Origin of the sequence: Arthrobacter sp. Leaf337, assembly GCF_001423745.1 — a bacterium.
GTDB lineage: Bacteria > Actinomycetota > Actinomycetes > Actinomycetales > Micrococcaceae > Arthrobacter.
This window is the reverse complement of sequence record NZ_LMPC01000026.1, coordinates 1-115,343: the sequence shown is the minus strand read 5'-3', so window position 1 is coordinate 115,343 and position 115,343 is coordinate 1. Positions and strand designations below refer to the sequence as shown.

At 66.3% G+C, this 115,343-nt stretch carries 82 protein-coding genes, 1 tRNA gene and 2 pseudogenes (1 of these 85 running past the window's edge); 44 read left to right on the top strand and 41 right to left on the bottom strand.

Features of this window, described 5'->3' with window-relative positions; all coding sequences use genetic code 11:
• Window positions 1–267, top strand: the final stretch of a protein-coding gene (locus ASF98_RS16660) for a TIGR01906 family membrane protein (protein WP_055804362.1). The gene continues 1,029 nt to the left of window position 1, outside the view; only the last 267 of its 1,296 coding nucleotides appear in the window; its start codon lies beyond the left edge, outside the window; the stop codon is at window positions 265–267.
• Between the two features lie 109 nt (window positions 268–376).
• Here the strand turns inward: ASF98_RS16660 and ASF98_RS16655 are convergent, their stop codons facing one another.
• Window positions 377–2,206 carry an AMP-dependent synthetase/ligase gene (locus ASF98_RS16655; protein WP_055804359.1) on the bottom strand — a complete coding sequence of 610 codons (1,830 nt, stop codon included), beginning with the start codon at window positions 2,204–2,206 and terminating at the stop codon, window positions 377–379.
• Window positions 2,207–2,263: 57 nt separating this feature from the next.
• Complete coding sequence (locus tag ASF98_RS16650; RefSeq protein ID WP_055803984.1) at window positions 2,264–3,979, bottom strand: dolichyl-phosphate-mannose--protein mannosyltransferase; 1,716 nt, start codon at window positions 3,977–3,979, stop codon at window positions 2,264–2,266.
• 54 nt (window positions 3,980–4,033) lie between these two features.
• On the opposite strand from ASF98_RS16650, the gene rsmI reads away from it, so the two are divergent.
• Both rsmI and ASF98_RS16640 read left to right on the top strand, forming a co-directional pair.
• Window positions 4,034–4,975, top strand: a complete 942-nt coding sequence (rsmI, locus tag ASF98_RS16645) for a 16S rRNA (cytidine(1402)-2'-O)-methyltransferase (protein ID WP_442854045.1) — start codon at window positions 4,034–4,036, stop codon at window positions 4,973–4,975.
• A 155-nt stretch (window positions 4,976–5,130) separates the two neighbouring features.
• Window positions 5,131–6,630 (top strand): NAD-dependent succinate-semialdehyde dehydrogenase, encoded by a 1,500-nt coding sequence (locus tag ASF98_RS16640; RefSeq protein ID WP_055803982.1) that lies wholly within the window; start codon window positions 5,131–5,133, stop codon window positions 6,628–6,630.
• A 24-nt stretch (window positions 6,631–6,654) separates the two neighbouring features.
• Here the strand turns inward: ASF98_RS16640 and ASF98_RS16635 are convergent, their stop codons facing one another.
• Genes ASF98_RS16635 through ASF98_RS16625 form a run of 3 tightly spaced genes read right to left on the bottom strand, consistent with a single transcriptional unit; the run spans window position 6,655 to window position 11,701 of the window.
• Complete coding sequence (locus tag ASF98_RS16635; protein ID WP_055803979.1) at window positions 6,655–9,171, bottom strand: DUF3488 and transglutaminase-like domain-containing protein; 2,517 nt, start codon at window positions 9,169–9,171, stop codon at window positions 6,655–6,657.
• Window positions 9,168–10,568, bottom strand: coding sequence for a DUF58 domain-containing protein (locus tag ASF98_RS16630; protein WP_055803977.1), 1,401 nt, complete (start codon window positions 10,566–10,568; stop codon window positions 9,168–9,170). Before ASF98_RS16630 ends, ASF98_RS16635 begins: the two co-directional genes overlap by 4 nt.
• A gap of 14 nt (window positions 10,569–10,582) precedes the next feature.
• Entirely contained in the window at window positions 10,583–11,701 is a 1,119-nt protein-coding gene (locus ASF98_RS16625; RefSeq protein WP_055803974.1) for an AAA family ATPase, read from the bottom strand.
• A 173-nt stretch (window positions 11,702–11,874) separates the two neighbouring features.
• On the opposite strand from ASF98_RS16625, the gene ASF98_RS16620 reads away from it, so the two are divergent.
• From ASF98_RS16620 to ASF98_RS16600, 5 genes are all read left to right on the top strand, one after another.
• On the top strand, window positions 11,875–12,762 hold the full coding sequence (locus tag ASF98_RS16620) for a TatD family hydrolase (RefSeq protein WP_055803971.1): 888 nt from the start codon (window positions 11,875–11,877) through the stop codon (window positions 12,760–12,762).
• Between the two features lie 270 nt (window positions 12,763–13,032).
• Window positions 13,033–14,208 carry a resuscitation-promoting factor gene (locus ASF98_RS16615; RefSeq protein WP_235506055.1) on the top strand — a complete coding sequence of 392 codons (1,176 nt, stop codon included), beginning with the start codon at window positions 13,033–13,035 and terminating at the stop codon, window positions 14,206–14,208.
• A gap of 214 nt (window positions 14,209–14,422) precedes the next feature.
• Complete coding sequence (gene rsmA / locus ASF98_RS16610) at window positions 14,423–15,310, top strand: 16S rRNA (adenine(1518)-N(6)/adenine(1519)-N(6))-dimethyltransferase RsmA (protein WP_055803966.1); 888 nt, start codon at window positions 14,423–14,425, stop codon at window positions 15,308–15,310.
• Window positions 15,311–15,392: 82 nt separating this feature from the next.
• The gene (locus ASF98_RS16605) at window positions 15,393–16,355 is read left to right on the top strand and encodes a 4-(cytidine 5'-diphospho)-2-C-methyl-D-erythritol kinase (RefSeq protein ID WP_055803962.1); all 963 of its coding nucleotides are present in this window, start codon (window positions 15,393–15,395) and stop codon (window positions 16,353–16,355) included.
• 62 nt (window positions 16,356–16,417) lie between these two features.
• Window positions 16,418–18,253, top strand: a complete 1,836-nt coding sequence (locus tag ASF98_RS16600) for an ABC-F family ATP-binding cassette domain-containing protein (protein ID WP_055803960.1) — start codon at window positions 16,418–16,420, stop codon at window positions 18,251–18,253.
• A 174-nt stretch (window positions 18,254–18,427) separates the two neighbouring features.
• On the opposite strand, the gene ASF98_RS16595 is transcribed toward ASF98_RS16600, so the two are convergent.
• Window positions 18,428–19,027, bottom strand: coding sequence for a TetR/AcrR family transcriptional regulator (locus ASF98_RS16595; RefSeq protein WP_055804353.1), 600 nt, complete (start codon window positions 19,025–19,027; stop codon window positions 18,428–18,430).
• 192 nt (window positions 19,028–19,219) lie between these two features.
• Between ASF98_RS16595 and ASF98_RS16590 the strand changes: the two genes are divergently transcribed.
• From ASF98_RS16590 to ASF98_RS16530, 13 genes are all read left to right on the top strand, one after another.
• Window positions 19,220–19,291: transfer RNA gene (locus ASF98_RS16590), tRNA-Gln, on the top strand.
• A gap of 91 nt (window positions 19,292–19,382) precedes the next feature.
• Complete coding sequence (glmU, locus tag ASF98_RS16585) at window positions 19,383–20,909, top strand: bifunctional UDP-N-acetylglucosamine diphosphorylase/glucosamine-1-phosphate N-acetyltransferase GlmU (RefSeq protein ID WP_055803957.1); 1,527 nt, start codon at window positions 19,383–19,385, stop codon at window positions 20,907–20,909.
• Window positions 20,906–21,886, top strand: coding sequence for a ribose-phosphate diphosphokinase (locus ASF98_RS16580; protein ID WP_028270407.1), 981 nt, complete (start codon window positions 20,906–20,908; stop codon window positions 21,884–21,886). Before glmU ends, ASF98_RS16580 begins: the two co-directional genes overlap by 4 nt.
• 222 nt (window positions 21,887–22,108) lie before the next feature.
• Window positions 22,109–22,708 carry a 50S ribosomal protein L25/general stress protein Ctc gene (locus ASF98_RS16575; RefSeq protein ID WP_055803955.1) on the top strand — a complete coding sequence of 200 codons (600 nt, stop codon included), beginning with the start codon at window positions 22,109–22,111 and terminating at the stop codon, window positions 22,706–22,708.
• Between the two features lie 91 nt (window positions 22,709–22,799).
• Window positions 22,800–23,381: an aminoacyl-tRNA hydrolase gene (gene pth / locus ASF98_RS16570; protein WP_055803952.1), complete on the top strand. Its 582-nt coding sequence runs from the start codon at window positions 22,800–22,802 to the stop codon at window positions 23,379–23,381.
• A 238-nt stretch (window positions 23,382–23,619) separates the two neighbouring features.
• The gene (locus tag ASF98_RS16565) at window positions 23,620–26,352 is read left to right on the top strand and encodes a helix-turn-helix transcriptional regulator (protein ID WP_156372442.1); all 2,733 of its coding nucleotides are present in this window, start codon (window positions 23,620–23,622) and stop codon (window positions 26,350–26,352) included.
• Between the two features lie 208 nt (window positions 26,353–26,560).
• Complete coding sequence (locus ASF98_RS16560) at window positions 26,561–29,110, top strand: helix-turn-helix transcriptional regulator (RefSeq protein ID WP_235506054.1); 2,550 nt, start codon at window positions 26,561–26,563, stop codon at window positions 29,108–29,110.
• 279 nt (window positions 29,111–29,389) lie between these two features.
• The gene (locus tag ASF98_RS16555) at window positions 29,390–32,119 is read left to right on the top strand and encodes a helix-turn-helix transcriptional regulator (protein WP_082506900.1); all 2,730 of its coding nucleotides are present in this window, start codon (window positions 29,390–29,392) and stop codon (window positions 32,117–32,119) included.
• Window positions 32,116–34,815 (top strand): helix-turn-helix transcriptional regulator, encoded by a 2,700-nt coding sequence (locus tag ASF98_RS16550; RefSeq protein ID WP_055803940.1) that lies wholly within the window; start codon window positions 32,116–32,118, stop codon window positions 34,813–34,815. Before ASF98_RS16555 ends, ASF98_RS16550 begins: the two co-directional genes overlap by 4 nt.
• Before the next feature lie 553 nt (window positions 34,816–35,368).
• On the top strand, window positions 35,369–36,799 hold the full coding sequence (locus ASF98_RS16545) for a nucleotide sugar dehydrogenase (RefSeq protein ID WP_082506899.1): 1,431 nt from the start codon (window positions 35,369–35,371) through the stop codon (window positions 36,797–36,799).
• A 53-nt stretch (window positions 36,800–36,852) separates the two neighbouring features.
• Entirely contained in the window at window positions 36,853–37,860 is a 1,008-nt protein-coding gene (locus ASF98_RS16540) for a dTDP-glucose 4,6-dehydratase (RefSeq protein WP_055803938.1), read from the top strand.
• Window positions 37,861–37,940: 80 nt separating this feature from the next.
• Entirely contained in the window at window positions 37,941–39,914 is a 1,974-nt protein-coding gene (locus tag ASF98_RS16535; protein ID WP_235506053.1) for an S-layer homology domain-containing protein, read from the top strand.
• Window positions 39,915–40,025: 111 nt separating this feature from the next.
• Complete coding sequence (locus ASF98_RS16530; protein WP_235506052.1) at window positions 40,026–40,817, top strand: hypothetical protein; 792 nt, start codon at window positions 40,026–40,028, stop codon at window positions 40,815–40,817.
• Window positions 40,818–40,841: 24 nt separating this feature from the next.
• Here ASF98_RS16530 and ASF98_RS16525 read toward each other — a convergent pair whose 3' ends face one another.
• Window positions 40,842–41,870, bottom strand: coding sequence for a chitinase (locus tag ASF98_RS16525; RefSeq protein ID WP_235506051.1), 1,029 nt, complete (start codon window positions 41,868–41,870; stop codon window positions 40,842–40,844).
• Between the two features lie 744 nt (window positions 41,871–42,614).
• Between ASF98_RS16525 and ASF98_RS16520 the strand changes: the two genes are divergently transcribed.
• The 3 genes from ASF98_RS16520 (at window position 42,615) to ASF98_RS16510 (ending at window position 47,463) form a co-directional block, all read left to right on the top strand.
• Window positions 42,615–44,063 (top strand): polysaccharide deacetylase family protein, encoded by a 1,449-nt coding sequence (locus tag ASF98_RS16520; RefSeq protein ID WP_055803928.1) that lies wholly within the window; start codon window positions 42,615–42,617, stop codon window positions 44,061–44,063.
• Between the two features lie 104 nt (window positions 44,064–44,167).
• Window positions 44,168–46,021 carry a polysaccharide deacetylase family protein gene (locus ASF98_RS16515; RefSeq protein ID WP_235506050.1) on the top strand — a complete coding sequence of 618 codons (1,854 nt, stop codon included), beginning with the start codon at window positions 44,168–44,170 and terminating at the stop codon, window positions 46,019–46,021.
• Entirely contained in the window at window positions 46,018–47,463 is a 1,446-nt protein-coding gene (locus ASF98_RS16510) for a glycosyltransferase family 2 protein (protein WP_055803920.1), read from the top strand. Before ASF98_RS16515 ends, ASF98_RS16510 begins: the two co-directional genes overlap by 4 nt.
• 74 nt (window positions 47,464–47,537) lie before the next feature.
• Here the strand turns inward: ASF98_RS16510 and ASF98_RS16505 are convergent, their stop codons facing one another.
• Complete coding sequence (locus tag ASF98_RS16505; protein ID WP_235506049.1) at window positions 47,538–48,587, bottom strand: hypothetical protein; 1,050 nt, start codon at window positions 48,585–48,587, stop codon at window positions 47,538–47,540.
• 449 nt (window positions 48,588–49,036) lie between these two features.
• On the opposite strand from ASF98_RS16505, the gene ASF98_RS16500 reads away from it, so the two are divergent.
• The 3 genes from ASF98_RS16500 to sufU all read left to right on the top strand — a co-directional run bounded on the left by ASF98_RS16500 (window position 49,037) and on the right by sufU (window position 53,633).
• Complete coding sequence (locus tag ASF98_RS16500) at window positions 49,037–51,694, top strand: helix-turn-helix domain-containing protein (RefSeq protein ID WP_055803914.1); 2,658 nt, start codon at window positions 49,037–49,039, stop codon at window positions 51,692–51,694.
• Window positions 51,695–51,819: 125 nt separating this feature from the next.
• Window positions 51,820–53,151 carry an aminotransferase class V-fold PLP-dependent enzyme gene (locus ASF98_RS16495; protein ID WP_055803911.1) on the top strand — a complete coding sequence of 444 codons (1,332 nt, stop codon included), beginning with the start codon at window positions 51,820–51,822 and terminating at the stop codon, window positions 53,149–53,151.
• Window positions 53,148–53,633, top strand: coding sequence for a Fe-S cluster assembly sulfur transfer protein SufU (gene sufU, locus ASF98_RS16490; protein ID WP_055803908.1), 486 nt, complete (start codon window positions 53,148–53,150; stop codon window positions 53,631–53,633). Before ASF98_RS16495 ends, sufU begins: the two co-directional genes overlap by 4 nt.
• Here sufU and ASF98_RS16485 read toward each other — a convergent pair.
• Window positions 53,630–53,854, bottom strand: a complete 225-nt coding sequence (locus tag ASF98_RS16485; protein WP_011691098.1) for a helix-turn-helix domain-containing protein — start codon at window positions 53,852–53,854, stop codon at window positions 53,630–53,632. The genes sufU and ASF98_RS16485 overlap by 4 nt on opposite strands.
• An 808-nt stretch (window positions 53,855–54,662) precedes the next feature.
• Here ASF98_RS16485 and ASF98_RS16480 point away from each other — a divergent pair.
• Together ASF98_RS16480 and ASF98_RS16475 are read left to right on the top strand one after the other, a co-directional pair.
• A complete protein-coding gene (locus tag ASF98_RS16480; RefSeq protein WP_055803906.1) occupies window positions 54,663–56,186 on the top strand; it encodes a polysaccharide pyruvyl transferase family protein in 1,524 nt (507 codons plus the stop codon).
• Window positions 56,186–57,169: a glycosyltransferase family 2 protein gene (locus ASF98_RS16475; protein WP_055803903.1), complete on the top strand. Its 984-nt coding sequence runs from the start codon at window positions 56,186–56,188 to the stop codon at window positions 57,167–57,169. The genes ASF98_RS16480 and ASF98_RS16475 overlap by 1 nt, the downstream gene beginning before the upstream one ends.
• A 55-nt stretch (window positions 57,170–57,224) precedes the next feature.
• On the opposite strand, the gene ASF98_RS16470 is transcribed toward ASF98_RS16475, so the two are convergent.
• Genes ASF98_RS16470 through ASF98_RS16460 form a run of 3 tightly spaced genes read right to left on the bottom strand, consistent with a single transcriptional unit; the run spans window position 57,225 to window position 59,498 of the window.
• Window positions 57,225–57,446: an SCO4848 family membrane protein gene (locus ASF98_RS16470; RefSeq protein WP_055803900.1), complete on the bottom strand. Its 222-nt coding sequence runs from the start codon at window positions 57,444–57,446 to the stop codon at window positions 57,225–57,227.
• Between the two features lie 4 nt (window positions 57,447–57,450).
• Window positions 57,451–57,948: a DUF2505 domain-containing protein gene (locus tag ASF98_RS16465; RefSeq protein WP_055803897.1), complete on the bottom strand. Its 498-nt coding sequence runs from the start codon at window positions 57,946–57,948 to the stop codon at window positions 57,451–57,453.
• Between the two features lie 53 nt (window positions 57,949–58,001).
• A complete protein-coding gene (locus ASF98_RS16460; protein ID WP_156372439.1) occupies window positions 58,002–59,498 on the bottom strand; it encodes an SDR family oxidoreductase in 1,497 nt (498 codons plus the stop codon).
• Window positions 59,499–59,695: 197 nt separating this feature from the next.
• Between ASF98_RS16460 and mfd the strand changes: the two genes are divergently transcribed.
• Together mfd and ASF98_RS16450 are read left to right on the top strand one after the other, a co-directional pair.
• Window positions 59,696–63,388: a transcription-repair coupling factor gene (gene mfd / locus ASF98_RS16455; protein WP_055803895.1), complete on the top strand. Its 3,693-nt coding sequence runs from the start codon at window positions 59,696–59,698 to the stop codon at window positions 63,386–63,388.
• A gap of 4 nt (window positions 63,389–63,392) precedes the next feature.
• A complete protein-coding gene (locus ASF98_RS16450) occupies window positions 63,393–64,217 on the top strand; it encodes a metal-dependent hydrolase (protein ID WP_200939390.1) in 825 nt (274 codons plus the stop codon).
• Window positions 64,218–64,339: 122 nt separating this feature from the next.
• Here the strand turns inward: ASF98_RS16450 and ASF98_RS16445 are convergent, their stop codons facing one another.
• The 13 genes from ASF98_RS16445 to nirB form a co-directional block, all read right to left on the bottom strand.
• The gene (locus ASF98_RS16445; protein WP_028272493.1) at window positions 64,340–64,570 is read right to left on the bottom strand and encodes a hypothetical protein; all 231 of its coding nucleotides are present in this window, start codon (window positions 64,568–64,570) and stop codon (window positions 64,340–64,342) included.
• A 73-nt stretch (window positions 64,571–64,643) separates the two neighbouring features.
• Window positions 64,644–65,390 carry a deoxyribose-phosphate aldolase gene (gene deoC / locus ASF98_RS16440; RefSeq protein ID WP_200939389.1) on the bottom strand — a complete coding sequence of 249 codons (747 nt, stop codon included), beginning with the start codon at window positions 65,388–65,390 and terminating at the stop codon, window positions 64,644–64,646.
• Between the two features lie 92 nt (window positions 65,391–65,482).
• Entirely contained in the window at window positions 65,483–66,361 is an 879-nt protein-coding gene (locus ASF98_RS16435; protein WP_055803888.1) for an FAD-dependent oxidoreductase, read from the bottom strand.
• 212 nt (window positions 66,362–66,573) lie between these two features.
• Window positions 66,574–67,995, bottom strand: a complete 1,422-nt coding sequence (locus tag ASF98_RS16430) for a patatin-like phospholipase family protein (RefSeq protein WP_235506048.1) — start codon at window positions 67,993–67,995, stop codon at window positions 66,574–66,576.
• The gene (locus tag ASF98_RS24865; protein WP_235506047.1) at window positions 67,992–68,465 is read right to left on the bottom strand and encodes a hypothetical protein; all 474 of its coding nucleotides are present in this window, start codon (window positions 68,463–68,465) and stop codon (window positions 67,992–67,994) included. Before ASF98_RS24865 ends, ASF98_RS16430 begins: the two co-directional genes overlap by 4 nt.
• A gap of 31 nt (window positions 68,466–68,496) precedes the next feature.
• Window positions 68,497–68,979 (bottom strand): DUF1772 domain-containing protein, encoded by a 483-nt coding sequence (locus tag ASF98_RS16420; RefSeq protein ID WP_055803879.1) that lies wholly within the window; start codon window positions 68,977–68,979, stop codon window positions 68,497–68,499.
• Window positions 68,976–69,959 (bottom strand): acetoacetate decarboxylase family protein, encoded by a 984-nt coding sequence (locus ASF98_RS16415; RefSeq protein WP_055803876.1) that lies wholly within the window; start codon window positions 69,957–69,959, stop codon window positions 68,976–68,978. The genes ASF98_RS16420 and ASF98_RS16415 overlap by 4 nt, the downstream gene beginning before the upstream one ends.
• Entirely contained in the window at window positions 69,956–71,020 is a 1,065-nt protein-coding gene (locus ASF98_RS16410; RefSeq protein WP_055803873.1) for an alpha/beta fold hydrolase, read from the bottom strand. The genes ASF98_RS16415 and ASF98_RS16410 overlap by 4 nt, the downstream gene beginning before the upstream one ends.
• Window positions 71,017–73,017, bottom strand: a complete 2,001-nt coding sequence (locus tag ASF98_RS16405; protein ID WP_055803870.1) for a hypothetical protein — start codon at window positions 73,015–73,017, stop codon at window positions 71,017–71,019. The genes ASF98_RS16410 and ASF98_RS16405 overlap by 4 nt, the downstream gene beginning before the upstream one ends.
• A gap of 13 nt (window positions 73,018–73,030) precedes the next feature.
• Window positions 73,031–75,670, bottom strand: coding sequence for a GMC oxidoreductase (locus ASF98_RS16400; RefSeq protein ID WP_055803868.1), 2,640 nt, complete (start codon window positions 75,668–75,670; stop codon window positions 73,031–73,033).
• Between the two features lie 176 nt (window positions 75,671–75,846).
• Window positions 75,847–77,001, bottom strand: coding sequence for a uroporphyrinogen-III synthase (locus ASF98_RS16395; RefSeq protein WP_055804340.1), 1,155 nt, complete (start codon window positions 76,999–77,001; stop codon window positions 75,847–75,849).
• A 19-nt stretch (window positions 77,002–77,020) separates the two neighbouring features.
• Window positions 77,021–78,055 (bottom strand): uroporphyrinogen-III C-methyltransferase, encoded by a 1,035-nt coding sequence (cobA, locus tag ASF98_RS16390; protein ID WP_055803865.1) that lies wholly within the window; start codon window positions 78,053–78,055, stop codon window positions 77,021–77,023.
• Window positions 78,056–78,057: 2 nt separating this feature from the next.
• Window positions 78,058–80,697: a nitrite reductase large subunit NirB gene (gene nirB / locus ASF98_RS16385; protein WP_055803862.1), complete on the bottom strand. Its 2,640-nt coding sequence runs from the start codon at window positions 80,695–80,697 to the stop codon at window positions 78,058–78,060.
• A gap of 293 nt (window positions 80,698–80,990) precedes the next feature.
• On the opposite strand from nirB, the gene nirD reads away from it, so the two are divergent.
• Window positions 80,991–81,356, top strand: coding sequence for a nitrite reductase small subunit NirD (gene nirD, locus ASF98_RS16380; RefSeq protein ID WP_055803860.1), 366 nt, complete (start codon window positions 80,991–80,993; stop codon window positions 81,354–81,356).
• Here nirD and ASF98_RS16375 read toward each other — a convergent pair whose 3' ends face one another.
• Complete coding sequence (locus ASF98_RS16375) at window positions 81,357–83,096, bottom strand: phospho-sugar mutase (RefSeq protein ID WP_055803857.1); 1,740 nt, start codon at window positions 83,094–83,096, stop codon at window positions 81,357–81,359.
• 97 nt (window positions 83,097–83,193) lie between these two features.
• Here ASF98_RS16375 and ASF98_RS16370 point away from each other — a divergent pair, with 97 nt between their 5' ends.
• Window positions 83,194–83,679 carry an RrF2 family transcriptional regulator gene (locus ASF98_RS16370; protein WP_055803854.1) on the top strand — a complete coding sequence of 162 codons (486 nt, stop codon included), beginning with the start codon at window positions 83,194–83,196 and terminating at the stop codon, window positions 83,677–83,679.
• A gap of 57 nt (window positions 83,680–83,736) precedes the next feature.
• Here the strand turns inward: ASF98_RS16370 and ASF98_RS16365 are convergent, their stop codons facing one another.
• Window positions 83,737–84,555, bottom strand: coding sequence for a purine-nucleoside phosphorylase (locus ASF98_RS16365; RefSeq protein WP_055803851.1), 819 nt, complete (start codon window positions 84,553–84,555; stop codon window positions 83,737–83,739).
• A gap of 94 nt (window positions 84,556–84,649) precedes the next feature.
• Between ASF98_RS16365 and ASF98_RS16360 the strand changes: the two genes are divergently transcribed.
• Window positions 84,650–86,065, top strand: coding sequence for an NAD(P)H-quinone dehydrogenase (locus ASF98_RS16360; RefSeq protein WP_055803848.1), 1,416 nt, complete (start codon window positions 84,650–84,652; stop codon window positions 86,063–86,065).
• A gap of 50 nt (window positions 86,066–86,115) precedes the next feature.
• Here ASF98_RS16360 and ASF98_RS16355 read toward each other — a convergent pair whose 3' ends face one another.
• The 5 genes from ASF98_RS16355 to ASF98_RS16335 all read right to left on the bottom strand — a co-directional run bounded on the left by ASF98_RS16355 (window position 86,116) and on the right by ASF98_RS16335 (window position 92,797).
• Entirely contained in the window at window positions 86,116–86,757 is a 642-nt protein-coding gene (locus ASF98_RS16355; protein ID WP_055803845.1) for a hypothetical protein, read from the bottom strand.
• A 105-nt stretch (window positions 86,758–86,862) separates the two neighbouring features.
• Complete coding sequence (locus ASF98_RS16350; RefSeq protein ID WP_156372438.1) at window positions 86,863–87,132, bottom strand: hypothetical protein; 270 nt, start codon at window positions 87,130–87,132, stop codon at window positions 86,863–86,865.
• Window positions 87,133–87,568: 436 nt separating this feature from the next.
• Window positions 87,569–89,170, bottom strand: coding sequence for an FAD-dependent oxidoreductase (locus tag ASF98_RS16345; protein WP_055803838.1), 1,602 nt, complete (start codon window positions 89,168–89,170; stop codon window positions 87,569–87,571).
• Window positions 89,167–91,383: a molybdopterin oxidoreductase family protein gene (locus tag ASF98_RS16340; RefSeq protein WP_055803836.1), complete on the bottom strand. Its 2,217-nt coding sequence runs from the start codon at window positions 91,381–91,383 to the stop codon at window positions 89,167–89,169. The genes ASF98_RS16345 and ASF98_RS16340 overlap by 4 nt, the downstream gene beginning before the upstream one ends.
• 1 nt (window position 91,384) lies before the next feature.
• Window positions 91,385–92,797 carry an MFS transporter gene (locus tag ASF98_RS16335; protein WP_055803833.1) on the bottom strand — a complete coding sequence of 471 codons (1,413 nt, stop codon included), beginning with the start codon at window positions 92,795–92,797 and terminating at the stop codon, window positions 91,385–91,387.
• A 267-nt stretch (window positions 92,798–93,064) separates the two neighbouring features.
• Between ASF98_RS16335 and ASF98_RS16330 the strand changes: the two genes are divergently transcribed.
• Window positions 93,065–94,477 carry an MFS transporter gene (locus ASF98_RS16330; RefSeq protein ID WP_055803830.1) on the top strand — a complete coding sequence of 471 codons (1,413 nt, stop codon included), beginning with the start codon at window positions 93,065–93,067 and terminating at the stop codon, window positions 94,475–94,477.
• A 65-nt stretch (window positions 94,478–94,542) separates the two neighbouring features.
• Here the strand turns inward: ASF98_RS16330 and ASF98_RS16325 are convergent, their stop codons facing one another.
• The 3 genes from ASF98_RS16325 to ASF98_RS16315 form a co-directional block, all read right to left on the bottom strand.
• Window positions 94,543–95,274 (bottom strand): glutamine amidotransferase, encoded by a 732-nt coding sequence (locus ASF98_RS16325; protein ID WP_055803827.1) that lies wholly within the window; start codon window positions 95,272–95,274, stop codon window positions 94,543–94,545.
• 94 nt (window positions 95,275–95,368) lie between these two features.
• Window positions 95,369–97,222, bottom strand: a complete 1,854-nt coding sequence (locus ASF98_RS16320; protein ID WP_442854044.1) for an acetyl/propionyl/methylcrotonyl-CoA carboxylase subunit alpha — start codon at window positions 97,220–97,222, stop codon at window positions 95,369–95,371.
• Window positions 97,223–97,346: 124 nt separating this feature from the next.
• The gene (locus ASF98_RS16315; protein ID WP_055803824.1) at window positions 97,347–98,051 is read right to left on the bottom strand and encodes a Maf family protein; all 705 of its coding nucleotides are present in this window, start codon (window positions 98,049–98,051) and stop codon (window positions 97,347–97,349) included.
• A 121-nt stretch (window positions 98,052–98,172) separates the two neighbouring features.
• Between ASF98_RS16315 and ASF98_RS16310 the strand changes: the two genes are divergently transcribed.
• Both ASF98_RS16310 and ASF98_RS16305 read left to right on the top strand, forming a co-directional pair.
• Window positions 98,173–98,526, top strand: coding sequence for a hypothetical protein (locus ASF98_RS16310; RefSeq protein WP_156372437.1), 354 nt, complete (start codon window positions 98,173–98,175; stop codon window positions 98,524–98,526).
• A 105-nt stretch (window positions 98,527–98,631) separates the two neighbouring features.
• A complete protein-coding gene (locus tag ASF98_RS16305) occupies window positions 98,632–100,122 on the top strand; it encodes an HNH endonuclease signature motif containing protein (RefSeq protein WP_082506898.1) in 1,491 nt (496 codons plus the stop codon).
• A gap of 109 nt (window positions 100,123–100,231) precedes the next feature.
• Here ASF98_RS16305 and ASF98_RS16300 read toward each other — a convergent pair whose 3' ends face one another.
• On the bottom strand, window positions 100,232–102,763 hold the full coding sequence (locus ASF98_RS16300) for an MMPL family transporter (RefSeq protein WP_055803813.1): 2,532 nt from the start codon (window positions 102,761–102,763) through the stop codon (window positions 100,232–100,234).
• Between the two features lies 1 nt (window position 102,764).
• Window positions 102,765–103,463 carry a TetR/AcrR family transcriptional regulator gene (locus ASF98_RS16295; RefSeq protein WP_442854043.1) on the bottom strand — a complete coding sequence of 233 codons (699 nt, stop codon included), beginning with the start codon at window positions 103,461–103,463 and terminating at the stop codon, window positions 102,765–102,767.
• A 171-nt stretch (window positions 103,464–103,634) separates the two neighbouring features.
• Here ASF98_RS16295 and ASF98_RS16290 point away from each other — a divergent pair, with 171 nt between their 5' ends.
• Window positions 103,635–104,186: a hypothetical protein gene (locus ASF98_RS16290; protein WP_055803811.1), complete on the top strand. Its 552-nt coding sequence runs from the start codon at window positions 103,635–103,637 to the stop codon at window positions 104,184–104,186.
• A gap of 99 nt (window positions 104,187–104,285) precedes the next feature.
• On the opposite strand, the gene ASF98_RS16285 is transcribed toward ASF98_RS16290, so the two are convergent.
• The 4 genes from ASF98_RS16285 to ASF98_RS16270 form a co-directional block, all read right to left on the bottom strand.
• Window positions 104,286–105,722, bottom strand: a complete 1,437-nt coding sequence (locus tag ASF98_RS16285; protein ID WP_055803808.1) for a dicarboxylate/amino acid:cation symporter — start codon at window positions 105,720–105,722, stop codon at window positions 104,286–104,288.
• A 256-nt stretch (window positions 105,723–105,978) separates the two neighbouring features.
• Complete coding sequence (locus tag ASF98_RS16280; RefSeq protein WP_055803805.1) at window positions 105,979–107,664, bottom strand: DUF885 domain-containing protein; 1,686 nt, start codon at window positions 107,662–107,664, stop codon at window positions 105,979–105,981.
• Between the two features lie 98 nt (window positions 107,665–107,762).
• Window positions 107,763–108,038, bottom strand: coding sequence for an acyl-CoA carboxylase subunit epsilon (locus ASF98_RS16275; RefSeq protein ID WP_442854042.1), 276 nt, complete (start codon window positions 108,036–108,038; stop codon window positions 107,763–107,765).
• Window positions 108,035–109,618, bottom strand: a complete 1,584-nt coding sequence (locus ASF98_RS16270; protein WP_055803804.1) for an acyl-CoA carboxylase subunit beta — start codon at window positions 109,616–109,618, stop codon at window positions 108,035–108,037. The genes ASF98_RS16275 and ASF98_RS16270 overlap by 4 nt, the downstream gene beginning before the upstream one ends.
• 206 nt (window positions 109,619–109,824) lie before the next feature.
• Between ASF98_RS16270 and ASF98_RS16265 the strand changes: the two genes are divergently transcribed.
• From ASF98_RS16265 to ASF98_RS16240, 6 genes and pseudogenes are all read left to right on the top strand, one after another.
• Entirely contained in the window at window positions 109,825–110,715 is an 891-nt protein-coding gene (locus tag ASF98_RS16265; protein ID WP_055803801.1) for an SDR family oxidoreductase, read from the top strand.
• A 50-nt stretch (window positions 110,716–110,765) separates the two neighbouring features.
• The gene (locus tag ASF98_RS16260) at window positions 110,766–111,734 is read left to right on the top strand and encodes a biotin--[acetyl-CoA-carboxylase] ligase (protein ID WP_235506046.1); all 969 of its coding nucleotides are present in this window, start codon (window positions 110,766–110,768) and stop codon (window positions 111,732–111,734) included.
• Window positions 111,727–112,353 (top strand): PH domain-containing protein, encoded by a 627-nt coding sequence (locus ASF98_RS16255; protein WP_055803798.1) that lies wholly within the window; start codon window positions 111,727–111,729, stop codon window positions 112,351–112,353. Before ASF98_RS16260 ends, ASF98_RS16255 begins: the two co-directional genes overlap by 8 nt.
• A gap of 55 nt (window positions 112,354–112,408) precedes the next feature.
• Complete coding sequence (locus ASF98_RS16250) at window positions 112,409–113,719, top strand: adenylate/guanylate cyclase domain-containing protein (RefSeq protein WP_156372450.1); 1,311 nt, start codon at window positions 112,409–112,411, stop codon at window positions 113,717–113,719.
• A gap of 166 nt (window positions 113,720–113,885) precedes the next feature.
• A pseudogene (locus ASF98_RS16245) lies at window positions 113,886–114,194 on the top strand (hypothetical protein); the annotation flags it as partial.
• 8 nt (window positions 114,195–114,202) lie between these two features.
• Window positions 114,203–115,343 (top strand): annotated as a pseudogene (locus ASF98_RS16240) (Ig-like domain-containing protein); the annotation flags it as partial.

Below are 115,343 nucleotides of genomic sequence, written 5' to 3'. Positions count from 1 at the left end.
TTCGCCCTGGACGACACCCTCATCCGGCTCTTCCCGGGACAGTTCTGGGTTGATTCCGGGATCGTCATCGGCGCACTGGTCCTGATCGCCTCCGTTGCCACCCTGATCCTCACCTGGCCCACGCGGAAGCGCCGCGGCCTCGCCAGGAAAACGAAGGACAAAGACACCGACGCCTTGGTTGCGTCAGTCAAGGACGGGGACGCCGGGACAACGGACCTCCCCGACGCCGCGCAGCGACGCACCCGTGGAAACTCCGCAACGGTGTAACAGACTCCGCAGAGGCACAGTGAAGGCGACCGGCGCAGGCCGGTCGCCTTCATTGTGTGCACGGCATTCATTATTGTGTGCGGCACGTGCCGGGGCGACCAGCCCCGGGTTAGCGGTACAGGCCGTTGATGTGGGCTTCGAAGTCGCGGACGACGGCGGCCCGCTTGAGTTTTAGTGACGGTGTCAGGTGACCCGACTCCACTGTGAAATCGGCATCCAGCAGGACGAAGCTGCGGATCGATTCCGCCTTCGAGACCAGCAGGTTTGCCTGGTCGATAGCGCCCTGTACGGCTTCCCGGACCCGGACATCCGACGTTGCTTCGGCCACACCCAGTACCGGAATTCGCTGGGCCGAGCACCAGTTCTCCAGGCCCTCCGGATCGAGGTTGACCAGGGCGGAGACGTACGGCCGGCCGTCGCCCACCACCACAGCCTGGGCCACGAGCTGGTGCTCCCGGATCTTTTCCTCGAGCGGCCCGGGTGCTACGTTCTTCCCGCTAGCAGTGACGAGGAGGTCCTTCTTGCGGCCGGTGATGGTGAGGAAGCCGTCTTCATCCAGCGCACCGAGGTCTCCGGTGCGGAAGAACCCGTCCACGAACGCTTCCGCGTTGGCGGCCTCATTCGCGTGGTATCCCTTGAAGACGCCAATGCCCTTGACCAGGATCTCGCCGTCGTCGGCGACCCGGACCGTGGTGCCGGGCACGGGAATTCCCACCGTGCCTACCTTGGTCCGCGACGGGGTGTTGGCGGTACAGGGGGCGGTGGTTTCGGTAAGGCCGTAGCCCTCCAGCACGGGAATGCCGGCACCGCGGAAGAAGTGTGCGTCGTTGGAGCTCAGCGGGCTGGCACCGGAGACCGTGTACTTGACCTGTCCGCCGAAGGCCTGCCGGAGCTTGGGGTAGAGCAGCCGGTCAAAGACGGCGTGCTTGGCGCGAAGCATGAGGCCGGGCCCGCTGCCTTTTCCGCGGGCCTCAGCGTCGAGCGCCTTGGAGTAGTCGATGGCCACCGCGGAAGCGGCCGCGAAGAGCCGCTCCTTTCCGGCCAGGGCAGCCTTATGGCCGGCACCTGCGTAGACCTTCTCAAAGATCCTGGGCACCACCAGTAGGAACGTGGGTTTGAACGAGGCCAGGTCCGCCAGCAGCTGGGCGGCGCTGGACGTGTGGCCCAGGGTCACTCCCGCGCTGAGGCACACCACCTGGACAGCGCGGGCCAGGACGTGGGCGAGAGGGAGGAACATGATTGTCCTGGCACCCTCCTGCCGCAGGATTTCGGGAAGGAAGTCCACGATGTTGGTGGCCACAAGGGCGAAGTTGCCGTGCGTTATCTCGCAGCCCTTGGGCTTGCCCGTGGTGCCGGAGGTGTACACCAGCGAGGCGACGTCGGCCAGGCCTGCCGTGCTGCGGTGCCGCTCCAGCTCGGCATCAGTGACGCCGGCGCCGGCGGCGGCGAGGCTAGCCAGGTTCGGTGCGCCGCCGTCGTCGTCCATGCGCACGACTGTCACCACAGCATCGCCGAGCAGCTCGGAGTGGGCCAGGACGCCGGCCACGAGCCCGGCCTTGGCCGGGTCCTCAACGAACACCCTGCGGGCGCCGGAGTCATGCAGGATCCACTCGACCTGGCCTGCCGAGGAGGTTTCATAGACCGGAACGGTCACGCCGCCGGCGAACCAGATGGCGAAGTCCACCAGGGTCCATTCATACCGGGTCCCGGACATCACAGCCACAGTGTCGCCCGGTGCCAGGCCTCCGGCGATCAACCCCTTGGCAAGTGCCACTACCTTGTCCAAGAACTGCTGGACGGGGACATCAACCCAGCCGTTGGGGCCTTTGCGGGAATATATGGCGTGCGACGGATCCTTGGCGTGCTGCCTCAGCAGCAGGTCGGTCACGTTGCTGTTCTGATCCAGCTCCACGAGCAGTTCAGTGCTTGCTTCCCTCACAGCCAGTCTCCCTTCCGGATCCGTGATGCGGTGTCCCGGCACCCTTGCCATACTGCCCTAGATCCAGGACGGCATCCACATCCTGAACCGCCAGTCCTGGTAGGGAATGATTTCCGCGGTCCAGATGGGGTAGAAGAACGCCGAGACCAGCACCGCTCCGACCACGAACACTGCCACGAGATACAGGCCGGAACGCCGGCGCCACAACGGGTCCGAGCGTCGTCCGAGCACCAGGCCCAGGCAATATGTCAGGGCCAGGACCAGGAACGGTTCAAAGGACACGGCATAAAAAGTGAACATGGTGCGTTCCGGGTACATGAACCAGGGGAGGTAGCCCGCGCCGACCCCGGCGAGGATGGCGCCGGCCCGCCAGTCGCGGCGGCCTGCCCACCAGAACAGCAGGATCACCAGTGCAACCGTGGCGCTCCACCAGATCAGGGGGTTGCCCACGGAAAGGATTGCCGAGGTGCAGTTGGCGACGTCGCAGCCGGGGCTGCCCTGTTTGGGGGACTCATAGAAGAACGACGTGGGCCGCCCCATCACCAGCCAGCTCCAGGCGCTCGCCTCATAGGGGTGGTCGGAGCTGAGTCCCTGATGGAACTTGTACGCTTCCAGGTGGTAATGGGCCAGGGACCGCAGCGGCCCCGGAAGCCAGCCCCACTGGGCTGAGGGGTTGGTGTCGGCCCAATGGCGGAAGTACGCATCCTTCGACTGGAACCAGCCGGCCCAGGTGGTGAGATAGACCAGCACGGCGACGGGCACGATGCTCAGGAAGGCGGGAATTCCGTCCTTGATGATGCCTCCGCTGATCCACCCGCGGATGCCTGCGATCCGGCGCGCGCTCAGGTCCCAGAAGACTGTGAGGAGCCCGAAGGCCGCCATGAAGAACAGCGCCGACCACTTCGTGCCCACGGCAAGCCCCAGGCAGATGCCCGCGGTAACGCGCCACCAGCGGATGCCGAGCCAGGGCCCGGACACGAGCTGGACCACGGAGGGCCTGCCGTCCGGGGCAGCTCCGGCCTGGCGCCCCAGCCTGGCTGCCAGCCGCCGTCGGCCGTCGTCGCGGTCCATCAGGAGCGCACCGAAAGCTGCAAGCACCCAGAACATCAGGAAGATGTCCAGCAAGGAGGTCCGGGACATCACTAGATGGTGGCCGTCCACCGCCAGCAGCAGGCCTGCCACAGCCCCCAGCGTCAGCGAGTGGAAGAGCTTCTGCGCGATCAGGGTGATCAGGAGGATGGACAGCGTCCCGGTCAGCGCGGCGCCGAAGCGCCAGCCCAGCGGGTTGTCCGGGCCGAACAGCCACATTCCTGCCGCGATCATCCACTTGCCCACCGGCGGATGCACAACATACTCGGGCGAGGACAGGATGACGCCGGGGTTCCCGGCCACGAAGGATTCGTTGGCCTTGTCCGGCCAGCTGCGTTCGTACCCGCTGACCAGGAACGAATAGCCGTCCTTGACGTAGTAGGTTTCGTCAAATACCAGGCTGCGCGGACTCTCAAGGCGGACGAAGCGGAGGGCGCCGCCGATCGCCGCGGTGATGGCCGGAATGAGCCAGAACCAGAGCCGCAGCGACGGGGGATAGTCACGCCAGCTGCGGATCCCGCCGATCAGCCGCTCCTGCAGGGCGCTTTCGGTGAACGCTTCCCGCGGCCGGCGGATCCACCGCTGGCCCTCAAGGTTGCGTCCCGAAGTCCCGGAGGCCGGCCGTGCTGGTTTGGCCGGGTCGGCCGGGTCGGCCTCGACAGGAGGTACGGAGGTCTGCGTCACGTGCCCATGCTACCTTTTGGCGCTGGAAGAGCCTGCCAGCAGTAGGCTGGTCGTGTGGACCAACAACTCAGTACTTCCCCCGCGGGCAGCTCCGATGACGCCGGCACCTTCGATGAGCCCTGGGCTCCGGCGGCCGAACCTGCGGCCCGCGCCACGGAAGGGCAGCCGGGCAGGATTGTGCTGGCTGCGACGCCCATCGGAAATGTCGGCGATGCGTCCCCCCGGCTCGTTGAATTACTCACCACGGCTGACATCGTCGCCGCGGAGGACACCCGGCGCCTGCACCGGCTGGTGCAGAACCTGGGGATCGCCGTGCCCGGGCGTGTGATCAGCTACCACGAGCACAACGAAGCCGCGAAGACCGCCGAGCTCCTGGATCAGGTGCGGGCAGGAAAGACCCTCGTGATGGTGACTGACGCCGGTATGCCGTCCGTCTCGGATCCGGGGTTCCGGCTGGTTGAGGGCGCCGTGGCGGCCGGCCTGACGGTCACCGCAGTGCCGGGGCCGTCGGCGGTCCTCACAGCACTCGCCCTCTCCGGGCTCCCGACCGACCGGTTCTGTTTTGAAGGGTTCCTTCCCCGCAAGGCCGGTGAACGTGCCTCCCGGTTGTCCGAGCTCGACGCCGAACGCCGGACGATGGTCTTCTTCGAGGCGCCGCACCGGCTGGAACCGATGCTTCGGGCGCTGCGCGAGCGCTTCGGCGGCGACCGCCCGGCCGCAGTGTGCCGTGAACTCACCAAGACCTACGAAGAAGTCATCCGCGGGCCGCTGAGCCACCTGCTGCAATGGGCAGAAACCAACGAGGTGCGCGGTGAAATAGCGGTGGTGGTTGGCGGCGCCCCGGAGCGTGAGCCGGGCAAGACGGAGGACCATGTGGCCGCAGTCAACGGGCTCATTGCGCAGGGCATCAGGTTGAAGGAAGCCGTGGCGGCCGTGGCCGAGGACGCGAAAGTCAGCAAGCGGGAGCTCTACTCAGCGGTCTTGGCCGCCCGCTAGGAGCCGGGATCCGGTCTTGTGCAGCTGCACAGCAACATTCGGAGTGCGTAGTGCGCCCATGCATAGACGCTCCGGAGCGCGCGGCAGTACCGTGGCTGTAAAGCAGCCGAGAGCTGAACCCATCCCACACCCCAATTGCTGACGAGGGAGTCATCGTGACTGTAACTGCACAGCCCACTGTTACTGCGGAGCGCGAGAGCGAGCTGCTGGCCTCTGTTCCCACCGGCCTGCTGATCAACGGCGAATGGCGCCCGGCAGCGTCCGGGAAGACGTTCGACGTCGAGGATCCCGCCACCGGCAAGGTGCTGCTTAGCATTGCTGACGCCGGCGCCGAGGACGGCAAGGCAGCGCTCGACGCCGCCGCTGCCGCGCAGGATTCCTGGGCGAAGGTCCCGGCCCGTGAGCGCGGGGAAATCCTGCGCCGGGCGTTCGAACTGGTCACGGCCCGCGCCGAGGACTTCGCGCTGCTCATGACCCTGGAAATGGGCAAGCCCCTGGCCGAGGCCCGCGGCGAGGTCACCTACGGCGCCGAGTTCCTGCGCTGGTTCTCCGAGGAAGCCGTCCGTGCGTTCGGCCGCTACTCGGTGTCCCCGGATGGCAAGTCCCGCCTCCTGGTGACGAAGAAGCCCGTGGGCCCCTGCCTGCTGATCACCCCGTGGAACTTCCCGCTGGCGATGGCCACCCGCAAGGTCGCCCCGGCCGTGGCCGCCGGCTGCACCATGGTGCTGAAGTCCGCGAACCTGACCCCGCTGACCTCCCAGCTGTTCGCCGCCGTGATGCAGGAGGCCGGCCTGCCCGCCGGTGTCCTGAACCTCATCCCCACCTCAACGGCCGGCGCCACCACGGGCCCGCTGATCAAGGACTCCCGGCTCCGGAAGCTCTCCTTCACCGGCTCCACCGAAGTGGGCCGCCGGCTGCTCTCGGACGCCTCCGAAACGGTCCTGCGCACGTCCATGGAACTCGGCGGGAACGCCCCGTTCGTGGTCTTCGAGGACGCCGATGTGGACGCCGCCGTGGCCGGGGCCATGCTGGCGAAGCTGCGGAACATGGGCGAGGCCTGCACAGCCGCGAACCGCTTCATCGTGCACGAATCCGTCGCGGACGAGTTCGCGGAGAAGTTCGCGGCGAAAATGGGCGAGATGACCACGGCCCGGGGCACCGAGCCCGATTCCAAGGTGGGCCCGCTGATCGATGCCAAGAGCCGGGACAAGGTACACGAGCTCGTCACCGACGCCGTGAACTCCGGCGCGGTGGCTGTGGCCGGCGGCGGCCCGGTGGACGGCCCGGGTTACTTCTACCAGCCCACCATCCTCAAGGGCGTCACCGAGGGCACCCGCATCCTGTCCGAGGAAATCTTCGGACCCGTCGCGCCGATCATCACCTTTGACACCGAGGACGAGGCGGTCCGCCTGGCCAACAACACCGAGTACGGCCTGGTGGCCTACGTCTTCACGCGCGACCTGAACCGCGGCATCCGGATGGGCGAACGCCTGGAGACCGGCATGCTCGGCCTGAACGCCGGCGTCGTGTCCAACGCGGCGGCCCCCTTCGGCGGCGTGAAGCAGTCCGGGCTGGGACGCGAAGGCGGCCTCGAAGGCATCGAGGAATACCTCTACACCCAGTACATCGGCATCGCCGACCCCTACGCCGGCTAGTCCGGACGCAGGGCAACCGGCAGGCTAGCCCTGCCGCAGCCGCCGCAGGCCGTCGCGCACCGTCCGCCAGGACCGCGCGGCGGCCTGCGCCGGTATGGCGGCTGCCCGTGCGATGGCACGGAACGGGGCGGTGACCATGCGCCCCCACCGGTTCATGACCGACGGCGGTAGCCATTCCGCCCGGAGCCGTCGGGCCGGCCGCGAGTGCCTCCGCAGCGATGCCTGAACCACCGCTATCCTGTCTGCCGCGGAGGGCGGGGCGGCCCCGGCGGCCCCGGAAGCGGCGGCACCGTCCGTGTGCCCGGGCGGCGGCCCGTACTGCTGGCGTTCGAAGTCCGCGGTCAGTGACGCAACCGCCCGGGCGCCGGCGTCGTCCGCATTGTCCGGCCCGCCCAGAGCCCCCGACCCGCGAAGCCGGCCGGAGAAGTGCCGCGGAGTTTCGCTGAGGCCGGGAGCCAGTCCGTAATCGGTGGCCAGGTCCCGCAGTTCCGCCCAGGCTGCCGCGGCCGTGTTGCCCGCGGAGGACGGTGCGCGCCGGAGTCGTCGTGACCGCAGGCCCGTGCGCACCATCCGGGGCGATGCGGCGATCAGGGCAACGACTAGGAGGCCGGCGGCGCCGTAGAGCGGCAGCGTCAGCGGGTGCCCTGCTTCACCGGCCGAATCCAGCCCCGGGAGCGGCGCCGGCGTTTCCGGTGTGGCGCCCGGCGTGGCGGCATTGGACGGGATGAGGTCGTCGTTGTTTTCGTTGGTGCCGGCGCCGCCCGGGGTGAAGGCCTGCGCTGCGTAGTCCGGCACCATTCCACGTGAAGGCGTCGGTTCAAACGCCACCCAGCCGAGTCCTTGGAAATAGAGTTCGGGCCAGGCGTGCGCGTCCCTGGAGTCAACTTCGTATTCGGTCAGTGCGCCCTGCCCGGGAACCGAAACCGTGCCACCCGTGGACCGGCCCGGCGCGTAACCCACGGCGATGCGGCTGGGGATGCCTTCCAGCCTGGCCATCACCGCCATGGCCGAGGCGAAATGGATGCAATAGCCGCTCTTTTGGGTCAGGAAATCCGCGAGAACTGAGAGCCCGTTGCCGTCGTAGCCGCCCTGCACCGGGGACTGCAGGGAATACGTGAATTCGACGGAGCGCAGGTAGTTCTGGATGGCCATTGCTTTGGCATACGCCGTGCTGCTTCCCGCGGTCACGGTGTCCGCGGTGCTGCGCACGATGTCCGGCACGTTGTTGGGCGGCCGGATGAATTCCTCCGAGATCCCGCGCACGGCCGTTGTGGACTGGGACAACAGTTCGGGCGTGAGCCTGGGGGCGGTGGACTGCACAACATACTGCTGGTTCCGTGAGTTGGTGTCCACGCCCTTGATGCTCAAGGTGGCCGGATCCCAACTCCACCGTCCGGCCAGGCCGTTGACCGAGTCCGGAGCGTACGGCGCTGGCAGGTACGGGCTGGTGAAACGCCCGGTATTGATCGCCGTGACCTGCCGGACCTGCTCGTCAGCGACGATCTCGTACCCGGTGTCCATCCGCCCGACCCCCACCCGGCGGGAAGGGTCACGGTCGTCCGGCGACCACGAATCGCCGTCGAACCGGTCCACGGTGACGGACCGCAGGTAGGGGGGCCTGCTGGCACTGGTGGCATAGGTGATGCGCCCGTCGCCGGCGGGACTCCGCAAGCTGTTGCCCAGGCTGATCATCGGGTTGAGGCCGGTGGACGAACCCCACGGATTCAGCCTGGAACCCTGCGGGAAGGTGCCTTGGTCAAAGCCCGGAACGGCGAGGGGGAGGAGGAGCGTGATCGCCAGCGCCATGCCGCCGGTGAGGGCTGCGCGGCGGAACTGTCCCGGATTCCGGGCGGTGTCGGCCGTGGTGCGGTCAGCCGGGGCGAACCACTGGCTGCAGGCAAGGATCATCAGGTAGCCGGCGGCAGCGGCCGCAAACGCCCACGGCCCGACGCTCTGCGGTTTGACCATGGCCGGCACCACCAGGATGGCCACGAGCCCCAGCCCGCTGGTTGCCGGCAGAGCCAGGGGCACGGCAAGGGCATCGACCAGGATGACCACCAGGCCCAGGACGGCGCAGGTGACCAGTACGATGCCGGCGTTGGGCGCCACCGGGGAGCTCTCGGCCAGGACTGTTTCGCTGGCCCGGCGCAGGTACCTGCCCAGCTGCTCCATGGTGTCCCCGGATGGAATGAACCCGGCGATGCTGAACCTCCGGAAGAAGGTGAAGGTCAGGATGAAGACGAGCGCTGCGAAGCCGCCCAGCGCCACCAGGAAGGGTTGCGCCCGCAGCGCCCGCAGGACGGCCATGGCCAGGGCAACAACAAAGACTGTGGTCAGCACCGGAAGATACCAGGCCCAGCCCCGCAGCACCCCGTTGAGGGACAGGGCGGCGCCGGCGACGGCAATGGCGACAGCAGCGGCCATGACCCACGGATGCGCACCGACTCGGCGCGGCCGTGGAGCGGGAGCCGTGGATGGTGCCAGGACTTCGGAGGTGCGGCCGGTCCCCGGACCGGAGTGCCGCTGGGGAGTCATGGTCATCTGCTGACTCCTGTGGCGCGGCGGACGTCCGCGGCAGCCGTGGCGGCAGCCGCATCGCGCTGGTCGAAAGAGGACCATGCCGCTGCCACCGATGTGGCGGGGGTGATGGCCACGGCCCGCCAGCCGCCGGACCGCAACGACTCAACGGCGTCGTGGCACTCTCCCGGATGGTCGGTGACGATGATCGCAAAAGCGTTGGCCCCGAACCCGGCGGCGGCGGACAGCGAGCGTGCCTCGGCTGCCTGCACGTGTCCCAGGATCGCCATGATGGGGCCGCGCTGGCGGTGGGCGGAAAGCTTGTCCATGAGCCGGTCGTCGAAGGCCCGCTGACCCGACTCGGGCGCCGCGTGGTGTGCGGCATGGTGCGCGCCGGAGAGCTGGATGGCCGCCAGGCTCTCGGCAATGGACTGCAGGCCCGCGGACCCGGTGTATTCCTCGGCCTCAGGTTCCGGGGCGGAGGGAGAATGCAGGAAGGCGGCTTCCCCCGCGGGATCGAGGAACCGCAGGGCATAGTTGCGTTCGGCCAGATGGGCGCTCACCGACATGGCGGCCGTAACCGCCCATTCGAAGGTGTCGCTGGTGATCAGTTCGTGGCCGTCCTCACCGGACGTGGCTGAAAAGGCGGCGCCCGGTCCGCGCGCAAACGCCGACCACCGCTGGTCCAGGATGATGGTGGCCTCCGGCGTGGTCACGGATTCCTCCTGCCGCACCATCAGGGCACCGTGCCTGGCGGTCGCAGCCCAGTGGACCCGGCGCATCGGATCTCCGTGGCGGTACTCGCGGGTCATGACGTCGTCGTCGCTCGGGTTCGCCCGGATCCGCGTGGCCGTAACGCCGTCGTTGCCGCGTGCGCCGGCCAGTCCCGTTGCGGGGAGCTCGACGGCGGCGGGCGTCACCGTCAGTGTGTCGCCTTCGTCGATCGCGTGGCGGTGCAGCGAGAGTCCGAAGGGGTCGGTGAACTCGGCCGTCACCGGGCCGATGACGAACTGACCCCGTTTGCCGGACCGGAGGTGGTATTCGTAGCGGCTGGTCCCGCCGGTCGCCGCGCGGGACGGGAAACGGAAGGCCGGCGATTCACCGAACCGTGACGGCAGGCGTTCCTCCATGATCACCTGGCCGGTGGCCGGGCCGGTTCGGGCCACGGCGAGGCGCACGGTGGTGGTCGAGGAGGTTTCCACGCTGGCGGGGCTGAATTCGCGGTACACCTTGAACCGGGGCTTGAGGAGGCGGATCCCTGCCAGCGAGACCAGCGGGAGGACGATCAGCAGGATGCCGAGCGAAAGGAGATCGCGCCGGCCCATGACCTGTGCTGCCAGCAACGAAACCACACCGGCAGCCAGCAACCCCCAGCCGCGTGTGCTGAAGAGGTGCCGCGGGAGCCTGTCGGTGAGGGCCATCGTGGCGCCGTCCGCTAGCGGGTATGCCGAAGGTCCGTGCCGCCGCGCGGGCGGCCGCCCCGGGACGGTGCTGCGGACATTTCCTGGGGCACCGGAAGTTTGGCCAGGATGCTGCGGATCACACTATGCGGAGTTTCGCCCGTGCTGGCCGCCTTGCGGTCGAGGATGATCCTATGCGCCAGCACGGCTTCAGCAACGCTGACGACGTCGTCGGGGAGCACGAAGTTCCGGCCCTCCAGCGCGGCGGTGGCCTTCGCTGCCCGCAGCAGCTGGAGCATCGACCGGGGGCTGGCGCCGAGGCGTAGCATGGCGCTTTCGCGGGTGGCGCGCCCCAGCGACACGGTGAACTCCTTGACTGCCTGCGAAACGTAGACGCGCTGGACGGCGGCGATCATGGCGGCCACATCGGCCGAGGTGACGACGGCGGTCACCCGGGTCAGCGGCGAGGTCGCCTGGTGCGTCTCCAGCATCTCGATCTCCGAGTCCTTGTCCGGATAGCCCATGGAGATACGGGCCATAAACCGGTCCCGCTGCGCTTCCGGCAGCGGATAGGTTCCTTCCATCTCAATGGGGTTCTGGGTGGCCACCACCATAAAGGGTTCGTCCAGCTTGTAGGAGTGCCCGTCCACGGTGACCTGGTGCTCTTCCATGCACTCCAGAAGCGCAGACTGGGTCTTTGCGGAGGCGCGGTTGATCTCGTCCCCGATGACAATGTTGGCGAACACGGCGCCGGGCCTGAATTCGAACAGCCGCGAGGCCTGGTTGTAGATGGACACACCCGTGACGTCCGAGGGCAGGAGGTCCGGGGTGAACTGGATCCTGCTCACCGAACAGTCGATGGTGCGGGCGAGTGTCTTTGCGAGCAGCGTCTTTCCCACACCGGGAACGTCCTCAAGCAGCAGGTGCCCCTGGGCCAGGAGAACGGTGAGGGCAAGCTTCGCCGCTTCGGCCTTGCCGTCGATGACCGTATTAATGGCTGTCAGGATGCGCTCGCTGGCAGCGTGGAAGGCTTCTGCGTCCATGGCCGGCGGCCGGGTCCCGTTCAGTGGGTTTCCCGCCACTCCCGCACTGTCGGGGAAGACCTGCCCGTCAGGGAGGGCTTCATCTACTGTCGTGCGTCTGTGGGAGTCCATCGGCAGCCTTTCAGACCTGGGGAAGCCTGGCACGGGTTGGCAGGAAGTGCCGGCGCCCGCCGTCGGGCGTTCGCCCGTATGCCACCAGACTACTAACACAACTGCCGGAGCTAACAGAGAGTTCCGGTATTTCCCGGCAGGATCCGGAATGCCCGGGAAGCTAGGGTAGAAGGATGAACACCCCGTTGACGCCAGCCCCGTTTCGCGTGCCCGGAAGCGACGGCTCCGGCCGGCAGGGCTATCCGCCCGCTCCCGAGCCGCTGCCCGTCCCGGTCATGGACAACCACACGCACCTGGACTTCCCCAACGCCGACGTGAAGGTGGAGGTGGCTGCCGCCCTGGACGTGGCCGCGTCAGTGGGCGTGCAGGGAGCCGTGCAGGTTGGCTGCGACCTGGAGTCCTCCAGGTTCACGGTGCAGGCCGTTGACCTGGACCGGCGTCTTCTCGGTGCTGTTGCCATCCACCCCAACGACGCCCCGGACTATGCAGCCCGCGGTGAGCTGGAGGATGCGCTGGCCGAGATTGAAGCCCTGGCAGCGCATCCCAGGATCCGCGCCATTGGTGAGACGGGCCTGGATTTCTTCCGCACCGAGGGGGAGGGGCTGAAGCACCAGCGGTACTCGTTCCGGCGCCACATCGACATTGCCAAGCGCCTCGGCCTGACGCTGCAGATCCATGACCGCGACGCCCACGACGACGTCGTCCAGGTCCTGCGCGAAGAGGGCGCCCCGGAGCGGGTGGTGTTCCATTGCTTCTCCGGAGACGAACAGCTCGCCCGGACCTGCAACAACGAAGGCTGGTACATGTCCTTCGCGGGCACTGTCACGTTCAAGAACGCCGCCAACCTGCGAGAAGCGCTTGCGATTGCCGACCCTGCCAGGGTCCTGGTGGAAACGGATGCGCCCTTCCTGACCCCGCACCCCTTCCGCGGCCGCCCCAACGCCAGTTACCTCATCCCGCATACGGTCCGGGCAATGGCCGAGTTGACAAGCACTGATTTGTCAGACATTTGTGCCCAAATAGCCCAAAATTCCCTGCAGGCATACGGATCCTGGGACTAGCAACGACCTCTCTCAGGGAACCGTCAGGAATACCAGGTATGCACAATATCTTGGCTGCTTTATAACGCTTCGGTTACAGTGGATAACTATTAGCCGGGGTCGGGGAAGGCCTTCGGATAATTTCGCTCAGTTCCGGACCTGCCGAGAGGCGGGTCTGCGGAGTCCTGAGTATGGCGGCGCACACGTCTGCTGCAAACATCCGGACCATGTCCGGAGTTGCCCTGAGGGTGTTTGCGTCGGTGGGTGATGTGCGTTTTTCCCCGTGCCCGGATGGTCCTAGAGTTACGGGCAATCGTGGTCAAGTTCTTCACTTCGGACGGTAAATTCAGTTTCGTCAAGGTCGGCGCCCAGCTGCTTGTGCTCTCGGCACTCGTGCTGGGCCTCGTGGCCTTCGTAGGCAACAACAAAACAGTCACCCTGAACGTGGACGGCAAAGTCAGCTCCGTCCAGACCTTCGGCGGGACCGTAGGCCAAGTGGTCAAGAGTGCCAAGGTGGAGCTGCAGGCCGCGGACCGGGTATCCCCGTCTGCGGACGCCCGCGTGGAGGATGGCTCAGTCATCAACGTCAATCTCGCCAAGGCTGTGAAGATCAGCCTCGACGGGGCCGAAAAGACCATCAACACCACCTCGGCCAATGTCGAAGGACTGGTCACGGAACTCGGCGTTGCCAGCGCCTCGGAAGTCTCCGTGCCGAAGGATGCCCAGCTGGCTGTTTCCGGTTCCTTTGTGGCCATCTCCACGCCCAAGACCGTCAGCATCCTGGCGGACGGCAAAGCCACTAAAGCGACCACCACTGCGGCAACCGTGGCTGAGGTCCTCAAGGACGCGGGAGTGACCGTCGGCGCCGGCGACCGGCTTTCCCAGCCCCGGAACGCCCACGTCGTCAATGACATGGCGATCAAGGTGTCCCGGGTGGATTCCACGAAGACAGCTGCCACGTCCGAGGAGGTTCCTTTCGACACGATGAGTTCCGAAAGCGCCGATCTGTTCGTAGGCGAGAAGAAGGTCACCCAGGCCGGTGTCCCCGGCAAGGTGGACAAGAACTTCAAGCTGGTGCTGGTGGACGGCCGCGAAGCCGCCCGGACCCTCGTCTCCGAGACCGTCTCCGTCCAGCCCGTGACCGAAAAGGTCTCGGTGGGGACCAAGGAAAAGCCCAAGGCTGAAGCCGCTGCGAACACCGGTGCAGCAGCCCCCGCCATGATGAACGAAGCCATGTGGGACAAGATCGCGCAGTGCGAATCCACCGGTAACTGGTCCATCAACTCCGGCAACGGCTACTATGGCGGCCTGCAGTTCGACATCCAGACCTGGATTGGTTCCGGCGGCGGGGCGTATGCACCCAACGCCAGCCTCGCAACCAAGGCACAGCAGATCGACATCGCCAACCGCGTGTACGCACAGCGCGGTCTCCAGCCCTGGGGCTGCGGCTGGGCCGCGAGCAGCTAACAGTCACTTCAGGTAACGCGCACCAGTGCTAACAGCCGCGGCAGCTGACCACCGCCGCGGCAGAATCGAAGGCCGGGTCCGGATCACACCGGACCCGGCCTTCGCCGTATCCCTTCGCCGTATCCCTTCGCCGTTCCAGTTTGTCCCCGGTCCCCGTCCCGCGGTCGGGCTTCACGCGCCGTGCCGCCGCAGGCCGGCGGGATAGGATACCTAGGTGACTGAACCGACCCCCGCCGCCTCCGGCACCGCGCCCGCACCGCTTCTTGGCGCCTCCGACGTCCGCCGGCTCGCCGAGGAGATCGGGGTCCGCCCCACGAAGACCCTGGGCCAGAACTTCGTGATCGACGGCAACACCATCCGCCGGATCGTCGCTGCCGCTGACATCCACGCCGACGAGACCGTCCTTGAGGTCGGTCCCGGACTGGGCTCGCTCACCCTGGGATTGCTGGACGCCGCCAAGTCGGTCGTCGCCGTCGAAATCGATCCGGTCCTTGCCGCCAAACTGCCGGGCACCGTGCAGCAATGGCGCCCCGACGCCGCGAAGGATTTCCATCTGGTGCTGGCCGACGCCATGAGGGTCACGGAACTGCCTGTGGAACCGACCGCCCTCGTGGCGAACCTCCCGTACAACGTTGCGGTGCCCGTGGTGCTCCACCTCCTGCAGCACTTCCCGAGTCTCCGGCACGGCCTGGTCATGGTCCAGGACGAGGTTGCGGACCGGCTCGCGGCCGGCCCCGGTTCCAAGACCTACGGCGTGCCGTCGGTGAAGGCCGCCTGGTACAGCAGCATGCGCAAGGCCGGCGTGATCGGCATGAACGTCTTCTGGCCTGCACCCAAGATCCACTCGGGGCTTGTCGCCTTCACCCGCCGTGAGCCGCCCGTGACGTCGGCCACGCGGGAACAGGTCTTCGCCGTCATCGACGCCGCGTTCGCGCAGCGCCGGAAAACCCTGCGGGCCGCCCTTGCAGGATGGGCCGGAAGCGCTGCGGAGGCCGAACGGTGCCTGCTGGCGGCAGGTGTTGACCCCACCGCACGGGGCGAAGTAATCGACATCGCTGCGTTCGCGCGGATTGCCGAAGCCCGCCAGGCCCAGCAGGGTTGAGGCCCGGGGGCGCTGCCGCATCGGGTGTTTCCATGGGGGCGCATGCTTGGAGCCTGACGCTGCCATGCCATAGCTTGGACTCATGAACGCAGTGAGAGGGCGCTTTGCCGCGAGGACGGTCCGGGTCAAGGCTCCCGGCAAAATCAACGTCTCGCTGGATGTGGGCCCGCTGCGTGAGGACGGCTACCATTCCGTTGCCAGTGTCTACCTGGCCGTTTCCCTCTATGAGGAAGTGGCCGCCACCAGCACTCCCGCGGAGGGCATCACGGTCAGCATCAGTCCGGCCAGCACGCTGGACCTGGCAGACGTGGACATACCGCTCGACGAACGGAATCTCGCTTACAAGGCGGCAGCCATCATGGCCGACGTGTCTGAGCACTCCACCGGTGTCCACCTGGAAATCACCAAGCGGGTCCCGGTGGCCGGCGGCATGGGGGGCGGCTCAGCAGACGCGGCAGCCACGCTGCTCGCGTGCGACGCCCTCTGGAACAGCGGGCTGTCCCGCGACGAACTCGCCCACCTGGCCGCAGAGCTCGGGGCCGACGTCCCGTTTTCCCTGCTCGGCGGCACAGCCGTCGGACTAGGCGTAGGGGACGAGTTGTCTCCAGCGCTGGCCAAAGCGCAAATGGACTGGGTCCTGGTCACAGCTGACTACGGGCTGTCCACGCCGGAGGTCTTCCGCACCCTGGACCGCCTTCGCCTGGCCGAAGGCATCACCGTGGAAGAGCCCGACGCCGTGGATCCAAAGATCCTGCAGGCGCTGCGCAGCGGGGACGCGGACGCCTTGAGCCGCGTCCTGGTCAACGACCTCCAACGCGCCTCCATTGAGCTGGCGCCGGGACTGCGCGATATCCTTGGACTTGGCGAATCGTGCGGAGCGATCGCGGGACTTGTTTCAGGCTCCGGCCCCACCGTGGCCCTGCTCACGCACAGCCCCGCTGCGGCTGCCAGCCTCGCGGAAGACCTCAGTCATCACGGCCTGAACGCACTGGCCGTCCATGGACCAGTGCACGGGGCCCGCATCATCTCCGATACGCTCCTTTAGTACTTTCGACTCCGTTCGATCCTTCACGTTCAACGAATTTCCACCGAAGAAAGCAGTTCCCAGTGGCTCACCTGCTCGGCGGCGAGAACCTCACGGTCTCGTATGCAACCCGCACCGTCCTCGACGGCGTAACCCTCGGCCTTGAAGAGGGTGACCGGATCGGCATGGTGGGCCGCAACGGCGACGGCAAGTCCACCCTCATGCGCCTGCTGGCGATGCGCTCGACGCCCGATTCCGGGCGCGTCACCAAACGCAGCGAAGTCAACATTGGCTACCTGGACCAGAGCGATGTGCTCGACGGCGACCTGACGGTCGGTGCCGCTATCGTGGGCGACCAGGCGGACTACGAATGGGCCCGCAACCCGCAGATCCGCGAGGTGATGGGCGGCCTGGTGTCCGACGTCGACTGGCACGCCAACGTGCACGCCCTCTCCGGCGGGCAGAAGCGCCGCGTTGCGCTGGCCAAGCTGCTGATCGAAGACCACGACGTCATCATGCTCGATGAGCCCACCAACCACCTCGACGTCGAAGGCGTCGCCTGGCTGTCCCGCCACCTCAAGACCCGCTGGCGCGCCAACCAGGGCGCCTTCCTGGTGGTCACCCACGACCGCTGGTTCCTCGACGAAGTCTGCAATAAGACCTGGGAAATCCACGATGGAATCATGGACCCCTTCGAAGGCGGCTACGCGGCCTACGTCCTGGCCCGCGCCGAACGTGACCGCTCGGCTTCCGTAATGGAAGGCAAGCGCCAGCAGCTCGTCAAGAAGGAACTCGCCTGGCTGCGCCGCGGCGCGCCCGCCCGCACCGCCAAGCCGAAATTCCGCATCGAGGCAGCCAACGCGCTGATTGCGGACGTCCCGGAGCCGCGCGACTCGATGGCCCTGAGCAAGATGGCCACTGCGCGCCTCGGCAAAGATGTGCTGGACCTTGAGCACGTGTCGCTGGACTTCCTCGGCGGCGAGCCCGGGCAGAAGCTCTTTGACAACATCACACTCCGCCTTGCACCGGGGGAGCGGCTGGGGCTGGTCGGCGTCAACGGCGCCGGCAAGACCACCCTGCTCAAACTCCTCAACGGCGAAATCCAGCCCACGTCCGGCAAGGTCAAGCGCGGCAAGACTGTTGTCACCGCCGTGCTGACCCAGGAGGTCAAGGAGCTGGACGACGTCAAGGACCTACGCGTCATCGAAGTGATCGAACGCGAAAAGCGGTCCTTCAATGTCGGCGGCAAGGAATTCAGCGCGGGCCAGCTGGTGGAACAGCTGGGCTTCACCAATGAGAAGCAGTGGACCCCGGTCAAGGACCTGTCAGGTGGCGAACGCCGCCGCCTCCAGCTCCTGCGCCTGCTCGTTGGCGAACCCAACGTGCTGATGCTCGACGAGCCCACCAACGACCTGGACACCGACACCCTCGCCGCCGTCGAAGACGTCCTGGACGGCTGGCCGGGCACGCTCGTTGTGGTGAGCCACGACCGCTACCTGCTGGAGCGCGTAACCGACCACCAGATGGCGCTGTTGGGCGACGGCAAGATCCGCGCGCTGCCGCGCGGCGTGGACCAGTACCTCGAACTGCGCGAAGGTGCCGTGGCCGGCTCCACCATCACAGGCGGCGGCAACCCCGTCATCGGCGCCAGCGGCAGCTCGGCACCCGCCACCGCCGGCCCGGCTGGCCCTTCGGAAGCCCAAAAGCGCGACGCCCGCAAGGCCAAGAACCGGATCGACCGCCAGCTGGGCAAGCTGACCCAGCAGGAAGACAAGATCCACGCCCAGATGGTCAAGAGCACGGCCGACAACGACTTCGACGCCATGGCCGACCTGAACAAGAAGCTCAAAACCCTGGCCGAAGAACGCGAAGCCCTGGAACTCGAATGGCTGGATGCCCTGGAAGTCCTGGGCGAATAACCACCAGGGTGGCAGCAAGGCGGGCGAGTCGGCAATGGCGGTGCGGGGGACCTTCGCGTAGGAGCGCATCGCGGCGCATCGGGTTCCGGAGGTCGCTCAGCGACCGCAGGGGCCCATTTGCGCCGTGTCTAAGCGACGGCGAAGGGCCACTGCGCCGCGAAGGTGACCATAAGACTAGGCCTCGGACCGGAGCTCCGGTTCCTTCTGCAGACCCGTGAGACCGTTCCAGGCGAGGTTCACCAGGTGGGCGGCCACGGCGCGCTTGTCAGGGGTCCGGCTGTCCTGCCACCACTGCCCGGTCATGGCCACCATGCCTACCAGCATCTGGGCGTACATGGCACCGTCGGCCGCGCTGAACCCGCGGCGGGCGAACTCGTCAGACAGGATGTGCTCCACCCGCGCGGTGACGTGGGAGAGCAGCGTGGAGAAGGCGCCTTCGGGCTGCGACGGCGGTGCGTCGCGCATCAGGATCCGGAATCCGTCGGTACGGTCCTCGATGTACGTCAACAGGGCCAGTGCTGCCCGCTCCACCTGGACACGTGGCTTGGCTTCGTCCGTGAGGGCGTCATTGATGGCGGCCAGCAGGATCCGGAACTCGTACTCCACCACCTGGGTGTAGAGGCCTTCCTTGGACCCGAAGTGCTCGTAGATCACGGGCTTCGACACGCCCGCAGCCGCCGCAATCTCTTCGATCGTGGTGCCGTCAAGGCCCCGGATGGCGAAGAGCCCGCGTCCGATGTCGATCAGCTGTGAGCGACGCTGCGCACCGGTCATCCGGGGCCGGGGGACGTATCCGGGTGCCCTGACGGGCCTGCCGGGAGGGTTTCCGGCGCCATCGGGCGCACCGTTGATCTTGCTCACCGTCCCATCATGCCTTAAGGGATGCGCAGGGCCCCGAGTCGCAAGTGCGCCGACCTTCGTGGCAGAATTGGTTCTCGTGCCACGGGGCTGCGGGTCCGGGCACGGTCCGCCCTGGTGTAATGGCAGCACCCCGGCCTTTGGAGCCGTGGAGTATAGGTTCGAATCCTATGGGCGGAACTGCCGCTGTAGACGGGTCCCGGATCCGGAACAGACCGGCGAAGGTGTGAAAGTGCGCAACTGAGATCCACCAAGCAAGGAGAGCCTGTACGTGAGCCCCGAGACAACCGGCCCCGCCGCCGTCATCGTCCTAGCTGCAGGTGCCGGTACCCGGATGAAATCCCGGACGCCCAAGATTCTCCACGAAATCGGCGGCCGGTCGCTGGTTGGCCACGCCCTGCGTGCCGCCCGCACCATCGACCCCCGTCAACTGGCCCTTGTGGTCCGGCACGAGCGCGACCTCGTGGCCGCACACGTCTCCCGGCTCGATCCCGCAGCGCTGATCGTGGACCAGGATGAAGTCCCCGGCACCGGCCGCGCGGTGCAGGCGGCGCTGGAAGCCCTCGACGCCGACGGTCCGCTCAGCGGCACCGTGGTGGTCACCTACGGCGACGTGCCGCTGCTCTCGGCGGAGCTGCTTGCCGAGCTGGTCCTCATCCACGAAGACGAAGGCAACGCCGTCACAGTCCTGACCGCGGTCCTGGACGACGCCGCAGGCTACGGCCGCATCCTGCGGGCGGCCGACGGCACTGTCACGGGAATCCGCGAGCACAAGGACGCCTCCGACGAGGAACGTGAAATCCGCGAAATTAATTCCGGGATCTACGCTTTCGACGCCGCCGTCCTCCGCGATGCCCTGGCCCACGTCACCACGGACAATGCCCAGGGCGAGATGTACCTCACCGACGTTTTGGGCATTGCCCGCGCGGCCGGCGGGAGGGTGGCCGCTGTGGTCACCAACGACCGCTGGCAGGTGGAAGGTGCCAACGACCGTGTCCAGCTCTCGGCATTGGGAGCCGAACACAACCGGCGCACGGTGGAGGCCTGGATGCGCGCCGGAGTTACGGTCGTGGACCCCGCCACCACCTGGATCGACTCAACGGTGACGCTCGCAGAGGACGTCCGGATCCTGCCCAACACCCAGCTGCACGGCGCCACGACCGTGGCGAGGGATGCCGTCGTCGGGCCTGACACCACGCTGACTGACGTCACCATTGGCGAGGGCGCCAAGGTGACGCGGACGCACGGCTCCGGAGCCGTGATCGGCGCGAACGCGAGCGTCGGGCCGTTCACCTACCTCCGCCCGGGAACGGTGCTGGGGGAGACCGGCAAGATCGGCGCCTTCTACGAGACCAAGAACGTCACTATCGGCCGCGGTTCCAAATTGTCGCACCTCGGCTACGCCGGCGACGCGGAGATCGGCGAGGACACCAACATCGGTTGCGGCAACATCACGGCCAACTACGACGGCGAGCACAAGCACCGAACCGTGATCGGCTCCGGCGTGCGCACGGGTTCCAACACGGTCTTCGTCGCTCCGGTCCAGGTGGGTGACGGCGCCTACAGCGGGGCCGGCGCAGTGATCCGGCAGGACGTTCCCGCCGGCGCGCTGGCCATCTCGGTGGCCAAGCAGCGGAATGCCGAAGGCTGGGTCGTCTCGCACCGCCCGGGCTCCATCTCAGCAGTACTGGCCGAAGCCGCGGGGGCAACGGCGCCGGTCAGCGAAACAGCCGCGGCACAGCCGCCCCTGGATTCCTCAAGCACCCCGGCACCTACAGAAGAGGGCAAGCAATCATGACCGAAATTACGGCACGCGGCGAGAAGAAACTGGTACTCGCCGCAGGGCGGGCCCATCCCGAGCTTGCGCGGGAGATCGCCAAGGAGCTGGGCACTGAACTGCTGCCGGTGGATGCCTACGATTTTGCCAACGGGGAAATCTACGTTCGCGCAGGAGAAAGCGTCCGCGGCACCGACGCCTTCGTCATCCAGGCGCACCCGGCCCCGCTGAACAACCACCTCATGGAACAGCTGATCATGATTGATTCGCTGAAGCGGGCATCCGCCAAGCGCATCACCGTGGTTTCGCCCTTCTACCCCTACTCCCGCCAGGACAAGAAGGGCCGCGGCCGCGAGCCGATCTCCGCCCGTCTGGTGGCTGACCTGTACAAGACGGCCGGCGCGGACCGCATCATGAGCGTTGACCTACACACGTCGCAGATCCAGGGCTTCTTCGACGGCCCGGTTGACCACCTCATGGCCATCCCGCTGCTGGCTGACTACATCCGCACACGCGTCGCCGCGGACAACATCACCGTTGTCTCGCCGGACACCGGCCGCGTCCGCGTGGCCGAACAGTGGGCCGAGCGCCTCGGCGGTGCCCCGCTGGCGTTCGTCCACAAGAGCCGCGACCTCACGGTTCCGAACCAGGCCGTGTCCAAGACCGTCGTGGGCCAGATCGAAGGCCGCACCTGCGTCCTGATCGATGACATGATCGACACCGGCGGAACCATCTCCGGGGCCGTCCAGGTGCTCAAGAACGCCGGCGCCAAGGATGTCATCATCGCGGCGACCCACGCCGTCTTCTCCGACCCGGCGGCCCGCCGCCTCGCGGAATCGGGTGCCCGCGAAGTGGTGGTCACCGACACGCTGCCCATCCCGGCCGACAAGCGCTTCGCGCAGCTGACAGTGCTGTCCATCGCACCGTTGATTGCCCGGGCCATCCGTGAAGTGTTCGACGACGGCTCCGTCACCAGCCTGTTCGACGGCAACGCCTGAGCTTCCTGACCTAAGCCCGCCGGCGTTGGGTCCCGTTTTCAGTAACGGGGCCCAACGCTGGTAAGCTGGTCCACGATACCTTGGCGAGGGAGAGCAGTCTCCGTTATCGACTGGGTCTGAATCTCCCTTCTTGAAGGGCCGGCCACGGGCCGCCCGGCGTTGAAGGTCGCAAACAGACCTCCGCCCTTGCTGAACACCCGTTTAGATTTCAAGGAGATTTACATGTCTGAGCAGAAGCTCGCAGCAGAAGTACGCACCGAATTCGGCAAGGGCTTCGCCCGCCGCGCACGCATGGCCAACTTGATCCCCGCCGTCATCTACGGCCACGGCGCAGATCCGATCCACATCACCCTTCCGGCCAAGGCCACCACCCTGGCCGTCCGCACCGCCAACGCCCTGCTGACCCTGGACATCAACGGCGAACAGCACCTGGCCCTCGTCAAGGACATCCAGCGCAACCCGATCAAGCAGATCGTCGAGCACCTCGACCTCCTGACCGTCCGCACCGGCGAAAAGGTCACCGTCGACGTTCCCGTCCACCTCACCGGTGAGCTGGCTCCGGGCAACGCCTACAACCAGGAAATGACCGTTGTTTCCCTCGAGGCCGAGGCAACCCACCTGCCCACCGCCGTCGAGGTCAGCATCGAAGGCCGCTCCGCCGGCGAGCACATCCACGCTTCCGACCTGGTCCTGCCGAAGGGTTCCATCCTGCTGGCCGACCCCGATTCCCTGGTGGTCAACATCTCCGAGGCCACTGAGGTCTCCGAGGAAGAGGCTTCCGAAGGCGCCGCCTCCGAGGCATCCGGGTCTGCAGCCGAGTAATTCCGGCAGCCCGTTTCTCGTGGCCGGGTCCCTGTCGGGGCCCGGCCACTGCCGTGTTAAAGCCCGTTTGTAACAACCCTAGGATTGACGCATGACTGACACCTGGCTGATCGTGGGCCTTGGCAACCCCGGCACCGAATACAGCAACAACCGTCACAACGTCGGCCAGATGGTGCTGGATGAACTCGCGCGCCGGGTGGGCGGCAGCTTCAAAGTGCACAAGGCCCGCGCCCACGTACTGGAGGGCCGGCTCGGGATCGGCGGACCCCGCGTCATCCTGGCCAAACCCATGAGCTACATGAACGTCTCCGGCGGTCCGGTGTCCGCGCTGTCGAAGTTCTATGACATCGGTCCGGAGCACGTCGTGGCGGTCCATGACGAAATCGACATTCCCTTCAATACCGTCAAGCTCAAGATCGGCGGCGGCGAAGGCGGCCACAACGGGCTCCGGGACATTTCGAAAGCGCTGGCCACCAAGGACTACTTTCGGGTCCGCGTCGGAGTGGGGCGTCCGCCGGGCCGGATGGATACCGCCGACTTTGTCCTGAAGGACTTCGCCACGGCCGAAAAAAAGGAACTGCCGTTCCTCCTGGATGACGCCGCCGACGCCGTGGAGACCGTGGTCAAGGACGGCCTGGCGGCCGCGCAGCAGAAATATCACACGTCGGTTTAGTATTTATGCCTCGAAGCCGCCATTTTAGCGGTAGCCTGCGGGTGGGGGACTGGTCACGGTTAGTGCAATGCAATTGGTTAACCAGTTGCATAAAGCGGCCTAATTGTTTAGCCATACCTGCTATGGTAATTTTCACATTCAAGGTCTTGTTGCCTCGTTTGGCGGCATCGGAAAACTGAACACCCGACGGCTCAGCCAACTCGCATCAGCTGGAGCCACGAAGGTAGCGTGATCGATCGTGCTTGCATCATCAGGCTCTGAACATGGGGGGCTCCTGGAGACTGAACGCCGGGGCATGGGAGCCTCCGAGCGTCGTAAGTGGTCGTCTCTGGTCAGGCAGGACATCCAGGCGTCCGTCGTCTCGATCCTGTCCGAGAACGATCTTCACGGCGTCGTAGTTGTCGGCGCGCAAGGCGTCGGCAAGTCCACATTTGCGCGCGCAGTGGAAGCCAAGCTGGTGGGCAAGATGCACGTCATCCACCTCCACGGAACCACCACCGATCCTGCCATTCCGTTCGGTCAACTGGCCTTTCTCGTGGCCCGGCTGCCCGGACATGTGCTGGAATCCCCGGGCGAAATTGTCCACGGCATTTCCCGGCTCATCCGCGAAGACGCCGCCGGGCGCCCTGTCCTGGTAGTGCTCGAAGACCTGCCGGCGATCGACAGCATGAGCACCGCCGTCCTGATGCACCTCATCCTGAGCGGCGCCGCGAAGCTCATGGTCACCGTACGCAACGTGACGGACATGCCCGAAGACCTGATCCGGCTCCTCCGCAACAATTCGCTCGAGGAAGTCCGGCTCGAAGTATTCACCCGGCCGGAAGTGAGCAAACTGCTTGCCGGCGTTCTCGGGCGTCCCGTGACTGCTACAGCCGCCAGTTCGCTGTACGCGGCGAGCGGCGGAAACCCGCTCGTTCTCCAGGCGATCGTGATTGAGCAATTGCGTTCAGGCAACCTCCACCTCGCGGGGAAAGTCTGGGCGCTCCGCGGGGGGATCAACCTCGCGGAAGCCGACGCCCTGGTGGACCTGGTCAGGTCCAGGCTGGCACGGGAAACCCCCAAAGTCAGGGAGGGCCTGGAGTGGCTGGCCCTGATCCGGCGGGTTCCCTTATTCGTCCTCCTTGATGTCCTGGACCCGGCGGTCGTAGCCGACCTCGAAAAGGCCGGGTACCTGCAAGTCGGCGAGACGGGCCGCCGCTGGGTGAGCCTGAAGGACGAATACGTCGGCGAAGTCATCCGGGGCTGGATGGACCTGCCGCGGCGCAAGGAACTGCACCAGCTCGTCGCACGGGTTGTGGGTGCAACCCCTGCCGAGATGGATGTCGAAGAGCTCCTGGGGTATGTCGCCTGGACCCTTGACTGCGGTGAGCCTGTGGAGCCGGCGTTCGCACTGGCCGCAGCCGCTGCGGCGAACCGGCTGTTCGACCCGATGTTCGCTTTGGAAGCACTGGCGCAGATCCACGTCGGAGATCCTCACTGGGCTGAAGCTGCCAGGCAACGGGCCGCCGCCTACATGACGCTGGCCGAGCATGAATCGGCTGTGGCGGTCCTGGAGGAGGTCACACCCGAGCAGCAGGCTGAACTCCCCGCGACCGCCTACGCGAGCTGCGTGCAGGATTTCTGCAGCGCGCTGCTCTGGGTCCACGGAGGGTACACCCGGATCGACAGCATCCTGTCGGCGGCCCGGCAGGAGCTGGCCCGGCGGGAAAGGGCATCCATCGGCAATGAGACACCTGCCGACTTTGCCCGTGCCCACGAGCTGATCATGCTCGCCGAATTCGAGCAGATGATCCACCAGGGTGAGTATGCCGCCGTCGCCGGAGACCTGGAACAGGCCTACAAAGAAGCCGGCGACCCGCTGTACGTCCTGAACTGCGCCTGCCTGCTGACCATGGCGTGGGCAGTCCTGGGCAGGGAAGCCGACGCCATTGCCCTGGCAGCCGAGATTCAGCACCGGATGGAACAGTCCAACGTGGCGCCCGGAATGCTGAGCTGGCAGGCAGAAGGACTGTTTGCCGCCCTGCTCTGCAGCGGCCAATGGGAGGACTGCGTCAGGATACTCACGGACGCACTGGACCAGAAGCCCAAAATCATGCAGTATCTGGGCGGGGCGGCGGAACTTGCGCTGGGCGTCGCCTACACCTATGCCGGACGGGCCGACCTCGCCATCGACACATTGCTCGGCGCCCAGGCGCAACTGGAAATCAGGCGGAGCTACTACGGACCGTCACTGGCCTGCTCAGCGCTGGCCTTCGCCTATGCCCAGGCCGGTGATATCCAGGAATCGCGAAACTTCCTCGACCTGGCCGCCCAGGAGGAACAGCATGTCGCCTGGTTCACCTCCTGGATGGCCGACTTCTGCGTGCGGATGGCCAAGCGGTGGCTCAAGGATCCGGGCGCAAAGCAGAAGCTGATCGAGTCCGCGCACGAGGACATTTCCAAAGGGCGGACCACCACTGCCTCCATCAGCCTGTTCGGTGCTACGGTGCATGGAACGGAGGAAGAACTGGTCCTGCTGACCGAGGTTTCCTCCCGCAGGCAGGGAAAGATGGCCAGCGTCAACCGTCTGGTCGGGGAGGGGAGCAGGAAGAAGGATTCCAAACTACTGCTTGAGGCGGCGACACTGGCCCAGGAGCTGCACCTCGACGCGGTGGAGTCCAGATGCGTGGTGCTGGCGCTGGACATCGCCAGGGAAAAGGGGGACTCCCAGTCCGCACGTGCCGCCCAGCACCGGCTGGACCGGCTCGTGGAAACGTTGCCGGTGCTGCCGCTGATGCCGCATACGGTGGGACCTGAACTGACCGAACGGGAACGGCAGGTTGCCAGGATGGCCAGCCAGGGGTTGAGCAACAAGGAAGTCGCCAACCGGCTGCAGCTTTCCATACGCACGGTGGAAGGCCATCTCTACCAAATCTTCACGAAAATGGGGATTTCATCGAGGAGTGAGCTTGAAGGAACCGCTCAAGTCTGACGGGAAGGCTTCGGGGCGGTCGCGCGCCGGGACCCGGCGCCAGAATGCTGATGAACCCTGGATAGACCGGGGGGACATGCTGTCCGCGGTCAAAGACGCCCTCGCGTCGGATGACTGCTGGGCGGTTTTCGTCGTCGGCGACGCCGGATTGGGAGCGTCGTCATTTCTGACGCAACTGAATAGCGCCGGAAATGGCCGGCAGGCGGTTATGAGTATCCACGGAAGCCCGTCACTTTCGCCCGTTCCGTACGGTGCCCTATCCCCGTACCTCGCTGATCTCTCAGTAGAGGACGTGACCTCCAAGGTGGCCGTCCTAAGGGCGCTGTGGGCGCACCTCGAAAGTGGCAGGAAGGGGCCGGGACCGGCCTTGCTGCTGGTGGACGACGCCCACGACCTCGACACCGCCACGGCCGAGATGATTTCCGAACTTGTCCAGGCGGGCTGGGCCAAACTCGTCGCCACCTGCATTCCGCGACCCGGCATACCCCAGCCATTGCTCCGGCTTTGGCATGACGGCACGGCCGAACGGTTCGACATCGCCCCCCTCACCCTGGAACAGGGTCATCAACTGTGCGAGGCGCTGCTTGAGGGCAAAGTGCTCAACAGCACGTCGCGTGAATACTGGCAGCAGGCCGGCGGGAACACGCTGCTGCTGAAGACCCTGATTCGCGAGGCCCAGCGTTCGGGCGACCTGATCCAGCGCAACGGGGTCTGGCTCAACGCAGGTTCCTCCCATGTACGGACGCTGGAACTCACCGCCGTCGTCAAGGTCCAGCTCATGCGCATCTCGGCCGACGGCCGTGAGGCGCTGAACCTGATTGCGCTGGCTGAACCGGTGGACAGGACCCTCGTGGGAGAAATTGCGGGTGAGCCCGCGGTCAAGGAACTGCTGGACCAGCGGCTGGTGGTCCAGTCGGTGGACAGTGAACCGACCCTCCGGCTGGTCAGCCCGGTCTACGGGGAAGTGCTGCGCCGTATCGTTCCCGCGGCCCGAAGCCTGCAGCTGCACCGGGAGCTCGTGTCCCGGATGGAACTTTCCGCTGATAAACCCGAGTCCCTGCTCCGGATGGTTTCCTGGTCTTTGGACTGCGGAGCAGAAGTTCCTGCCAGACTGCTGATCCGGGCTGCTGTGCTGGCCTGCAAGCTCTTCGAAAGCGAAACGGCCCTGCGCATCGCCTGGGCTGTCCGGGATCCCGAACTGCAGCAGACTGCACGGGCCGTGATGGCCCGCTCGCACTACAACCTGGGGCACTACGACGAAGCCGCCGCCCTGTTGAACGTGAATGTGGACGCCGGCAGCGGCCTCACGCACATGGTGGTGAACAGCCTCCTGAGGTCGGCCACCCGGACGGCACTGGGGCACCCCGCCTCGGCGATCACGGACGATGCCCGGCGGCTGCGCCAGTGGGGCGAAGAAGAGGCCGCGGCCCACCCCGGGGAGTCGGCCGCCATCCTCAAGGTCACGGCACGGCGGGCGTCCCTGGTGGAACTCATGGCGTACTCGCTCGCGGGCGACTACAGGCAGATGGGTCCCAGGCTCGATGACCTGCTGGCAGCCGACGCTTCCGCCGGGGAACCGGACGGCGCGCTCACCAGGTCGATGGCACTGGCCCTGCAGGCCGAACGGCTGTGCGCGCTGGGGTATCCGTTGCAAGGGCGCCAGCTCGCGATGGACGCCTACGGCCAGGTCCAGCCTCCCGATAACGACATCTTCTTCCTCCCGGAGTTCACTGTGGTCCGGCTTGTTGCCTGCGACCTGGCCGCCGGGGAGTGGGCCGAGGCCCAGCAGCTCCTGGACGGCTACGCCCAGACGTCCTTCGGTTCCGCCATGGTCTCGTTCAGCGGTGCCTCGTACGTCGTGATGGGCTACATAGCACTCCGGCAGGGGAAGCTCGCCGAAGCCCTGGAGTTGCTGGTCACGGGGCTTGAGGCCCTCCGCGACAGCGATCCCCAGCAGATGTTCCGGTTCTGCGCGGCCATGGCCTACTACGTGGCGGCAGCCCAGGGCTTCAAGGCAGAGGCCGACAGGCTGCGCTCAGACTATGAAGCGTGGGGTGAGCGCGGCATGCACCTTGTGACAGCGTTTGCGCGGGACTTCCTTGCTGCCGGTGAGGAGCTCCAGGCAGGGAACGGATCCGGCATCGCGGCCCTGCACCGCAGTGCGGAGGAAGCCGCGCAACAGGGCGCCGCGTTTTTGGAACTGAATGCCCTCGCCCTGGCCATGGGCCTGGGAGACACCACCAGGCTGGGGCGGCTGCAGGAGCTGGCGGGCGCGGTGGAAGGCATCTGGGCTGCGGCACTGGCCGAGTACTCTGCCGCGCTCGCCGATGGCAGCGCCGAACTGTTCCTGCGTGCGGGGGAGTCCCTCTTCGCGGCCTCGGCCTTCCAACTGGCCTCGGATGCCTATGCCGCAGCCCTGACCTCATTGGACCGAAGCCGGAACCGGGAGCTGGCTGCCATGGCCCGCGCCGGCATCGCCCGGTGCAACGAAGAGCTGGGCCACGCCGGCAACGAAGCCCAGCCGGACACGGTGGCCCCCATCCTGACCAAGCGCGAACGGAACATCGTGGGGCTGGCGGCCACCGGACTCAGCGACCGGATGATTGCGGACAAGCTCCAGATCTCTGTCCGAACGGTGGAAGGCCACCTTTATCGTTGCTACCTGAAGCTTGGCATCGCGGGACGTGACGAGTTGGCTGCCGCTGCGGGCGTCGGAGAGGACCCGCCGGTTAAGGCCAAACCATCACCCGGGAAATGAGTACCTGGACCGGGAGGCCCTACTCGGACGCGGCCGTCGAAACGGTACGGCGACGGCAACTTGTTAACTATTTCGAAGCGCCCCGGGCGCCGCACTAGCCGTCTGTCAGCGGTAGATCCGCGGGCCTGCGTACCTTTGCCCGGCGACCAGGGGTACTTGCTTTCCAAGTACAGGTATGGCTAAGGCGCAAAGTCGAGTACTCACTACTGGTGCCCGCGGGCGTGACAGCTGGTTAATTTGGGGTACCAGGAATCGCTCGTAAATACAGAGGTCTCACTCATGTTGACAGCTGATAATGTGGCCAGTTCACACGCCACCAGGTCCGCCGGAATGTCACGGGGCGCCGCATGGCCTTTGATCGGTCGCAAGCAGGCGGTCAGCGATATTACCCGAGCCCTGGCAGAGTCAGCAGGGGGAGTACTGGTGACCGGAACCTCGGGCACCGGAAAGACGTTCCTTACCACCCACGCACTCAAGCAGTTCCGTGACGATTCCCTGGTTGTGACGCTTCGGTGCAGTGCCGCGCTGTCCCGTTCGCCGTACGGCGCCCTCAACATGCTGCTGAGCGACCTGGAGCCGGGGTACTTGAACCACCCCGTGCTCGTGTTGTCCGGTCTCATGCGGCTCCTGCGGGAACGGGCCAAGGGAAAGACCGTCTACCTTTTTGTCGACAACGCTGGCGAAGCTGACGAACTGACGGCCGTGACAATCGCCCAGCTCGCCCGGAACCGCGCAGTGCGCCTGGTTCTGACTTGCTCTGACCCGCTGCGGCTGTCGGCAGAGATTTCCGGACTGTGCGACGGCGGATTCCTGACCCGGGTGAACCTCGAACCATTGTCCTTCCGGGAAGCCGTCAGCTGGCTTGAGGAAGGCCTCAGCGCAAAGGTCTCACACTCTGCCGTCCAATCGCTCTGGGCGGCAAGCGATGGCAACCCGCACTATCTCAAGATGCTCGCCATGGAGCTGGCTGACTCCGGTTCGCTGGTGGTCCGGGACGGGGTGTGGGTCCTGACGGCCGATCACAGGGTCCATGGACGGGCCATCACCGACCTGATCGCCACGCGGCTGGGCCGCATGGGCGAGGCTGACCGGCGGATCCTGGAGATCCTCTCGCTCGCGGAGACCCTGCCGTTGGACACCTTGCTGACGCTCGTGGCTGCCGACGACGTGGACGCCCTCGAAGAGCGCGGGGTCCTTGCGGTCGAGGACTCCCTGCCCCGCCGCGTGAGGATCCAAAGCCAGCTGGTGGCAGATGTGGTCCGCGAGAACGTTCCGCCTGGCCGGAGCAACGAGCTCCGTGAAATGGTCCTCCTGGCAGCCGCCCCTTCCCTCCGAACACCCGCCACGGAACTGCCGTTCGCGGTCTGGGCCCTCGACTGCGGCGCCCCGTTGTCGGCCGAAGAATCCCTTTCGGCCGCCCGGCTCGCCAACAGGCGGCTGGATGCTGCCCTCGGACTGCGGTTCGTCCGCTCCATCCCGGGACACGATGCGCTGGCCGCAGCAGTTACCGAAGAAGTGGCGGCGCTGATGACCCTCGGTGAAGTGGAGGAGGCCCTGGCTGTGGTTCGGCGGCACCGCAAGTCGTCGCAGGGAGACCCGGCGCTCGCTGAATCGATCGGCATCCTGCTGGCGGAGAGCTCGGTGTTCCTCGCCACCCCGGACGCCTGGCACGAGGCGCCGGCGTCGTTGGCCAAGGCCCGGAAAATACTATATGACGATGCGTCCGGTCCGGCAGAGAAAATGTCGGCACCGGACCTCAGGCGCATCAGGGAACAGCTCACGCTGGCCGAAGCGGAAGCCGCCGGCTATGACGGAAGCTACCGGGACATGGCGGCGGACCTCACCGATTCCTTGAACAATGTCGAGTTCCACAGCCCGGAATTCAGGCTTCAGGCGGGCAGCTGGCTGTGTGAAGCGTGGGCCGTGACGGGACGCCAGTCGGATGCCGCCGAGCTCGCCGAACAGCTGAAGTTGCAGTGCCTGCGGCCCGAGATCCCGGTGGCCATCGCGCAGTCGGTGATCTCACGGCTCCGCTTTGCGTACCTGGTGGCCGGCAGGTGGGATGAGGCGACCGAGACCCTGCCAACGGAGGACTGGCTCCCGTCATCCGTTATCTACCGGCGGTTCAGTGCCACTGAAATACCGGAAGCGATCTGTGCTTGCATGCAGGGCCGCGGACGCGATGGACTCGATCTCCTCGTTCCCGGCATCAGCCAGCTGCGAATCCAGGACAGCGAAGGCATCCTGCCCCTGGCTTGTGCCGCGGCGGCCTATGCTTCCGCGCTGCAGGGCGAACGGGAAGTGGCACTCGCTTATCTCGCAGAGACGGAATCCGCGTCCAGGCGGAAAACCTGGAAGGTGTCCCGGGCAGAAGGTTACTTCACGGCCCTTGCGCGGGCGGAACTGGACGGCTCGCGGACGGGAATTGAGCAGTTGCTCCGCATGGCGGAGGATGACCGTGGTTCCGGCAACGTCGGGCATGAGCTGCTGTGCCTGAGTTCGGCCGTCAGGCTGGGGGAATCCGATGCGGCGCCGAGGCTGCTGAATAGTGCGCGCGAAAGTCAAGGACCCTTCGCGGAACTGTGTGCACATTACGCCCGGGGCGTCATGACCCGCGAAGCCGACGACCTCATGGCTGCCGCAAACCTCGCAGCCAGGATTCACAATGACAGGTTCGCCCTGGACATCGCGGAGTCAATCCTGAACCTCGACCAGGCGCACCTCGAAAGGAGCCTGGTCCGGCAGGCGAAACACCTGGCGGAAACGTGTCGCCGGCGGTTGCGGACGCCACAGGACGGCACCCATGACCGGCTAACGCTGACGGCCCGCGAACTCCAGATAGCACAGCTGGCCGCCGCCGGGGCGAGTAATAAGAGCATCGCGGCCCAACTGCACGTGTCAGTGCGGACAGTGGAGGGCCACCTCTACCAGATTTACGGCAAGCTAAAAATCGAAGAGCGCTTGGAGCTTCCGGTAGCCCTTGGCAGTACAGGAGATGACCAGCCATGACTGAAACCACCATCACGGCAGAGCGGCTGATCGGGAGATTCGGCATGGTTGCGTCCGTTGTCGACTGCCTCCTCGACGCCAACGGCCCCGGCGCACTCATCCTTGGAGACGCCGGCATCGGCAAGACGGCCCTGATCAATGAAGTTGTTTTTGAGCTTGGCAGCCGGATCCGGCCCTTTTACGTCTACGCGGGTCCTTCGCTTTCCGAGGTACCGTACGCCGCCCTTGCACCGTTGCTGACCGCGTTGACTCCCGGACAGACGGACCAGCCGCGCGCAGTGCTCAAGGCGTTGGTAACGGAACTCAATCCGGAGGGCCTGCGGGACCAGTCACAAGCTGTGCTGGTGGTGGAGGACGCCCAGCATCTGGACGACAGCAGTGCAGCAGTCATTGCACAACTGGCCGCTGCGGAGGCCGCCAGGGTGGTTTTGCTCTGCCGCCCGCATCCTTCGGCGCCTCCGGAAGTGCTATCGATGTGGTCGGAAGGGCTGGTGGACCGTTTCGAACTGCAGCCGCTGACCAAGGAAGAAGTGGACGAATTGTGCACGCGCGTGCTTGGCTCGCCCCTCGTCCCCAGCGCCAGCGCCGTATTGTTCAGGTCATCCGGCGGAAACCCGATGTTCCTGCTGGAACTGATAGCCCATGCCAAGTCCCGCGGCCACCTGCTTCAGCGAAATGACACCTGGGTGCTCCTCGGCGAGCCCGGAGCGGCCACTGTACGGCTGATGGACCTGGTCCGGAACCAGATCATGCAGCTGAACCCCGAACAGCGCCAGGCCCTGGAATCGGTGGCGCTGGCAGAGGCGATTCCGCTCAGCGTCCTGCAGCGGGCCAGCGACAGCCACGCCGTCGATGAACTCAAGGAGCTCCAGTTCATCGCGATCTCTGCCGACGCCGCGCGGCACGTCCGCCTCGCGCAGCCGCTGATCGGCGAAGTGATCAGGCAGCTGGTACCGACCGCCCGCAGCGTGACCATCCGACGGCGGATTGTCGACCTTCTGGACTCCCGCCCCGAGACCCTGGACGGCAGGCTCCGGCACGTCACCTGGGCGCTGGAGTCCGGGGCAACCGTTCCTGACGCAGACATCCTCGAGGCCGCCCAGCTGGCGAACCGACTCTTCATTCCCGACTACGTGGAACGGGTCGTGGGTGCGATCCGCGAGCCGTCCCTCAAACTCGCGGCACAAGTGGAACTGGCCCGCGCCAAACTCTATGGGCGCGATCCCGTCGGAGCGGGCCTGTGCCTCGAGGGTGTGGTGGAACAAGCCACCGACCTGCGCACCGTCCGGCAGGCATCCATGCTGGCGGCCCAGCTTGCCGCCGGCAAGCGCAACGGGCCGGAGGCCGTGTTGCGGGCAGCCGATGCGTGGGCAGAGGCCGTCTCCAGGCTGGAAGACGCCACTCCCGGGTTCGACACGAAGGAGCTGGCCACCGCCCGGCTGGGCAGCAGGCTCCTTGCCCTGGAGGGCTACCAGGCGGCAGGACGCCATGTGGAAGCGGAGCCGGAACTCCAGGAGATCTGGGAATCCACGGACGACGACGAGTCCCGGCTTCTGGCCGGAACGCTGCTGGCGGAGTCGCTGGCACTTACGGGACGCGCCGTATCTGCATTGCAGATTGTGATGGACGTCGAGGACATCCTCGCCGCCAGCGGTGACCGGCGCCTTGAATACGCCGAGTTCGTGATGAGACGCTACTTGCTGGCGCTGCTCCATGCCGGTGAACTCGACGTCCTCGACGACTACCTGCAGAACCATATCGCGCAGGCCTCGAACTCCCTGATCTACTTTGGCGGGATGCTGCACCTCGCGGCGGGCACTGCAGACCTGCGGCGGGGCACGATCGGGGCGGCCCTGCCGAAGCTGAGCCAGGCCGCCGAGGTGCTGCGCCTCTCCGACGCCGGCGGCGACTTGCCCGATGCGCTCGCGGCCACCGCGTACGCCGCGTCCATCCTCAACCGGACGGACACGGCCACTGCAAACGCGAACGCCTACGACGCGCTGCTGTCGGATCACCGCCATGCCTCACTGCTGGGACAGGCCTACACAGTTGCGGCGCGGGCCGAACGGGTCGGCGTCCAGGCAGCTGTATCAAAGCTCTTGGCCCTTGCCGACGCCGCGGCAACCTCCGGATTCCTCAGTTACGAAGTGGAGATCCTATCCCTGGTGCTCCGGCTCGGGGACCTGTCCATTGTGCCGCGCCTGGCTGCGGCGGCGGAGGGCTGTGAAGGGCGAAGCGCGGAGTTCCTGGCCGCGTACTGCCGTGCCCTGGCTGCCAAGGACGTCACTCGCCTCGTGGAAATGAGTGATGCGGCAGCACGGGACGGACTGGACCTGGCGGCCGCGGAATGCGCCGCCCACGCCCTGCGGATCCTCGAAACCCGGGGAGACAAACCCCGGCAGTTCGAGGCCCAGAAACTCGTCAAACAGCGGAATGCTGCACTCAACAAGGCCGGTGCTTCGGCGGCCGAGATCCCGCCTGACCTGCACAAGCTGACACGGCGCGAGCAGGAAATCGCGGCTCTGGTCCAGGCGGGGGCGAGCAACCGGGAGATCGCGCTCCAGTTGGGGCTTTCACTGCGGACGGTGGAAGGCCATCTCTACCGGATGTTCGCGAAACTCGGTATCAGCCACCGTGAGGATCTGGCTTCGGTGGCCTACGGTGCCCGCCACTCCGGCCTGCCCGGCCCTGCCTAGGGCCATGACGGGCCCGGCTCGCTGATTCAGGCTCTGCCCCGTCCTGCCCCCTCCGGCCACGGATCGGACTAAATAGCGCCCGCCAACGGTAGTCAAACCTCCGGCTACCCGCTGGATAATTGCCTGCGCCCCGAAACCGGAGCCGCCGCTGCGTTCGCACGGCACTCAAACGAGTATCCATGCGAGTGGTGGGGGCGGACCGCGCGGGTACCACCCCGTTCCCCTCAGTGATGCACCCGCAAAGACGGGTAGAGCCCACTCGCGCCCCGGCAGGTGGTTGGTTAATACGCTGTAGGTTGTTGGGCCGCAGGCATTTATTGGGGAAAGAAGTGAATTTCTAAGTGTATCAATCAGCTGACAACCGGCTTTCGGAATTTCAGGTGGCAATCGCCCTCGAACGCTCCTCCAGGGCGACCAGCATACCGCCGATTGCGGGCACCCCATTCGAGCCGGCGACGAAGCAGGCAGCGTCTTCTGAGACCGGGACCTGCCACCCGTCGTCGCCGGCCTTCACACAAACGGGACAAATCGAATACCGGGAGGTCGGTTTAGCATGACACCGAACACCAAACTAAAGGCTCACAAGGCCCCGCTGACCCGGGCCGAACTTCCACCGCTGCTTGACGATTCCCGGGAATGGCCGGAGAACGGGGCAGGGGCGCCCGAACTGGCGCCCGAGGCCATGGAACCAGAGGCTGTGGCGGACGACGCCGCCCAGGATCTCACGTTCACGTTCGATGTCGCGATAGTCGGACTCGGGTACGTTGGCCTGCCGACCGCGCTGGCCATCAACGCCTCAGGACGGCGCGTCCTGGGACTTGACGTGTCCGAGAACAGGCTGGCTGTCATCCGGTCCCGCCAGGCGGACCTGCTGGACTCCGACAAGGCCCGGCTGGGCAACGCGCTGGAGGATCCGACGTTCATGATCAGCACGGATCTGTCCCTGCTGGCACGGGCGGCGGCAGTGGTGGTCTGTGTCCCCACGCCGGTGGATCCGTACCTGGTGCCGGACCTCGGCATTCTGCGGGCGGCGTGCGCCTCCGTGGTGGAATTCGCGGTACCGGGCCAGCTCCTGATGTTGACGTCCACCACCTACGTGGGCTCCACCCGGGATCTCCTGGCAGTGCCGCTGGCCGCCAAGGGCCTGATCCCCGGCACGGACGTCTTCGTGGCCTTCTCGCCGGAGCGGATCAACCCGGGAGTGGACGCCTTCTCGCATGAGGACGTCCCCCGGGTGGTAGGCGGAGTGACTCCCGCTTGCGGTGAGGTCGCGTCGGCACTGCTCCAGGCCAGCACCAAGCTGGTGCACGTCGTGCCGTCCGCTGATGTGGCCGAGATGACCAAACTTGTCGAAAACACCTTCCGTGCGGTGAATATCGCGCTGGCCAATGAGTTCGCGGATATTTGCCACGAGCTGGGCATGGAGGTCATGGACGTGATTGACGCGGCCTCGACGAAGCCTTATGGCTTTATGCCGTTCACCCCCGGCCCGGGTGTCGGCGGCCACTGCATTCCGTGCGATCCGCACTACTTGTTGTGGCAGCTCAGGAAGGCACGGGTCACGGCGCCGGTCATCGAGCACGCCATGGCGGGCATCGCCGGCAGGCCCCACCAGGTAGTTGAAAAGGCCCGCCGCATCCTGTCGGACCGGAACCACGGAATCAGCGGAGCCCGTGTGCTGGTTCTTGGCGTGGCCTACAAGCCGGACGTCGAGGACCTCCGCGAATCGCCGGCCTTGGAAATCATCGCCGCAATGGTCGCCCACGGCGCTGTCGTTGCCTACCACGATCCGTGGTGCCCCACGGCTCCCGACGGCCAGGGAAGTGCCTTGGAATCGCTGGACGATCCCTCGGGCTGGGACGCAGACCTGGTCATCCTTCACACGAGGCACTCGGCAATGGACATCGAGTGGCTGCGCGACGCGCCGGCCGTCCTCGACACCACCTACCGGCTTCCGGCCGGGACCAACGTCACGAGATTGTGAATTCAGGTTGTGATTCCAGCGGCCCCGCTGGGCTTCAAAAGAAAGTAGGAGAAGTGAAAACAGCAATCACCGGCGGAGCCGGCTTCATCGGGAGCCATCTCGTGGAGCACCTCCTCGCGGCCGGAGACACAGTCACCGTTCTGGATGACCTCTCGACCGGGCGCCTGGAGAACCTCCGGACAGTGATTGGCCACCGGAACTTCCACTTCGTGGAGGGCACCATCCTGGACCGCGCGGCGGTGGACAAAGTGGTGGCAGGTGCTGACCGGGTGTTCCACTTGGCGGCAGCAGTCGGCGTCAACCTCATCGTCGAGCACCCGCTGGAGAGCCTGCGCACTAACATCCACGGCACGGAAGTGGTCCTGGATGCTGTCCTGGAGTCCGGTGCCACGCTGCTCCTGGCGTCCACCAGTGAGATCTACGGAAAGAACACCTCAGACAGCCTGTCAGAGGAGTCGGACCGGATCCTCGGCTCCGCGCTCAAGTCCCGGTGGACCTACGCAGCGGCAAAGGGGATCGACGAGGCATTCGCGCACGCTTACTGGCGGCAGTTCGGCCTTCCGGTTGCCATCGTCCGGCTGTTCAACACCGTTGGTCCGAGGCAGACCGGCCGGTACGGAATGGTGGTGCCGCGCCTCGTCAAACAGGCGTTGGCCGGCGAGCCGTTGACGGTCTATGGCGACGGACACCAGACGCGGTGCTTCTCCTACGTCGGCGACATCGTCCCGGCTATCACCAAAATCTCGGAGGAAGAGTCCGCCCACGGCAATGCGTACAACCTCGGCGGCAGCTATGAGATCTCGATTTTGACCCTCGCACAGCGAATCGTCGAGCTGCTGGGCAGTGAAAGCCCCATCACCCTGGTGCCCTACGAACAGGCCTACGCGGAGGGTTATGAGGACATGCGCCGCCGAGTACCAAACAACAGCAAAGCGAAAGATCTGGTGGGCTTCGACCCCAAGACCACACTGGACCAGATCATCCAGAACGTGGCGGCCGATCACCGCCCGGTGAAAGCACCCGATCCGCTCGGGTGGAAAGTCACGATGGCGGCCAACTAGCCGTCCGTGAGGTGCCGCGCCGGACGGGGGGCGGCAACCGTCAAAAGTTATGTGCACCTTCGACGAGAGAGTTGAGTTCCATGACGCTTCTGCATCGCTCTACTGCGGTCTCAGAGCCCCGGCACAGGGCTGAAAGGCCCCCCGGCCGGCGAAAGGCCCGCTGGCTGGCCGCTTCCACAACGGTGGCGCTCGCCGCCTCCCTGCTGGGGCTGACTGCCCCCGCTGCCAATGCTGTTGGTGAAACTGTCGTCACGCTGACGTTCGACGACGCGGACGTTGACCAGATGGTCGCCGCCGACAAGCTGGTCTCGGCCGGCATGCGCGGAACGTTCTTCCTTCCCTCCGGCTACATGAACCAAACGAACTATATGACCACTGCCCAGGCCCTGGCCCTGCAGGCCGCCGGGCACGAGATCGGCGGCCACAGTGTGACCCACGCCGATTTGGCGGCTGTTGGACCTGAGGAGCTGTCGCGTCAGGTCTGCAATGACCGGGCCACGTTGATGGGCTACGGCCTGAACATCCAAAGCTTCGCTTATCCGTTTGCCTCGACAAGTCCGGCCGCAGAAGCAGCCGTTGCAGCGTGCGGCTACAACAGCGCCCGGGGCTTGGGCGACATCCGGAGCAAGGTTGCGGGTTCGGAGACCTTCCCGTTCGCTGAATCCCTGACACCTGCGAACCTCTTCTTCACCGGCGCCCCGGACCAGCTGGACAATACCTGGACCTTGGCGGATATCCAGAGTCTGGTCACCCAGGCGCAGGCCAACGGTGGAGGCTGGGTCCAGCTGACCTTCCACCACGTGGGCGACGGCGTCCTGATCGGCTCACCGGTGGTGGATCCGCTGACCGTCAGCACGGACACGTTCAACCAGTTCATCGACTGGCTGGCAACCCAGAGGGATACCAACACCACAAACCCGGTGCAGGTCAAAACTGTCCGGGAAGTCATCGGCGGTACCCTCAAGGCCGCGCCCGCCGTGGTTCCGCCCCCAACGCCGCGGACTGCCGGCAACCTGGTCAAGAACCCCAGCCTCGAGACGCCGGGCCTTGCCGGTTCCCTGGTTCCGCGGTGCTGGCAGGCCGGCGGTTACGGCAACAACACCAGGGTCTTCAGCAACGTGACCCCAGGGCACGCCGGAACAGCCACAGCCGCCCAGCAGATGGTGATATCGGCCTACACCGACGGCGACGGCAAGCTGTTGCCCACCTTGGACACGGGAGAGTGTGCGCCGAGTGCCATCCCGGGGCACACCTACGTTGCGAAAGCCTGGTACAAGTCCACCGGCGGGAATACCCAGTTCAATCTGCACTACCGCACGGCGTCCGGCACGTGGACGTACTGGACGGACAGCTCTCTTTACCTCCCTACGAATAATGTTTGGGCCCAGCTGACCTTTACGACACCGGCCGTTCCTGCCGGTGCAACGGCCATAAGCTTCGGCTTGAACATGATCGGCATTGGGACCCTGGTCACGGACGACTATGAGCTGTACGACACGGTAGGCATCAAGACGTTCAGCGATGTTGCCGCCACCAACCAGTTCTACAACGAGATCAGCTGGCTCTCCAACAACCTGATCACCCAGGGTTACGCGGATGGCACCTTCAGGCCGGGAGCATCGATCAACCGGGACGCGATGGCAGCGTTCCTGTACCGGTTGGCGGGCAGCCCCGCAGTACCGGCCAACGCTCCGACGTTCACTGACGTGGCCCCCAGCAACCAGTTCTACAACGAAATCCGTTGGCTGGCGGCCCAGGGCATCACCACGGGGTACACGGACGGAACCTACCGGCCACTGGACCCCGTAAACCGTGACGCAATGGCGGCGTTCCTCTACCGCTACAACGGGAAGCCCGCCGTACCAACTACCGCCCCGACGTTCCCTGACGTCACCACCGGCAACCAGTTCTACAACGAGATCCGTTGGCTGGCAGCGACGGCGATCACCACGGGTTACCCGGATGGTACATTCCGGCCGGTCCAGCCGATCGCCAGGGACGCCATGGCAGCGTTTGTCTACCGCTACAACCTGAACTTCCCGAAGGGAATGTAGCCAGGTCCCTAACCGGTTAGATACTACGGGCGGCCGCGCGGCCGGGGATTCCCCCGGCAGTGCGACCGCCCTCGCCGCTGTACTTGTACCGCAGGACTCTATTACCGCAGGTTGACGTTCATTGATTCGGGGGACCAGGTGAAGGATCCAGGCTCCAAGCGCCGCCGCTTCCGCGGTTTTGCTGCGGCCGTGCTGCTGCTGGCAATGGTGGCCACAGCCTGCACTCCTCCGGAGTCGGAGCAACGGTCGCAGGGGAAGTACCCCTGGCACACGAACATTGTTGCCACCACCTTCTGGGTGGGCGAAGTCTTTGACCCCGACGCCGCGGACGGCAGCCAGGTCTTCTCCACCTATGACTCGAAGTGGATGGACAGTTATGGCGGTTGTGACGGCCGGCTCACATCTGACGGTTGTGAGACCGAACCACGGTCAGGTTCCAACGGTTATGCGCCCGCCAACATGAAGCCAAAGGAGAACCCCTTCTACCTCGACCTGCCGTATGACGATATCAACAATGCCGCCGCCTTCCGGGAACGGGCAACAGTCATCCCCTGGGCAAACGACGAAGGATACAAAGGCCAGGCCACCAACCGCTCCTTCAGTTACATGAAAAACCGCTGGGTCAAGATCCGCAAGGACGGCAGGGAGTGCTACGGCCAAATACAGGATGCAGGCCCGGGGGAATACCAGGACAAGGAGTACGTCTTTGGTGCAAACGATGCGCGGCCGGCCAACAAGAAGTTCAATGGCGCCGGAATGGACGTTTCGCCGGCCCTCAACGGCTGCCTCGGCTTCAGCACCCTCAACGGGGAAGCGGACAAGGTGGATTGGCAATTCGTGGATCAGAAGGAAGTTCCGCCGGGCCCCTGGCTGGACGTAGTCACCACCAGCCAGGTGAAGTAGGGCCCGCGCTCAATCCATCCGGCCTCAATCCATCCGGCCGGGGAGTCCTGATCCCAGGAGATCGGAGAATCTGCTGCCTCCCTGGTCCACGCCGCTGCAGGTAAAGCTGGCGTCTTCCCTTTGCTCACTGGAGGGGCAGGTCGCGTCGCGGTTCAGCGACCACATCGACAGGCGCTGGATCTCCAACTCCACGGCGTAGTCTTTCAGGTCACGGGCAGCGTCCAGCCCGAAGATCTCGCCCGGCAGGTCGTTGCGTCCGATCATGGGGGTCAGCCCGATCTTCTTCCAAAGCTGTTCGCGGCTGAGGTTGATCCCGGCTCGCTGGTACACGATGCTCAGCTGGTCATGCGTGGCATCCGCAGCAGCCTTGGCGGCTTCGAGCATGCCTTGGGAGATGCTCCGGCTGGCGCCGTAGTTCATGGTCATGATGTTGACGCCGGCCAGTTGCACGCCAGCCTGGAGCATCTGTTCGACGGCGGCTATGCCGGCGTCGGTGAGTCCTCGCGGAGAAGCAGGAAGAGTCAGCCAGACCGGGAGCTCTTTCCCTGACGAATTGCGGTCTCCCTGCAATGCCGCCACTGCCCTGGCCCTGCGTTCGCCGCCGGCCTGGTCCAGCAGGTCGGCGCCTTCCAGGTCGAAGTCGATGAAGGCAGGTTCGTAGCGCTCAACGACGTCTTGGTAGGCGGTGCGGAGCTTCCCTTCGTCCCGGCATGTTGTGGCCAGTTCACTGTTCCGCGCCCCGCCAAAGGACACGGCCGCCGATCCGCCGCGGGAGCGAAGATCGGAGATCCGCTTCTCCAGGCCCAGGGCGGTGTTTGCCTCCTCGAGGCCGTAGGTGGGGCCCCAGCTGGCCACACAGAAGTCCTGCGGGGAAGCGACAAGAAACGCCAGCACAACGTCCCTGGTGCCCGGCGTAGCACCCGCCTCGAAGGCGTAGGGCGGGGAGACAGTGACATCGACGTACCCGGCGAACCAGGTGGGTTGCGCGGCTCCCGTGGGCAGGCCGGAACGCCAGGCCCAAAAAAAGATCACGCTGGCGAGGATGGTGGCCACGGCAAGACCGGTTATGAGGGGCGACGAGGGCTGACGCAGCTGAAACGGGCGGCGGGCACGGGATCCACCGGCCACCGGCTGCGCAACCGGCCGCGGCGACGGCTCCTTTTCGGCCCTGGCGGCTGGACCCGAGCCTCGGCTGATGGCTGACATCCGGTTCCCACGCCCCCCTCTGGTTTACTTAGACACCATTTCACCACGGCACCCCTCTCGGTGGCTCCTATGCGCCTGCCACTTCGGGTGTCTTCAGGTACGCAACGAGTACCGCACCGGGTAGCGGGCGAGTGGCGCCGGGCCCACCCGGCACGCGATAAAGGCAAAGACGGGTAGGCACCACTCGTGCCGCAGGCCACCCGGCTTAATAGGCTTTGGATGTCGGATAGATACAGAGTTCCGGGGGAGAATCGGGTCTCAAAATGGGAATGGACGCACCTTTGCGGGCGAATGCACGCAACCATACCCCTGAACGGCAGTCCGTGACGGCCATGGCGGCAGGAATGCCCGGGCCAGCGGAACCCGCCGGTGAAACCTCTCCCAATTCTGCCGACGCAGCTGCCGCGAGGCAGCCAGCCCTGGCGCGCAGGCCCGGGGCCCATGAACGGGGGTCGGTGGCGAACAAGCCTTTGAGACCAAGGCTTCCCCCCAGTCGTCACCGACCCCTTCAAGGTGTCACTTCATGAAACACTGCGGCCTGGGGGATCCTCTTGCGGCCGGGCGATACGGATGTAAAAGGGGATATCTGTCATGAGCGAAAGGTATGAACTGCCGGGGGAGCAGGGCGGTCCGCCCGGTTCCGGATTGGCCAGGCAACGGAAACGGACAACGCTCTGGGCAGTTTCGTGGCTTGCCGGGCTGGCACTCCTGACAGGGTCCGCCGCCCTGGCGCCAAAGGACAGTATGGTACCGGCCAAGGACGCACAGGGGCCCCTGAAGAATTTTGCGGCACCAGTGGACACCAGCCTGGCGCTGACCACGGTCACGCTGACGTTCGACGGCGGCAGGGCCAGCCAGTTGGCTGCCGCCCGGACCCTTCGAAGCCAGGGACTGCGGGGGACGTTCTTCGTTAACTCCGGGTTCATGGGGGCAAAGGACTACATGACAGTGGAGGACCTGCACACGCTGGCCGCCGATGGCAACGAGATTGGCGGCCACACGGCAACCCTCGCCGACTTGACGGCACTTGAACCTGATGAAGCCACCCGACAGGTCTGCAACGACAGGTCCAACCTGACTGACTGGGGTTTCAAGGTCACCTCCTTTTCCTACCCGTTCGCCGCGAAGTCGCCGGAGGCGAAGGCGATGGTGGCCGGCTGCGGGTATAACAGTGCACGCAGCCAGGGCGATCTCCGCAGCCGGCTGGGTTGCGGCGACTGCGCCGTGTCTGAAACGGTGCGGCCCGCCGACCCGTTCAGCACGAGGTCGACGCCGGAGGTCGGTTCCGCGTGGACCATTGCGGATCTGCAGCAGTCAGTGATGGAAGCTGAGACCACGGGCGGGTGGCTGCAGCTGGCCTTCTATGACATCGACGACAGCGGCAGCCCGCGGTCCATCAGCCCGGCACTCTTCAATGACTTCGTCTCATGGCTGGTAACCCGGACTGACGAGGGCACCACTGCCATCCGCACCGTGCACGACGTCATTGGGGGAGGGGCCAAACCCGCAGTTCCGGGACCTTCTGCTCCGCCCGCGCCGCCAGGCACCAACGCGCTGCGCAACCCGGGGCTGGAAACAGCCGGAAAATACGGACTTCCGGAGTGCTGGCAGGTTTCCTCCTACGGCGAGAATTCACACGCGCTAAGCGTGTTGGCTCCCGGCCGTACCGGCAGTATCGCGCGGCGGCTGGACGTTACCGGATACACATCCGGGGACGCGAAGCTGCTTCCTGTCATGGACCTGGGGGCGTGCGCGCCAAGCGTCGTCCCCGGCCACAGCTACACGCTGCGGGCCTGGTACAGCTCCACGGCATCCACGCAGTTCGAGTTGTACTACCGCAACAAGGTTGGCACCTGGACCTATTGGACAGCCAGCCCATGGTTTCCCGCCAGCGCTGCCTACCGGCAGGCTGAGTGGACTGCACCGCCGGTGCCGGCAGACGCCGTCGGGATCAGTTTTGGCTTGAATCTGTTCAGCGACGGGGAGCTGGCTACAGATGACTACGAGATGTACGACACGGGGGCGCCGGCCGCCCCCTAGGCCCCGCCCGTTGCCAGTGCTGAGGCTCCACGGGCTCGAAAACAAGAATCGAGTCGATTCCCATGAGGTTCAATACTCCGGGGCGATTGCCAAGGAAGGTTGACGTGGGCCCTGCACGCCGCATGATTGGAAAACTGGCACAGACCGTGGTGACGGTCCTGGGCATCGTGGCCCTTGCAGTGTCCGGTGTGGCTGCGCTGGCCTTTCCCGCCCAGGCCGCCGGCCCCACCGTGGTGTCGTTGACGTTCGACGACGGCAATGCCGACCAGATGACCGCCGCCCAGATCATGAACAATTATGGGCTGGACGGGACGTTCTACATCACCTCGGGAGTCATCAGCACCCCCAACTACCTGACCGTCGCCAACCTCCAGAGCCTGGCTGCCAACGGCCACGAGATCGCCGGGCACACAGTAACCCACCCGGACCTCGTCACACTCCCCGCGGACGAGGCGACCCGGCAGGTCTGCAACGACAGGGTGAACCTGACCAACTGGGGTTTCGCCGTCACAAGTTTTGCCTATCCGTTCGCATCCTCCAACGCAACGACGGAAGGCACCGTAAAGAATTGCGGATACAACAGCGCGCGCGGCCTGGGTGATATCCAGACCAGGTTCAGCTGTGCCGGATGTGCCCTGGCCGAGACCATCCCGCCAGCCAATGCCTACAACACCGCCGCGCCGGACCAGGTAGACAACAATTGGTCACTTGCCGATCTCCAGCGGTCCGTCACACAGGCAGAATCGGTGGGCGGCTGGATCCAGCTGACGTTCCATCACATCGCCGCCTCCAGCGCGGATCCCCTGAACGTCACCCCGACCGTCTTTCAACAGTTTGCGGCCTGGCTGAAAGCCCGGCCGGCCACCACTACGGTGAAAACGGTGGATCAGGTCATCGGCGGAACGGTCAAGCCAGCCGTGTCCGGCCCCGCCGTTCCGCCGCAGCCCACGAGCGGCAACCTGGTCAAGAACCCAAGCCTCGAAACCCTGGTCGGCGGTGTGCCCCAATGCTGGCAGGAGGGCGGCTACGGCACGAATTCGAGAACGTTCACCACGGTGAGCCCCGGACGGACCGGATCCGTGGCCGAGCGGCTGGTAGTGACCGGCTACGTCAACGGCGATGCAAAGTTCCTGCCGTCCCTGGACCTCGGCGGATGCTCTCCGACGGCTACGCCCGGGCACACTTACCAGCTGGGCGCGTGGTATAAGTCCACGGCCAACACTCAGTTTGCGCTCTATTACCGGACAGGCGTCGGCTCCTGGGTGTACTGGACCTCGAGCCCGTGGTTCGGGCCCGCCACTACGTTCCAAAAGGCCAGCTGGACAACGCCCGCCCTGCCCTCGGGAGCCAGTGGCATTAGTTTCGGGCTCAACCTGTTCAGCAATGGCACGTTGACCACCGACGACTACGAAATGACCGACACTGCGTCCTCGCCGCCACCTCCGCCACCACCGCCAGCCGGTACAAACCTGGTACAGAATGCCAGCCTTGAAACGGCAGGCGCCGGTTCCACGCCGCAGTGCTGGCAAACCGCGGGATTCGGCTCCAACACCGCCTCCTTCAGCACCGTCTCAACCGCCAGGACAGGCACCAAGGCAGAGCGCCTCGTGGTGAGCAACTATTCCAGCGGTGATGCCAAGCTCCTGCCAACGCTCGACGCCGGATCGTGCGCACCGGCGGCCGCCGCCGGCCGGACCTACTCGCTTCGCGCCTGGTACACCTCGACGACGGTGACGCAGTTCGCCGTGTATTACCGGAACTCTGCAGGCACCTGGGTTTACTGGACGTCCAGTCCCTGGTTCGCAGCGGCAGGTTCCTACACGCAGGCCACCTTCACCACTCCCGCGTTGCCCGCCGGCGCAACCGCGATCAGCTTCGGGCTGAACCTCTTCAGGAATGGCACGCTCGTCACGGATGACTATGCCATGTACGACACGATTGGAGCACCGTCGCTGTGATAGCCGTATATATCGTCCTCGTTCTTGGAATCAGCACGATCTTCTGGTCGTTCGTTGGCTTGCTGCGCCTGGCCAATGAGCAGTACATCCGGCGGGTGGCGCTGGGCCCTCCGCTGAGCGGACGCCTGCTCCGGCTCCTGCAGCGCTGGCCGCTGGCCAACCGGCTTGGCTCCCGTGTCCACGGCGTCCACACGTTGCCTGCACCGCGGGCACACCGCGGGCAGATCCAGCGGGAGCATGGCCGGCACCGTGCCAGGGACCCGAGGATCCTGCCGGCAAATGTTGCGGTTCTCATTGCTGCGCATAACGAGGCGCTGGTCATTCGGGAGACCATCCGGGCAGCTGCGGCCCTGGTGCCGCTCCGGAACATCCACGTGATCTCGGACATGTCCACGGACGATACTTCAGCGATTGCCCGCGCCGCCGGGGTCAAGGTGCTGGATCTGGAACCGAACAGGGGGAAGGCCGGGGCGCTTGCCGCCGGAATTGCCTATTTCGAGCTGTGCCGGAACTTCAAAGTGGTGATGATGCTGGACGCGGACACCCGGCCAACCCCCGACTACCTGGACACCGGCCTGCCGCTTTTCGGTGATCCCCTTGTGGTTGCCGTGGCCGGCCGTGCCAAGTCCATCATGACGCCGCCGGCGCCCACGGTGCTTGGCCGCTTCCTGGTTGCCTACCGTGAGCGGCTGTACATTGTGGTGCAGCTCCTGCTGAAATACGGGCAGGCAGCCAGGGGTGCCAACGTCGTCTCGATCGTGCCGGGCTTTGCCAGCATGTACCGGACCAGCGCCCTCGCAAAAATCAAAGTACTGGCACCGGGCCTGGTCATCGAGGACTTCAACATGACCTTTGAGATCCATGCCAAGAAACTGGGACGGATCGCGTTCCACCCTTCGGCCGCCGTCGCCTACACCCAGGATCCGGACAACCTGCAGGACTACACCAGGCAGGTACGGCGCTGGATCCTCGGATTCTGGCAGACTGTCCGGCGGCACCGGCTGCAGGCCGGAAAATTCTGGTTCGTGCTGGTGTTCTACATCATCGAACTGGTCATCAGCTGCATCTTCTTCGTCTTATTGATTCCGGTCTTCCTGCTCTCTCTGGTGGCGTCAATGCAGTTGGAAGCCTTCGGAGACAACGGCGCATCCTTCCTGTACCTGTCCGGTCTCTTGCGTCCGCAGGACGTCCTGCTGGGTGTCCTCATCCCGGACCTCACGCTCACCGTCATCGCGGCCATTGCCCTCCGCCGGCCGGCCATCCTGCTGATGGCGCCGTTCTTCCCGTTCATGCGGATCCTTGACTCGGTGATCTGCCTGATGGTCCTGCCACGGGCCTACTCAGCGGCCTCATCGGGCGTGTGGGTAAGCCCGATGCGTCGTGTCCAGGGTGAAGTGCTCGAGTTGGAAGAAGCCACCGCGGGCGCCGGCGTCACCCGTTAGCGCAGAAAAGCGCCCCTCCCGAGGGACATTATGTCCAGGGGAGGGGCGCCGCTGCTTTCAGCGGGATGCTGCTGTTACCAGCTCACACCCGAGGTAGTTTGGACGTTCAGCCACGGCCCGGCGGGGACGTCGGCGCGGTCAACAAACCTCCACGAGACATGGTCGCCGCTGCCGTCCAGTTCGGCGAAGCCGAGGCAGCCGTTCAGCGCGGGGGAAACATCCATTCCCGCGCCCTGGGTGCCATCGGCGGAGAAATCGGTGTTCGCCGGACGTGCGTCGGCGGCACCGAAAACGTAGTTCGCATCATGGTATTCGGAACCGCTTGAAGGACCGGCGTCCTCAATCTGTCCGTAGCAGACGTTGCCGTTGGGTCCGGTCATCTGCACCCAGCGGTTCTTCATGTAGGAGTAGCTGCCGTCGGCGCAGTGGTCAACACCGGTGGCAGCGTTGTCCGCGGCAGCCCAGGGGATGACCTGGCAGCGCTGCTGGAACGCGACGCTGTCATTAACGTCGTCGTAGGGCAGGTCAAGGTAAAACGGGTTCTCCAGCGGGGCGGGCTGGTTCTTCGGGAAGTATCCGTTGGAGGCGTCGCGTGCTTCGGTAGCGCAGGTGAACGAGGCGCCGGTGCCGGAGCTCACGCCGTCGCAGCCGCCGTAGATGCTGCCGGGGCAACCTGAGGCCGAAGCGGGTGTGGTGCCGGCGTTGATGCCGGTGTGCTGGAACGCCCACTGGCCGTTGTACGTCGAGCACACCTGGGATCCGTCAGCAAGGCTGGCGTTGAAGATTTCGCCGACCCAGAAAGTGGTGCTTACGACGTTGGTGTGCAAGGGGTACTTGCTGGTTGCGGGCGCGGCCGCGGGCACTGTTGCGGCCACTGCTACCGGCGCGGGAGCCGCGGCAGCAGTTTCGGGAGCGGAAACCGCAGCTGGTGCAGGTTCCTCGACGGGGGCCGCCGCCGGCGTCTTACTCGGTGAGGGTGATGCCTTCGGAGTTGCCGGCAACGCTTCTGCGCTGGCTGACGAAGGACTGGTGGAGGCCGACGGGCTGGGCGCCGATTGGGCGGCACAGCCGGCGGTCAATACTCCGATAAGGAGGATCAACACAGCCATGATTGGTGTGGTCATGTGTTTCATTTTTTTTGGGATACATATCTGTTGGGGACATTAACAGGGATGGCAGGTACCCCATGAGGGCACGCCAAGTACGGGTCATGACCGCCAGATTGGCGCAGCGATGGCCGCGCCCAGAATCAATGCTGATAGCGAAACCAGCTAAGCCGCATACTCCCCAGAAGCAGCCAGCGGGACCGTCAAGAGACCCGAAGAGACCGTTAACACCCGCTCCACTTTACACGGATGCCTGTGAGTAGCCTGAACGGGGCTGAGAGCGAGGGGCGGGCATAATTCGAGTAGTCACCACTCACGCCAGCGCAAGCAGTGGCTAGGTAGCGTGGAAGTTGCTAATGCCGGCAGGTGGGTTGGGGGCGGTCCGGATCTTCGCGCTCCACGGCTAAGGAATCGGCGCAACCATGGACGTTAGGGCAGGAAATTCACCTTTCCCCCCGGTCATTCGGGTGGCTGAACTGCGGGCTGCAGTCACTGCCCTCACAGGATCCGAGAGTTCAGGCGTCATTGTTACGGGGGCAGCCGGATCGGGCCGTAGCAGGCTCATCGCAGCGGCGGCCGAGGCACTTTCCGGCCAGCTCACGGTCATTGTGCACAGCATTCCCGCGTCCTGCCGTCGGATGAAGTTCGGCATCGGCAGTGTATTGGCACCTGCGTTGCCTGCAGGTGCCAAGGTGTCGCCGCTGAACATGGTCCGGGCCTGCCGTGATGCCCTGCGGAGCCAGGACCCGGGAGCCAACGGAATCCTGGTGGTCCTGGACAATGTGGACCACCTCGACGGGACATCCCTGTGGGTCATCAACCAGTTGCTCGCAGAACCGGATATCAGGATGCTGGCGAGCCACCGTTCCGACCGGCAACTGCCGATGGAGCTGATGGAATCGGTGGTGGCCCGGCAGCTGTCGATCGTGACACTGGATGACCTCACGCTGGACCAGCTCCGGACGTTCCTCGAGTCCCGGCTCCCGGCCCCGCCCGTGCCCACCCTGGTGCGCGACATCCATGCGGCATCGGGCGCCAATGCGCTAACGGCCAGCTGGCTTGTCGAGGAAGCCCTGGCGGGTGGCCGGATTGTGGAGCGCGGCGGCAGTTGCGCCATCGTCCAGCCGCTGGACCCGTCGGAATCACGCCAAATCGACCTGGCCCGCAGGCGGATAGAAGCGCTTCCGCCGGAGCAGCGCCAGGTGGTCGACTTCCTGGCAGCCGGTGATCCGGCGCCACTGTCCATCCTGGCCAGGGCGGTGCCACCGGACGCCCTGGCCGCCTTGGAACAAGGTCATGTCATCCGGCTCCAGATCAGGAGCGACGGCGGGGCCGACGTCACCCTGAACCACGAAGCCGAGGCCAGTGCAGCCCGGCTCTTTCCGGGTGGGGCCGGCCCCCTGGACCTGCGCAGCGAAGCGGATCTGCACGGCAGGAGGCCCCGCTTCTCCGGCCGGCCGGGGGAGGAACCGTTGTGGGACCTCTTTCGCCGGGTGGAAGCGGCGCTGGAATCCGGGGCAGCTGTTGCAGACCTGGACCTCCTGGCCGTGGCCACCGCTGCGAACAATCTCTACGACAGCGACCGTGCCCTGAAGGCATCCGAATCCGTCAAGGCACCTGAGCTCCGGTTGATGGCACAGACGGAGGCCGCCCGGGCCCTGTTCCATTCCCACAAGTACGGCCAGAGTGCCGACATTCTCCGCGGCCTCGTGGAAACCACCCCCGCAGTGCTGAGCATGGAGTTCGCACGGGCTGTTGCCCTGCTCCTGCAGGCACTCCTGCCGATGAATCCCGGTCGCGACGCCCTCCAGTCCGTGCTGGACGGTGCGAGGCGGCGGCTCACCCTCGCAGCGGCTGCCTCTATTGGAGATACGGCCGCCGACACCTACCAAAACGCAGTCCAGGATGAGCTGGACGTCCTGCAGCTCTACCTGGAGTCGAGGGAAGGAAACTGGCCTAGCACGGGCGGGGAGCTGTTCCACCGGCTTTGCCCGGCCGGATCCTGCGACGGCGGCAGTCCCGGTAGCAACGAGGCGCCGGGCACCCACGCCGGCATCCTGCTTCTGGCACTGGCCTCACAGGGGCTGTCCGCGCGGGGCAAGTCCGCCGACGCCGTCGAGCTTTCCACCCGGGCGCTTAACGCGGTGGAGCGCCTGCCGCGGTGCAGCGTCGACTTCCACTCCATGGTGCTCACCATCCATGCGTCCAACCTGGCCAGGTTCGGGCAGGGTGCCGACGCCGGGAGCGCCGAAAAGCGCGCCGGCCGCAACAGATGGATGAGCTACCCGGGCGGACCCCTGCAACTTTTCCGGGCCATGATGTTTTGCCGGCATGCGGCTGCCGGCCGCACCCCCTTGCGTGTGTCCGGCGCTGACGGCGGAACAGCCGCTGAGCCGGACGATCTGCTGGCCCTTACCCTGGGTGCGCAGGCCACTGCGGAGTGGCTGACGTGGGACCTGGCGCAGCTGCAGGCGGTTGGACCGACTGGTGCACCGGCGCCCGCCGAGTACCGGGCCGGGGACGACCTGGCCGGGGACGACCGCGCGGTTGACGGCGACGTCGCGGCCAGGCTGGCTGAAACGTACGCGGCCGTGGCACGTCCGGCCGTTACCGGAACCGCCGGGCCACCCCAAAGGATGCTTCGGAAGCCGGCCAAGGCGGCTGACGGCGCCAGGGGCCGCCGGGCACGGGAACTGCTGAACCTCGGAGTCGCGGGACGGCCTGAAGGTACGGCGTTTGACCAGGCCGCCGACGGGCTGCCGGATTGGCGGTGGTCGAGTGACGGGAACAGCGGTCCGGTGCCTGGCGAGTCCCTGGACCTGCTGAACGTTGTTCCCGGCCCCGGTGCCCCCGCCGTCGAATCCTTCGGCCGGACCGGCGCCAGCCACCGCGGGCCAGCCGAAATGAAGCGGCAGGCCGCGGATCCCGCCAAGCTCTCGCAACGGGAGCGGGAAGTGGCAGTACTCGTTGTCACCGGGATGGGAAGTGCACGTGTAGCGGAAGAACTCGGGATCGCAGTGAACACAGTGAACGCGCATCTGCAAAGGATCTACGGCAAGCTGGGGGTTTCCCGCCGCCAGGAGCTCGCTGAACTCTGGCACAGCCTGGACAGCACACGGCAGTGACGCTGCGCACATAAACGGTGCCGGGCAATAGTGGGACAATTGAGGAGTAGCACCGCGGACGCAAGCGGTGTGCCTGCCCGTGGCGGCGAGCCGTCGGCAGGTCTTGCCTATCAAGGAGCTCCAGTTTGGTCATGGTATCCACTTCCGCCACCGCAGCCGCCCAGGTCGCGCTAAGTGATGTCGAGGTCCTGCGAATTCGCAACGACTTCCCCGTCCTGGACCAGGAAGTCAATGGCCGACCCCTTGTGTACCTGGATTCCGGCGCCACGTCACAGAACCCCAGAAGCGTTCTCGAGGCCGAGCAGGAGTTCTATGAACTGCGGAACGCCGCCGTGCACCGGGGTGCCCACCACCTTGCTGTCCAGGCCACCGACGCGTTCGAAGACGCGCGGGCCACCGTGGCCGGCTTTGTGGGCGTGGCAGAGGACGAACTGGTCTGGACCGCGAATGCCACCGCGGGGCTGAATCTCCTGGCGTACGCCTTCTCGAATGCCAGCGTCGGAACCGTCCGCGGTGAGGCCGGGCGTTTCGCCCTTGGCCCGGGGGACGAGGTTCTGGTGACGGAGATGGAACACCACGCGAACCTGATTCCGTGGCAGGAACTCTGCCGGCGCACCGGTGCCACGCTGAAGTTCATACCCATCGACGACGACGGCGCGTTGCGGCTTGAGGAGGCGGCGCGGCTTATCACGGGACGAACCAGGATCCTGGCGTTCACCCACGCCTCAAACGTGCTTGGAACCATCAACCCGGTTGCCGAGCTTGTGGCGCTGGCCCGGGCAGCGGGTGCCCTCGTAGTACTGGACGCCTGCCAGTCGGTGCCGCATCTGCCCCTGGACTTCAAAGCCCTGGACGTCGATTTTGCCGTTTTCTCCGGCCACAAAATGCTGGCGCCCACGGGCATCGGCGGAGTGTATGGGCGGCGGGAATTGCTGAACGCCATGCCACCGTTCCTCACCGGGGGCTCCATGATCACCACCGTCACGATGGAGAAGGCCGAATACCTTCCTGCGCCCCAGCGGTTCGAAGCCGGCACCCAGCCCATCTCGCAGGCCGTGGCGCTCGCCGCCGCCGCCAATTACCTCCACGAAACCGGCATGGAACGCATTGCCGGCTGGGAAGCCTCCCTGGGCCAGCGCCTGGTCACAGGGCTGAGCGCCATTGACGGAATCCGTGTCGTGGGCCCGGCGGCAGGCGTGGAACGGCTCGGACTGGCAGCCTTCGATGTCGCCGGAGTGCACGCACACGACGTCGGGCAGTACCTGGACAGCATGGGGATCGCCGTCCGCGTCGGTCACCACTGCGCGCAGCCGCTGCACCGCCGGCTGGGCCTGACGGCCACCACCCGGGCGAGCACCTACCTGTACAACACCACCGAAGAAGTGGACCTCCTCCTCGAGGCTGTGGCCCAGGTCCGGCCCTACTTCGGCGTAGCGGGCACGGGGGCATCCAAATGAGCGCACTTGATGCGATGTACCAGCAGCTGATCCTGGAGCACGCGAAGTCCCGCAGCGGGTCCGACCTGACGGCTGACGAGGCCACGTCAATGCCTCACCAGCCGGGCGTGGGACAGTGCCATCAGCTGAACCCGGTCTGTGGTGACGAAATTACGCTGCGCCTGGAGCTCGAAGCGGCAGGAAGCCAGCCAACGGTGAAAGGCATCCACTGGCATGGCGACGGTTGCGCCATCTCAATGGCCTCTGCCTCAATATTGAGCGAATTGTCCGAAGGTGCATCGCCGGATGAGCTGAAGGAAATGATCGGCCATTTCAGGGAGCTCATGCGCTCACGCGGCCGGCTTGAGCCGGACGACGAGATTCTGGGTGATGCGGCGGCCCTGGCGGGAGTGGCGAAGTATCCGGCCAGGGTCAAATGCGCCATGCTGGCGTGGGTGGCTGCCGAGGACGCACTGCGGCAGGCCGTAGCCTCCGGCCGCTAGGTCTTGCCGGCTTCCGGATGCTCGTCGTCCGCGAGCGTTGAATGGTGCTGCACATAGTCTTCGATCGCGTGCTCCGGGACCCTGTAGGAGCGGCCGAAACGGACGGCCGGGAGGTCGTGCGCTTTGACGAGCCGGTACACGGTCATCCGGGACAGCCGCATGACTTCTGCGACCTCGGAAACTGTGAGGAAACGGGTATTTGAAAATCCTTCAGCGGCCACTGTTCTCAGCTCTCCTGGGACGTAGTTCAATCCTGAGGACGTACTTCAATCCTGAGACAAACGTCGCTGAGCCGATCGCCGATCTTACTGCCACTTTATGGCATGGTGAGCTTGATGTGAAGAGCGCACGGCAATGGGGATAAAGACGAGTAGTGACTACTCTAGTGGCATGCCGGAGGGGCCAGTAGCCTCTAAATATGGTTGATAGCCAGGACGACATTGAAGTGCGGCAAACGCAGCACAGGATTCACAGGGCAGAAATAGTCTGCGTGTTAGCTCTCGTGGTGCTCACGGTGCTGACCATTATGGCCGGCTTCTCCGATTTCGTCCGGTAACACCGCTCCGGTGATCATGCGGTGCGGTGATATCAGCCGGCTTAAAGTAAAGCTCCGGTAGGTGGGGACCCGCCGGAGCTTTTGATTGAAGTGCGGAAAAAAGAAGATTAGTGGGGAAATACAACAATTACCCACGCGATAAGCCCCAATAGGGTCAGTGCGAAATACAACGACCAATTTCTGCGGTCGATTTTACGGTGGCTACCGTGCCAAACCCGTTCCATATCTTGCGCGTCCATAGCAGAAATTTACGGCTTATCACGTTCAGATAACAGCGTGTTGTCCACTTCATCTAAGCCCCCTCCTACTCCATTTGCCATCCCGAGTACTCGGGTGGCCGGTTGTGTCCGCATGAGACCACAGTCCGGGCGGGCGGTTCCGCAAAAGACGGTAGTCTGGTTGCGCGCCAACGGTCCCGCAAAGGGTCCGTCTCCGGCTGCGTCATCAGACAAGTAGTGGAAGAGGACCGTCAAGTGAAGTTCGTGGTGCAGGGCGATCTGGGCCAGGGTGCGTATCACGTCGGCGATGAGGCCATGGCACTGGCCGCAGTGGATGAACTTCTGCCGCGGACCGGGGCATCAGTTGTGCTGTTGTCCCGTGACCCGGCGCAGACCGCAGCACTTTATGGCACCCGCGCCATACCAACCCTTGAATTTCCGTGGCCGCCCGAGGAACGGAGCGCTCACCTGGAGCGCATCCGCCGGGCCGCGACAGGCGACCGCGCCGCGCTCCCGGTCGGCGACCCGGTGTGGGGCGTCATCGAGGAAGTGTCGACGTCCGACGGCGTATTGATCGCGGGCGGCGGCAATATGAACTCCCTCTACGGCTGGCTTCTATACGAACGGGCCGCCGTCGGCATTATCGCCAGGGAACTTGGCAAGCCGCTGGTGGTGAGCGGACAGACGTTCGGCCCCACCCTGCTGCCTCAGGATCGGAAGGTACTGCACGAGCTCCTCGACAGCGCGGCGCTGATCGGGGCCCGCGAACCTGCTTCCTACGCGCTCGGATTTGAATTGGGCCTCGGCTCGGAAAAGCTTGTCCGCGTCCTTGACGACGGCAGCTTCCTGCAGACCCAGGCGGACGGCGGTCTTCAGGACAGTGGCCTTCCCGGCCTTCCCGGCCTTCCGGACCTTCCGGCGGACGGCTACATAGCCGCCACAGTGGGCCCCGATGCCTGGCGCGAGGGAACCCGCACGCTGGCAGGGTTCGCGGCCGTGCTGGACCGTGCGGCACAGCTCACGGGACTTCCGGTGTACCTGCTGCCGCACATGGGAACCCTGGAGTCTGCGGACAACGGGGCAGACCACGAATCCCACCGCACCGTGCTGGCGCACTCGCGCTCGGGACGGCTGGCAATGCTGCCAGTGCTGCCGGTCCGCACGGCAGCAGCCGTGACTGCAGCCGCCGCCCTGGTGATCACGAACCGCTACCACCCGGCCGTCTTCGGCCTGGCGGCCGGCGTGCCGGTTGTCGCCCTGGCCAACGACGCCTACTCCGATATCCGCCTTGCCGGTGCACTCGGGAACTGGGGGCTGGGCGATTGGTCCCTTCCGCAGCCAAGCCTTTCCCCGGGCGGCGTGGACGAAGCGGTGGTTGAGGCCTGGAGCCGGCGCGACGAGATCCGCCGCCACCTGGACGGGCTGCGGCCCGGATTCGAGCGCTCCCAGGCGACATGGTGGGACGCCGTGGCGGCTGTACTGCGTGGCGGCGCGGGCAGCTACGCGGGGCTTGAAGACGCACCGCCCCTTCGCGCGGTGGAACCCTGGTCCCGCCAGGCCTCGGAACAGCGGGAATTGTTCCGCACCCTGAGCCTGGGGATCGGACGGCAGTGGACGGAGTGGGACGATGTACGGTCCCAACGCGATGTGCTCATCCGCGAACGGGATGAAGCAATACGGGAAAAGGACAGAATCCTGCAGTCACGGACTTTCAAAACAGCGAAACTATTGGGCCGCGGCGCGGACATTGCGCGCCGGCTGACCGGAAGGAAGCACTGATGGCCAGCGGCCGAGTGACGGTGGTGGTCCGGACCAAGAACCGGCCCGTCCTGCTGAACCGTGCCCTGGAAAACATCCTGGGCCAGTCGTACCAGGATTTCTCCATCGTGGTGGTCAACGACGGCGGGGACCCGGCGCCGGTTGACGCGCTGGCGGACGGGTACCGTCACCTTCCCGCGGGGAAACTGAACGTCATCCACCACCCGCAGAGCAAAGGCATGGAAGCAGCCAGCAACGCAGGCATTGCGGCCGCAACGTCTGAGTACATCGCCGTGCATGACGACGACGACCGGTGGCATCCGGATTTCCTGCTCAAGACAGTGGGGCTGCTGGACGGGAAAGCCGCCGCGCAGGGTGTCGCCGTCAGGACGAATGTGGTGTACGAGGAAGTCCGTGACGGCGCGATCGTGGAGACGGGCTCCTTCGCGTACTGGCCGGATCTTCAGGCCATCACGCTGACAGACATGCTGCGGATCAACCGGATCGTCCCCATTTCCTTCCTGTACCGCCGGTCCGTCCATGACCACATCGGATTCTACAACGAGGAACTCGACGTCGTGGGGGACTGGGAGTTCTACCTGCGGTTCCTCCAGGCGTATCCGATGGAACTGCTCGACGACGAGCCCCTGGCCTTCTGGTGCCAGCGCCCCGAAGCCAGCGGCGACATGGGGAACAGCGTCATTGCCGCCGCCGCCGAACACGCGAAGTTCGACAGCCTGGTGCGGGATGCTTTCCTGCGCCGCGAGGCCGGGAAGACGGGAGTGGGGTACCTGCTGTACCTGGCCCAGCTGAGCGGGCAGCAGGAGGAAGCCGCGGCCGAGGCGCGGGTTCTGGCCGACCGGGTTGTCTCTACCTTGGAGGACCTCAGCCGGCGGGTTTCAGCCCTGGAAGAGACAGTGGTCCGCCGGACCAGCGTCTTCGAGTTCGTCGGCAGGCCGGCGCGCGTCGCCGCGCGGCTTTGGAAGTCGCGCAGGCAGGTTTAGGCCGTTCCTTCCGGCCGGCAGGGCGCCGGCCGGAAGGAACGAAACAGCCGGTTCGCTAGCCGACGAGGCCGGCGATGCCGATCGCCGCCGTAGCGGCGCCAAGCACCATCGAAACGGACACCAGGACCACGTGCACCGTGAGGAACCTGGTCGCCTTGCCGGTCGCGTCACGGGCCCGCGGATCCTTCATCACCCTTTTGAGGAACTGGGGCCAGACCACCAGTGACCAGACGCCGGCAATAATCAGGACCCAGGCGAGGGCAACGGGAAGCTGCACGGGATTAGTGGCTTTCCAGCCAGGCCTGCGCCTGCTGGGACTGGATGTTCAGGGCCTTGCCCACCATGGGCTCGGCAGCATCGGCAATCTTGCTGCCCAGGAACGGAACAGAAGACGTCACATTGCCTTCGAGCTCGACGCGGGTGCCGCCGCCGTCGGCGACAAGCCGCTGCACGGCGCTGACGTCCAAGGGGGCACCAGCGATCTTCAGGCTGATGCTGCTCTGCCGGGAGCCGTCGGCGGCGGGGGCTTCCCACGTCTCCAACTGGGTTACCTTCAGGCTGTCGCCCACGAACTTGCGGGCAATCTCCGGCAGGCGGGTGGTGGGCAGGGTGCGCACCGAGGTGGTGCTGAAAGCCCCGGCAAGATCGCCGTCGACCTTGAACGATTCAAGGGTTCCGCCCACCAGTTCACTGGTGTGGCGCTGGAAGTCTTCGTTGGCGAACACAGCGGTCACGCGGTCGACGCTGTGGGGCAGGGTGGTGGAAGCACTCAGTGCCATTGTTCCTCCATTGGGTTGGGGGTATGGGGCATCGGTTTTTTGCCTCCCACATCCTATGTGCTGGACGCCGCGGACTCCGATTCGGCTTCTGCCAGCTTTTGCGCAGCGGCCGTGATGTTGTGCGACATGGCGGGAAAAATGACGCTGTGGAACGGCAGGACTGCCAGCCAGTACAGCTTGCCGCTGAGGCCCTTCGGAAAGAAGATAGCGCGCTGCCGGTAGCGGCTGCCCGTCCCGTCCGGCTCCACCGACAGCTCCAGCCACGCACGGCCGGGGGCGCGCATCTCCGCCCGGAGCCGCAGCAGCCGGCCGCGCTCGATCCGTTCAGCCCGCCACCAGTCCACCACTTCGCCCTCGGCGAGCAGGTGCGGGTGCCGGCGGCCCCGGAGCAGGCCTGCCCCTCCGGTGAGCTTGTCCAGCCAGCCGCGGACCCGCCACGCCAGCGGCAGGGAATACCAGCCGTTGCGGCCGCCGATGCCCTCAATGATGGTCCAGACGAACTTGGGATCCACCGGGCTGGAATAGCTTCGCTCGTCCATGTACACGCGGTGTCCGGCCCATTCCGGGTCGCTCGGCAGCGGATCCGCGTCCGCGCCGGCGCTGGCCCACGTCGTTTCCACCTGGGCGTCGCGTTCCTTGCCCAGGGCGAGGGACACGGCACGCCGATACGGTGTCAGTCCGCCCTCGGGCAGCGGAATGTAGTCGTCGATGTCATGTTCCCTCGAGATGGCGTCGTGCTGGAGCGATTCGACGAGCGGCAGGGACATGGACAGGGGAATCGGCGTGGTCAGGGCCACCCACATGCCGGCGAGTTTCGGTGCGGGGATGGGCAGCGCGAGCACCACGCGGTACGGCAGGCCGGCCTCGGCGGCGTACTCCTTCATCATGGCCGCATAGGTGAGGACCTGGCGGCACCCGATGTCGAAGGTGCGGTTGATGTGCTCTTCCAGGGACGCTGCTGCGACAAGGTAGTACAGGACGTCCCTGACGGCGATCGCTTCGATCCGGTTCCGGACCCAACTCGGGGCCGGCATGAGGGGGAGGGTCTCTGAGAGGTGCCGGATCATCTCGAACGACGCCGACCCGGACCCGATCACCACGCCCGCCTGGAACACGACGGCGTCCACCGGACCCGCGAGGAAGACTTTGCCGACGGCTTCCCGGGAACGCATGTGCGTTGACAGCTTCGCACCTTCGGGGTGGAGGCCGCCGAGGTAGACGATTCTTCCCACCCCGGCGTCGGCGGCCGCCGCGGCGGCAGTCTCCGCCATCGCCTTTTCTTTGGCCTCGAAGCCGGCGCCGGCTGCCATTGAATGGACCAGGTAATAGAGCACGTCGACGCCGTCCAGTGCTGCCCGGAGCATGCCGCCGTCGTCGAGGCTGCCCTGGATGACCTCAACCTGATCCAGCCATGGCACGCCGGCAATCTTGGCGGGAGTCCGGACGACCACTTTCACCGTGTGGCCCGCCTCGAGGAGCCGGGGGACCAGGCGTCCGCCGATATAGCCGGTGGCGCCGGTGACAAGCACGGTTTTCGGGATGCCGTTCATGTGGATCTCCTTGGAACGAAAGCGGAGTGCGTCGATGCACAGCCAGCTTAGCAATCGGGTCCGGCTGCATCGCCGGACTTCCGCAGGAGCGTACTCACCGCTCCGCCGTCGCGGTAGGCTGGGAAGACCCGGGATTCTCGCGAATTTCGGGTTTTCGTGTTGCCTGCTTTCCCGTGATCATTTCAGGAGCTTCTGCCATGAGCCTCAACGGCCCGTCACTCACAGGCCTTCGCCGCGCGCTCGCCGGAGACACAACGTTTGCCCGCGTGCAGGCTGAAGCGTCCCGGGGTTTCGGAACCCGCAGCGAGGATTACCAGATCAGCGCGCCGGCAGGCCTCCGCGCGGCGCTGCTGGCGGAAATGTCGGACGGCCTCGCAGCCCTGCACGCCGCCGCCGGCGCTTCGCGTGCGGCCACGCAAGCAGCCGCCGGCACACCGCCCGGCGCGCCCCTAGTCCTGGCCGTCACTGCCACCGGACGTGAGGCGGAGGACCTCACCGCGGCGCTGCGGGCCTTCCTGCCGGCCGATTCCGTGGCCGAGTTCCCCAGCTGGGAGACCCTCCCGCACGAACGGCTGTCCCCGCGCTCGGACACCGTGGGCCGCAGGCTTTCGGTGCTCCGCCGGCTGGCCCACCCGGGCACGGCCTCGGGAGGACCGCTCCGCGTGGTGGTGGCTCCCGTCCGCGCCGTGGTGCAGCCGATCGTGGCCGGCCTGGGCGACCTGGTTCCCGTGACCCTGAAGGTCGGCCAGGAGGCTCCCTTCAGCAGCGTCGTCAAGAGCCTGGCCGACGCCGCCTACGCCCGGGTTGACATGGTGTCCCGCCGCGGCGAATTCGCCGTCCGCGGCGGCATGCTGGACGTCTTCCCGCCCACCGAGGACCATCCCATCCGGGTCGAGTTCTTCGGCGACGAGGTGGACCAGATGCGCTGGTTCGCCGTTGCCGACCAGCGCTCCCTGTCCTCGCCCGGCCTGCACCACCCCACGGAACTGCACGCCCCGCCATGCCGCGAAATCCTCATCACCCCTTCCGTGATGTCCCGGGCAGCGACACTGAAGGCACAGCTGCCCGCCGCTGCGGACATGCTGGAGAAGATCGCCGGCGGCATCGCGGTGGAAGGCATGGAATCGTTGGCTCCCGTCCTGGTGGATGCCATGGTGCCCTTCGTCGAACAGCTGCCCGCCGGGTCCATCTCCGTGGTGATCGAGCCCGAAAAGGTCCGCACCCGCGCCCACGACCTGGCCGCGACCAACGAGGAATTCCTGGAAGCTGCATGGTCAACGGCGTCCGACGGCGGCACCGCACCGCTGGATCTCAGTTCCGCGGCCTCGGCTGCCCTGCATTCGGCAAGCTTCCGCTCCCTGACGGAGACCCGCACCGCGGCCCTGGGCCAGGAGGTCTCGTGGTGGTCCATCACCTCGCTGGCCACCGACGAAGAGCTGACTCCGGACATCAACGTCCTCAACCTGCATGCCCGGGAACCCCGCGGCTACCAGGGCGACGTCGCCGAGATGATGGAGTTCATCGGTTCGCACGTCCGGGACCAGTGGCGACTTGTGGTTGTCACGGAAGGTCCCGGCCCGGCCCAGCGGCTGGCTGAACTGTTCCACGACAACGACATCCCCTGCGCCCGGGTGGACTCGCTGGATGACGAGCCGCAGGCGGGCATCATCGAGGTGACCACCGCCGCCGTCGGACGGGGCTTTGTGCTGGACGGCCTCAAGCTCGGCCTGCTGACGGAAGCGGACCTGCTGGGGCGCACGTCCGCCGGTTCCACCAAGGACATGCGCCGGATGCCGTCCAAGCGGCGGAACGCCGTGGACCCGCTCCAGCTCGTGGCCGGGGACTCCGTGGTGCACGAACAGCACGGCATCGGCCGGTTCGTGGAGCTGATCCAGCGCAAGGTGGCGGGAGGCGGCGACGGCGTGCGCGAATACCTTGTCCTGGAATACGCCCCGTCCAAGCGCGGCGCTCCGGGGGACCGGCTTTTTGTCCCCACCGACCAGCTGGACCAGGTCACCCGCTACGTCGGCGGGGACACCCCGGCGCTGAGCAAGATGGGCGGCGCGGACTGGGCCAGCACCAAGTCCAAGGCCCGCAAGGCCGTCAAGGAGATCGCCGGCGAGCTGATCCGGCTGTACTCGGCCCGGATGGCGTCCCGCGGCTACGCCTTCGGCCCGGACACCCCGTGGCAGCGCGAGCTGGAAGAGGCTTTCCCCTACGTGGAGACGCCGGACCAGCTGACCACCATCAATGAGGTCAAGGCCGACATGGAGCGCGAGATCCCGATGGACCGGCTGATCTCCGGTGACGTGGGCTACGGCAAGACCGAGATCGCCGTCCGGGCCGCGTTCAAGGCCGTCCAGGACGGCAAGCAGGTGGCCGTGCTGGTCCCCACGACGCTGCTGGCCCAGCAGCACTACGAGACGTTCACCGAACGGTTCTCCGGATTCCCGCTGGTCGTCAAGCCGCTGTCCCGTTTCCAGAGCGGCAAGGAGGCCAAGGAAACCGCCGACGGCGTCAAGGCAGGCTCCGTGGACGTTGTGATCGGCACGCACCGGCTGCTGTCCAAGGACTTCGGCTTCAAGGACCTCGGCCTGGTGATCGTGGACGAGGAGCAGCGCTTCGGCGTCGAACACAAGGAAGCGCTGAAGAAGATGCGCACCAACGTGGACGTCCTGGCCATGAGCGCCACGCCGATTCCGCGCACCCTGGAAATGTCCCTGACCGGGATCCGCGAGACCTCCACCCTGGCCACTCCGCCGGAAGAACGCCACCCGGTGCTGACCTATGTGGGCCCGTACACGGACAAGCAGACCTCCGCCGCGGTCCGGCGGGAACTGATGCGCGAGGGCCAGGTGTTCTTCGTCCACAACCGGGTGTCGACGATTGAACGGACCGCTGCCAAGATCCGCGAGCTGGTGCCTGAAGCCCGCGTGGAGGTGGCCCACGGCCAGATGTCCGAAAGCCGGCTCGAGCAGATCATCGTGGACTTCTGGGAGAAGCGCTTCGACGTCCTGGTGTGCACCACCATCATTGAAACCGGACTGGACATCTCCAACGCCAACACCCTGATCGTGGACGGCGCGGACAAGTACGGCCTTTCCCAGCTCCACCAGCTGCGCGGACGGGTGGGCCGCGGCCGCGAACGCGCCTACGCGTATTTCCTGTACCCCTCCGAGAAGCCCTTGGGCGAGGTGGCGCTGGAACGGCTCAAAGCCGTGGCAACCCACAACGAGCTCGGCGCAGGCATGCAGCTGGCCATGAAGGACCTCGAAATCCGCGGCGCCGGCAACCTGCTGGGCGGCGAACAGTCCGGCCACATCCAGGGCGTGGGCTTCGACCTCTACATCCGCCTGGTGGGCGAGGCCGTGGCGGACTTCCGCGGCGAGGCAGAGGAGAAGGCCGCCGAAATGAAGATCGAACTGCCCGTCAACGCCCACTTGCCGCACGACTATGTGCCGGGCGAACGGCTGCGCCTCGAGGCCTACCGCAAGCTCGCGTCGGCGCTCACGAACGAAGCGATCGACGAGGTCCTGGCCGAACTCGTGGACCGCTACGGCGAACCGCCGCTGCCCGCGCAGAACCTGATCGCCGTCGCGCGCTTCCGGGTGGGAGCCCGCGAAGCCGGGCTGTCCGACGTCGCCCTGCAGGGGAACTTCATCAAGTTCTCCCCGGCCCAGCTGCCCGAATCCAAGACGATGCGGCTCAACCGCATGTACCCCGGTGCGCAGTCCAAGCCCGCCCTCGACGCGGTGCTCATTCCCAAACCGAAGACCGCCAAGATCGGCGGCCGGGACCTGCAGGACGCCGAGATCCTGGAGTGGGCCAACGGGGTCATCCGGAATATCTTCGCTGATGCCGCTGTATCTGCGACACCGGCGGTGAAATAAAAGGATGATGGGAGGACATCACGCCGCGTCGGGAGCCGCGGCGTGGGTAGCCATTGCCTCAACAGGGCCGTACACCCTGGGCTGGTACCCGCTGGACGCCACCGGAATCCTGATCGGCGGCATGGCGACAGCTGGAACCGCGCTGGTGTGCGACTGGGACCACCGGCACAGCACGGTCGCCAATTCGCTGCCGCCGCTCTCGAACGTGATTGCCGTCGGGATCGAAAATGCCAGCGGCGGCCACCGACAGGGAACGCACTCCGTACTCGGGGCGGCCTTCTTCGTGCTGCTGGCCACCATTGCCGGGCAGATCCAGCTCCACACGGACTGGGGCCTGCTGTCCGTGGGCGCCGGCCTGCTCTGCATGTTCATGATCAACATCGCCGCCAAGGCCCTCAAACTCTTCCCCAAGTCAGGCTTCATCAGCAACTGGCTCTTCGCCCTGACCATGGCCGGCCTCGTCACCTGGTTCGCGCCGGATCAATGGACCTGGCTGCCGGTCTCCATGCTCACCGGGGTGGTGGTCCACATCGTCGGAGACATGATCACCACCGGGGGAGTCCCACTGCTGTGGCCGATCGTGATCAAGCCGCCAAGGTTCCTGCGGAAGCTGCCGGTGCTCAACGACGTCTGGAAGGCCAACGGGGCTTTTTCGATCCCCCTGCTGGGACGGGCCGGCTCCCGCCGCGAGTGGCTTGTGCTGATTCCGGTGAGCGCCTACGCCATGGTGGGGATGTGCGTGGCCGCCTGGGCGCTGGCCAAGGCGCATTACCCGGCCGCACTTGCCCTCGGAAGCACCCTGGTCAGCAGCCTGTTCGGCGCCGGCTAGCCGCACACTGCAGCCAGCGGCGCGGCCGGCCGCCTAAGCAGCCGGCCGCTTGCAGAGCCGGCCGCTTAAAGAGCTGAAGCCCCCGGAAAATCCGGGGGCTTCAGGCGCTTAAGTTCGAAGGCTTAGTGCTCGCCGGCCGAATCCGAACGGCCCAGGATGGTCTGCGGGATCCAGAACGCTGCCGCGAACAGGCCCAGGCAGACGGCCATCGGCCACGGGTTGCCGAGCGTGAGGAAGGACAGCGAGTAGATGGAGCCGAGGAACAGGACCATCATGACTGCGAAAACGGCGATGCTCCCGGCAAGGCTGTTCTCGTTCTGAGGGGTCTTGGGGCTATCAACGGTCTTGGACATTCATTCCTCCTCGGCCCCGCAGGGCTCAAAACGCCCCGAAGGGCTCAAAAAACTGTGGCGTTTCCGGACCAGGTCAGTACGCGGACGAACCCTGTTCACCCTTGACGATCGCAATGCCGGAACTGGCGCCTATACGTGTTGCACCTGCTGCAATCATAGCCTGCGCGTCAGCCAGCGAACGCACGCCGCCGGAGGCCTTGACGCCGACATCCGGGCCCACCGTGCGGCGCATCAGGGCCACGTCTTCAACGGTGGCGCCGCCGCCGTTGAATCCCGTGGATGTCTTGACGAAGTCCGCTCCGGCCTCCACCGCCGCCTCGCAGGCGAGGACTTTCTGGGAATCGCTGAGCAGGGCTGTCTCGATGATCACCTTCAGGATCGCGTCGCTGCCGTGCACAGCCTCGGCGACGGCCCTTATGTCATCAACCAGCGCGCCTTTGTCATCGGCGCGGGCGGCTGCGATGTTGACGACCATGTCCACCTCGTCGGCCCCGTCGAGCACGGCGCCGCGGGCCTCGAAGGCCTTGACGTCGGTGGGCGTGGCTCCCAGCGGGAAGCCGACCACCGAGCAGGTCAGGACGCCCGAACCCTTGAGCGCGGTGCTGACGGTCTTGACCCACACCGGGTTCACGCAAACGGATTTGAAGTGGTATTCGGCGGCTTCGGAGCAGACCTTGAGGATCTCCGCTTCACTGGCCTCCGGCTTCAGCAGCGTGTGGTCGATGAAGGAGGCTATTTCTGCCGATGCTGTGGCACCGGGTGCGGTGACTCCCGCGGCGGTGGCGTCAGGTGTGCCGGCCGCGGTGGCTTCGTTGCTCATGGTGGTCCTTCCTGGTGGGCCCGCCGGGCCTCGTGGGCAGCAGGCGCCGTTTTCTTCGTGGCTTCTCAGGTGACCATCTTGCCACAACGATGCTAGGCGGCAGCCTGCACAGGCGCCTGCAGCGTTGCCTGCATGAGCTGGGCCGCGCAGGCCCCCGCGGCGGAGCCGGAGGCCACCAGGAGGCCCAGCCGGACGCCGTCGTAGGAGGCGGCGTCGCCGATGGCCCAGATTCCCGGGACGGAGGTCCGGAAGTCCTGGCCGATCACAATGCCGCCGTTTGCAGCCGTCTCCAGGCCGGCACTGGCCGCCAGGCCGTCCCGCGCCACCCGCTCCTCGGCCAGGACCACGAGGTCGCCATTCATGCTGCTGCCGTCGTCGAAGACGATTCCTGCGGCCGGGAGGACAGAGCCGGCGAGCGTCGGAACGACGGCGGCCGGCCGGAGCGTGGTGCGGACCGGCCTCACGCCGCGGGCGCGCAGCACCGCTTCCGCCTGGCCGGCCTCCGGGCCGGTTCCCACCAGGATCCCCAGCGGCCTTCGGCCGAGGACGCGGGTCACTTCCTTCACGGCGTCACCGATGCGGGCGGCGTCGTCGATGGTGGAGTAGCTGAGGCAGCGGCCGGCGCCGTCCACGGGAGACAATGCCGGGGCGGAGCCGGTGGCAATCACCAGCTGGTCGTAGCTGAATTCCATGCCGTCAGAGGTAGTCACCACGCGGTTGGCCGCATCGATGAAGCTGGCCGGCTGGCCGAAGCGGATTGAAACCTGGGGGAGCGCCGCCAGTTCCAGGAGTTCGGACGGGGCGTCGTCGCGGTTGCTGAGTACAGTGATGCTGCCTGCGAAGCGGGATCCGTCCAGCTTGCTCACCAGGGCACGGGCAGCAGGTCCGGCTCCGGCGATGACCACGCGCGGAACAGGCGGCGGCGCCTGGAACGAGGCGGAGGAGGGGGTGGACGGTGCCGAGGCGGACATGTGAAGGCCCTTTCGCTGGTGAGGCCTTCGTTTGGCCCCGGTTGGTGATGAAACCCAGCGTAGGCTTCCGGTTTTTCGAGGGTGTTTCCCGGTTGTTGCCGGAATGTCCCTGCCCGTTCCACACTGTTTACCAGACGGCAACAAACGTGTACTTTCGTTGTGTCCTGCCTCACAGTCAGCCCCCTTCCGGCCCTGCTGCCTGCGGGGACCGCTCAGCCGTACCGGCGGAAAGCCTCACGAAGGCCCCGGGCTGCGATGTTGGCGAGGACGCCCGCCTTGTCGCCGGGGCCATGGACGCCGGCCGGTTCCACGGAGGCGATCAGGGCCGCCGCGTCCGCCAGTCCCATGGTGACCGGAACATCCAGCAGCGAACCCACAGTGAGCCGGGCCTGCCTGGTGTCGTCCCAGGCGTCCGGGCCGGGATCGTCGTGGAAGACCCGGGCAAGGGACAGCCGGTGCCAGGCGCCGCCCGCGCGGACGGAAGCCCGGTAGGTCACCGATTCGCCGCGGACGTCCACGCGCCCGCCGGCCAGGAAGACCCGTGGGCCGAAGGGTGCGTAGTCGAGGAACCCCGTGAGCCGGGCCGCTGCACCTGAATCTTTGAGGGGCAGGGCCACCGTTACCGTGAGGCGCACTTCCGAGCCGGTGGAGCCGCCGCCCGCGCCACCGCCCGCGCCGCCCGCGCCACCGCCCGCGCGGTCGCCCCCGCCGCCTGCGTCCCGGCCGCCAAACCGCTCGGTGAAGCGGATGCCTGCCGGCGGTTCCACCATGGCAGTGCAGGACGCGTCCTTGGGCAGGCCTTCGGCGGTCATGTCCTTGAGGTAGCTGCGGGCATCCCGGTACCCCATGCCGATCAAGGTGTCCGCATCGATCCGGTTCAGGTAGAACTCCGGATCCAGCGGCAGGGGATTCTCCGGCCTGACAACGTGGAGGATGAAATCCCTGCCGGCAGCCTTCGCGGCCTCGAAGTCGGCCAGGAGGGCGCCCATGGCGCTCATCTCGATCATATGGACGTACTGTTCAAGCGGGCCGTCGCCCCAGTACCCGGTGTTGCCGATGCACCAGACCAGCCACACCTCGTCCGCCCCGCGGCGGAGGGCTTCGGCCACGTTGGCGTCGCGGACCCAGACGGCGTCAGTCCAGATCTTCCCGTCACGCCGCAGCGGCGTGAGGAAAATGGGCAAGGACATTCCGGCTGCCATCAGTCCGGCATCGACGTCCCGGGCGTCGATGGCGTGGCATAGCTTTCCGGTAAATTCCACTACGTTGAAGGTGCCTTCGACGGCGCCCGGCAGGGCTGCCCGGCGCCTGATCTCGCCGTCGTCGATCCCGAGGGCCGGAAAAACCTTGCGGAGCAGGCCGTCCGCGTCACCGATGGCGGGCAGCGACCACGGCCCCTTCGCATAGTCGCCCAGCGGCAGTGCCGAGCCGAAGTCCTTGACGTTCACGCCGGACCAGTTCCGACACATATCCTCCGCAGGCACCCCTGACAGCAGCATGCCCGCCGTCAGGATGCCGCCGGACGTCCCGTCCACATGGTCGAAGTGCAGGCCTTCTTCGGCGAGCGCGCGGACCACGCCGGCCTGCCAGGCCACCCGCATTCCGCCGCCGGCCAGCACAAGCGAGCGCTTCACGGCCCCGCCCCCTGACCGCGGCCTTTGCCTGGCCCGCTCTCCCAGTAGACCCGGCGAAGGTAGATCAGGCAGAGGGCCGCCGTCGCAAGGTCGAAGACCGCTACTGCCAGCGCCACCGGCGCGAAAACGCCGTTGATGACCCCGATCGCGACGGCGGCACAGGCCCCCGCCTTCTGCACTCCCGACCACAGCAGCACCTCGGCCGCCGGCCGGGGGCGCAGCAGCGTGTGCAGCAGGAGTCCGCCCACCACCACCATGAACATGCCCACGGTGCCGAACAGCTGGCGCGCCGCCGTCGTCGGCTCCGCCCCCAGCAGCTCAAGGACGGCGCCGCCGAACGGTATCTGGACGGCCCCGGAAAAGACGGTGACGACGGCGATCGCGGCCAGGACGGCGCGCAGCGGGTCTGCCGTGATCCAGGCGCCGACGCCGGGAACAGCCGGCCCCGAAGGGCGGGCAATCCCGCTCATGACCTGTCCCCGCTCATAAAACCGGGCCCGCTCATGCGAACGCCTCCCACAGCCGGCCCCGGTCCACCAGCAGCCAGATGATGGCCAGCCACGTGAGCGTCGAGACGTAGAAACGGATGTCGTTGAGAAGCATCCACCGGCGGAGCAGGGAACGCAGTTCGGCGTCGTCGGCGAAGTCCCCGCCCCGGATCCTGATGTTGACGGGAATGATCATGGCCTGGCCCACCACCGTGAGGACGATGATCCCCAGCAGGCAGAGCGCCGCGGGGACGATCCGGACCGTGCCCCACTCCGTCCAGACGAGGATGATGCCGGCGATGAACATCGGCGGCACCACCACAGTGAAGAACTTGGTGGCCTGGCGGGTGGGGATGCCGAAGTGCATGTCCACGTTGCCGCGGTCCAGGGACTCCCATGTGGGGTAGAGGAAGAACTTCAGGACCCACATGGTGCCCACGTACATGGTGGCGCCGAACAGGAAATACAGCGCGTTCAGCAGCAGCAGCCAGTTCACGGCGCGTCTCCGGTGCCGGCACCGTCAGACGTGCCCTGGGACGTGGCGGGGGACGTTCGTCCCCGGTCCGGTCCGGGCAGCCATTCCTGGCCCTGGCCCAGGCCGACGACGGATTCGAGCGGGTCGCCGCCGGGGATCCGGGCGGCCTCCTCGGCAGATGGTGCGGTCAGGAACCACGCCTCATAGTGGTCGTCCAGTACTCCGCGTGCTTCGGGAAGGTAGGCGGTGAATACCGGTTTGTCCGCCGGCTGGAGGGTTTTGAGGGCGGCAACGCCCGGAGCGTCGCCCAGCACCAGCCGGGCCCTGGCGTCGCCTCCCAGGGCGATGTCCCCGGTGGCCTCGAAGTAGATGTCGGACTTCATCAGCATCCCGCGGAAAGCACAGTAGTTGGAGGCGGCCAGCTTCAGCGGGATGCCCATCGGCCGCGGGCGTTCAATTTCGATGAAGCAGCCCAGCCTGCCGCTGTCGTCGTACTGCGCGGAAACGGTTGAATCGGTGACCACGAAGTCCAGGCTGGCCCGGTGCTTGGGCATGCCCCAGATGCCTTTGCCGCCCTTGACCGAAATCTCGGTGCTGACCGGAAGGTCCACCACGTACTGGCCTAGCCCGAACGTCTTCTGGAATACGAGCGGCAGGAGCGGGGGCGCCGGCCGGGAACCGTGAGTGACGGCGATTGCCAACGAGTATTCAATGTATTGGCCGATGTCTGTCGACTTGTAATTGACCACGGTGACCACGAGCAACCCCTTCCCGCCGAGGCTCAACGGCCGGAGCTCCGTGCCGGGAAGGACGGCTGCGGCGGCGCGCTTGTTGATGGGGAACGCCGCCATCAGGACCGGGGAATCGTCGGAATTGACCGGCATGGAGTATTTGATGCCGTCCACCGTGGCATGATGTCCGCGCAGGCGCTCCTGGCGGTGCGGCACCGGGGAGGGCACCAGCCGTAGCAGGGATGCAGCCAGTCCGATGAGTCTGTTCATCTGTTCAGCTCCTTGAGGATGACGGGATAGGTGTCCGCCCAGGCGCGGGCTCCAAAGAAGACATCCAGGTGCCCGTAGCCGGACAGCAGGTGCAGCGAGTCCTTGCCGGGGCGATGACCGTCGAAGAAGGCGAACGTCCGCTCCTGGCTTTCGGGCAGGAAGCACCGGTTGTTGCGACCGGCCAGGAACGAGAACCTGGCATCCGTCTGCGGCGCCTCAGCCAGGAAGTTCGCGGGGAGCTCCGGGTGGTTTCCGGCGGCCACCATGCGCCTGGCCAGCACGCTGCGTCCCATCTCGGACAGAAAAGTGAACGGCACTTCCGCGAACTCACCGCTGATCCAGTTGTGGGTGGCCTCATCCAGGTTCTCGTGCGACCACAGTGCGGGCCGGCCGCTGCCGTACGTGAAGCTGACCAGCCGGCACACCAGGTTGTCGCATTCGTGGTGGGTGGCCTTGACCATGGACCGGAGGATGCGGGAGAGGTACCCGTTGGACTTATAGCCCCATGACGGGGACAGGTAGGGAGTGAACGGTTTCAGCAGCTCGGCCAGGTAGGTGATTTTCACGATCGACCACAGCGGGATCACCGGATGAAGGGACACAGCGTTGGAGACCACCGTGTCCACCCGGGGGAGGAGCCCGGCTACGGCTGCCATGGTGAAGGACACCGAGCCCTGGCAGTGGATGACCGCCTTCAGCGTTTCGGCCCCGGTCGCGCCCAGGACATAGTCGACGGCGGCGGGGTGGTCGTACACCGCCGCGTCACCCAGCGTCCACGAGAGGGGTTCAAAGTCGATGGAGGCCCGCCAGTTCAGCAGCCAGACGTCCCAGCCGTCTTCCAGCAGGGCGTCCACCAGCGTCCGCGGCAGCGGCGGGCGGAAGAGCTCGGCCCTGACGCCGGCCCCGTGGACCAGCAGCACGGGTCCCTTCTCCGGTGCTCCGGCGTCACGAGGCACGGCGGAGGTGATGTGCACCAGGGTCAGCGGGGTTCCGTCACCGGCGGGAAAGGGGATGACTTCCGTGACGTGGTCCGCCCGGGTGATGGTGCGAGGGTTGGTCATAGCGGGAATCCCTCCTTTGCGATGGTGATCGGCGGTTCGAAAAGCCGCAGCGGCGGCAGCCCGCCGGCAGGGACCGGGCGGAGGCCGCCGTCGTCGGTCCTTTCCAGGTCCCAGTCCCGGCAGACCCGGTCCACTGCCACCGGATAGACCGTCAGGTTGCCATCCGGGGCGATGCGGATCCGCAGGAAGCCCTTGTGGTCTTCAATGGCCTGGCCGGACATTGCCCACGAGGCAACCTCCCCGCTTCCCGTGCCCAGGATGAAGAAGGCAAACGCTTCGCTGCCGACCGCATAGCCGGTTGTAAACGTGAAAGTGAGCACCAGCCCAAGGGTCAGGAACGGCGGCAACCCGGCCGGCCAGGGAAGGAGGAGGACGACGGCGATCCCCGCCCCGAGCGCCGACAGTTGCCAGAGCGCGCCGCGGGAAACGGTGAACCCGGCGCCGTTCTCCCCCGGATCCCGGTTGAGTCCGAGCGCGGTGCCGAGGGTGGCCAGCAGCAGAAGCAGCAGCAAAGGTACGGCGAGGATGGTCAGCGCAAGGAGCACGGTGTTGCCGGTTTTCAGGGTGGTGAGGCTGTCCGGGAAGGAGAGTCCGCGGAACGCGCTGAAGACGGTCCAGAGCGTCAGGGCGGCCAGCATGTGGGCGACGCCGAGCGCGGAGCCGAACCCGGGGTTGCGCACCGGAAGCCAGAAGGGCGAGAACGGATTGGCCAGGCGTCCGCGGAACTGCCGGGACTCCGCCCGTCCCGGGAACGTCCCCGGAGCCAGGACGAAACGGCGGCCCTGGGCCGGCTGGTGGTCCGGCGTCACGTGGTCCGGCGGTGCGGGGGCCGGCCGGTGTGCGGGAAGTGTGAGCTCCGGCGGCAGCCAGCGGGCGTCCGCTAGAAAGGCGCCGCCCAGGCCGCAGGTCATAAGCTGGGTCCGGCGCGGGTCGGCCCCGGTTCGGCCGGCGGCGGGCAGGGCCGCATCCCCTGGCAGTTCCTCGTAGCGCGAATAGTGGTGCAGGTCCCCGGTGAGCCACAACCGCACGGAAGCGCCGGTTTCCTCGAACATCCCGGCGCGGCGGTTGAATCGGCGCCGAAGGTAGTCCTGCTCGAAGAAATGCACCTGCCGGAAGGCGCTGGCGTTTTCCGTTTCCCGCACCCAGTAGGGGGCCGCCACGCAGAGGATGACGGCGTCGCCCGGCAGCAGCCTGGTGGTCACCGTGTTGTAGAAGTAATCCAGCTGTGGTTCGTCGATGTATTGACCCAGCTGGCTGTCCAGCCCCACAAGCCACCAGCCGGGAGAATCGTCCCCGCCAGTCAGGCGGAGGGCAAAGTAGCTTCGCGTCTGGATGGTCCGCCAGCCGCCGATGTTCCGTTGCCGGGTGAACAGACGGATGAAGGAGGTCAGGCCGTCGTACCAGTCATGGTTTCCGGGGAGGGCCAGCAGCACGCCGGCGCGGCCGGGGGAGCGGCCGCCGGGAAGCGCCGTCCGGTAGGGACCCACCATGCGGTCCTCGTACGCGGCGGGCGATGCCACCGGATACACTTCGTCGCCGCCCAGCACCAGCACCTTTCCGCGGCGAAGCTCCTGCCCGTCCACCTCCAGCGACGCTTCCGCCAGCAATGACGCCACCGTGTAGGTGGAGTCGAAGCCGTCGCCCAGGTCAGCCGTGAAATCCAGCCACAGCTCTTCGGCCCCGGAAGACCGTTCAGACCCGACGGCGTCGGCCGCCGCCGTGCCAGCCGCCGCACCGGCTTTATCAATCCCGGGCAGGCCAAGGTCGCGGACCACCGGCTGCGCGGGCTGGCCCGCGACAGGCAGCCGTTCCAGGTCCAGCTCGTAGCTGGGAAAGCCGCCCTCCAGTTCGCGTTTGTCGCCGAAATCGGCGAAGACGGACGCGAGGACAACCCGCACGGCGGTCCTGCCCAGCTGGGCCGGGGCCAGCCAGCGCACAGCGTCCCGCGGAGTGAAGCCAAGTCCGTTGCTGTGCTGCGCCAGCTCAGCCCGCTTCACGCCGCGCCGCCCTTCATCGCCGGCCGGTGACTTTGCCGGTGGCCCGGCCGGTGACCTTGCCGGAGTACACCTGCCAGAGCTCACCCAGGAACACCTTCCCGAATGCGGCAAGGGCGCTCGCCGGGGACGGGCCCTCCGCCCGGAACGTGGTTAATTGCCGGGCGAAGTCCCACGGCCGGATGTAAAGCACGCCGGCCCCCGCCACGGCGGCAGTGGCAGTGGCCGATTCCGGCGGCGGCAGGTGTCCGCGGAGGACGGTGACGTACAGCGTGGTGGTGTCAGCCCAGACGTCGAAGCCTGCGTCGTTGCGGACGTCCTTGTGGCCCAGGAAGGTGAGCGGGGTGCCGCCGGGATCCCGCAGCCAGAGCCGGTAGAGCATCTTTCGTCCGGCCGTGTCGGGACCGCCGTCCTTGACGAGGAGATTGAACCAGCCGCGTTCCACCGGAAGGCGGCCGCCGAACTGGTCGGCCAGGACGTAGCCTTCCGCGGTGGCCGGATGGAGCGGATCACGGACAAACGCGTCAATATCCGGTGCGGTGATGGTGAGCTCGAACATCATCCGGAGGCTCCGGTCACGGCCCAGGCCGCGGCCCTTCTCGGGGTCTGACACGCCGGCGCTGAACCACCCGTGCATCTGTTCGGTAAAGCTGACCGACGCAGGCCCTGTTTCGGCCTGCTCCGTTCCCTCTTCGATTTCGGCCTCCTGCAAGGCCTCGCTTTCGGAAAGCACGCCGTCATCTGCGGGTCCGGCGCCGGTGAGCCCCAGGGAACGGCTGCCGGTGCGCGGGACCCACGTTCTTTCCTTCCGGGGTGCCTTCGCACCTTTGGTAGCGTCCGGCACCAGGGCGCGCGGCGGCCCGCCGTCGTACGTTCCGCCGTCGTAGGTTCCGCTACCCAGCGGTCCGTTGGAAGAGCCAGCCGGGACGCCGGCCCCGGCCAGGCCGCCCCGCTGCCTGGCGCCGTCGGTTCCCTCCAGGATCCGGTGGCAGGCCCGTTCGGCAAAGGCGGCTATGGTCAGGGCGGGATTGGCGCCCACCGGCCCGGGCATCGCGGCGCCGTCCACCACATGCAGCCCGGGGTACCCAAACACCTCACCGTACGCGTCGCACACGCCTTCGTTGCTGTTCCGGCCGGCCGGGGCACCGCCGAGCGGATGCACGGTGATGACGCGTTTGCTCCACCACAGCGGATTCTGCTTGAAGCTGCCGCCCAGTTCCTTGGCGATCGCCTGCATGGTGGCCTGCATCCGGCCGAAGTACGCGGCTGAGGTGGCCAAGGTCCAGTTGATGGCCAGCCGGCCGCCCTGCAGGGTCATGACGCCGTCCGGGATGTCCCGCCCCATGCCGAGCAGGGGAACTGACGATGCCGAGAGCCTGCCGTCTCCCAGTGCGGCGGCAAGATCGGCGGAAATGTTGGATCGCTGGGCCTGGAAGAGCCGGTCCTTGAGGAGCTGCACCATCACTTTGCCGGCGCGCCTGGCCACCTGGCGGAACTGTCCCGTCTCCAGCAGCCAGTTCATGAACGAGGGGTACCCGGCGTCTTCGATGTAGTAGCCGCGGCCGTCGCCGCCGTCGGTGGAATCGGGTGTGCGGATGGCCGTGGTGATCACCGGTCCGATGCTGCCCGAAAGGGTGCGGGTGGCGCCGTCGGGGTCCTTAGCGTCCAGGACGAAGCCCAGCAGGTCGCCGTTTCCGCTGAACCGTGTGCCGAGTGCCGGGCTGAGGGCGGGCAGCGACGCGCGGTTGCGCAGCAGCAGGAACGTGGTGCCGAAAGTGCCGGCGGCGAGGATGAGGCGGCGGCAGCGGATCACCTGTTCGTGCAGGAGCCCGGGCCGGGCGTCGGCGGGATCGTGGACGACGTAGCGGACCTCATAGCCGCCCGCCGGGAGCGGGCGGATGCCGCGGACGTCGTGGTGGGTCCGGATGTCAGCCCCGGCAGCCTTGGCCGCGGACAGGTAGTTGTGGTCCAGGGTGTTCTTGGCGCCGGCGTTGCAGCCGATGTCGCATTCCCCGGACAGGGTGCAGGTGGTGCGCACGGCCCCCTCGCCGTGGACGCTCCCGTACGGTGCCGGCGCCAGCACCTGGTTCCTGGCCGGAGTGGAGCCCGGGGACTGGGAGAACGTGACGGCGATGGGCGGCCGCGTGATGCTGAGTCCGAGCGCGCGGGCAGCCTTTTCCATGGCCAGGGTCTTCGGCGTGTCCTGATAGGGGTAGGGCACAGGGCTGAGCATGGCTTCGGCGGCCTCGTAGTAGGGGTCGAGGTCCTGCCTGCTGAACGGCCAGCTTTCGTAGCCTCCGCCGGGCACAGGGGATTCCTGGACGAACCACTTTTCGTCCTTGCGCAGCAGCACGTTCGCATAGATGAGTGAGCCGCCGCCCAGTCCGCTGGAGACGATTCCTTCCAGGCCGCGGAAAGTCCAAGCGTCAAATAGTCCGTAGAGGCCCTTGTCCGGATCCCAGAAATTCCGGCCCATCTCGGACGGCGTCCGGGCGAAACTCCCGGGCGGGTAGGCCCTGCCCCGTTCCATCAGGACCACAGACTGTCCGCCGGCCGCCAAGCGGTAGGCCGCTACCGATCCGCCAAAGCCGGACCCCACCACCACGGCGTCCACAGACTCCGCGGGTTCATCGTCCCCTTGCACCACCGGTTCCACGCAATTCCCCTCGGAAGAGCTGCCCCGCCAAACGCCCCGGCCGCCACGCACCGGAACGGTACGAAGGCGGCCACGGGGCGGTCAGACGCAAACCATAGCGACATGTTCCCACTGCGGACCGGGTCTGTCCACGGATCCGGCTGCGGAAACGGGGCACGGAACCCCAAGGGGGAGTGCTAGACCCGGATCCGGTACCCGCGCTTAACCACGGTTTCCACCATCCGGCCGTCCGGCAGGGAGGAGCGCAGCCGGCTGACTGTCATGTCCAGGGCATGCACGGAGCCGCGCAGTTCGAGCAGGTCGGAGAGCGATTCCCGGGACAGGACGGCGCCTTCGGCACCCAGCAGGGCACGCAGAAGCAGGAGCGGCGCGGGTGCCATTTCAACGGCTTCCCCGTCGATCCGCAGCGACCGTCCGCGGAGCTCCACGTTGCCGGACCGGGTGTCCAGGCGGCGCACATGGTTCAGGGCAAGGTGTTCGCAGACCAGCCGGATCAGGGCACCCATCCGGAAGCGTTCCGGAATGAGCGGGGACAGTCCGGCGTCGATCAGCGGCTGCGCCGTGATGGGACCCACGACGGCGGTGGTGACGGTGGTTTTCAGGGCGTCGACGAGCTGCTTGTAGAGGCCCATCTCGTGGGCCGTGCTCCACATGGCGTCGACGGCGGGCGCGCTGGTGAACGTCAGGACGTCCAGGTTGCCGCTGCAGACGGCCTCGATCAGGCGCGGAAGTTTGTCCTCGCCGTCGGGCTTGACCCAGCGGTAGGGGGTGACGGTCAGGACGGTGGCGCCGGACATCCTCAGGCGCTCAAGCTGGCGGACGTCCGTGTAGCCGTGCAGCTGGACTGCCACCGTCTTGCCGCGGACGCCTTCCTTCAGCAACATGTCCACCAGGGTGGCCGTGGTTTCGTCGCTGCTGATCCCGACGTCGGCCAGTCCCGCGGCGCGGACGGCACCGCGGGCTTTGGGCCCGCGGACAAACATCCGGCAGGCCGCGAGGGTCTCCAGCAGCTCATCGCCGATGCCGGACGCGTCGGCCGCCTCGCACCAGCGGCGCATGCCGTAGGCGGTGGTGGCGATGCAGAGGTCGGGCTTGGCAGCAATGATGGCCCGGGTGTCGTCGATAAGCCGCATGTCCTCCTGCACCGGCGCAATCTTGAGCGCAGGTGCGTGCAGCACCTCGGCTCCGCGCCGCTCCAGGGCCTCGATCAGGTCCTGGGAACGCCGGTGCGACGTCACACCGATCCGGAATCCCTCCAGGGGCGAATCGGGGCCGTCGGCAGCAGGGGAGTCCTGCGGGCCGGGGGCGGAAGCGGGGGCAATAGAGTTCATGGCGCTCATGGGTTTTCTTTCACGATTCCATCAGTGACGCTGCGAGGCGGTCGAGATCAGCCGCCGCCTCGGCGTGCCCGCGGTTGGCTTCAGCCACCCGCACCACCTCGCCGATGACCAGCACAGCCGGGTTAGTGCAGTCGGCGGCCGCTGTGACAATCGTACCGAGCTGGGCGATGGTAGTGCGCTGGCCGGGGCGGTAGCCGCGTTCGACGACGGCCATCGGCATGTCTGCCCGCATGCCCGCCCGGCGCAGGCCGGCGGCCAGCTGGTGCAGCGTTCCGATGCCCATGAGGACCACGATGGTCCCGCCCAGCCCGGCCAGGTGCGTGAGCTCCTTCTCGGTAAGAGGCGCGTGGCCGGACACCACGGTGAACATGTGGCTGACCTCGCGGTGCGTGACCGGGATCCCGGCGGCGGCCGGGACGGAGATGGCACTGGTGACACCGGAAACGACCTTCACGGGAACGCCGGCAGCCACACAGGCGGCAACTTCCTCGCCGCCGCGGCCGAAGACGTAGGGGTCACCGCCCTTGAGGCGGACCACGTTGTTTCCGGCCAGGGCGCTCTGCACCATGAGCTTTTCAATGTCGCCCTGGCTCACCTTGTGGTGGCCGGGCTGCTTGCCCACATCCACCAGCTCGGCCGAGGTCAGGGACGGCAGCTCCTGGTAGGGGGCCAGCCGGTCGTAGAACACGACGTCGGCATCGCGCAGCGCCTTGACGGCGGCAACGGTCAGCAGCTCGCCGACACCGGGGCCGCCGCCCACCAGGGTCACGTGCCCTACTGCTCCGGCAGCCGGTTCCACGGCCACGGGGATGCCGGTGGCGCGGCAACGGTCCAGCAGCGCGTCCCAGCCGGGCTGGCCGTCGTCGACGGCAGCCACGAGGAACGGACGCTCGGGCAGCGGCCCGTCGTGGCTCGCGCCCTGCGGGGTGCTGAGGCGTGAGACGACGGCGCCGGCAGCCTGGTAGCGGCGGACCGCCTGCCGGGCGGCGTGGTCGGATCCGGTGACCAGGACTTCACGGCCCGTGAGATCAATGCTGAGCTGCATGCCTATACCTCGTTCTTGTCGAGTTCCGGGGTGGAGGGACGCATCGGGATGGTGGCCCCGATGAGGACTTTCCCCTTCTCTTCTGCCGTAGCCGGGCGCATCTGGCCGCGCTCGTCCGAGACAAAGGTGATGGAGTCGTCCTTCTGGTCCGGGGCGTTGACGAAGGAACGGAACCGGCGCAGGCGCTCGGGATCCTTCAGGGTGTCAGCCCATTCGTCGATGTAGGTGTCAACGTGCTTTTCCATGGCGGCCTCGAGGTCTGCGGCGATCCCCAGGGTGTCCTTGACCACCACATCCTCGACGTGCTTGATGCCGCCGTCGAGCTCCTCCTGCCAGCGCGCGGTGCGCTGCAGGCGGTCGGCGGTGCGGATGTAGTACATGAAGTACCGGTCGATGTACTTGATCAGGGTCTCGTCGTCGAGGTCCTTGGCCAGCAGCTGGGCGTGGGCCGGGGTGGCACCGCCGTTGCCGCCGACGTACAGGTTCCAGCCGTCGGCCGTGGCGATCACGCCGACGTCCTTGCCGCGGGCTTCGGCGCACTCGCGGGCACAGCCGGAGACGCCCATCTTGAGCTTGTGCGGGCTGCGGAGGCCGCGGTAGCGAAGCTCGAGCTGGATGGCCATGGCCACCGAGTCCTGGACACCGAAGCGGCACCAGGTGGAACCGACGCAGGACTTCACCGTACGCAGGCTCTTGCCGTAGGCCTGGCCGGATTCGAAGCCGGCGTCCACCAGTTCCTTCCAGATTTCCGGGAGTTCCTCGAGCCGGGCACCGAACATGTCGATGCGCTGGCCGCCGGTGATCTTGGTGTACAGGTTGTACTTCTCGGCCACGGCGGCGATGACGCCGAGCTTCTTCGGGGTGATTTCGCCGCCGGCGATGCGGGGGACCACCGAGTAGGTGCCGTCCTTCTGCATGTTGGCGAGGGCGCGGTCGTTGGTGTCCTGCAGCGTTCCGCGGCCGGCGTCCAGGACGTAGGCGCTGTTCTGGCTGGCCAGGATGTTGGCGATGGTCGGCTTGCAGATGTCGCAGCCGGCGCCGGTGCCGTACTTGGCCATGATCTCTTCGAAGGAGGTCAGTTCCAGGACCCGGATGGCGTCGAACAGTTCCTGGCGGGAGAGTTCGATGTGCTCGCAGAGTGCCTTGGAGACCTCGACGCCGGACTTGGTGAGTTCGGTTTCCAGCAGTTTCTTGAGCATCGGCACGCAGGAACCGCAGCTGGTTCCGGCGCGGGTGCAGCCCTTCAGCTCGCCGAGTTCCTGGACGGGAGCGTTGCCGTCGCAGGCACCGCAGCCGTTGACAGTGTCGCGGATGGTCCCGGCAGTCACGTTGTTGCAGGAACACAGGATGGCGTCGTCCGGCAGTTCCGTCTCCGGGGCCTCGCCGCCGCCGGCAGCGGTGAGGTAGGCGCCCGGCTCGGCGGCCAGTTCGCGGCCCAGCATGGGACGCAGGCTTGTGTACGGGGTGGCGTCGCCTACGAAGATGCCGCCCAGGAGGGTCTTGGCATCGTCCGTGGTGACGATCTTCTGGTAGACGCCGCGGGCGGGGTCGGCGTAGACGATCTCCAGCGCGTGTTCCGTACGGGCGAATGCGTCGCCGAAGCTGGCCACGTCCACGCCGGAGAGCTTGAGCTTGGTGGCGGTGTCGAAGCCGGGGAAAGTTGCGTCGCCGCCGTGCAGCCGGTCCGCGACGATTTCGGCCATGGTGTTGGCCGGGGCCACGAGGCCCAGGCACATGCCGCCGAAGTTGGCTACCTCGCCGATGGCCCAGATGCCGGGAACCTGGGTTTCGCAGCCGTCGTTGATTACGACGCCGCCGCGCTGGCCCAGATCGAACAGCTGCTCCTCGCCTTCAGCGGCGCGGAAGAGTTCATCGCGCGGCTTGACGCCGATGGCCACGATGACGAGGTCGGCGGGGATGATGCGGCCGTCCGCCATCAGCACGCCGGTGACCTGGCCGTCTTCGGAAAGCACCTCGGAGGGGAACACGCCGCCGTGGACCGTGAAGCCCTTGGCTTCGATCAGGCGGCCGAGCGCCTGGCCGGCGCCTTCGTCGAGCTGGGTGTTCATGAGCCACGGGGCGCCGTTGATCACAACGGGAGTTGCGCCGAGCTGTTCAGTGCCTGCAGCCGATTCGAGGCCAAGGAGCCCGCCGCCGATGGTGACTGCGTTGATCTTGCGGCCGAGCTTCGCAGTGAGTTCGGCGATCGCCTTGTTGATCGCCCACACGTCCTCGAGGGTGCGGTAGACGTGCACGTGCTCCGCGCCGGGGATCGGCAGGCGGGCGGCGTCCGAACCGGTGGCGACAACCAGTTCGTCGAATTCGTAGGTGTTCCCGGCTGCCGTCTCAACGGACTTGGCAGCGTGGTTGATCTTGATGACGCGTTCGCCGGTCTTCAGGGCCAGGGCGTCGTGGTCCCACATGGAGGCGGTGCCGAGGGTGAGGTCCACGTCGCTGTCGGTGAGCGCCTTGCTGAGGGCCACGCGGTCGTAGGGGAGGTGGGCTTCCTCAGTGAGGACCGTGACATGCCAGCCTTCGAGGCCGCGGGCATGCATTGCGTCCGCAAAACGGTGGGCCGCGGGGCCGCCGCCGGCGACGACGATGCGGCGCGGAGTCTCGGTGCTTGAAGTCTGTTCGGTCACTGTGGGCCTTTCGCATGGGGCGCAGCGGTGATCTGCGACCATCTCAATCGAGGTGTCCATCCAGACTAGGTACGCGCAGTTTCGCTTCAGTTTCCCTTATGTTTCGTGAACTTAACTTCTGCATCACGAATGGATTTCCGGACAGGTGAGTTGCCTTTTACGTGCCGGACACATTGACTGCACGCCGCCGAAACACCGCAGCCCTAGTTTTGAGATGTGGCCGCGTTGGCGGTCCGGGCCCGGCTGCCGTTCCAAGGAGCGCCGGGCAGCAGGCAATGCGAGAGGGGTCGGAAATGACCGCAGTACTTGAACTTGAAGACCAGAGCACCGGCTTTGCAACGGGCTGGAACCGTGTCTGTGCCGTGGAGGAGCTGGAACTGGCCTGGGGCGAGGCAGCATTGATCGCCGGCCGCCAGGTGGCATTGTTCCGGACGGCGCCTGCAGAGGTATTCGCGGTGGCCCAGGAAGATCCCGCTACAGGCGCCCATGTGATGGCACGCGGCATTGTGGGCTCACGCGGAGCGCGCCAGACCATTGCGTCCCCGCTGCACAAGGAGGTCTACGACCTGGAAACCGGCGAGTGCTTTGGCACTGCGGAGCTCCGCCTCCCCACGTACCGCACCCGTGTGGTGGACGGCTACGTCGAGGTAGAGCTCTAACTAGAGCCCCAGGGCCTCCCGAACGTCTCCCAGAACGCCGTCGAGGGCTGCCCGTGCCGCCTGCCGCGCCTCGGGCAGTTCCGCAGCTGAACCCACGCTCCGGATAACTTCGAGGTAGCACTTCAGTTTTGGCTCGGTGCCGCTGGGCCGGATGATCACCCGGCTGAGGTCCTTGGTGAGATAGAGCAGGCCGTCCGTCGGCGGCAGGTTTTCGCTGCCTTCGGCCAGGTCCTTGAACGTTTCGACGGCGGATCCGCCGAATGATTCCGGCGGGCTGACCCTGAGCCGGTTCATCATGGCATCCAGCAGGCCCAGGTCCGCGACGCGGATGCTGAGCTGGTCGCTGGCATGCAGCCCGTGCACCAGGTACAGCTCGTCCAGCGTATCGAAAATCGTCTTGCCGTCGGCCTTGGCCGCGGCTGCAAGTTCGGCGATGAGCACTGCGGCGGAGATGCCGTCCTTGTCCCGGACCAGTTCCGGGGCCACACAGTAACCCAGCGCTTCCTCGTAGCCGTACAGCAGGCCCGGAACGCGGGAAATCCACTTGAACCCGGTCAGTGTCTCTTCGTGGGCGTACCCGGACGCGGCGGCAATCTGTGCCAGCAGGCGCGAGGAAACGATCGAATTCGCGAAGACACCATGTGCTGCAGTTTCGCCGCCGGCGAGCCTGGCCACAATGTGTGCCCCCAGCAGCGCGCCCACTTCGTCACCCCGCAGCATGCGCCAAGCACCCGTGTCCGGATCCTTGGCGGCGACGGCTGCACGGTCGGCGTCGGGGTCGTTGGCCAGCACGATGTCGGCGTCCACGCGGGCTGCCGTTTCCAGTGCCAGGTCAAGGGCGCCGGGTTCCTCCGGGTTGGGGAAGTTCACCGTGGGGAAATCCGGGTCCGGCCGGGCCTGTTCTGACACCAGCGTGACGTCGTCGAATCCCGCCGCCTGCAAAACGGCAACAGCCGTGTCGCCGCCCACGCCGTGCATGGGGGTCAGGACGATCTTCAGGTCCCTGGCCGGGAATTGCGCGGGGAGGGCCAGCGCCGCCACTGCTGCCTCGTAGTCGGCGGTGATCGAGGGCTCCAGCACGGTCCAGCCCGCAGGGGCTAGCGTGATGGAGTCCAGGGTGCCCACACGATCGATTTCCGCGGCGATGCGGGCGTCGTAGGGTGCCACGATCTGCGCCCCTCGCCCGCTTTCCTCAACCGCGTGCCGGCCTAGGTACACCTTGTAGCCGTTATCCTGCGGCGGGTTGTGGCTGGCAGTCACCATCACGCCGCCGTCGCAATCCAGCGCACGGACGGCGTAGGCAAGCAGCGGGGTCGGGAGCGCCTGCGGCATCAGGAAGGTCTCGATTCCCGCAGCCGTGAAGACCGCGGCGGTCTCCTCCGCGAAAATGTCGGAGTTGTAGCGGGCGTCATAGCCGACGACGGCACGGGGCCGGGCGCCCGGCGAGGCTTCGGCGACGGCGGCGGTCAGGAACGCAGCGAAGCCGGCGGCCGCGCGCCGGACAACGACGCGATTCATGCGGTTGGGGCCGGGGCCAAGCTCAGCGCGGAGGCCTGCCGTGCCGAACTGCAGCGTTCCGCTGAAGCTGTCCTCGAGCTCCTGGCGGGCTGCGGGAACCCCGTCCGAGGAAAGCTGGACGAGTTCTGTCAAAGCGGCGGCAGTTGCGGGATCCGGGTCCTGGGCGGCCCAGTTACGGGCGGCGCTCAAAAGCTGCGGAAAATCGGCATCGGAAGACGTCATAGGAACAAAGCTATCGCCTAACGACCCGGATGCGGTGCCCGGCATGCGCAACCCGGAACCTTGACAGTAAATTTTCCGGACACGTAATGTCTGAAAAATGAAGATGGGGCAGGGGGTTGAGTGGTCGCTGCACTGCTGCGTCAACATGTCCTGGGCCCCTGCCGGGGAGGCCGTAAACAGTGCCAGGCTGGCGGAGCTGTATCAGTTGCCCGCGGCGTATCTGAACAAGCAGCTTCAGGCGCTGGTCCGTGCGGGCATCCTGTCCTCCGTATCCGGACCCCGCGGCGGTTTCCAGCTGGCGCAGCCCGCGGAAAAGATCACCGTGCTGGACGTTGTCCTGGCCATTGAAGGTCCGGAACCGGCGTTTCGCTGCGAATCCATCCTCGCGAACGCACCCGGCGCAGAGCCCGGCGAGGACTATCTGCGCAGCTGCCTCGTGTCGCAGACCATGCGGCAGGCCGAGCTTGTGTGGCGCCAGACGCTGTCCCGGCAGACCATCGCAGGCATTGCCGCCTCGGTTGAGCGGAAGTTTCCCGGCTCCCGGAAGGACGTACTCCGCCGGCTGATGCCCGCCAGGTACTAGAACAAACTGCTAGAACGAACTTCTAGGACCCGGCGGGCGCCGTGCACGGGTGCGGGGTCAGAGCTTGGCGATGATTTCGGCGAGCAGCTTGGAGATGCGCGGGCCGGCAGCCTGCCCGGCTTCCAGCACTTCCTGGTGGCTCAGCGGCACGGGGCTGATTCCGGCGGCGAGGTTGGTCACCAGCGAGATGCCGAAGACCTCCATGCCTGCGTGACGGGCGGCGATGGCTTCGAGCGCTGTGGACATGCCCACCAGGTCGGCACCGATCCGCTTGGCGTACTGCACCTCCGCCGGAGTCTCGTAGTGCGGTCCGGTGAACTGCGCATAGATGCCCTCGTCGAGGGAAGGGTCCACTTCGCGGGCCAGTCCACGGATCCGTGCAGAGTACAGATCTGTCAGGTCAACGAAGGTTGCGCCTTCCAGCGGGGACGTGGCGGTGAGGTTTATGTGATCTTTGATGAGCACGGGAGTGCCGGGAGCCCAGCCCTCGTTGAGGCCGCCGCAGCCGTTCGTTACCACCAGGACCTTGCAGCCGGCCGCCGCGGCGGTCCGTACTCCGTGGACTACGGCGCGGACGCCCTTGCCTTCGTAGTAGTGCGTCCGGGCGCCGAGCACCAGGGCGCGCTTGCCTTCCTTGGTCAGGACGGAGCGGATGGTGCCTACGTGCCCCTCCACCGCCGGTGCATGGAACCCGGGGACTTCGTCCGCGGACAGCGTGGCTGTGGTCTCGCCGATCAGGTCCGCGGCATCGCCCCAGCCCGAGCCGAGGACCAGCGCGACGTCGTGGCTGTCCACGCCCGTCTCCTCGGCGATATAGTCGGCGGCCGCGCGGGCGGCGTCAAAAGGGTCCGTGTTCAGGAATTCTGTATTACTCACTGGTACAAGTTATCCTGCCCGCGACGCCCTGCCCAGCAGTGGCGAGGTCCCTTTTATTGGTGTGCGGCGCCGCATGGGTAGAGAATGGATCTTTGTGACTACGCATCCGGATTTCAGCTCACCTCGCATCGCAATCCTCGGCGGAGGGCCCGGCGGCTATGAAGCCGCCATGGTGGCCGCCTCCCTGGGGGCTCAGGTCACCATCGTTGAGCGGGCGGGCCTGGGCGGCTCGGCGGTGCTCACCGACGTCGTGCCTTCCAAAACCCTGATCGCGACGGCGGACCTGATGACCCGCGTCGGTGAGGCGGGGGAGCTGGGAGTGAAGTTCGACGTCGACGGCGGCGATTTCGCCCCCGTGATGAGGGCGGACCTGAAGCACATCAACGACCGGCTGCTCACCCTTGCGCGGAAGCAGTCCGAGGACATCCGGGCGGGACTGGAACACCAGGGCGTGCGCATCCTCATCGGCTCCGGCCGGCTGCTGGACAGCCACACGATCGAGGTCCTCACGGCTGAGGGCACCGAGACGGTGGAAGCGGATACCATCCTGCTCGCGGTGGGCGCCCACCCGCGCGAACTTCCCACCGCCCGGCCGGACGGCGAGCGGATCCTGAACTGGGCGCAGATCTACGACATGGACGAGCTTCCCGAGGAACTCATCGTGGTGGGCTCCGGTGTTACCGGCGCGGAGTTCGCGTCCGCCTACAACGGCCTGGGCTCCAAGGTCACCCTGATTTCCAGCCGCGACCGCGTGCTGCCGGGCTCGGACACCGACGCCGCAGAGGTCCTGGAAGGCGTTTTTGAACGCCGCGGCGTGAACGTGCTCTCCCGTTCCCGTGCGGAAACGGTCGAGCGGACGGACGACGGCGTGGTGGTCACTTTGGGTGACGGCTCCAAGGTCACCGGCAGCCACTGCCTGGTCTGCGTCGGCTCCATTCCGAACACGGCCGGCATCGGCCTCGAGGAAGCCGGCGTGGCAGTGACCGAAGCCGGCCACATCAAAGTGGATGGCGTCTCCCGCACCACGGCACCGAACATCTACGCCGCGGGCGACTGCACCGGCGTCCTGGCCCTCGCGTCCGTCGCCGCCATGCAGGGCCGCATCGCGGTTGCCCACTTCATGGGCGACAGCGTCACCCCGTTGAAGCTGCACCAGGTGGCCTCCAACATCTTCACCTCGCCCGAGATCGCGTCGGTCGGCGTGTCCGAGGCGGAGATCGACTCCGGCAAATACCAGGGCGATGTGATCAAGCTGTCGCTGCGCAGCAATGCCCGCGCCAAGATGCGCAACCACCGCGACGGCTTCATTAAGATCTTCGCCCGCAAGGGCTCCGGTACCGTGATCGGCGGCGTGGTGGTCGGCCCGAACGCGTCCGAGCTGATCTTCGCGATTTCCATCGCGGTCACGCAGAAACTGCACGTCGACGACGTCGCCAGCACCTTCACGGTGTACCCGTCACTCAGCGGGTCCATCTCGGAAGCGGCACGGCGCCTGCACGTGCATATGTAACGTCCGCTGGTTGCGCTCGTGGTCCGGTGTTTGCGCTCGTCGAACCCCCGTTAGGCGGGCGCGGCCCGGATGTGTTCCGTGGCCACTGCGGAACGGGACATCCTGGCAGCTGCCAGGTACAGCAGCCCGGTGATCAGCGGGATCACGCTGATGGCGGAGAGCGACACCACCCCGGCGAGGCTGCCCAGGGCTGAGAAGGCTATCGGGCCGATGCCGAGGGCCACGAGCAGCCAGCCCGCAGCGGCCGTCCGTTTCAAGCCCAGTACCGCTGCCGGTAAGGCGATCACCAGGACTGCGACGGCCCGGACGGGGCCATTGGCGTTCTCGAATGCCCGCCACGATGCGGAATCCATGGCGAACCACATGCCTGCCACGACCAGCAACGCGGTCAGTAGGGCAAGGGCAGGTGTGGCCCACGCGGGACGAAGCCAGGCAAGCACGGCCAACGCGGCCGGTGGAACAGCCCAGGATAGGACAATCGTGATCCCTTCGGTGCCGCCGGGATCAGTCAGGGCGTAGCCGCTGATGAACAGGCCGGCGAGGACCGTAAACGCTGCCATGATGGCGGCCGCCGTCCAGATCAGTGCTCTTGCCCGGGCGGGGCGGTCCAGCTTCCGCAGGGAGACGATGCCCATCACGGCGGCAACCACGATGAGTGCGGCCGCGGCCAGGAAGATCGTGACGGCGAACATGGCAACCCTCCCTTGGATCCACGGACTCTATGTTCCATGACACCCCTTGCCCCGGTTTCAGGGCAAGGGGTCCAAGGTCCCTGGAAAACCGGGCGCGCTGCGCCTCTAGCGGATGACAGCAAGAATGGTTTCGAGGGCGTCCTCCGGCACGGTGCCAGGAATGTTGCTGAGTGAAGCGTTGTAAATATGACTGCCGGTGCAGACCTGGGCTTCGTGGACACCAGCTTCCTTCGTGGCGGTCCACGCCTGCCATCCACGTTCCCGGGCAAGGGTCTCGACCTTTGTCACCCCGGGGGCCAGCTCACTGTACTTGCAGCTTGCCGCCAGCAACGCCTGCATCTCACTGGCAACAGATAAATCGGTGAAGGTCAGCACGGCAAAAGGTCCTGTTTCGTCACCGGACTCAGAATAGGCGCACCCGGACGAATCCGGGGACGGCGGGCGTTTGCCCTCGGGCTCATAGCGTGGCAGGCCCTGAAAGCGTGCCAGGTACACCGCTCCGGCCGCACAGAAGTCAGGCACCGGCTGCCCTGACGAAGGAAAAGCGGCCGGGGAATCGGGAGGAGGGCCGGATGTTTCCGACGAAGTGGAAACGGTAGCCGTAGCCTGCTGGACGAGTGGCCCGGTGCCGGACTCAACTGATCCCGGGGCGGGGGCGGCGCAACCCGAAGCCATCAGCATTAATGCAGCGGCCAGAACCTGCACCAAAGCCTGATTCACAGCACCCCCCACGTCGTGATGGTTCAGGCTAGCAGGCGGGGACACCGAAGCGGCAGGGGCCCCGGCGGGGTCCCTGCCGCTTCACGTCACGTCAGGCGGCTGTTGCCGCCTGGAAGTGTTTTTCGATGATGTCCTTAATGTCGGAGTGGCAGCCGCCGCAGCCGGTGCCGGCGCGGGTTGCTCCGGAAACCTCGGCCACGGTGGAGCACCCGTCAGCCACGGCGTCCGCGATCTTGGTTCCGCTGACGCCGGCGCACCGGCACACGGTGCGCGCAGGGTCGGTGTTGGCGGCGGCAGCCAGCTGGTCCGGGCCGTCCAGGCGGAGCAGCAGCGACCTGTCGGCCGGGAGTTCGTCGCCGCGCTCAAACAGCGACACAAGCTCGGCTGCACTGCGCGGCATCCCCACGGCCACGAGGCCTTCGAGCACTCCGCCGCGCGTGGTCATTTTGACGTAGCGGCCGTGTTCCGGATCCGCCCACTGCGCAATCTGCAGGCGCGGGCGGCCGTCCACGGCACCGGCTGTGAGTACTTCGTCGTCCCACGGCTCGGCGGCGTTGTCGCCGGCCACTGCCATGTTCAGGCCCCGTGCCTTGAGGACAATGACGCCCGGCTTCTCCATAGGGAGTTCCGGCAGGGAATTGGCAGCCTCCGCCGACCCGGCCTCGCCGGCGCCTTCGGCCGCTGCCTCGGCGGACCCCTCGGCAAGAAGGGTCAGGTACTCTGCGAGCCACTCTGCCTGGCGCCAGCCCGGGCCCACCAGGCCGGACGGTCCGCGCGCAGTGCGGCATTCGCTGCAGGAAGGATCCGGGCAGCGGACTTCGGCGCAGTCGCCGATCGCGAAGATGTGCGGCTCGTGGTGGGCCCGCAGCTTGTGGTCCACCAGGATGCCGGTGGCCGTGGACAGCCCGCAGCCTTCGGCCAGTTCCACGCGCGGACGCACGCCGCAGGACAGCACCAGCAGGTCGCCGTCGATCGCTGAACCGTCATCCAGCAGCAAAGCGGAGAACCCGCCGTCGGGAGCGTTGTGTTCAAGGCCGGTGGAGCGAGCATTGCCGGCCATCCGTACGCCGCAGTTGCGCAGGTTGGCGGCCAGCACCGCTCCGCCTCCGCGGTCGATGTTCCGGCCCAGCGGGTGCGGTCCGTTGTGGACCACGGTCACGGTGGCGCCTTCCTCGGCGGCGGCCAGGGCCGTCTCGAGTCCGAGGACGCCGCCGCCGAGCACCACCACGCGCTTGCCGCCGGAAACGGCCGCACGAAGCGCCTCAGCGTCGCGCAGGTCGCGCAGGGCGGTCACACCGGCGGGCAGCACGGGGTGGGCCGGATCCGGGTTGAGGCCGGTCAGGTTGGGAATGACGGGGCGGGAGCCGGTGGCGAACACCAGGCGGTCATAGTGCGGGGTGGTGCCGTCGGTGAGGACCACCTGCTGGCGGGCGCGGTCCACCCGGCGGACGCGGACGCCGAGCCGGACATCCACGCCGTCGGCGATCAGGGCGGCGGCGTCGGACAGCGCCAGCGCAGCGGCCGTGGTACGCCCGACACCGAGGTCGGCCACGAGCACGCGGTTGTAGGCAGCGTCTGCCTCCTCGCCGATCACCGTCAGGCGGGCCAGCCCGCTGCGCACTGCCGGCAGCAGCTCGTCGATCAGCCGTGCGGCAACCGGACCAAAGCCAACAACTACAATCTGCTCACTCATGAGGCCTCCGATGCTTGAAGAACGCTGTGCTGAAGTCCGTTTGCGGCCGCCCGGACCCACACCTTATTGAATTTGAACTCGGGCATTCCGGAGATGGGATCCGTGGCCGCCTCCGTCAGGCGGTTGGCGCTCTCGAGCTCCGGGAAGTGGAACGGCAGGAAGACCGTTTCGGGCCGGATGGCCGTGCTGAGTTCGGCCCGGCAAAGCACCTCGCCGCGCTCGTTGGCCACCGACACGAAGGCGCCGTCGGTGATGCCCATGGACGCGGCCGCCGCGGGGTGGATCTGCATCTTCGCCTCCGGCTGGGATTCCAGCAGCTCGGACACGCGGCGGGTCTGCGACCCGGACTGGTAATGCTCCAGCAGGCGGCCGGTAATGAGCGTCATGGATTTGGCGTCCTGATCGGGGTTCGGAACAGGAGTACGACGGCGGCGGGGCGCCACCGGCGTCATGACCGCCTTGCCGTCGGCATGGGCGAAGCCGTCCAGGAAGAGCCGCGGCGTGCCGGTGCTTCCCACGGGGTAGGGCCAGTAGGCTGCCTCGCCGCGGTCCAGCATGGCGTAGTCGATGCCCGAGTAGTCGGCGAGCCCGCCGGCTGAGGCCAGGCGGAGTTCCTCGAAGACCGTCTCGGGATCCTCGCTGTAGGTGGACGGGGCATCGAGCGCTTCGGCGAGCCGGGCCATGATCCAGAGTTCACTGCGGGCCCCGGCCGGCGGCTGCAGGGCGCGACGGCGGCGCAGGACACGTCCCTCGAGGTTGGTCAGCGTGCCTTCCTCCTCGGCCCACTGAAGGACCGGCAGGATGAGGTCGGCTTCGGCCGCCGTCTCGGAGACGAAGAAATCGCAGACCACCAGGAAGTCCAGGCTGCGCAGGCCCGCAATGACGGCGTTGGCATCGGGGGAGGCCACCGCGATGTTGGAGGCGTGCACGAAGAGGCAACGGACGCCGTCGGGCTGTCCGAGCGATTTCAGGAGCTGCACGGCGGGGAGGCCGGGGCCGGGAATCAGCGATTCCGGCACGCCCCATACCCCGGCCACGTGCGCGCGGGCCGCGGGGTCGGTGATCTTGCGGTAGCCGGGGAGCTGATCGGCCTTCTGGCCGTGCTCGCGGCCGCCCTGGCCGTTGCCCTGGCCGGTGAGGGTGCCGTAGCCGCTGCGGGCGGAACCCGGCAGGCCGAGCAGCAGGCTGAGGTTGATGGCGGCGGTGGCGGTGTCCGTGCCGTCCACGTGCTGCTCCACGCCGCGGCCGGTCAGGATGTAGCTTCCGCCCTTGGTGGCCCCATGGGCCAGCCTGCGGGCCGTCTCGCGGATCAGGTCCGCGGGAACGCCGGTCAGGGACTGGACGCGCTCGGGCCAGAAGGCGTTGACGCTGCGGGCCAGGGCTTCGAAGCCGCTGGTGCGCGCCTGGATGAATTCGGTGTCCGCCAGGCCTTCGTGGATCACCACGTGCGAGAGTCCCAGGAGGAGGGCGAGGTCGGTGCCCGGCAGCGGCTGGAGGTGCAGGCCGCCGCCGTCGGACGTGAACGCTGCAGTCGCGGAACGGCGGGGGTCCACCACAATCAGTCCGCCGGCGTCGCGCGCACCCTGGAGGTGCTGGACGAAGGGCGGCATGGTCTCGGCAACGTTGGAGCCGAGCATCAGGATGGTGCTGGCACCGTCGAGGTCTGCCAGCGGGAACGGCAGGCCGCGGTCAACGCCGAAGGCCCGCATGCCGGCGGCGGCCGCGGAGGACATGCAGAACCGGCCGTTGTAGTCGATCCGGGACGTGCCCAGGGCGAGCCGGGCAAATTTGCCCAGCATGTAGGCCTTCTCATTCGTCAGGCCGCCGCCGCCGAACACACCGACCGCGTCCGCACCGTAGCGGGCACGGGTGTCCTTCACGGCTGCGGTAACGAGCTTCAGTGCGTCATCCCAGCTGACGGGACGGTGCACGCCGTCTGAACCCTTCAGCATGGGCTCGGTGACGCGTCCGGGATGGCTCAGCAGGGACGCTGACGTCCAGCCCTTGCGGCACAGTCCGCCGCGGTTGGTGGGGAAGTCGCGGCCGGAAACTTCCAGTACGGGTCCAGCCGGGGCGGTCACGCTCGGAGCGGATGGAGCCGGCACGGGGTCTGACCCCGGCTGGACAGCCGGGGTCAGAGCCGCTGGGGACTTCAGCGTCATGGCGCACTGCAAAGCGCAGTAGGGGCAGTGCGTGTCGGCGCTTGTGGTCATGTTAGACGTGTCCCATCGCATTTCGGTTGGCATTGCGGATATAGCAGGCCCAGCAGACCACCAGCATCAGGACGTAAGCCCCGACGAAGCCGTAGAAAGCGGGGGTGTAGGAACCGCTGGCCGTGTTGGAGGCGTTCAGCACCTGCGGGATGACGAACCCGCCGTAGGCGCCAATCGCCGAGATCAGGCCCAGGGCCGAGGATGCCAGCCGCTGCGTTGCCACGGTGCTGGCGCCGTTACGTGCTGCCCGGCTGTTGGTGGCAAAGATGATGGGGATCATCCGGTACGTGGCGCCGTTTCCGAAGCCGCTGGCGGTGAAGAGCATCAGGAAGAGGACCAGGAAGAGCCAGAAGTTCTTCATCGGCAGCGTCCAGATCATCGTGAGGGTGATGACGGCCATGGAGGCAAAGGCTGCGACGGTCATGCGGGCGCCGCCCATGCGGTCCGCCATGCGGCCGCCGTAGGGGCGGGCCAGGGAACCGACCAGCGGGCCGAGGAAGGCCAGCGAGAGAGCCACCGTACCCACGCCGATGGAGGAGAAGGCGGGGAAGTAGTCCTTGATGAGCTTGGGGAATACACCGGCGAAGCCGATGAACGATCCGAAGGTGCCGATGTACAGCAGCGCCATGATCCACAGGTGCGGTTCCTTCAACGCAGCGATCGAACCTGCCACATCACCCTTGGCGCTGGTGAGGTTGTCCATGTACTTGTAGGCGCCGAACGCTGCGAGCAGGATCAGCGGAACCCACATGAGGCCTGCGACCGGAAGGTTGACGGTTCCGGCGGCCAGGAGCGTGATGGCGATCGGCACAGCGAGCTGTGCGACGGCGGCACCCATGTTGCCGCCGGCGGCGTTCAGGCCCAGGGCCCAGCCCTTTTCGCGGGCCGGGTAGAAGAACGTGATGTTGGCCATGGAGCTGGCAAAGTTGCCGCCGCCGAAGCCTGCAAGTGCTGCAACCAGCAGCATGACACCGAACGGAGTCTCCGGGTTGGAGACACACATTGCCAGTCCAATGGAGGGGATGAGGAGCAGCAGTGCCGAGACGATGGTCCAGTTGCGGCCACCGAACTTCGGAATCATGAACGTGTAGGGGATGCGAAGAGTTGCACCCACCAGGCTGGGCATGGAGATCAGCCAGAAGATTTCAGAGGTGGAGAACGTGAAGCCTGCCGCAGGGAGCTGGACCACCACGATGGACCAGAGCTGCCAGACGACAAAGCCGAGGAATTCGGCGAAGATGGACCAGTTCAGGTTGCGCCGGGCGATGGAGCGGCCCTGGGTTTCCCACTGCTCCTTGTTCTCGGCATCCCAGTTGGCGATCCAGCGGCCGGGGCGGACTTCAAGGGCGGGGGCGTGAACGGTGCGGGTAGTGCCGGGCTGTGCGCCGGCCTCTGCCGTGCGGTCAACAGTCACGGTGTACCTCCTTCGGGGGTTTGTTGTTCTTCAAAGGTAGGGAGCGCGCGTTTCGTGAAGCGTCGCCGTTTGTTAACGTGCTGTGAAGTTTGCCTATCGGGGCATTTGTGACGGCGTGAGGCGCAGTTAGTGAGACGAATCCAAAAGTCCGCATAGTGGACCCTTTGTCCAGTCGCTGGACGGCGGGAACTATTATTGAGAGATACGTATCCCTTAGCCGGGCAGTCTTTTGGGGCACCGCCCGGTTTCTCACGAAAGCGTTACTACATGTCATCCACTGCCACCTCACCGCAGCCGGGGTCAGCCAAGCAGGTTAACTCGCGCGGGCGCGTGATCGTCGCCAGCCTCATCGGCACCACCGTTGAGTTCTACGACTTCTACGTCTACGCCACTGCCGCTGTGCTCGTATTCCCCAAGCTGTTCTTTCCCGGACAGAACGAGACCACCCAGCTGCTGAGCTCCTTCGCCGTGTTCGGCGTCGCGTTCATTGCCCGCCCGCTCGGATCGATTGTCTTCGGCCACTTCGGCGACAAGTTCGGACGTAAGGGCACCCTGGTGGCATCGCTGCTGACCATGGGTATCGCCACGTTCCTGATCGGCTGCCTCCCCACCGCTTTGGTTCCGGGCTGGGGCTTCTGGGCTCCGGCGCTGCTGGTAGTCATGCGCTTCGCCCAGGGCCTGGCCCTCGGCGGGGAGTGGAGCGGCGCGGCCCTCCTGGCCACCGAGAACGCCCCCGCCAACAAGCGCGCCATCTACGGCACATTCCCGCAACTGGGTGCACCCATCGGGTTCATCATTGCCAACGTGATCTTCCTGGTGGCCAGCTACACGCTTTCACCGCAGGCGTTTGAAGCCTGGGGCTGGCGCGTTCCGTTCCTGCTCAGCGCCGTCATGGTGATCATCGGACTCTACGTCCGCCTGAAGCTGATCGAAACCCCCGCCTTCACCAAGGTGCTGGAATCCAACGAGGTTGCCAAGCTCCCGCTGGCCCGCGTCTTCAAGACCAGCTGGCGCCCGCTCATCCTGGGCACGTTCATCATGCTGGCCACCTACGTGCTGTTCTACCTGATGACCACGTTCACGCTCACCTACGGAACACGCCCGGCCACGCTGGACGCCGCCAAGGCAGCCGCAGAAAAGGCAGGTAAGCCGATGACGGAGGCCGCAGCCGCCGCATTCGTCCCGGGCCTGGGCTTCACGCGCAACGACTTCCTCTGGATGCTGATTGCCGGCGTCGTGTTCTTCGGCATTTTCACCCTGGTTTCCGGCCCGCTGGCTGAAAAGTACGGCCGCCGCAAGATGCTCATCGCCGTCACCGCGGGAATCTTCGTCTTCGGCATGCTGTTCGTTCCGCTGTTCAGCGGCGGCTTCGTGGGCACCATGGCCCTGCTGATCCTCGGCTTCACCCTGATGGGCCTGACCTTTGGTCCCATGGGCGCGCTGCTGCCGGAACTCTTCCCCACCAACGTCCGCTACACGGGATCAGCCGTCAGCTACAACGTCTCCAGCATCCTGGGTGCTGCGGTGGCCCCGTTCATCGCGGTGTGGCTCTGGGAAATGGCCAAGGGCAGCCCCGTGCTGGTGGGTGTCTACCTCAGCGCCATGGCCGTGCTGACCCTTATCGCGCTGTTCCTGAGCAAGGAAACCCGGGACCTGGATTACGAGAACAACGTAGCCTGACCCTTTTCGCTCGCAACAAATGCCCGGTGCCCTTTGGGGTGCCGGGCATTTTGTCGTTTCCGGCGCTACTTCGCGTAGCGCTCCACGAAATTGCGGAGGATCTTCATCGGTTCCGTGGCGATGAACTGCCGGGCGTCATTCATCAGCGTTTCGGCCGATTCCGGCGGGAAGTAGCCGGCGTGGCGGTAGATGTCGATCCTGGTGACCAGCCCTTCCGCATCCAGTTCCGGGTGGAACTGGGTGGCATACAGGTTGTCCTTGATCCGGAACATGTGCACCGGGCAGGCCGCTGAACTGGCCAGCAGCACCGCGTGGGCGGGGAGGACGGTGCAGCCTTCCTTATGGCCGGTGAAGGCCGTGAAGCTTTCCGGCAGCCCGCGCAGGAGGGGATCCTGCAGCCCTTCCGCCGTCAGTTTGATGGTGGTGCCGCCCAGCCCCTCGCCGTAGGCCCTGTCGATGACCGCTCCCTGGTGCAGGCCCAGCGTGCCGACCCCGTAGCAGGCCCCCAGGAACGGGAAGTCGGCCGGCACAATGCGGTCCAGCAGCAGGCGCAGTTCACCCTCCACCCGGAGCTGCGCTGCACTTTTGTGGTCCGCCGGGTCGCTGGATGTAAAGGGGCTGCCGCCCACAATCACGCCGGAGTAGTCGGCCAGGTCCAGCTCCGGTAGGGGCCCGGCTTCCATGCGGATGCGCCGGAGTTGTGCGGGCTCGAGGCCGCCGTAGCGCAGGTAGGCCTCGTATTCTTCCTCGGCTGCCTTGTCCTCGGCGCGCGATGCAAGAAGTAGAAATGGCTTCACACGCTAAGTCTGCATGCAGCCGCCCCCGGGCGCCATGGGCGCGCCGGGGGCGGCGGGTAATGCTGTGCGTCGAGCTGACGGTGAACCGGCCGGATCAGTCCTCGATCGTGGCGATCACTGCACCGGCGGACACAGTTTCGCCGGCGATGGCGGCCAGGCCGGTAATGGTGCCACCCCTGTGCGCCGTGAGCGGCTGCTCCATCTTCATCGCTTCGAGTACGACGACGAGATCACCTTCGGCAACAACGTCGCCTTCGACGACGGCCACCTTGACGATGGTCCCCTGCATGGGGGAGGTCAGGGCGTTGCCGCCGGCAGCTGCAGCCGGTCCGCCGGAGCGGGAGCGCTTCTTGACCTTGGCCGGCTTGGCCGAGCCGCCGCCGCTGCTGAACGAACCGAGCGAAGCCGGCAGCACCACCTCAAGGCGCTTGCCGCCCACCTCGACGACCACGCGCTGGCGATCGCCGGCGTCGGGCGCTTCACCCTCCGCACCGTTGGGCGTCCACGCGGGAATTTCGTTGACGAAAGCCGTTTCGATCCAGCGGGTGTGGACCTTGAACGGTCCTTCCACAGGGGCGAAGTCGGGGTTGGTGACCACGGCGAGGTCGAAAGGAATGACGGTGGGGATGCCTTCGACCACCATCTCCTCCAGGGCTCGGCGGGAGCGCTGCAGTGCCTGCTCGCGGGTGGCGCCTGTAACGATCAGCTTGGAGAGCATCGAGTCGAAATTGCCGCTGATGACATCGCCCTGCTCCACGCCGGAGTCGATCCTGATGCCGGGTCCTGTGGGGTTTTTCAGCGTGGTGATGGTGCCAGGGGCGGGCATGAAGTTACGGCCCGGGTCTTCGCCGGTGATACGGAATTCAATGGAGTGTCCCCGCACTTCGGGATCGTCGTAGCCCAGCTTTTCGCCGCGGGCCAGCCGGAACTGTTCGCGGACAAGGTCGATTCCGGTGACTTCCTCGGAAACGCAGTGCTCCACCTGGAGACGGGTATTGACCTCCAGGAAGGAGATAGTGCCGTCCTGGCCCACCAGGAATTCGCACGTTCCGGCGCCGAGGTAGCCGGCTTCCTTGAGGATGGCCTTGGAGGATTCGTACAGGCGGCGGTTCTGCTCTTCGGTGAGGAAGGGTGCCGGTGCTTCTTCCACCAGCTTCTGGTTGCGCCGCTGCAGGGAGCAGTCGCGGGTGGAAACCACCACGACGTTGCCGTAGGCGTCCGCCAGGCACTGGGTTTCGACGTGGCGGGGGGCGTCCAGGAAGCGCTCGATGAAGCACTCGCCGCGGCCGAAGGCGGCGACGGCCTCGCGGACGGCGGATTCGAACAGTTCGGGGATTTCTTCGCGGGTGCGGGCAACCTTGATGCCGCGTCCGCCGCCGCCGAAGGCAGCCTTGATGGCAACGGGCAGCCCGAACTTGTCCACGAACTCGAGGATTTCCTCGGCGGATTCCACCGGGTCGGCGGTGCCGGGGACCTGCGGGGCGCCGACCTTTTCCGCGATGTGGCGGGCCTGGACCTTATCGCCGAGGGCGGAGATCGCCTCCGGGGACGGGCCGATCCACGTAATGCCGGCGCCGATGACCATGGCCGCGAACTGGGCGTTTTCGGCCAGGAAGCCGTAGCCGGGGTGGATGGCGTCGGCGCCGCACTCGTGGGCGACCTCGATGAGCTTTTCCATCACCAGGTAGGACTCCGCGGCGGTGTTGCCGCCCAGCGCGTAGGCTTCGTCCGCCAGGCGCACGTGCAAGGCGTCGCGGTCCGGGTCGGCGTAGACGGCCACCGATGAGATGCCTTCGTCGCGGGCGGCGCGGATGATGCGCACTGCGATTTCACCGCGGTTGGCGATCAGGACTTTGCTCAGCCGCTTGGAGCTCGTCAGGGCGGCACCTGCGTGGCTGGGGGCGGTGGACTGCTCTGGACTTGCGGACTGCTCCGTATTTGCTGACAAGGCGTCTCCTTCTTTCCTTCAGGGAGCCTAGCGCGATTTTGAGGGTTCCGCCGATATTACTTGCGGATTCCGCGTGTAAAGCTCCGGTCCTTTGTAGGGAAGCTACAAAGAGTTGCGAATTGGCTCACTCAGCGCGGACTTCTGCGGGGTCAATGGCGCCGCCGGTCCACAGCTCGGTAATGCCCACCTGCGCCTGGCCCAGCAGCGCGCGAAGGGTGGAAATGGAAAGCCCGACGACGGTGTGGGGGTCGCCGTCGACCTTGCGGATGAAGGCCCCGCCGTAGCCGTCGATCGTGAACGAGCCGGCGCACTGGAGCGGCTCGCCGGTGGCGATGTAGGCATCGATTTCGTCGACGCTCATGTCCATGAAATGGACCTCCGCGGAGGTGACGGAGCCCAGTGTGGCGCCCGTCCCGGTGCCGGTGTCGGAACCGTATCCGTCGTCGTTGTCGTCGTCCTCGTCCGGCTCGGTGTCGCGGCAGTCCACCAGCCAGTGGCCGGTGTGCAGCACGCCCATGGCGCCGCTCATGCGCAGCATCCGCTCCTTGGCGACGTCGGCAGTGTACGGCTTGCCGTGCGCCTCGCCGTCGAACTCGAAAACTGAATCGCAGCCGAGCACCAGCGCGCCCTCCGCTTCCGGCAGCGAGGCCACGGCCTCCGCCTTGGCGCGGGCCAGCAGCAGGGCGGTGTCGTGCGGATCGGTCACGCCGTAGCGGGCCTGGACCGCGTCTTCATCCACATCGGAAACCAGGATCTCGTGGCGGATGCCGGCGTGGCTCAGCAGTTTGGTGCGTGCGGGGGACTGGGAGGCAAGAATGAGGCGGGTCACCGATCCAGCCTAGTTCCCTTCGGCCCGGTTGGCAGTGCTTTATTGTCGTGGGGCGCTGGGTCAGTCGCCCGGGCTTTGTCGCTCAAGTCTTATTGTCGGAGGTCGGCGGCATAGTGGGTTCATGGACGAGAAACATGGACCGAAGGGGGCACGGGCAATGGCCGAACGGGATGAGGTCAACCTCCCCGCGGTGGTGGCGATATGCAGCCTTGCGCTTCGACAGATTACTGTGCCCGAGGGCAGTGCAGAGCAGATCGAATTCTGTCGGCGGCTGGACGATGTGGTCTCCGCTTTGGCTATCGTCAGGACCCGCCTTCAAGTGGCGGCTGTCCTGAGCCGCGCGCCCATAGCCACGTCAGGGATCGGGACCTCACCGCTGGCATCCGAAGCGGCTGACCGGCTCCGCCGCGCCATGATCAATCTCCTGGCCGTTAACATCAGGGCAGTTACTGTCATAGCCCAGAGGGACACTTGAGTTGTGGATGGCAGTTGGGGGTCCGAAGCGGTTCTGGCGGCAGCGGAGTGCTGTTGTGTTTGCTGCTGCCGTCGGGAGCCGGCAACGGATTATGCAGCCGTTGCGATGGGCGCTGGAGCCTTGGGCGGCGGTATTTCTGCGGGTGGCAGCTCTGCGGGGGACGCGTCTGAGGAGGGTGGCGCCCGGCTGATTGATGAGATCCGGGCTTTGGAAGACAGGAAGTCTGCTTTGGCTGCCCGTCAGGCCCGGCTCGCGGTCGTCTTTGACCAGCTGCAGCGCCGGCAGCAGTCCGACGCCGGGATCCCCACTGACCAGCTCGGAGTCGGCGTCGGAGCGCAGATCGCCCTCGCCCGTCGCGAATCCCCGGCCAAAAGAAACCGGCTGTTAGGCCTGGCCAAGGCTTTGGTGACGGAGATGCCGCGCACGCTCGTTGCCTTGGAGACGGGGCAGCTGAATGAGTGGCGGGCGACCTTGCTGGTGCGCGAAACGGCGTGCCTGTCCCCGGCGGACCGGTATGGCGTCGATGAGGAACTGGCACCCGATTCGGGGACGCTGGCAGGTGTGGGTGACCGGGAGCTGGTGGCAGCCGCCCGTACCGCCGCCTATCGCCGCGACCCGCGCTCCGTTACGCAGCGCGCCGCCCACGCCGCCACGGCGAGGCACGTCAGCCTCCGTCCCGCGCCGGACACCATGTGCTACCTGACCGCCCTGTTGCCCGTCTCGGCCGGTGTCGCCGTTCAAGCGGCGCTCATCCGGAACGCGGACTCTCTCCGCGCCGGCGGGGATCCCCGGTCCCGGGGCCAGATCATGGCCGATGATCTGGTTGAACGCGTCACCGGGACACCGGGCGGGATCAGCGGGATTGAAATTCAGCTCGTCATGACCGACCGCACGCTCTTCCAAGGCGACAGCGAACCCGCACGCCTCCCCGGCTATGGGGTGGTTCCCGGCGGGTGGGCCAGAAGCATCATTGGCCGGGGCGGTCGGGCGCAAGCAACCTCGCTGACCGGCGCTCCCGCGCCTGCCGGACGCCCGCCAGGCGCTTTGCCATCAGGAGCGGCAGCTGATCAGGCGTTCAACACGTGGATCCGTCGTCTGTACACGGCCCCCGCCACGGGCGAGCTGGTAGCGATGGATTCCCGCGCCAGGCTTTTCCGCGCGGGGCTCCGCCGCTTCATCGAGGCACGCGACGACACCTGCCGCACCCCCTACTGCGACGCACCCATCCGCCATCTGGACCACGTCGTACCCTGGCACGTCGGCGGCGCTACGACACAGGCCAACGGCGCCGGGCTCTGCGAAGCCTGCAACCACACGAAGGAAATGCCGGGCTGGAAAGCACACCCGGCCAACGGACCAAACGCACGCGGCGGAACCAGCGCCCCGGGCGGAACCAGGCATGCCATCCGACTGACAACCCCCACCGGCCACAGCTACCAATCCATCGCGCCGCCGCTTCCGCGGACTCAACGCGGCGGCCCGGCCACAGAGTCCGTCCACCCGAAAGAGACCCGCCACTGGAAAGAGATCCGCCACCACGCCAAGATTCACAGGCGTGCCCTCCGGTCGCGGCGGGACGCTCCATTCGCGGCGTAGGTCGGCCACGGATCGCAGAGAACAGAAGCAAAAACGGGCCGCCCGCCGATCGGGTGATCAGCGGGCGGCCCATCTGGGACTGGAACCCGTGCGGACTAGAAGAGGCCCGTCAGCGTGCTCCGACTTCTTCCGGTTCCACCTCGGCGGCCGGCGCCGGCTTGCGGAGCTTCGCTCCCTCTACATCCACATCCGGCAGGATGCGGTCGAGCCAGCGCGGCAGCCACCATGCCTTTTCGCCGAGCAGGTACATCACGGCCGGAACGATCGTCATGCGGACCACGAAGGCATCAATCAGCACGCCGAAGGCCATAGCGAAGCCAAGCGGCCGGACCATGTTCAGGTGCGAGAAAATGAAGCCGGAGAACACGCTGACCATGATGATCGCGGCGGCTGTGACCACCGCGGCGGCGTGGCTGAAGCCCGAGCGGACCGCGTGTTTGGCCGATTCCCCGTGCATGAACGATTCCCGCATGCCGGAGGTGATGAACACCTGGTAGTCCATGGCCAGTCCGAACAGCACGCCGATCAGGATGATCGGCAGGAAGCTCAGCACAGCACCGGGATTTTCGACGCCGAACACCGCACCGAGCCAGCCCCACTGGTAGACGGCGACGACCGCGCCGAACGCTGCGGCGAGCGAGAGCAGGAAGCCTCCGGTGGCCAGCAGCGGCACCCAGATGGAGCGGAACACCAGCAGCAGCAGTATCAAGGAGAGGCCAACCACGATCGCCAGATACGGCGGCAGTGCGTCACCGAGTTTGGTGGATACGTCAACGTTGCCGGCGGTCTGTCCGGTGAGTCCGATGCTGACGCCGGTGGAGTCCTTGATCTGGCCCTTCTCGGCGCGAAGCTCGGAGACAACCTGGACGGTGCTTGCGCTGGCCGGGCCTTCGTTCGGGATCACTTGGAACACCGCTGTGCGGCGGTCCTCACTCAGTGCCAGCGGCACGGCGGCGGTGACATTTCCGGTCTCGCGCAGGATGTCCGCGACATCGAACTGCTTGGCCTGCGCCTCGGCGTCGCTGAGTCCCTCGGGGAGGTCGCCCACCACAATGATCGGGCCGGTCATGCCCTCGCCGAAGCTCCGCTTGGTGACGTCATAGGCCTTGAAGGCCTGCGAGGCGACCGGCTCTGAGCTGGCATCCGGCAAAGCAAGCCTGAGCTGGCTCGCGGGCAGCGCCACCACACCGAGCAGGACCGCGCCAGCCAGCAACGCCAGCCACGGGTGGTTGGTGACCATGCCGCCCCAGCCGTGGCTGCTGCGGTATTCGTCCCTGGTGCGGTCCTCAGTTTCGTGCCCCGGAGCGGCGTTGTGCTTTTCCGCCTTGGCCCATGTCCGCTTGGAGATCAGTTTCCGGCCAACCAGGGAGAGAACAGCGGGCGTCAGGGTCAAGGCAACGACGACGGCGACAGCCACCGTGGCGGCCGCCGAGAGACCCATAACGGCCAGGAATGGAAGCCCGGGGACCACCAGGGCAGCCAGCGCGATGATGACGGTCAGTCCGGCGAACATTACCGCGTTGCCGGAAGTGCCCGTGGCCAGGGCTACGGATTCTTCAGCATCCATGCCGGTCAGCAACTGGCTGCGGTGCCGGTTGACAATGAACAGCGAATAGTCGATTCCCACTGCCAGGCCGAGCATCAGCGCCAGCATGGGGGAGATGGAACTCATTTCCGTGGCACCGCTCAGGGCGATCGTTCCGCCCACACCGACGGCGACGCCGACGACGGCCATCAGCAGCGGAAGTCCGGCGGCGATCAGGGTTCCAAGCATGACGACCAGGACCAGGGCCGCAACCGCGATGCCGATGATCTCAGCGGTGCCAAAGAGCTCGGAGATGTCCTCGCTGATTTCCTTGCTGGGCAGGGCAGTGACGTTGGCGGCCGAGACCTCCTTCACGATGTCCTGGACTTGCTGGCGGACATCGGGCGTCAGGCCGTTGATGGAGGTCCTGAACTGGACCTGGGCGATCGCGGCTTTGCCGTCCTCGGAGACGAAGCGGAGCCCCTTCGAAGCCTCCAGCCGGCGGGCGCCAAGCGCAAGCTTGGCTTCGCCCGCTTCCAGTTCCCTGCTGCCGGCGTCGAGCTTTGCCTGGCCTTCGGCGAGGGCAGCCTTCTGCTGGCCGAGTTGTGCCTCGATCGCGGCGGCCGGCAAACCGGCGGCCGTCATCTGCTGTTCTGCTGCTCCCAGCTGTGCTTTTCCGGCGGCAAGCTCGGCAGCGGCCTGGTCCAGCCGGGCCTTGCCGGCCGCGGACTGCTCCCTTCCGGCGGCGAGATCGGCGACCGCCTTGTCCAGCTGCGCCTGGGTGGCGAAGGGATCAACCGTGCCCTGGACATCGGGGAGGGTCTTGAGCTTGGTCAGTGCAGCCGTGACGGCGTCTTTTCCGGCCTGGCTGAACTGGGCGTCGTTGGCTTCGAACACAACGCTGGCTGAGCCGCCGGAAGAGGAGGGGAGCTCCTTTTTGAGCTTGTCCGCCATCTGCTGTGTTTCGGTGCCGGGGATCTGGAAGTTGTTGGACAGTGTGCCGTGGAATGCGGCCGCAGACCCGCCCACGGCCACAAGCACGGCAAGCCAGAGCGAAATGACCAGCCAGCGGCGGCGGTACGAGAACTTGCCGAGGCGGTATAGGAAGAGGGCCATGTCAGTGCCGATCTGTGGAGAGGTTGGCGGTGGGCGTAAAGCCTGAGCCAAGGAGGCCCATGGCGTCGATCAGGAGCTGGCGGAGCCTTGCAAGCGACGTGGCTGAAAGGTCCGCGCCGCACTCGGCAAACCAGACGTCCATGGCGGCCTTCCCGCAGGAGATGATGGACCCCGCAAGCGCACGGAGGTAAAGCTCGTCGAGCTCCTCGCCCGTGGTCCTTGCGAAGCGTTCGCGGGCTGCGTCGATGATTTCCGCGGTGCAGTGGTCCCACGCTTCAAGTTCGGAACGGTTGAGCTGCGGATTGGACTGCGCCAGGCTGTACAGCTCGGCCATGGGGGCCACCGTCATGGGGTCGGCCAACTGAATCAGGGCAGCCCTCGCCGACTCAAGGATGGGCTCGTCGGCGGGCCTCAGCCGGAACTGTGCCAGTGCATTGTCCAAGAAGCCGTGGGTCACCGAAGCCAGCGCCGCCTCGGTGCTGCTGAAGTAGTTGAAAAAGGTGCGCCGGGAGATGGCTGCGGCATCTGCAATGTCTTCGACGGTGAAGTTCCCCGGCCCCTTGCTGCGCAGAAGCTCCAGGGCGGCATCGGTGATGGCCTGGCGTGTTGCGGCTTTGTTGAGTTCCCGGCGCGAGGGCGGCGGCGGGTCGGCGGTTTCGCTGCGCGGCGGGATGGCTGGAGCATTCTGGGTGGCGGGCACGGCATTACACTACGTGCATTTTTACACTCTGTGCAAGTTTTTCGGCAACTCAGATTCACAGCTTCCTTACAGCTCATTCTTATGTAGGTGCGGGAGCCTTAGGGAAGGTAGGCGTACTGTACCTGCCACCAGAAGCAGCCGCGATGCTGCGGCAGATCGAGGAGACGTGCCATGACAAGCAGAAAGAAGTTGGGCCTCGGCCTGGGCGCCGCTGCCCTGGTTGTCGGGGCCGGGATCGGCGTCAGCGGAATTGCGTCGGCGGCCACCACTCCGACCCCCACTCCGTCAGCCAGCGCATCGGCCGATGCCAACACCGACGGCCACGACCGCGGACACAAGGGCGGCCGTCACGGGCACGCAGGTGGCGTGCAGGCATCGGAGCTCGCCGCCAAGCTCGGTGTCGACGAGGCAAAGGTCACCGAGGCGCTGAAGGCGTTCCGCGATGCCAACAAGCCGGCGACGCGGCCTGCCGAGGGAGAGAAGCCGGACCGTGCTGCCAGGGAAGCAGCCCTCGCCAAGTCCCTCGCGGAGTCGCTGGGGATTGACGAATCCAAGGTCACCGCAGCCATTGAGGAGCTGCGCGCAGAGGAACGGTCCGAGCGCGCAGCGGCCCTGAAGACCCGGTTGGATAAGGCAGTCGCGGACGGCAAGCTCACCCAGGCGGAGGCCGACGCCGTCACCAAAGCCGTGGAGAACGGCGTGATAGGCGGCGGAGGCCACTAGGACGTCCCGCCACATCAGCGCGAACGTACAGTTGAGGCCCCAAAACCCGTGTGGATTTGAGGCCTCAACTGTACGTTCGCGCTTCGGCGACGAAGCGGGTTACGCCTTGGCGTCCGCCAGCTCGCGTTCGTCCCGTTCAGTTGCCGGAGCGGCCGCCGTCGGATCTGTAGTGGCGGAGTCATCCGCGAACGGGTCGCCGTTGCGCGGAGCGTTGTACAGCGCCTCGTCCAGGATTCCCTGGCGCTTGGCCACGATTGTGGGGACCAGCGCCTGCCCGGCCACATTGACCGCAGTGCGGCCCATGTCCAGGATGGGGTCGATCGCCAGCAGGAGGCCGACGCCGGCCAGCGGCAGTCCCAGCGTGGAGAGCGTCAGGGTCAGCATCACGACGGCGCCGGTGGTACCCGCCGTCGCCGCGGAACCCAGTACGGAGACGAGGGCGATCAGCAGGTACTGGCTGAAGTCGAGCTGGATGCCGAAGAACTGGGCCACGAAGATCGCGGAGATCGCCGGGTAGATCGCGGCGCAGCCGTCCATCTTGGTGGTGGCGCCCAGGGGTACGGCGAAGGAGGCATAGGCGCGGGGTACGCCCAGGCTCCGCTCTGTCACGCGCTGGGTCAGCGGCAGGGTGCCCACGGACGAGCGGGACACAAATGCCAGCTGAACAGCGGGCCAGACACCGGAGAAGTACTGCTTGACAGACAGTCCGTGGGTGCGGACCAGCACCGGGTAGACCACAAACAGGACGAGGGCCAGGCCGACGTAAATGGCAAAGGTGAACTTGCCCAGCGACCCGATGGTGTCCCAGCCGTAGACGGCCACGGCGTTGCCGATGAGGCCCACAGTGCCCAGCGGGGCGATGCGGATGATCCACCACAGCACCTTCTGGATGACGGCGAGGGCTGACGCGTTGAGGTTCAGGAAGGGCTCGGCAGCCTTGCCAACCTTCAGTGCGGCCACGCCGACGGCGATCGCGATCACCAGGATCTGCAGGACGTTGAAGCTGACGGCGGTAGTCACGGCGCCTGATTCAGCAACGGTGGAGCTGGCGCCCAGGCCCAGGAAGTTCTTGGGGAAGAGGCCGATCAGGAACGCCCACCAGTCGCCGGATTTGCCCGAGTACTTGGCTTCCTGGGTAATGCCGGTGCTGGCGCCGGGCTGCAGCAGCACACCGAGGCCGATGCCGATCAGCACCGCGATCAGCGACGTGATGGCGAACCACAGCAGCGTGTTCCATGCCAGTTTCGCGGCATTGGAGACCTGCCGGAGGTTCGAGATGGAGCTGACGACCGCGGTGAAGATAAGGGGAACCACGGCGGTCTGCAGCAGCGAGACGTAGCTCGAGCCAATCGTCTGGAGGGTGGCGCCGAGGGCATTGGGGTTTGCCTTGGTGCTGCCCGTGTACTTGGCCAGGAGGCCAAGGCCAAGGCCCACGATCAGGGCGGCAATGATCTGGAAGCCGAATGAACCGGCCCATGCGGGCAGCCGGAAACCGGTGTTTCCTGCGGGGGAGGGGGTGCTGGTTTGAGTGGTCACCCGAACACGCTAGGACCGGTTCTCTTAGCACCACGAACGGATGTTGAGAAATGTTACGGGAATAAATTCCGCGCGCGCATAGGAAATCCCTACAAAACGGCGTAGCTAGGCGCTTTTGTGAAGCTATTCCCGGCATCCGTGTGGCAAACGTCTCGCTGAAGTGACCGGAGGGACGGGCATCCGGCAGCGTGCGTCAAAGCGACGAAGGAGCAGCACGCCGAGGATGTCCGTCCCTCCGGAAAGATGGCATTGCGGCTTACCCCAGCAGCGCCCGCTTGAGCGTATCGAGGCCCACGGATCCGATATTGAGTGCCTTGGTGTGGAAGGTCTTCAGATCGAAGCCGGGGCGCGCTTCTAGTTCGGAACGGATCTGCTCCCAGAGGCGCTGGCCCACCTTGTAGGACGGAGCCTGGCCCGGCCACCCGAGGTAGCGGGCGAATTCGAAGTTGAGCTGGCCTTCGCTGATCGCCAGGTTCTGCTTCAGGAAGTCGTAGCCTTTGTCCGGCGTCCAGATACCGCTGCCCCAGCGTTCCGGCACCTCCAGCTCCAGGTGCACACCGATATCGAACACCACCCTCGCCGCCCGCATGCGCTGCATGTCCAGCATGCCCATGTGGTCGCCCGGGTCCTTGAGGTAGCCCAGTTCCTGCATCAGTTGCTCGGCGTACAGCGCCCAACCTTCGCCGTGGCCGGAGGTCCAGCAGACGTTGCGGCGCCACTTGTTAAGCAGCTCCCGGCGGTAGATGGCCGTGGCGATCTGGAGGTGGTGTCCGGGTACGCCTTCGTGGAACACCGTGGTGGTTTCGGCCCAGGTGGTGAAGGTGTCCTCGCCAGCGGGGACGGACCACCACATCCGGCCCGGCCTGCTGAAGTCGTCCGAAGGTCCGGTGTAGTAGATGCCGCCTTCGTCGGTGGGGGCGATCAGGCATTCGAGCGTCTTCATGATGTCCGGGATCTCAAAGTGCACGCCGGCCAGATCCGCCACAGCCTTGTCCGAGAGGCCCTGCATCCAGGCTTTGAGGGCGTCGGTACCTTTGAGCTGGCGGGCGGGATCACTGTTCAGGATTTCCTTGGCTTCCGCCACCGACGCGCCGGGACGGATCTCGTTGGCCACTCGCTCCTGTTCCGCGATGAGCCGTTCCAGTTCCTGGACGCCCCAGGCGTAGGTCTCGTCGAGGTCCACCGTCGCGCCGAGGAAGGCCCGGGATGCCAGCGCATACCGGTCCCGGCCCACTGCGTCCTTGGCCGGTGCCAAGGGCAGCAGTTCGGCGGACAGGAAATCCGCCAGCTTGAGGTACGCCGCGCGGGCCGCCGAGGCGCCGTCGTCGAGCTTTGCCTGCAGTTCCGGGGAAAGCGGGCCGTCCGCGGTCTTCGCGCCTGCGGCCATCTTGGCGAAGAAGCCGTCCTCGGCGGCGTATTTGGTGGCCTGCTCGACGACGATGGACACCTGCCGGGAGGCGGAGACCTTGCCCTGTTCCCTGGCGTGGCGCAGGGACTCGATGTAGCCGTCGATCGCGCCAGGGACGCTGTGGGCGCGGCCGGCGATGTGCTCCCAGTGCTCCACGGAATCGGTGGGCATCAGGTCAAAGATGGCCCGGATGTCCTGTGCCGGCGAGGAGATGTTGTTCAGGTCCGCGGCATCCCACCCGGATTCGTGGATTTCCAGCTGCAGCCCCAGCCGTTCCCGCATGGCGTCGAACGTGACGGCGTCCACGTCGTCCACGGGCTCCAGGCCGTCGAGGTCACCGAGTGCCTTCCGCGCCGCCGCGATGAATTCTTCGATGCCCGCAGGCGAGAAGTCCTGGAATTCAGTTTCGTGGCCGGGCACCCCGAGCGTGGTGGCGAAGCTGGGGTTAAGCCTGATCAGGGTGTCCGTGTAGGCGTCTGCGACGGCGTCGATGGCTGTGTGGGGGCGCGCTGAGGCTGCGGTTTCGGTAGTCACCCCACGAGACTAACGGGGCGATCCCAGTTATGAAAGACTCACTGAACTTTTCGGTGTGTCAGTTCCCGGCCCGCTGCGGTTATGCGGCGGACCCGGACTTAGCCGCGGCTTCGCTTCCACGCACCCGGCCCCGGGGTGGGGGCCAGCCGCAGCTGCTGCCGCCGCACCCAGTGGCGGACGCTGGGCTTCGCATCGCCCTCGGGCTCGGCATTGCCGAGGGACAGTACGACGGCAGTGAGCGCCGCGAGTTCCACGTCGGTCGGTTGGCCCTTGACCACGGAGAACAACGGCTCCTCGGCTGCCGTTTCAGGCGCCGGTTCGTTCCCGGCCGGGGAAACGGCAGGGTGCGCGGCAGGCTCCACGTCCGGGATCACAGCGGAATGTTCCCGTGCTTCTTGGCGGGAAGGCTGGCGCGCTTGTCCCGCAGGGCACGCAGGCCCTTGATGATCTGCACCCGGGTCTCGGACGGCGCGATGACGGCGTCCACGTACCCGAGCTGGGCGGCCTGGTACGGGTTGAGGAGTTCCTCCTCGTACTGCCGGATGACCTCTGCGCGCTTGGCCTCGACGTCGCCGCCGGCCTCCGCCACCGCAGCAAGTTCGCGGCGGTACAGGATGTTGACGGCGCCCTGAGCCCCCATGACGCCGATCTGGGCCGTGGGCCAGGCCATGTTCAGGTCTGCGCCGAGCTTCTTGGAACCCATCACGATGTACGCTCCGCCGTAGGCCTTGCGGGTGATGACCGTGAGCTTGGGGACGGTGGCTTCGGCGTAGGCGTACAGGAGCTTGGCGCCACGGCGGATGATGCCCTGGAATTCCTGGTCCTTGCCCGGCAGGAAGCCCGGTACGTCCACCAGCGTGATGATGGGGATGTTGAAGGCATCGCAGTGCCGGACGAAGCGAGCGGCCTTTTCCGATGCCGAGATGTCCAGGGTGCCGGCGAACTGCATGGGCTGGTTGGCCACGATGCCGACGGTGTGCCCCTCGATGCGGCCGTAACCGATCATTACGTTGGGTGCGTAGAGGGCCTGCATCTCCAGGAAGTGCCCGTCATCCACGATCTGCTCAACGACCTTGCGCATGTCGTAGGGCTGGTTGGCGGAATCCGGAATGAGCGTGTCCAGGGCGAGGTCATCGTCGTCGATTTCCAGGTCCTGCTGGTGCTCCAGGACCGGAGCCTCGGCCAGGTTGTTGGAGGGGAGGAAGTCCAGGAGTTCACGAACAAACTCGACGGCGTCCGCCTCGTCCGACGCCAGGTACGTGGACGTGCCCGTGGTGGCGTTGTGCTGCCGCGCCCCGCCCAAAGTCTCCATGTCGACGTCCTCGCCCGTGACGGTCTTGATCACGTCCGGTCCGGTGATGAACATGTGCGAGGTCTTATCCACCATGACCACATAGTCGGTCAGGGCGGGGGAGTAGGCCGCGCCGCCGGCGGAGGGGCCCATGATGAGGGAAATCTGGGGGACGACTCCGGAAGCGTGCACGTTGTTGCGGAAGATGTCCGCGAACATGGCCAGGGAGGCCACGCCTTCCTGGATGCGGGCGCCGCCGCCGTCAAGGATGCCAACCACGGGGCAGCCGTTGCGCAGCGCGAATTCCTGCACCTTGACGATCTTCTCGCCGTTGACCTGGCTGAGCGAGCCGCCGTAGACCGAGAAGTCCTGGCTGTACACGGCCACGGGGCGGCCGTCCACCGTGCCGTAACCGGACACCAGTCCGTCACCCAGGGGCTTCTTCTTCTCCATGCCGAAGGCCGTGGAGCGGTGGACGGCCAGTGCGTCGAACTCCACAAACGATCCCTCATCCAGGAGGAGGTCAATGCGCTCGCGTGCCGTGTTCTTGCCGCGGGCGTGCTGCTTTTCGATGGCCTCGGGGCCGGATGGCTGCTCGGCACGCGCCTGGCGGTCGCGGAAGTCTGCAATCTTTCCCGCAGTCGTTGTCAGATCGTGGCTCATCAAGTGTCTCCGGCTCTGTAGCTGATGGTCGCTGGCCCTGTGTCGCAACGGCGCTTAAGTAGCTTCCGCACAAAAGCAGGACCCTGTTGGCTAGTCTAGTGACGCTATTGGCCGGGACCGCTGTAGAAAACCTACAATTTTCTGCCGTCGGGTGACGCTGACCGTTATGTTACTCACCAGTAACATACTTCGGCTAGAGTGTCCTTATGACTTCAAGCAACGATGCTTCGGGCACCGCCGCAGGGCCGTATCAGGCCGCCGGTTCCCTTCAGGGACGCACCATTTTGATGTCGGGCGGCAGCCGCGGCATCGGCCTCGCCATAGCGCTCCGCGCCGCGCGCGACGGCGCCAACATCGTGCTGATGGCCAAGACCGGCCAGCCGCACGCAAAACTCGAGGGCACGGTCTTCACCGCCGCGGAACAACTGGAAGCAGCGGGCGGCCAGGCGCTCCCGATCGTCGGCGACGTCCGCAATGACGACGACGTCGCCGGGGCGGTTGCCGCCGCCGTCGAACGGTTTGGCGGGATCGACATCGTGATCAACAACGCCTCTGCGATCGATCTGTCGAAGACCGACGCCGTGGACATGAAGCGCTACGACCTCATGCAGGACATCAACGTCCGGGGAACCTTCCTGCTCTCCAAGCTGGCCCTGCCGGCACTTCGACGCTCAGCAGACGCCAGCATCCTGACCCTCTCACCGCCGCTGAACCTGGATCCCAAGTGGGCGGGCATGCACCTTGCCTACACCATGGCCAAATACGGAATGAGCCTCACCACCCTCGGCCTGGCCGAGGAGCTCAAGGGGGACGGCATCAACGTCAACTCGCTCTGGCCCTGCACGCTGATCGATACGGCTGCCATCCGGAACATGCCCGGGGGCGAGAACATGGTCAAGGCAGCCCGCGGACCGGAGATCATGGCGGATGCGGCACATGCCGTGCTGACGGGAAGCAACCTGGCAGGCGGGGCGGGCAGGCGGAGCGGCAACTTCTATACGGACGAACAAGTGCTCGCCGCAGCCGGGGTAACCGACTTTTCGCCGTACAGCCTTGGCGCCCCGGAGGACCGGCTGGTCCCTGACATTTTCCTCTGAGAACCCGTCCTCCCGCCGCCGGCGCGGCACCAACTCGGTAGGATTCAACTATGGACGCCCCACAGCCTGCCGACGGCCAGGACCCGATCACCCCGCAGTCTCCCGCTGCCCGCGTAGGACTCAACAGGAACGAACTGGGCAATGAGGATTTCCTGGCTGCCAACGGCATAGCGCAGCTCACCGTGGTGAACTCAACAGGTTCCACCAATGCGGACCTCCTGCAGGGAGTGACCGTGGATCCCCGCGCCTGGCCGGACCTGTCCGTCCTTACCGCCGAGCACCAGACCGCGGCCCGCGGCCGCCTGGACCGGCACTGGGAGGCGCCGCCGCTCAGCTCCGTGTCCGTGTCAATCGTGCTCCGGCCGGTGAACGCCGAAGGACGGCCGCTGCCCACCCACAGCTACTCGTGGTTCTCCCTGCTCGCCGCCCTTGCCCTCCGCGAGGCCCTCCTGGAGACGGCAGGGATCCCGGCAGAGATCAAGTGGCCCAATGACGTCATGGTGCGCGGGCGGAAAATTGCGGGCATCCTGGCTCAGCTGGGACCGATGGGGGACGGCACTGTTCCGCCTGTGATCCTGGGCACCGGGCTCAATGTGACCCTGACTGCCGAGGAGCTCCCCGTCCCCACGGCTACGTCCGTGCTGCTGGAAAATGCTCGGACAGTTGACCGGACCGCGCTGCTCAAGAGCTACCTGTCGCGCTTTGCCGCCCTGTACCGCAATTTCTGCAATGCCGACGGCGACCCCGCCGCCGGGATGGCCGGCGGACCGTCGCTGCACAAGCGCGTGGAATCCGTGATGTCCACCCTCGGCAAGCAGGTGCGCGCACAGTTGCCCGGCGACCACGAGATCATCGGCCACGCTTCCCGCCTGGACGAATACGGCTCCCTCCTCGTGGTGGACGCCGGCAAGCACGAGCACGTGGTGACGGCCGGCGACGTCGTCCATCTCCGCCCCTGGACCCCGCCCGGTACCGGAACCGATACGGGAACCGGCACCGCGGAAAGCGGATATGCGTAAAGAGCTCCTGCCGGGTGAACAGGTCATCACTGTTACCCGGCCGCAGCCCCGGAAGCTCTTTTTCCCGGGGCTGCTGTTCATCGCTGGACCCGCTTTCGGCGCCTTCGCCAGCGCATGGATCGTCAGGGGCGAGCCGGCCAGGCTCGTTCCGCTGATCTCCGAAGAATGGACTATTTGGCTTGTCGCAGTGTGCGTCGGCGGAGTTGCGTGGATACTGTTGGGATACTGCCTGCCGCGGCTGCTCAGGTGGCACGCTACGCAGTACGTGCTGACGAGCCGACGGATAATTGCCCGTTACGGTATGTTGCGCAGGCGGGACATGCAGATCCCGCTCGCGGCGGTGCATCATGTCGGCGTCAGTCAGTCATTGTGGCAGCGCATATTGCGTTCCGGGAATATATCGTTGGATACCGGACACGGTGCCGAATCGGTCATCCCGGACGTTCCGGAGGCTGCGAAGTTCCGGAACTTTGTGCTCGATGCCATCGATGAACTGCCGCCCGGAGTGATCTACGAGTCAGACCGGGCGCAGGACATCGCCGGGGACATGCCGCGATACCGGCCGTGGGATAGGGGAGAGACGTGGGATACGAGAGAAGGTGGAAGAGATGAGCGCTGAGAATGCCGGACCCGTGGACAACGCCGGAACCGTCGACCAGGCAGAGCCGTCTGAGCTGCCCTCTCCGCCGGACGCCGTAGTGGAGACCGCCACCCTCGAAGCCGCTGTCCTGGAAACGGCCACCTTGGACCCGGTTTCACTGGAGGCGCCGGTTTCCTTGGAGCCGCCCGTTTCACTGGAGGCGCCGGTGCTTGAGACGTCCGTGCCCGGCGACCCCGCCGGCACCCCGGCAGCCGCCCACCAGCCAATACCCCACGACCCTGCCCAGTACGATCCTCCTCTGCCGGGATCATCCTCGAATGAAGCCACTCCCACGGGAACCCTTTCTGCCGAACGGCTCGCCGCGAAGGCGCTGGAGGCCAGGCTCCTCGGCGGTGAGCGCAAGCTGCGCCGCCGTGAGGTGGCTGCCGGTGCCGGGCTGTCGCTGCTGTCCGCCCGCAAGCTGTGGCGCGCCCTGGGCTTTCCCAACCTTGGCGACGAGGATGTTGCCTTCACCGAACGCGACCAGGCTGCATTGTCCACCGTGGTTGACCTGGTCCGGGCGGGGAAGCTCACCGAGGAAGCGGCTATTTCCGTTACCCGGGCCATCGGGCAAATGACCGACCGCATGGTGGTCTGGCAAATCGAAGCCCTCGTGGAGGACATGGTGCACCGGCAGGGTGTGTCGGACGCCGTAGCCCGCAAGCGGCTGGTCAACCAGCTGCCGTCCCTGGTGGACGCGCTCGAGGAAATGCTGGTTTACTCCTGGCGCAGGCAGCTCAACGCCGGGGTCCAGCGCCTCGCCGTGCGGGCAGAGGCCGGGCTGCAGGCCAGTGAAGAGGGCCGCGAGGGCGATGAGGATGACGCACCGCTGCCACTGGCGCGGGCCGTAGGATTTGCGGACCTGGTTTCGTACACCAGCCTTTCGCGACGCATGAACGAGAAGACGCTGGCTCAACTGGTACAGCGTTTTGAGAACAAATGCGCCGAGATCATTTCGGTCGGCGGCGGCCGGCTGGTGAAAACCGTGGGGGATGAAGTCCTCTATATTGCCGAGACGCCGGCAGCGGGCGCCGAAATTTCCCTCGCCCTGTGCCAGGCCTTTACCGAGGATGAGATCCTGCCCCAGGCCAGGGTGGCCATGGTGTGGGGGAGGATCCTGTCGCGGCTGGGCGACATCTACGGTCCCACCGTCAACCTTGCCGCGCGGCTGACTGCACTGGCGGATCCGGGCACCGTTCTGGTCGATTCGATGACGGCCGCCGCGCTGGAACACGACGAACGGTTTGTATTGGTCCCGCAGGCAGCCGAAGAGGTGCGTGGCTTCGGTGAAATACACCCCGTCCTGCTGCAGCGCGGCAGTGGCCGGGGACTCGTCCTGGACTGAAATCCACAAGCCCGTTCCGCCCGCGTCCGCCGGACTCCCGCATTAGCGGACGGCGGGGGCTGGTTTCTCAAATCGATGGTCTTATGACATAGTCGGACTGTCCCCGTATGTCGCTCTATGGGGCCTTAGCATGCCCGGAATGCATTTTTGTGGGGGAAATCTGGCAATGAAACGGCTACTTCGATCCGTGACGCCCAAACCGGAACGGACGCCGAACCACCGGCGTACCAGGATCCTCCGCGGCACGGTTTTTGCGGTGGCCGGTGCTGCGTTGGTGGCGGGTGCGGTGATTTATCCGGGGTTTAAGACCACTGAGGTGGAATTGAACGACGGCGGTGTGTGGGTGGTCAGTAAGGCCAGGAATGCTGTTGGCCGKTTGAATTATCCGTCCCGTGTGCTGGATGGTGCGGTGACCCCGGCGAGTACGACTTTCGATATCCTGCAGAATTCCGGTGACGTTTTTGTCGATGATGAGGAAAACTGGTGACAACTCTGTTCGGCAAGCTGGGTCTCAGGGACGCCGCAGGAAGTTGGTTTCGGGCACGGTTTTTGCGGTGGCCGGTGCTGCGTTGGTGGCGGGTGCGGTGATTTATCCGGGGTTTAAGACCACTGAGGTGGAATTGAACGACGGCGGTGTGTGGGTGGTCAGTAAGGCCAGGAATGCTGTTGGCCGKTTGAATTATCCGTCCCGTGTGCTGGATGGTGCGGTGACCCCGGCGAGTACGACTTTCGATATCCTGCAGAATTCCGGTGACGTTTTTGTCGATGATGAGACGGGTTCGACGCTGAATCAGGTGTCTCCGGCGAATATGCAGTTGGGCGGGGATAAGCAGTTGCCGGGTGCGGCTGATGTGAGTTTTGGTTCCGAGGTTATTTCGGTGACGGACCCGGCCAAGGGCAAGGTGTGGGCGCTTTCGCCGTCCACTGTCAACGGTTTTGACGAGGAGTCCACGGAGCCGGTGTTGGCCGGTTCGGAGGGCCTGGTGTCCGCTGTTGGTGCGGATAACCGGATTTACAGTGCGGATCCGAAGACCGGTGCGGTGACGGTGACGGCTGTTGATGCCAACGGTGCGGTGGCGTCGACCGAGTCCGGTACGTGGGACGGGCTGAAGGGTGCCGGGGATCTGCAGCTGGCTGTGGTGGGGGASCAGCCGGTGGTGCTGGATGCCGGGCGGGGGAAGCTGTTCCTGCCGGGCGGGCGTGCGCTGGATGTGGCGGATGCGCAGGAGGCGAAGCTGCAGCAGTCGGGTCCGGAGTCGGATGTGGTGGCGGTGGCGACGCGGAAGGCGTTGTTGAAGCAGCCGTTGGACGGGTCGACGGCGAAGACGGTGTCCTTTGATGGTGAGGGTGTGCCGGCGGCTCCGGTGCAGCTGGGCGGGTGTGTCCATGCGGCGTGGTCGGGGGCGAACAAGTATGTCCGGGACTGCGTGAATGATGCCGATGATAAGAACGTGGAGGTGCCCAAGGCGAGTGCGTCGCCGTCGTATGTGTTCCGGGTGAACCGGGACCTGGTGGTGCTGAACGATGTGAACTCGGGCAATGTGTGGCTGGTCAACCAGAACATGCAGCTGGTCAACAACTGGGACGACGTCATCCCGCCCAACTGGGACGACGTCATCCCGCC

Bases quoted from the DNA above. Each gene is read 5' to 3' on its own strand.
- ASF98_RS16635 (WP_055803979.1), bottom strand. From the start codon at position 9,171: ATGACCATGACTCCCCAGCGGCACTCCGGTCCGGGGACCGGCCGCACC.
- ASF98_RS16630 (WP_055803977.1), bottom strand. From the start codon at position 10,568: ATGGCCCTCACCGACAGGCTCCCGCGGCACCTCTTCAGCACACGCGGC.
- ASF98_RS16625 (WP_055803974.1), bottom strand. From the start codon at position 11,701: ATGGACTCCCACAGACGCACGACAGTAGATGAAGCCCTCCCTGACGGG.
- ASF98_RS16620 (WP_055803971.1), top strand. From the start codon at position 11,875: ATGAACACCCCGTTGACGCCAGCCCCGTTTCGCGTGCCCGGAAGCGAC.
- ASF98_RS16615 (WP_235506055.1), top strand. From the start codon at position 13,033: ATGGTCCTAGAGTTACGGGCAATCGTGGTCAAGTTCTTCACTTCGGAC.
- ASF98_RS16605 (WP_055803962.1), top strand. From the start codon at position 15,393: ATGAACGCAGTGAGAGGGCGCTTTGCCGCGAGGACGGTCCGGGTCAAG.
- ASF98_RS16595 (WP_055804353.1), bottom strand. From the start codon at position 19,027: ATGACCGGTGCGCAGCGTCGCTCACAGCTGATCGACATCGGACGCGGG.
- ASF98_RS16580 (WP_028270407.1), top strand. From the start codon at position 20,906: ATGACCGAAATTACGGCACGCGGCGAGAAGAAACTGGTACTCGCCGCA.
- ASF98_RS16575 (WP_055803955.1), top strand. From the start codon at position 22,109: ATGTCTGAGCAGAAGCTCGCAGCAGAAGTACGCACCGAATTCGGCAAG.
- pth (WP_055803952.1), top strand. From the start codon at position 22,800: ATGACTGACACCTGGCTGATCGTGGGCCTTGGCAACCCCGGCACCGAA.
- ASF98_RS16560 (WP_235506054.1), top strand. From the start codon at position 26,561: ATGAGTATCCACGGAAGCCCGTCACTTTCGCCCGTTCCGTACGGTGCC.
- ASF98_RS16555 (WP_082506900.1), top strand. From the start codon at position 29,390: ATGTTGACAGCTGATAATGTGGCCAGTTCACACGCCACCAGGTCCGCC.
- ASF98_RS16550 (WP_055803940.1), top strand. From the start codon at position 32,116: ATGACTGAAACCACCATCACGGCAGAGCGGCTGATCGGGAGATTCGGC.
- ASF98_RS16545 (WP_082506899.1), top strand. From the start codon at position 35,369: ATGACACCGAACACCAAACTAAAGGCTCACAAGGCCCCGCTGACCCGG.
- ASF98_RS16535 (WP_235506053.1), top strand. From the start codon at position 37,941: ATGACGCTTCTGCATCGCTCTACTGCGGTCTCAGAGCCCCGGCACAGG.
- ASF98_RS16520 (WP_055803928.1), top strand. From the start codon at position 42,615: ATGAGCGAAAGGTATGAACTGCCGGGGGAGCAGGGCGGTCCGCCCGGT.
- ASF98_RS16505 (WP_235506049.1), bottom strand. From the start codon at position 48,587: ATGACCACACCAATCATGGCTGTGTTGATCCTCCTTATCGGAGTATTG.
- sufU (WP_055803908.1), top strand. From the start codon at position 53,148: ATGAGCGCACTTGATGCGATGTACCAGCAGCTGATCCTGGAGCACGCG.
- ASF98_RS16475 (WP_055803903.1), top strand. From the start codon at position 56,186: ATGGCCAGCGGCCGAGTGACGGTGGTGGTCCGGACCAAGAACCGGCCC.
- ASF98_RS16465 (WP_055803897.1), bottom strand. From the start codon at position 57,948: ATGGCACTGAGTGCTTCCACCACCCTGCCCCACAGCGTCGACCGCGTG.
- ASF98_RS16460 (WP_156372439.1), bottom strand. From the start codon at position 59,498: ATGAACGGCATCCCGAAAACCGTGCTTGTCACCGGCGCCACCGGCTAT.
- mfd (WP_055803895.1), top strand. From the start codon at position 59,696: ATGAGCCTCAACGGCCCGTCACTCACAGGCCTTCGCCGCGCGCTCGCC.
- ASF98_RS16450 (WP_200939390.1), top strand. From the start codon at position 63,393: ATGATGGGAGGACATCACGCCGCGTCGGGAGCCGCGGCGTGGGTAGCC.
- ASF98_RS16445 (WP_028272493.1), bottom strand. From the start codon at position 64,570: ATGTCCAAGACCGTTGATAGCCCCAAGACCCCTCAGAACGAGAACAGC.
- deoC (WP_200939389.1), bottom strand. From the start codon at position 65,390: ATGAGCAACGAAGCCACCGCGGCCGGCACACCTGACGCCACCGCCGCG.
- ASF98_RS16435 (WP_055803888.1), bottom strand. From the start codon at position 66,361: ATGTCCGCCTCGGCACCGTCCACCCCCTCCTCCGCCTCGTTCCAGGCG.
- ASF98_RS24865 (WP_235506047.1), bottom strand. From the start codon at position 68,465: ATGAGCGGGATTGCCCGCCCTTCGGGGCCGGCTGTTCCCGGCGTCGGC.
- ASF98_RS16415 (WP_055803876.1), bottom strand. From the start codon at position 69,959: ATGAACAGACTCATCGGACTGGCTGCATCCCTGCTACGGCTGGTGCCC.
- ASF98_RS16410 (WP_055803873.1), bottom strand. From the start codon at position 71,020: ATGACCAACCCTCGCACCATCACCCGGGCGGACCACGTCACGGAAGTC.
- ASF98_RS16395 (WP_055804340.1), bottom strand. From the start codon at position 77,001: ATGAACTCTATTGCCCCCGCTTCCGCCCCCGGCCCGCAGGACTCCCCT.
- cobA (WP_055803865.1), bottom strand. From the start codon at position 78,055: ATGCAGCTCAGCATTGATCTCACGGGCCGTGAAGTCCTGGTCACCGGA.
- nirD (WP_055803860.1), top strand. From the start codon at position 80,991: ATGACCGCAGTACTTGAACTTGAAGACCAGAGCACCGGCTTTGCAACG.
- ASF98_RS16375 (WP_055803857.1), bottom strand. From the start codon at position 83,096: ATGACGTCTTCCGATGCCGATTTTCCGCAGCTTTTGAGCGCCGCCCGT.
- ASF98_RS16370 (WP_055803854.1), top strand. From the start codon at position 83,194: ATGAAGATGGGGCAGGGGGTTGAGTGGTCGCTGCACTGCTGCGTCAAC.
- ASF98_RS16355 (WP_055803845.1), bottom strand. From the start codon at position 86,757: ATGTTCGCCGTCACGATCTTCCTGGCCGCGGCCGCACTCATCGTGGTT.
- ASF98_RS16345 (WP_055803838.1), bottom strand. From the start codon at position 89,170: ATGAGTGAGCAGATTGTAGTTGTTGGCTTTGGTCCGGTTGCCGCACGG.
- ASF98_RS16340 (WP_055803836.1), bottom strand. From the start codon at position 91,383: ATGACCACAAGCGCCGACACGCACTGCCCCTACTGCGCTTTGCAGTGC.
- ASF98_RS16330 (WP_055803830.1), top strand. From the start codon at position 93,065: ATGTCATCCACTGCCACCTCACCGCAGCCGGGGTCAGCCAAGCAGGTT.
- ASF98_RS16310 (WP_156372437.1), top strand. From the start codon at position 98,173: ATGGACGAGAAACATGGACCGAAGGGGGCACGGGCAATGGCCGAACGG.
- ASF98_RS16305 (WP_082506898.1), top strand. From the start codon at position 98,632: ATGGGCGCTGGAGCCTTGGGCGGCGGTATTTCTGCGGGTGGCAGCTCT.
- ASF98_RS16300 (WP_055803813.1), bottom strand. From the start codon at position 102,763: ATGGCCCTCTTCCTATACCGCCTCGGCAAGTTCTCGTACCGCCGCCGC.
- ASF98_RS16290 (WP_055803811.1), top strand. From the start codon at position 103,635: ATGACAAGCAGAAAGAAGTTGGGCCTCGGCCTGGGCGCCGCTGCCCTG.
- ASF98_RS16270 (WP_055803804.1), bottom strand. From the start codon at position 109,618: ATGAGCCACGATCTGACAACGACTGCGGGAAAGATTGCAGACTTCCGC.
- ASF98_RS16265 (WP_055803801.1), top strand. From the start codon at position 109,825: ATGACTTCAAGCAACGATGCTTCGGGCACCGCCGCAGGGCCGTATCAG.
- ASF98_RS16260 (WP_235506046.1), top strand. From the start codon at position 110,766: ATGGACGCCCCACAGCCTGCCGACGGCCAGGACCCGATCACCCCGCAG.
- ASF98_RS16255 (WP_055803798.1), top strand. From the start codon at position 111,727: ATGCGTAAAGAGCTCCTGCCGGGTGAACAGGTCATCACTGTTACCCGG.